Genomic DNA, 112,578 nt, shown 5'->3' with positions numbered 1-112,578 from the left:
GATCGGGCTGGTGGAAGCGGGGTTGGGCGTGGCGATGGTGCCGTCGATTGCGATGCCGGCCTGTGAGCACCCGATTCTGGTGAGTGTGCCGCTGGTGGAGCCGCAGGTGATGCGCAATGTGGGCTTGATCAAGCGCCGCGGGCGGACATTGCCGCCGGCGGCGCTGGAGTTGGAGCGGTTGGTGCGGGAGATGCCGTTTCGGTCAGCGTGACACCGAGTCCAGGCCGGTGGATTGCACCACCGGTTGAGCCTGGGGCGAGGCCATGAACTGCAGCAGCGCCTTGGCCTCTTGCGGGTGTTCGGCATTGACCGGAATGCCCGCCGCGAAACGCGTAACGGACTGCACGTCCTCCGGGATCTTGCCGACAAACGTCACGCCCTTGACCGGCAACAGTTCCGCCACCTGCTGCAAGCCGACTTCGTAGTCACCCTTGGCCACCTGTTCGCCCACCGGTACGCGTTCGATCATGGTGCCCTTGGCCGGCATGCCGAGCTTCTTGAACAGTTCCTTCTCGACATACACGCCGCTGGCGCTGTCCGAATACGCCACGGATTTGGCCTTGCTCAGTACGGCCTTGAGTTCGGCGTCCGTGTTGATCGCAGGTTTTGCCGCGCCTTCCTTCACGACCAGGCCAATTCGCGAATCCGCCAGTTCCACGCGGGACGCGGGGTCGACCTTGCCTTGTTTGATCAGCTCATCCAGGGCGTAGCCGACCATGATCACCACATCGGCGTGTTCGCCACGGGCCAGGCGGTTGGGAATCGCTTCGGGCGCCTTGCCCATGGACGGGCCGAGGATGGTGTCCAGGGTGTCACCGCTTTGCTTGGCATATTGCGGGCCGAGCAGTTTATAGGCGGCGGTGAAGCCGCCGGAGGTCATCACTTTGAGTTCTTCAGCCTGGGCTGACAGCGCCAGGGCACCAAGGACCAAGGCGGTGAGGGTTTTGAACAGCGGCTTCATTGCACAGCCCCCTGCATGACCTGGCCCCGGGTGTTGGCGCGGCGATACAGCGCCAGGGTGGAACACAGGGCACACAGCGCAGCGAACATCATCCAGTAGGCGGGCGAAGCCTTGTCTTCGGTGATGTGAATGAACCAGGTCGAGATCGCCGGAGTGAAGCCTCCGAAGACGGCGGTCGCCAGGCTGTAGGCCAGGGAGAAGCCTGCCACGCGCACCTCCACTGGCATGATTTCAGTCAGCGCCGGGATCATTGCGCCGTTGTACATGCCGTAGAGGAAGGAGAACCACAGCAGCGTTTCCAGCATGTGTGCAAAGCTTGGCGCGTTGACCACGTAGGACAACGCTGGATAAGCCGTGAGAACAGTCAGCACGGTCATGGCGATCAGCACCGGCTTGCGGCCGAAGCGGTCGCTCAGGATGCCGCCGATCGGTAGCCAGACAAAGTTCGACACCGCCACCAGCAATGTCACCAGCAGGGCGTCGGAAGTGCTCAGTTGCAGCACGGTCTTGCCGAAGGTCGGTGCGTACACGGTAATCAGGTAGAACGCGGTGGTGGTCATTGCCACCATCAGCATGCCGCCAATGACCACGGTCCAGTTTTTCACCAGGGTGGCCATCACTTCACGCATGGTCGGGCGGTGCTTGCGCTTGGCGAACTCTTCGGTTTCCTGCAGGTTACGGCGCAGCACGAAGATAAACGGGATGATCACGCAACCCACGGCGAACGGAATGCGCCAGCCCCAATCAGCCACTACGGCCGGCTCCATCCATACGTTCAAGCCATAGCCGAGTGCGGCGGCGACCACAATGGAGATCTGCTGGCTGCCCGACTGCCAGCTGGTGTAGAAGCCCTTGCGGCCCGGCGTGGCCATTTCCGACAGGTACACCGACACACCGCCCAGTTCCGCACCGGCCGAGAAGCCTTGCAACAGGCGACCCAGCAGCACCAGCAACGGTGCCCACAGGCCAATGGTGTGATAACCGGGCACCAGCACGATCAGCAAGGTGCCGCTGGCCATGATCGACAGGGTCACGATCAAGCCTTTGCGGCGACCCACGTCGTCAATGTATGCACCCAGAATGATGGCGCCCAGTGGCCGCATCAGGAAGCCAGCGCCGAACACGGCGAACGTCATCATTAATGACGCGAATTCATTGGCGGCGGGGAAGAAGGCAGCAGCGATGTAGGTGGCATAGAACCCGAACAGGAAAAAATCGAACTGTTCGAGGAAGTTGCCCGAAGTAACGCGCAGTACGGCGCCTACTTTCGAGTGGGCAGCCGCAGGCCGGGAAGGGCTAGTCATGGTTTTGTGTCTCCAGCGTTCTTTTTAAAGTGCTTGTTTCGCTTAAGACTGGGGATAGTGGCTGACACATTTAGAAATGATAAGTGACAAATTTGGATAGATTGATGCGTGATAGCTATCAATCGGGGCGCCCGTGACTGGAAAACTTCATTTCAAGCCCAACGCGATTCAACGGTGGGAGTGGGCTCCCACTGACAAACCGATGCTTCGACCCACATAGACGCCGCCCCCTTGCCTTTCTAAACTGCGGTTTGTCTTGGGGAAGGGGCGGGCGCCGATGAATCGCAATGAATTACGCAAGGCCGATATCAACCTGATGGTGGTCTTCGAAGCGCTGATGCTCGAGCGCAATGTGACCCGGGTGGCGGAGAAGCTGTTTCTCGGCCAGCCGACCATCAGTTCGGCGCTCAATCGTCTGCGCACTTTGTTCAATGACCCGTTGTTCATCCGCGTCGGCCACCGCATGGAGCCCACCGCGCGCGCCGAGGAAATCATCCAGCACTTGTCGCCGGCCCTGGATTCACTGTCGTCTGCCTTGAGCCTGACCCATGATTTCGACCCGTCCATCAGCACCATGACCTTTCGTATCGGCCTGTCCGATGATGTCGAGTTCGGCCTGCTGCCGCCGTTGCTGCGGGCGCTGCGCCAGGAAGCGCCACAGGTGGTGTTCGTGGTGCAGCATGTGGATTACTGGCGCATTCCCGACCTGCTGGCTTCCGGCGATATCACCGTCGGCATCACCCAGACCCGCGGCCTGCCGGCGAATGCCAAGCGCAAGCTGCTGCGGCATATCCGGCCTTGCCTGTTGCGCGCCGATGCGTCCGACACACCGCTGACCCTCGACGAATATTGCGCACGGCCCCATGTGCTGGTGTCCCACACCGCCAACGTGGCCGGGTTTGCCGATGAGTGGCTGGCCGAGATCGGGCGCAAGCGGCACGTGGTGCTGTCGGTACCCCAATACAGTTCATTGCCGGCATTGCTCGCCGGCACTGACATGATCGCCAGCCTGCCGGACTACACCGCCCAGGCCATGGCCGCCGGCGGGAACCTGTTCTGCGAGGCGTTTCCGTTTGAAACGCCGACCCTGGACTTGTCGATGGTCTGGCTCAGTCACGTCGACACCGATCCGGCGGAACGCTGGATGCGCTCGCGGTTGGAGGCGTTCATGAGTGATCGAGGGCTTGCGCTCGCGGTGTAAAGCCCGTGGTGTATATTCAAGACTTTTCCTACAAAAAACTCGGAGAAACCCATGCCGCATCTGCACCTCGAATACACCGCCAACCTGACGCAACTGGACACCGACAAGGCTCTGTTGCGCCTCAACCATGCGCTGGTGGCTTCCGGTCAGTTTGGCGCCGAGTTCGACATCAAGAGCCGGGCGCTGAAAGTGGAGAACTTTCGTGTAGGCACCGGCTTGAATGAGCGGGGTTTTGTCGCGGCACGCCTGGCATTGCTCAGCGGGCGCTCGCCGCAGACCAAGCAGCAACTGTCGCAAAGCCTGCTGGCGGTGCTGCAGGACCTGGGCCCGTGGCCCGAGGGTGTGCAGGTGCAACTGAGCGTCGAATTGCGTGATATGGATCGCGATGCCTACAGCAAAGTGGCGATTGGCTGACCCCGCGCCTATACAAGCCCCTGATCCGCGCACACCTTGACGACCTGCTCGCGAAACCAGGTATTGGCGCTGTCCTGTTCGCTGGTTTCGTTCCACTGCATCTCCAGGGTGAAGCCCGGCAAACCCTGCGGGGCTTCGCAGCACCCGTACGCCGAGGTCGACGCCAGCAGCTTTTGCACGCGGCGCGGCAGGGTCACGATGAAGTCGGTGCCGCTGATCATCTTCAACGCCGCGCCGTAGCTGTTGGCCCGCGCGATCACCTGGCGTTTGTGCGCCTGGCGCGCCAGCCAGCCGTCGATCATGTTGGTGGCGGACGTCCAGGGCGTGGGAAACACGTGGCGCCGCTCGACGAAGGCTTGCAGGCTGAACGCCGCTTCCTGCGGCGCCGAGCGTTTGTCGAAGACGCACACCAGGTCGTCTTCGAGCAGCATTTGGCTCTTGAAGTCTTTATGGGCGCGGTGAAAGTTCGGGCCGAAACAGATCACCAGGTCAAGGCGGCCTTCGCGCAAGTCGTCGGCGGGAATGTCGGCTTCCAGCTTGTGCACATTGACGTTCACCGGCAGGTCGGCGCGGTCGAAGTTTTTCAGCAGGCGCGGCAGGATCAGTTGTTCGAAGTATTCCGGGGCGCACACATTGAAGGTCACGGCCTTGCGGGTCGGGTCGAAGGCCTGGTTCCCGGCGTGGCACAGGTTGATGCTTTCAAGGATTTTCTGCACGTGGCCGTACATCGTGGTGGCTTTGGAGGTCGGACGCATGCCCGCCCTTGTGTTGATAAACAACTCGTCTTCAAAACTGGTGCGCAGCTTCTTCAGGCTGTAACTGACGGTGGACTGGCTGACGAACAGCGTTTCGGACACATCGGTAACGCTGCTCTGGTCGTAGACAGCGACAAACACCATCAAGTCCTGCATATCGAGCTTTCTGAGCAAGTTACTGTTTAGCATCGGTTTCGTCCGTAAACCCTTTGTACCGAACTCAGTACAAGACTGAGCAAAATGTTAACGGAACGCTCGTACCAATAGAAAGCTCTGTAGGACTCTTCTATGTTTTGAGTGGGACAAATAGTGTTTGCAACACGACCTCAGCGGATATGCCGCGCGTAATGCACTGGATTGAAGCGCGTGACCATCAGCAGCATCGCTACCACCACAGCCGCCAATGACCACCACGCCCCCTCAAAGCTGCCCAACTGGTCGCGGATCATCCCGGCGATCAGTGGCGACACGCCGGCGATCAGGTAGCCGATACCCTGCACGAACGCGGTCAGGCCGCCGGCACGGCGCGGGTTGTCGAGGTGGTCGAGGGACAGGATCAGGCTCATTGGGAACAGGCCGCCGATACCCAGGCCGAGCAGGCACGGCCACAGCAGGTTCAACTGCCGGGGGCTGAGGATCAGGCCGCCGAAGCCGATGATGATCAGCACCAGCAATACCGCAACCACGCCGCGTTTGTCCCGGCGGCGATTGGCGATGGCGGGCGTTGCCAGGCCGGAAACCACTTCCATGGCGGTGAGCAAACCCAGCAGCAAACCGGCATGCTGCTCGCTCCAACCCTGCTCGACGTAATACGGCGCCAGCCACGCCAGCACGCAGGTGTAGCACGCCGTGCCGAGGCCGAAAAACAGTGCGAGCAACCAGGCCCGACGGTTGCGGAAAAAGGATACCTGCGGGCCGCTGTCGACCTGAGGCACGGCGGGTAACGCCGAGCGCTGGGCGTACCAGAACACCAGCGCGAGCAGCGCCAGCCCCGCCCATATCGCCAGGCCGATGCGCCAACTGCCGGTGTGCACTTGCACAAACGGCGCAAACGACGCGGCCAGCGCGGCGCCGGCCATGATCGCGGTGACATACAGGCCCATGAACACTGAAACCTTATCACCCGAGCGCGACTTGATCAGCGCCGGCATCACCGCCTGGATCAGCGCGATCCCGACCCCTGCCGCCATCGCGCTGACGATGAGTTCCAGCGCCGAATCCAGCCACAACCGCGACAGTGTCGCCACGCCAATCACCAGCAGCGACACCACGATGCTGCGGTGCTCGCCAAAGCGCTGAGCCAGGCCCATGCCAAAGAACATCGCCAGGCCCATGCTCATGACGGGCAGCATGGTCAGCAACGCCGCGCCGCTGAAATTGAGCGGCACATCAGCGCGAATCGACGACAGCAAGGGCCCCACGGCCGCCATCGACGGGCGCAGGTTAAGGGCGACCAGTACCACACTGATCATCAGCCATACGACGGTGCTGGGTTTTACCTGAACGTTTTGCATGGGCCTGCCTTGGGTGAACAAGGGCGAATCAGGCCATGGGTGGGGGAGGGCGGGCAAATGAGAAAATCATTGGCGCTATTGAAAAATTGCAGGCGCCGGATACGGCAAAATTCAAATATGGGAGGGGACAAGCCTTAAGGCTTTTGTAGGAGCGAGCTTGCTCGCGAAAAACGTCAACGATAACGCGTGCCTTCTGAATGGACGCGGTGCCTGTGAGTTTTTCGCGAGCAAGCTCGCTCCTACAGACTGGCATTAGGGACTGCTCCCGATGTATCAGTAGCCCACGGTAAAGCGCTGACGCGAGTGCTTCGGCGTTTCCACTTCATCGATCATGGCGATGGCGAAGTCGGCAAAACTGATCGAGCTTTGGCCGTCATCGCTCACCAGCAAATGATCCTGGCCCAGGCGGAATTTGCCGGTGCGCTCGGTGCCATCGAACAGGGCCGACGGCGACAGGAAGGTCCAGTCCAGTGCCTGCTCTTGACGCAGCACATCGAGAAACGCCGCCCCTGCGCTGGCTTCAGCTTTGTACTCCTCCGGAAACCCTTCGCTGTCGATCACGCGGCTGCCGTCCGGCAACAGCAGCGAACCGGCACCACCCACCACCAACAGGCGTTTCACTCCGGCCTTCTTGACCGGGCCAATCACGGCGCTGGCGGGCAAGGTGGCAAAGTGGGCAGCACTGACCACCACATCGCTGCCGCTGATGGCCTGTTGCAGGGCATTGGCATCCAGCGCATCCACTGGTTTGACCGTGACGTTCGGGCGTACGGCCAGTTTGTCGGTATGGCGCGCGATGGCGGTGACGGTGTGCCCACGGCGCAGCGCTTCTTCCAGCAGTTGGCTACCGGCACGGCCGGTGGCACCAATGATTGCGATCTTGCTCATGACGTTCTCCAGTAAAGGTCAGGGTTTAAAACCAGTCACCACTTCATTTCGCCCTTGGCGACTTTGGCGCTCAACTCCAGCGAGCTCTCGTCGGCGAGGTTCGGGTAACGCTTTTTCATGGCCGCAATCAGGGCGGCGGAATCCTTGGCCCTGGCGGTTTCGGTGTCGAAGGCCTTGATGTAGTCGGCGGTGAACTTAACCGAAGCAGGCGATGGCGTGCCCAGGTAGTGGCCCGGGATCACGGTGCTCGGCTTCAAGTCTTCAATACGTTGCAGGGTGGCCAGCCAATCCTTGTGGGACTGTGCGGTCTGGGTATCGGCCATCCATACGTGGATGTTTTGCGCGACGACCACGCCACCGACCACTGCCTTGATCGACGGAATCCACACAAAGCTGCGATCCGGCTGCGGGCCGTCCAGGCCGATGACGTCCAGTTGTTGCCCTTCCAGCGTCAGGCTGCGGCCCTCGAGCGCCTGCGGCACGACGGTCCTGGCCGGTTTGTCGGCGCCCATTTTCGGGCCCCAGAACGCCAGCTTGCCGGCGACGGTGGCGTTGATATGGTCGACCACCGGTTGTGGCGCCAGCACGTTCGCGTCGGGGAAGGCGGCGGTCAGGGTGTCGAGGCCGAAGTAGTAGTCCGGGTCGCCGTGGCTGATGTAGATGGTGGTCAGGTGCTTGCCGCTGGCGCGGATTTTCTGCACCAGTTGCTCGGCCTGGCCCTTGCCGAATTGCGCGTCCACCAGGATCGCATCCCTGGCGCCGCTGACCAGTACAGAGCTGACCGGGAAGATTGCGGCTTCGCCCGGGTTGTACACGTCAAGTTTCAAGTCCGCCGCCAGGGCCTGCGCCGTGAAGGCCAGGGCGGCAGTCGCCAGGGTCAAGCGTTTGAAAGTCGAGAACATCGGGGCAGCTCCTGCCATCGCTAAGGGTGGACAGAGCTTAGTTGCATGAAACACCACAAAAAATGCGATGCTTGAACATAGTTTGTTTCTGAAATCGGGCAAATCATGGATCGTCTTCAAGCAATGCGCGTGTTTGTCACCGTGGTGGACCTGGGCAGCCAATCCGCCGCCGCCGATCATCTGGACCTGTCGCGCCCAGTGGTCTCGCGTTACCTGGCCGAGCTGGAGGATTGGGTCGGCGCACGCCTGCTGCACCGCACCACGCGCAAGCTCAGCCTCACCGCCGCCGGCAGTGAGACCCTCCCGCGTTGCCGGCAATTGCTGGAACTGTGTGGTGATATGCAGGCCGCCGTCAGCGAGCCCGATGAAGCCCCGCGTGGCCTGTTGCGCCTGAGTGTCAGCACCTCGTTCGGCCAGGCGCAGTTGGGTGCCGCGATTGCCGAGTACGTCAAACGCTACCCGCTGGTGACGGTCGATCTGCAGATGCTCGACCGCACGGTGAACCTGGTGGATGAGCGCATCGACCTGGCGATTCGCACCAGCAATGACCTGGACCCGAACCTGATCGCCCGACGCCTGACGGTGTGCCGCTCGGTGGTGTGCGCCACGCCGGCCTATTTGCGCGAGCATCCGGCACCGCAGAAAGTTGAAGACCTGGCCCGGCACAACTGCCTGACCCACTCCTACTTTGGCAAGAGCCTGTGGCATTTCGAAGAGCGTGGTGAACATGTGTCGGTCGCGGTGCACGGCAATATCACCGCCAACGAGGCCGGTACTTTATTGCGCATCACCCTGGCCGACGCAGGGGTGGCGATGCTGCCCAGCTATGAGGCCGGTGAGCTGATTCGCAGTGGCAAACTGGTGCGCCTGCTGCCGGATGCGCAGCCACGGCAGATGAATATCTACGCGGTCTACGCCTCACGCAAACATATGCCCTCGGCGTTGCGCAGCCTGCTGGATTTCCTGGTGCAACGGTTTCCCGAAGAGCCTGAGTGGGATGTCGGTCTCTGAAGCGGTATAAGCGCGCTGAATGGCCTGCAATCATGGCAACTTGCCCTAACTGACCTATGCTTAAAACAGCACCCCGTAGATCCGTTCGGAGGTCTGTGCCATGAGCATCAAAACCAGAAAATACCTGACGATTTTCAGCCTGTGCGCGCTGGCTACGGCGCTCTACGGAACCGCTGCCTATCGCGTTGAGCAAACGCGTATGCAGCCGGCAGCGTTCGCCATCAGTTGCCACCAAAACCAATGCGTCCCGCACACCGGCAGCTTCAGCGCCCTGCGTTGATGCTCAAAGCACCGCAAATCCAGTGTGGGAGGAGGCTTGCCCTGATGCCTGTAGGAGCGAGCTTGCTCGCGAAGAACTCACAGGCACCGCGTTCATTCAGGAAGCACGCGTTATCGTTGACGTTTTTCGCGAGCAAGCTCGCTCCTACAGTATTAGGGCAAGCCCCCTCCCACATTCAGCTCTGGTTCAATTGTTCGCGAAATGCCTTTGGCGAAAATCCCACCCGGCGGCGAAACAGTCGCGAAAAGTTCGTCGGGTCCGAAAACCCCAGCACCTCGGACATCTCATTGATGGTCATGCTGGTGTAGGTCAGCAAACGCTTGGCCTCCAGCAACTGGCGGTCATGCATGATCTGCAACGCCGGCTGCCCGCCCAACTCCCGACATGTCCCATTCAGATGAGAAACCGAGATGCCCAGTTTGTGGGCCAGGTCTTCAATCTTTGGGTGCTCGCGGTAGTGCTGTTCGACCAGTTGGGTAAAGCGCCGGAAATACTCACGGTTGCGTGGTGTCCTGGGGTGACGACGCTGGATCGCCTGGCGGCTGACCCACACCAGCAGCACGCTGACCAGGGCGTGCATCATCATGTCCCGTGCCGGTTGTTCGTCGGCGTATTCGTCCTGCAAACGCACGAACAGATTGTTGAGGTAGTCGCTGTCCTTGCCTGCGGGGTAGTTGCCGAGGGTGTGCAGGCCATCGACCGTGCTGCCCAGTTGCGCTTGTAAATGGCTGACCAGCGGCGCTGACAGGGTCACCACATAACCTTCGACATCTTCGGAAAAGCGAAAACCGTGCACACACAGCGGCGGCAGCACTTGCAGGCTCGCTTCGTTGAGCGTGGTGCGCTGGCCTTCGATTTCCAGATGTGCCTGGCCTTTATGCACGTAAAGCAACTGGCACAGGTCCGCGTGCCGGTGGGGGTGAATCTCCCACTGGTATTCCCGACTGCGCCGGGAAATGGTTTCGCAGTGCAACAAATCGGGGGTCGGCCACTGCTGGCTTTCCCCGTACAGCTTGAAGACCGGAATCGCGGTGTTGGTCATGTTTTCAATCCGATACTCAGGATAGTGGTGCGGTAATCGCCCCGATTGGCAAAAAGCGCAGGCTTTGAAGCAGTTTTCACCTTCTTATGCTGCTCGTACACGTGAAAAATGTCAGCTACACGTCAATGACAACTCTTTCACTCGTTCGGTTCGGGTGAAGCCAGCAGGCCATAAAAATAATGAAAACGCTGAAAACCCAAGTCGCCATTATTGGCGCCGGTCCTTCCGGATTGCTGCTCGGTCAACTGCTGCACAATGCAGGCATTCAGACCCTTGTCCTGGAGCGCCAGAGCGCCGATCACGTGCAGGGCCGCATCCGCGCCGGGGTGCTGGAGCCAGGCATGGTCGACCTGCTGCGCGAGGCCGGCGTCAGCCGGCGTATGGACACCGAGGGCCTGGTGCATGACGGTTTCGCCCTGGCGCGCGATGGTCGACTCACGCACATCGACCTCAAGGCGCTGACCGGTGGCCGGTCGGTGATGATCTATGGCCAGACCGAAGTCACCCGCGACCTGATGGCGGCCCGTGCGGCTGCCGGCGCCACAACCTTCTATGAAGCCTCGAACGTGCAGCCCCATGCCCTCAAAAGTGATCAACCCTGGCTGACCTTCGAGCATCAGGGCCAGGCTTTTCGCCTTGAGTGCGATTACGTCGCGGGCTGTGACGGCTTTCACGGCGTGGCCCGTCAGTCGATTCCACCCGAGGCGCTGCAGGTGTTCGAGCGCATCTACCCCTTCGGCTGGCTGGGCGTGCTTGCCGATACGCCGCCGGTGCACCCGGAGCTGGTGTACGCCACGCACCCGCGTGGGTTTGCGCTGTGCAGCATGCGTTCGCTGACCCGTAGCCGTTACTACTTGCAGGTCCCCGCAGAGGAGTCGTTGGCCGAGTGGTCGGACGAGCGCTTCTGGGATGAGCTCAAGACCCGTCTGCCGCTCGAGCTGGCTGAACAACTGATCACCGGCCCGTCGATTGAAAAAAGCATCGCACCGCTGCGCAGCTTCGTGGTGGAACCGATGCAGTACGGGCGCCTGTTCCTGCTTGGCGATGCCGCGCATATCGTGCCGCCTACCGGGGCCAAGGGCTTGAACCTGGCGGCCAGTGATGTGAGTACATTGTTTCGGATCTTGCTCAAGGTGTACGGCGAGGGGCGTGTGGAATTGCTCGAGCGCTACTCCGCCATCTGCCTGCGGCGGGTGTGGAAGGCCGAACGGTTTTCCTGGTGGATGACCTCTATGCTGCATCAGTTTCCCCAGGCGGATGGCTTCACCCAGCGCATTGCCGAGAGCGAGCTGGACTACTTCATGGGTTCCGAGGCCGGGCGCAAAACCATCGCGGAAAATTACGTCGGGCTTCCTTACGAGGCTATCGAATAGCCTGCTATCGTATTCGGCATTTCCGCAGGCTGCCGTTGCCTGCGGGCCTTGCTCGAAGGTTCTGCCGTGACCCATTTCAATCAACCTGCTCCCACCGTTCCTGCCGTGCGCAGCATTCTCGCCGCGCTGATGCTGGCGATCTTTCTTGGCGCCCTGGACCAGACCATTGTCGCCGTGTCAATGCCGGCCATTTCCGCGCAGTTCCATGACGTCAACCTGCTGGCCTGGGTGATCTCCGGGTATATGGTGGCGATGACGGTGGCGGTGCCGATCTACGGCAAGCTCGGTGACCTGTATGGGCGGCGGCCGATGATGCTGATCGGCATGGGCGTGTTCACCGTTGCCTCGCTGTTCTGCGCCATGGCGCACAGCATGGAGCAACTGGTGCTGGCGCGAATTATCCAGGGCATCGGTGCCGGCGGCATGATTTCGGTGAGCCAGGCGATCATCGGCGACATCATCGCGCCCCGTGAACGCGGGCGTTACCAGGGCTACTTCAGCAGCATGTACGCGGTGGCCAGCGTCGCCGGGCCGGTGCTGGGCGGTTATATGACCGAGTACCTGTCCTGGCGCTGGGTGTTTTTGATCAACCTGCCGCTGGGCGCGGTCGCCTGGTATGTGGCCCATCGCACCCTGGTGGGGTTGCCGGTGCCGCAGCGCAAGCCGGTCATCGATTACCTGGGCACCGTGCTGATGATCATCGGCCTGACCGCCTTGTTGCTTGGCATCACCCAAATCGGCCAGGGCCGTGCCTGGCGTGACGACCAGGTGCTCGGGCTGCTGGCCTGTGCGCTGTTGGCGCTGAGCCTGTTCGTCTGGCATGAACGCCGCGCGCGCGAACCGCTGTTGCCCATGCATTTGTTCGTCAACCGCAGCGCGGTCTTGTGCTGGTGCACGATTTTCATCACCAGCTTCCAGGCGATTTCCCTGACCGTGCTGATGCCCCTGCGTTACCAGAGCGTGACCGGCGCCGGTGCCGACAGCGCGGCGCTGCACCTGCTGCCTCTGGCGATGGGCTTGCCGATGGGCGCTTATTTCGCCGGGCGTATGACGTCAGTGACCGGCCGTTATAAACCGATGATCCTCGGTGGCGCCGTGTTGAGTCCCCTGGCGATTCTCGGCATGGCCTTCAGCGCCCCCCAGGCAGTCGGGCTGACCTCGTTGTTCATGCTGCTGTGCGGGATCGCCGCGGGCATGCAGTTCCCGACCTCGTTGGTGGGTACGCAGAACTCGGTGGAACAGCGCGATATTGGGGTGGCGACCAGCACCACCAACCTGTTCCGTTCCCTGGGCGGGGCGGTGGGGGTGGCATGTATGTCGGCCTTGCTGTTGGCGTTGTTGCAGGATGCAAGTTTTGCCCACTTGGCCAGTGGTGCGCTGGTGACCGAGGGCAGCTCGGGCAATGTGCTGCTCGATGGGCTCAATGCTGCGCCGGGGGCGGCCCGGGATGCGTTGCGCGGGGAGTTGGCGGTGACGTTTCGGCATTTGCTGGTGGTGAGCGCGGGGGTGTCGGTGTTGGGGCTGGTGGCGGCCATTGCGATGCCTGATCGGGTGTTGCGGGGGCGTTAGCGCGGCGGCCTTAGAGCCGACCGGTATCATTTGCCGGTCCGCGATCCAAATGTGGGAGGGGGCTTGCCCCCGATGGCGGTGTATCAGTCCCTGATGCACTCACTGACCGTCCCTCATCGGGGGCAAGCCCCCTCCCACACAAAGCCAACAGCGTACATATCCGTTACCGCGGCAGGATAGGTACTCGCCAGACGAATCAGGGACTGTAATACCCCACCGCCACCATCCAATGCCCCGCCTTGCGCACATAAGCATGCTTATTCTCAACCTTCCCGGTCACCGGGTTTTTCCAGCGGTATTTGTACTCGCCCTGATCCTGCTCGCCCATCAACGCAAGGATCGGTTCCCCGACAGGCCTGCCGTCCGGGTCCTTGACCTTGGCGAAATCGGTATTGACCAAGCGCAGATCGGTGCCATGCGCCACATAGCGCTGCGTATCCAGGTCAACCACGAATACATAGAGATCATCCTGCAGGAAACCACCCGCCAATGAGTTGATCGCCTTGAGCGTCCCCGCTTCATCCTTCACCAGCGCGTTCACCGCCTTGTTGCGCAGTGCCCGCGCCTGTTCCGGTGTGGCCCGTGGCAGGTAATAGCCGACCGCCAGGATGCGCTCGCCCACCCGCTGGTAAAACACATGCTTGTGTTCGACCTTGCCGTCATTCCAGTTCTGCCAGCGATAGTCGGCCTGCTGGATACCCTGGCCTTCGGGCGCGCCGATGGCGTGTTTGAACGAGTCTCGCAGCTCAGGTCCGAGCACCGTGGACACGTCGCGACCGATCAAGGCCGAGGAGGGGCCGCCACTGGCCAGCAGCACGCCTTTGGTGTCGACCACGAAGACGTAGCGGTCCTGATCGATGAACTCACCCTGGCGGCTGAAAGCGGCCAATGCCTTGTCGCCATTGTTCTGGTAGTAAACCAGGGCCTTTTCCAGCAACGCTTTGGCCGCTTGAGCGTCCGCGTCACTGGCCGTGTCGGCGTGCACCTGGCTGCCGCACAACAGCAGCAGCCAGGTAAGTCGCAGCAGTGTGTTCATCTACCCGTCCCTCGGTCTTGTTGGAATGACAAGAGCGTAGACGGTTCGGCGAACGATCAGAAGGGTTTGGTCGGCAGATATTTGCCGTTCAGGGGGATCACCGCGCGGGAGCCGCCCTCCGGGTCTTCGACTTTCTTGATGTCCAGTTTGAAATCGATCGCGCTGATCAAGGCGCCGCCAGCCACTGACTGACAATGCCGTCATACACTCCGGTGGCCACGCTCAGGTGCAACCATTGGTCGACATAGCTTTTCCACGCCACATCGTCGCGCGGCAGCAGGAAGGCTTTCTGGCTGTACTGCATCTGCCGCTCGGGGTTGACCGCACACAGCCCGGGTTTTTGCTTTTGCTGGTAACGCGCTTCGCTGGCGTCGGTGATCATCACGTCGGCCTTGCCCGCCAGCAGCTCGTCAAAAATGCTCACGTTGTCGTGCAGGCGTATCTGCGACCGGCCCAGTTGGGCGCGGGCAAACGCCTCATTGGTGCCACCCGCCGGTTCGATCACGCGCACCTGGGGCTGGTTGATCTGCTCGATGGTCTGGTAGCGCTGCACGTCGGCGCAGCGCACCAGCGGGATCTTGCCGTCAACACCGAGCGGCTGGCTGAAGAAGGCTTTTTTCTGGCGCTCCAGTGACACCGAAATGCCGCCTACGGCGATGTCGCAGCGTTGGGCCAGAAAGTCCGGCATCAGGGTTTTCCAAGTGGTGGGCACCCAGGTGATTGTCGCGTTGAGGCTCTTGGCCAGGGACTCGGCCATGGCGATATCAATGCCCTGGTAGCGGCCATCGGCACGCAGCGAGGTGTAAGGCATGTAGTCGCCGGTGGTGCACACCGTCAGCGTGCCACGCTGAATAACTTCGTCCAGGCGTGACGGGCCGGGATCGGCCAGGGCGGTGGTTGCCACGCTCGCCAGTACACACAGGGCCAGAGGAGCTTTCATGCGGTCGAGTCCTTGGGGCAGGTCGGGCGGTCATTATTTCCAGCGCGGGGCAGGGTGGCAAGGTGCCGGATTACGGCGCTGCGGCTTTCGACCTTTTTTTCACGTTGCGGTGGTTAAGCTGCCGATCAAGGTCGTTCACTTCAGCTATATCCACATGAGCACGCGATGTCGTCACAACCTCCATCCTCCATCGAGACCGAATTCACCGAGCGCTATGACCGTGAGCATGCCAGGGTCTGTGGTGACGCGTGTCCGCCTGGGCTGTTGCAGCGCCTGGCCGCGTGGCGCGATGCGCGGTTGGTGCGCCATGCGTTGAAGGTCGCCGGGGAGCCCGGATTGATCCTCGACCTGGCCTGCGGCTCCGGGCGGTTCTGGCCGGTGCTGGCAGAGCACGTCAATCGGGTGATCCTCGCGTCGGACCATTCCCCACAGATGCTCGACCATGCCCGCACCCATCACCCGGCGGCATTGCTCAAGCGGGTCAAGACATTCCCCGGCTCGGCGTTTTCCATTGGTCTCTCGGCCAATGCGGTGGATTGCATCTTCTGCCTGGAGTTGTTTCGCCATGCGCCCGATACCGAGGTGCGCCTGGCATTGCTGCGCGAATTCCACCGAGTCAGCCGCGACACCGTGATTGTGTCCGTGGACGCACGTACGCCGGTTGAAGAGGAGTTTCGCCAGGCCGGCTTCAAGGTCTTGAATCATCGGGAGTTCCTGCCCGGCTCCAAACTCTGGTGTGTCTACGTCCTGCGTAAGAGGGGATAACTTCAGAGGGGATAACTTCCGCCTGTCGGATTATTCTTCATCTTCTGTCTGAGTTTTCGTGGTTGCCTGTGCACTGCGGATGCTCGCAAGTCCCTTTCGCGATATATACTGCGCGCCATTCTTCAAGGGAGAGCCGTGTGGCCATCGATATTCACTGGATCTGCGACAACGATAGCCTCGGCCAGCATTGCGCCCAATGGCAGCAGTTGCCATTCGTCGCCCTCGACACCGAATTCATGCGGGTCGACACCTTCTACCCCATTGCCGGGCTGATCCAGATCGGTGATGGCGTGCGCGCTTACCTGATCGATCCCCTGACCATCGACAACTGGCAACCCTTGGCCGCCTTGCTGGAAAACCCGGGCGTGATCAAGGTGGTGCATGCCTGCAGCGAAGACCTGGAAGTGCTGTTGCGCCTGACCGGCAGCCTGCCTGTGCCGTTGTTCGACACCCAATTGGCCGCGGCTTACCTGAACCTCGGCTTCTCCATGGGTTACTCGCGACTGGTACAGGCGGTGCTTGATATCGACCTGCCCAAGGGCGAGACGCGCTCGGACTGGCTGCAGCGGCCATTGTCCGAAACCCAGGTGAGCTATGCCGCCGAAGACGCCGTGCACCTGGCCGAAGTCTACATCCGCCTGCGCCCGAAATTGAACGATGACAAATACGCCTGGGTACTGGAAGACGGTGCCGAACTGGTGGCCAACCTGCGCCGCGAAGTCGACCCGTACGAGGTCTACCGCGACGCCAAGCTGGCGTGGAAACTGTCCCGCGCCCAGCTCGCCGTATTGCGTGAACTGTGCGCCTGGCGCGAGCAGCAGGCCCGCGCCCGTGACCTGCCGCGCAACCGCATCATTCGTGAGCACTCGTTATGGCCCCTGGCCAAATCCCAGCCGGATAACCTCGCTGCCCTGGGCAAGATCGAAGACATGCACCCGCGCACCGTGCGTCAGGATGGCCAGTTCCTGCTCGACCTGATCAAGCGCGCAGGCAGCGTGCCCATGGACCAATGGCCGCCCGCCGTGCCTGAACCGCTGCCGGTCGATGCCGCCGCGCTGATCAAGCAACTGCGCGCCCTGGGCCAGACGTTCGCCGAGCGCCTGGACATGGCGCCGGAACTGATGCTGCGCAAGAAAACCCTGGAAGCCCTGGTTAAAAGTGGCTATCCCGATGGGCCTTACCAATTACCCGATTCGCTGCGTGGCTGGCGTCGCGAATTGATGGGCCAGGCGCTGCTCGACAGCCTGTCCAGTGCCGGAGAACAGCCTTGAAACGTATTTGCTCGATTTATCGCAGCTTGAAAAAAGACGGCATGTACCTCTATGTCCTCAAGAGCGACGCCCTGGAGCGAGTGCCGGAGCCGTTGATGGTCGCCTTCGGCAAGCCGCATCACGCCTTCGACATGGTGCTGACACCCGAGCGCAAACTGTCGCGCGAGGACATCGCCGTGGTGCTGGAAAACCTCGACAAGCAGGGCTATCACCTGCAAATGCCGCCCGCCGAGGATGAGTACATCGAGCACCTGCCTGAAGAGTTGCTGCGCCGCAACGACCCGATGTGATCGATCAGCGCCCGTGTCAAGGCGCAGGCTTGAATGGAATTGTCTTAGAGGACGGTGGCCGTAAGGATGCGGGCGGCCGTCTGCACTGTTTTTGAAAGGTTTGAACCATGCGTGTTCTGATTGCTGAACAGGATCACCCGCTGTACGCCCAATTGCTTCGCGACGCCGCGCCGGACCTTGAAGTACTGACCAGCGGCGACTCGGCCGAACTCTCGCGCCTGGCCGCCGATTGCCCGGTGTGGCTGGGCCAGCCGGACCTGCTGGCGACGCTGTTGCGCCAGGGCCATCATCCGCAATGGCTGCAGTCGACCTGGGCTGGTATCACGCCACTGCTGGCCGAAGGTCTGCCGCGCGATTATCGCCTGACCCGCGCGGTCGGCATCTTTGGCCAGGTCATGGCCGAATTCGTCCTGACCTACATGCTCGGACACGAACGTGAAGTGCTGGCGCGACTGGTCAGCCAGGTGGAGCGCAAGTGGGACAGCCGCCAGGGCCAGAGCTTGGCCGGGCGCAAGGTGCTGGTGGTCGGTACCGGGGATATTGGCCAGAGTGTGGCGCAGTTCCTGCTGCCGTTTGGCGTCAAGCTCTATGGCATCGCCAGCCAGCCCCGCGAGCAGGCGCCGTTTATCGAAGTCGTCGGGCTCGATCAATTGGGCCGACTGGTGGGTGAGGTGGATTACGTGATCAACCTGCTGCCCAACACCCCTGAAACCCATGATCTGTACGACGCCGCACTGTTCAAGCAATTCAAGCCGACCGCCTTGTTTATCAACGTCGGACGCGGCGTGGCGGTGGTGGATGCCGATCTGGTCGAAGCCCTCAAAGAGGGACACCTGGCCGGCGCCGTGATCGACGTGTGCCGCCAGGAGCCGCTGCCGCAACGCCACCCGTTCTGGACGGCGTGGGGCTTGTTGCTGACCGGGCACAGCTCGGCACCGACCTCGCCGTCGATGATGGTGGAGTTGTTCGTGCAGAACGTGCGGGCGTATCAGGCCAAACAAGCCCTGCGCGGGGAAGTGGATTTCGAACGCGGTTACTGACACAACGCGGTAAAAAAAATGTGGGAGGGGGCTTGCCCCCGATGGCGGTGGACCAGTCAGTACAATGGCTAGCTGACACTCCGCAATCGGGGGCAAGCCCCCTCCCACATTGGTTTTTGCGCAGGAATCAGAGACTGAAGTCACCCTCCGACACCAGCTCGCTCAGCGGCTTGCGCGTACTCGGCGCTTCGCGGCCTTGCAGGTACTCGGGCAGGCTCGACTTGTCGCCCAACTTGCCCACCGCCACGGCGGCATGCAGCGCATAGCCTGCGGGAATCTTCAGCTCTTGGCGGGTCAGTTCCTGATCGAAGCCGGCCATGCCATGGGTGTGCCAGCCAGCAATGCTGGCTTGCAAGGCCAGGTGACCCCAGGCGGCGCCGGTGTCGAAGGTGTGCCACAGGGCCGGGGTTTCTTCCGTGGCGCCGGGGGCGATGAAGTCGGTTTTCGAGGCGATGATCACCAGCGCCGACGCATGCTGCGCCCAGCCCTGGTTGAACTCATTGAGCAAACCCAGGAAGCGCTCCCAGTCCGGCGTGCCGCGGCGGGCATAGAGAAAGCGCCAGGGTTGGGAGTTGTAGGCCGAAGGTGCCCAGCGCGCCGCCTCGAAGAAGCTCAGCAGGGTTTCCCGGGAGATGCTCTCGCCGGTAAAGGCGCGGGGCGACCAGCGTTCGGTGAACTGGGTGTGGATCGGATAGTCGGCAACACGGGTCATGAGCAGTTCCTGATCGTCAATACGGCGCTCAAAACTACTGCGCGGCCACCAGACTGACAAGTGTTGTTACACCGCCAGTCGTAAGCGCTTGGCCCCGAGGGGCTTGGGCACTAGACTGGCGGCCTTTGAACCTACCGATACTGATGCTGAGCCATGGCCGCCAAAGTCGAACCTTTCTGGATACGCAAAACCCTCGAGCACCTCGACCAGGAGGAATGGGAGTCGTTGTGCGACGGCTGTGGCCTGTGCTGCCTGCAAAAGCTTGAGGACGAAGACGACAACAGCGTCTATTACACGCGCATCGCCTGCAAGCTGCTGGACCTGCAAACCTGCCAGTGCACCGACTATCCCAATCGTCGGGCCTCGGTGCCGGACTGCATCCAGCTCACGCCCGGGCAGGCCGACCAGTTCAAGTGGCTGCCGCCCACCTGCGGCTATCGCCTGGTCAGCGAGCGCAAGGATTTGCCCTTGTGGCACCACCTGGTCTGCGGCGACCGCGACGCCGTGCACCACGAACGCATTTCCCAGTCCGGGCGCATGCTCAGCGAAGGCAGCGTGCCAGAGGACGACTGGGAGGATTACCTGATCTTCCGCGCGGGTTGAACCAGGAGTGTGTATGAAGGTGGGATTCAAGCTGGCGACAGCGGCGTTGTTGCTGGCGCTGAGCATGCCGGCGTGGTCCGCCAAAAAAGTCGATTTGGATTACCACGTCAAACTTTTGCCCCAGAGCGATCAGGCCGAGGTGCGTTTGAGCCTGTCCAAGGGTTCTGCAGTGCGCAGCCTGGACTTCGACCTTGGCCGCGACGGCGACTACAGCGACTTCAAGGCCGACGGGCAATGGGCGCTCAATGGACGTCGGGGTCACTGGCAACCCGCCGCCGACAAGGCCAGCCTGACCTACCGCGTACGCCTGAGCCACGCGCACAAACCCGGCACCTATGAAGCGCGGATGACGCCGGCCTGGGCGCTGTTTCGCGGCGACGACCTGGTGCCCGCCGCACGCCTGGACCAGCAGGATGGCGTCGAGTTGGCCTCGCGCCTGACGTTCGAGCTGCCGCCGGGCTGGAACAGCATCGAGACTGCCTGGCCGCGTATCGGCAAAAACAAATTCCGCATCGACAACGTGTCACGCCTGTTCGACCGCCCCACCGGCTGGATACTCGCCGGTAGCCTGGGCAGCCGGCGCATGCGCCTGGGGCAGACCGACGTCACCGTGACTTCGCCCAAGGGCCAGGGCATGCGACGTATGGATGTGCTGACGCTGCTGACCTTCGTGTGGCCGCAGGTGGAAGCCGCGTTCCCGCGCCATCCGGCCAAACTGCTGGTGGTAGGCGCCAGCGATCCGATGCGCCGTGGCGCCTTCTCGGCGCGTGACTCGATCTACCTCAACAGCCGCACGCCGCTGGTCAGTGAAGACGGCAGCAGCCCGTTGATCCGCGAGGTGGTGCAGGCCATCGCCCGTTTCAATGACCACGACACCAGTGACTGGATCAGCGAAGGCCTTGCCGGTTACTACGCCATTGAACTGGTACGCCGCGCCGGAGGGATCACCGACGAGCGGTATCAGGCGATACAGACGCGTCTGACGAAGGAGGGCAAGGACGTGACCAGCCTGCGTGGCGAACACGTCAGCGGCGCGACGGCGTCACGGGCGGTGGTGGTGCTGCAGGAGCTGGACCGGGAAATTCGCGTGAAAACCCATAACAAGCGCTCGCTGGATGACCTGGCGCAAGCGGTGATGCGCGCGGGCAGCGTGACCACGAAGGAGTTTATGCAACTGGCCGAGAATATCATTGGCGAGTCGTCGGTGGTGCTCGATAGCAAACTGCTGCACTGATCTTCAGACCTTGCACAAAGCAAATGTGGGAGGGGGCTTGCCCCCCCGGCGTCTGTAGGAGCGAGCTTGCTCGCGAAAAACGTCAACGATAACGCGTTTTTTCTGAATGAACGCGGTGCCTGTGAGTTCTTCGCGAGCAAGCTCGCTCCTACAAAAAGCCTAAACTGACTGGCATTAGGGCAAGCCCCCTCCCACACTTGAATCTCCAGCGGCCCGATTACTCGGCTCAGCCCGTGGTTTTCACCGCTTTTTCAGCCGCCACTTCAGCCTTGGTCTTCAAGTTCTTCAGCTCCGCGCCCGCTCGCTCGATCTTCGTACGTACGCTGTTCATTTCCTGGCGGCCTTGCTCCAGCTTGTCCTTGAGCGAACTGTGGCCGGTGAAACCGCGTGCCAGTGCCACGCCACCAATCGCCACCTGAATCAGCCCGAACAGACCGCCACGGCGCAGGCCCTTGCCTACCATCATCACGCCACCGGCTACCGAGCCGATGCGTTCCCAGCCGTGTACGTTCTGCGTGCGCTGGGCGTCCGGCTGCAGGTGTTCAATCACTGGTCGCAGGGTTTTGCTGTCGCTCATGATCCGTCTCCAACAAAGGCAAGTGTCATTAGCTGACTGTTCGCAAGGGCCGCTTGTTCCCGCTATTTCATTACCTGATTTCAGTACTTCGGTCCCGAGCGGGTGTTATTGCCCTTGGCCAGGCGGTCGTAGAGCACCACGTTGACGGTGGCGGCGAGGTTCATGCAGCCGGTGGTCGGGATGTAGACCACGTCCTCGCACCAGTCGCGGATCTCTTTGTCCAGCGAGCCGTCTTCGGGGCCGAAGATGTACAGCGCGCGGTCGGGGTGGGTGTATTCGGGCAGCGGGCGGGCGCCTTCCACCAGTTCCACGGCGACGGGGATGCAGCCCAGGGGCAGGATCTTCTTCAGGTCATCGATGCCGATCAGCGGAATGTCGTGATGCACCTTCTTGGTGTCGGTGATGAAATCCCGCGCGCGCTCGTAACGCACGCCGGTATAGAACACCGAAGCCACGCCGTAACAGCCGGCGGCGCGCATGACCGAGCCGACATTTTCCGGGGATTTGGGGTTATACAGACCGATGCAGCTGTAGCGTTTATTGCCCACGGGGAAGGGTGCCTTGCAGGAAAAACCGGGATTATACGGTCTTGAGGCAGTGTGGTGCTTGGGCGATCGCTATCGGGAGCAAGTCGAATCGTCGCACCGCCCCTCCCACAGGGTAATACATTGCACATGTGGGAGGGGGCTTGCCCCCGATGAGGCCAGTACAGCCAACGATTATCTCAGCCGTCTTTCTTCATCAACCCCGCCAACGCCGCAAACGGGTTGTGTGTCGCCTTGGCAATCGTCGGGCTGCTGGTGGAGCCTTCGCCGAAGTACTGCTGATCGGTGTAGCGCGAATGCTCGTTGTCATGGCAGTACAGGCACAGCAGTTCCCAGTTGGAACCGTCCTGGGGATTGTCGTCATGATTGTGGTTGCGGTGGTGCACGGTCAGTTCGCTCAGGCGCTTGCCGGCGAATTCACGGGCGCAGCGGCCGCACACGTGGGGGTACATTTTCAGGGCTTTGTCGCGGTAGCCCATTTCCCGGTCGCGCTGGGCATCGGCGAGGATGCGGTCCAGCTTGGCGGTGTGGGAGGGCGGATTGGTCGAGCTCATCATGGCTCCTGGCTATTGGGTGGTCACGGACAGGTTGATTCTAGCTAATCCCGGCGCAATTAGCCCTTGAGCTTTTCCGCAATCCAGATGGTGTGCCGCGTGCCTTTGTTGCCATGGGCAAACACCTGCACTTCTTCGGCCTTGAAACCGGCCTTGCGCAGTTTGTCGCTGAACAGTCGGTCGGCGCTGGCCGACCACACGGCGAGCACGCCCTTGGGGCGCAGGGCCTTGGCGCAGGCGGCCAGGCCACCGGCGGAATACAGCCAGCTGTTGGCTTTTTGCGTGAGACCTTCAGGGCCGTTATCGACGTCGAGCATGATCGCGTCAAACCCCTGGGGCTCGGCCTGCAGCACCTTGGCCACGTCTTCCAGGCGGATCACCGTGCGCGGGTCGAGCAAGGGCCGACCGGACTTTTCGCCGAGCGGCCCACGATTCCACTCCACTACGCCCGGCACCAACTCCGCCACCACCACTTCGGCGCTCCTGCCAAGGTGCTTGAGCGCCGAGGCCAGGGTAAACCCCATGCCCAGGCCACCGATCAGCACCCGTGAGCCCGGGCGACCGGCGACCTTGCGGCACGGAATTTCCGCCAGGGCATCTTCGGAACCGTGCATGCGCGTGTTCATCAACTGGCCACCGTCACCGCCCTGGATCTTGATGACGAAATCCTCGCCGTATTCGAACAGGCACAAGGCGCCGCCGTTGTCGGGGATCGGAGTGGTGTCCAGCAGAACGAAACGTTTCATGGAAATCTCATTGGGAAGGGCATTCTTGCGCGGTTGGGAGTAGCCTTGTGACATTCCGGTCAGGCCATGGAGCCATCGATGAAGTGCAGCATTCTAACGGTCATTGTGATTGGCGCGCTCACATTGGGTGCGGCGCAGGCGCAGGAGTTGCAAACCGTGCCGGTCGCCCCTGCGCCAACCCCCGGCGCGCCGGGCACGCCAACGCCCACGTTGTACCCGCAGGTCACGCCGCCCGTCGTGCCCAAGACCAACGGCTCGCCGCCGCTGGCGCCGATCGTGCTGCCGACGCCGCCCAAGGACCAGACCGTCCCGGGCCTGCAGCAGAACGACAGCAAGCCGAAGACGCCGGGCGATTAAAACTGTTGCGCCAGCAGTTGCCCATCCGCCATGCGCAAGCGTCTGGACAGAGCAATGGCAATCGCGCGAATGATCTTGGCCGCAACCCTGGGCGCTTCGTTGAGCATCTTTTCCAGGGCGTCCTTGCCCAGGTTCAGCAGCACGCAATCGGTAGCTGCAATACAACTGGCCGAGCGCCGTTCGCCGTCGAGCACCGCCATTTCGCCAAAGGCCCGGCCGCTGCGCAACGTGGCGATGGTCAGGCGTTGACCGGCGGGGTTGGTTTTCTGCACCGCCACCTGGCCGCTGTGGAGGATGCACATGAAGGTGCCGGCATCGCCCTCGAGGAAAATCACCTCTTCCCGGGCAATGCTGCTGATATTGAAATAGCCTGCGGCGATATGAAAATCTTCCGGCAGCAGCGGGTCGAACAAACCGCAGTCCATGAGCATGTCGCGGATTTCGTCGTTAAGCAGAGTGGGTTGTGACATAGCTGCAATCTTGGTCCATCAATTCTGTGGGCGGTCCTGTGTTCAGACAGGACCGCCCGGCTAAGTTCCTGACTCACCTGTTCCTAAATCAGCTCGAGCGCCTTGAACACGAAGGCATATTCGAGCGCTACGTCACGTAATCCCTGGTAACGACCGCTCATGCCCCCGTGACCGGCGCCCAGCTCGGTCTTGAGCAGCAGCAGGTTATCGTCCGTCTTCGTGTCGCGCAGTTTGGCCACCCACTTGGCCGCTTCCCAGTACTGCACGCGGCTGTCGTTGTAACCGGCGATCACCAGCATGTGCGGGTAGGCCTGGGCGCTGACGTTTTCGTACGGCGCATAGGCCTTGATGCGCGCATGCACCTCGGGCTCCTGCGGGTTGCCCCATTCGTCGTACTCGGTGATGGTCAGCGGCAGTTCCGGGTCGAGCATGGTGTTGAGCACATCCACAAACGGCACTTCGGCGATCGCCGCCTGGAACAGCTCCGGGCGTTGGTTGAGTACCGCACCGATCAACAAGCCGCCGGCGCTGCCGCCGCTGATCGCCAATTGCCTGGAGCTGGTCAGGCCCTGGGCGATGAGGTGTTCGGCACAGGCGATGAAATCGCTGAAGGTGTTCTGTTTGTGTGCCTGCTTGCCGTTGCGGTACCAGGCTTCACCCAGCTCACCGCCGCCGCGCACATGCGCGATGGCAAACGCCACGCCTCGGTCCAGCAGGCTCAGGCGCGCATGGGAAAACCACGGGTCCAGGCTCGATCCATACGCGCCATAGCCATACAGGTACAGCGGCGTCGGCTTGCCGAGCTGGTCACGCTTGACCACCAGGCTGATCGGCACCTGGGTGCCGTCGGCAGAGGTGGCCCACAGACGCTGGCTGACGTAATCGTCGGCGTTGAACACACCGAGTACCGGGGTTTCTTTGAGCACCTGCTGTGCACCGCTGGCCAGTTCCAACTGGCGCACCTGGGCCGGACGGTTCAATGCTTCATAGCGCAGGCGAATCCTGTCGCTGGCAAATTCCAGGCTGTTCTGTACGTAGAGGCTGTAAGCCGCGTCAGGCAGTTCCACGCGATAGGCCGCTGCGCCCTCGGGGTGCACTTCAATCACCGGCAGGCCACCGATGCGCAGGCTCAGGGTCATGGCGCCGGCGTTGAGGCTGACGCCGTCGAGCATCACCTCGTCGCTGTGGGGGATCAAATTCTGCCAGTCGGCTTCGCTGGGTACCGTGCCGGTGTCAGGCGCGACGAACAGCGCGTAGTTGATACCGTCGCGGTTGCTGCGGATAAACCAGGTCCACTGGCCGTTCAATTGGCCGTGGTCGACATCGTATTCGTGATCTTCCACCCGCGACGCCAGGCAGGTGAAACCCAGGTGCGGCTGGTCGGCGTCCAGAGCCCAGATTTCGCTGGTGGTCTTGCTGCCCAGGGCCAGCAGCAACTGGTGCTCGGAGCTGGAACGGTAGCAATGCAGAAAGAAGCGTCCGTCGGGTTCGTGGAACACTTCCTGCGCCGCCGTGCCGTCCAGGCGGTAGCGGTAAAGCTTGTGCGGACGATGAGTGTCGTCCAGTTCGCCGAAAAACAGCGTGATGCTGTCGTTGGCCCAGGTCATGCTGCCGTCGCAGTTGTCGAACGCCAGTTCACTGACCTTGTCGGTCGCCAATTCCTTCACGTACAGGGTGTAGATCTCTTCACCGGTGGTGTCGAGGCTGTAGGCCAGGCGTTGATGGTCGGGGCTGATGCTGAACGCGCCGAGGGAGAAAAAGCCGCCATTGGCCAGCACGTTCGGGTCCAGCAGCAATTGTTCGCTGCCGTCATCCACCCGGTTGCTGTCATCGGCCGGGCGCCGGCAGCGGTAGTGACGCGCGTATTCGTCACCGGCGGTGGTGCGCGTGTAGTACAGGTACGGGCCCCAGGGGGAGGGCAGGGACAAGTCGGTTTCCAGGATACGGCCCTTGATCTCCTCGAACAGGGTTTCGCGCAGCGCCTGCTGGTCGGCGAGCTGGGCTTCCTGCCAGGCGTTTTCCGCCTTGAGGTAATCAAGGACTTCAGGGGTGTCGCGTTCCTGCAGCCAGGCGTACGGGTCCGGGCCTGGGGTCTTGCGGGCAATCGGTGCGGTCGAAATAGGCATGGATAATTCTCTATCTGGCGGACGGTGGCCGGCATTGCAGCCGCGACACGCAAAAGCCGTTATCATAGCCGCCTCTTTGCCTGCCTTGCCATGGACACCATGACCGAGAACGACTATCTGACCGCTTGGGGCCTTTACGCCTTCGCCGCTTTGGGCTGCCTGTTGGTGTGGTGGCGCATGACCCGCTGGATCTGGCGCTGGCTGCGCGAGCCGTTGCAGTTACTGATGGCAGTGCTGTTGCTCAGCCCCACCATCGTCGACCCGATCAAGACCCAGTTCGCGCCGGCCGTGGCGATCACCGCCCTGGACCTGCTGCTCAAGGTCGGCAATAACGCCTGGCGCGCCATCTCCGACCTGTTCATGTACACGATGATCGTGTTTGCGCTGTACGTCGTGTTCGTGCTGATCCGCTGGCCCATCGAGCGCGCCGCCAAGGCCCGTCGCGAACGCAAGGCGGCCACGGATGCCGCGCTGGCCGCCGAGCCGGAAGAAGACGAACCGTTCCGTCGCCCGGCCCTTGCCCCCGGCATGCGGGTCGAACCGCGCCTTTAACGTTGTCCGCCCTGCAGCGAGAGCCCCGGCATGTGTGAATTATTGGGCATGAGTGCCAACGTCCCCACCGATATCGTGTTCAGCTTCACCGGGCTGATGCAGCGAGGCGGGCGAACCGGCCCGCACCGCGACGGTTGGGGCATCGCCTTCTACGAAGGCCGCGGCCTGCGGCTGTTCCAGGACCCGGCCGCGAGCAGCGAGTCGGAAGTCGCCTTGCTGGTGCAGCGCTATCCCATCAAGAGCGAAGTGGTGATCGGCCATATCCGCCAGGCCAACGTGGGCAAGGTGAGCCTGGCCAATACCCACCCATTCGTGCGCGAACTGTGGGGGCGCAACTGGTGTTTTGCGCACAACGGTCAACTGGCGGATTTCAACCCTCGCGCCACCTTCTACCGACCGGTCGGCGACACCGACAGCGAAGCGGCATTCTGCGACCTGCTCAACCGCGTGCGCGAAGCCTTTCCGGAACCGGTGGGCATTGAGCAGATGTTGCCGGACCTGATCGCCGCCTGCGCCGAATATCGCAGCAAAGGCGTGTTCAACTGCCTGCTCAGCGATGGAGACTGGCTGTTTTGCTACTGCTCGACCAAGCTGGCGCAGATTACCCGACGGGCGCCGTTTGGCCCGGCGCGCTTGAAAGATGTCGACGTGATCGTGGATTTTCAGGCCGAAACCACCCCCAATGACGTGGTGACGGTGATCGCCACCGAGCCGCTGACCGACAATGAAAACTGGACCCGCTACGAACCGGGCCAATGGAGCCTGTGGCGACGCGGTGAATGCGTCAGCCAGGGCGTTACCGAATAAGGAATCGACCATGTTGCTCAGCTATCTGCGGTTGGTGCTGTTTGCCATAGGCTTGTTGGTCGGCGTGCAAGTGCCGGGGTTTATCAACGATTACGCCAAGCGCGTCGAAGCCCACCTGATCGAGGCTCAGACGGGCCTGAGCGGGTTCGAGTCCACCGCGCGGCAGTTCTTCAACGGTGACATGCAAGCCCTGGTGGCGCATTACCGTGCCAGTGACGACCCGGTGTTCCAGAGCGACGCCAGCAGCCTGGGCGCGATGCTCGACCGTCAGTTGGCGTTGGATAAGCAGTTCCAGGCCATGCAGGGGCCCTGGTACATCCGCGCCCTGCAAGTGGCGGTGGCCGCCGACCCGGATATCCGCCTGGAAACCTGGAATGGCTACAGCTACCAGATCCTGCTGACGCCCGAGGCCATGGGCTGGGGCCTGGGCGGGGCGATGCTGCTGTCGTTCGGTATCGAGTGCCTGTATCGCCTGATCGACTGGGTGGTGCTGGGCGGTCGGCGCCTGCGCCAGAGCCGGCCGATTGAAGAACGGGATCTGAAGGGGCTCTAAGTCCTGATACACATCCAATGTGGGAGGGGGCTTGCCCCCGATAGCGGTGGGTCAGCTGAAAAGTTGCTGACTGACACTCTGCTATCGGGGGCAAGCCCCCTCCCACATTTGAATCCGGTTTAACTCAGTACCATCCGCTCTTTACCGACCTCCTCGGCATAGCGGGCGACGACTTTCTGGCACAACCCCACCATCTCCTCCACCAGCTCCACCCCCACGCGCCACGACACCACCACCTGCAGGTTCGGCAGTTGCTGCGCCATCGGCAGCATCACCAGTTCTCCCCGTGCCAGCTCTTCGCTGACCAGCACCGGCGGCAGCGCGCCAATGCCAAAACCATCGCGCAGTAAACGGGTGATGGCTGATACCGAGTTGACGCAGTTCATGCGCGGGGCGGCGACGCCATTGGCCTGCATCAAACTCAACACATCCTGATGGGGGCAGGAGTTTTTCGAGTAGGTGATGATGCGTTCCTGGGCCAGTTCGGCGAGGGAGGCGTAGTCGCGGTTATAGATCGACTGGCTGGCGACGATCCAGGCCATGGGGTGGCTGCCCAGCTCCAGGCTGCGCACGCTTTCAAAGCGCAGCAGGTCGGTTTGCAGGATCAGGTCCAGGAAGCCTTTTTGCAGCTGATCGCTGAGGTTCAGCGCGGTATCGGCGACCAGTTCGATTTCCACCCGCGGAAACAGGTTCATCAACTCAGCGACCAACGGGCTGAGCCAGGTGTGGATCACGGTGTCCATCGCGCCGATCCGAATCCGTCCGACCTTGCTGCTGGTGGTTTCCAGGGACTGCTTCAAGCCCTGCAGGGTCACCATCATCTGCTCGGCATAATCGAGCACCTTCAAGCCTTCCGGGGTCAGGCTCACGCCCCGCGAGTCGCGCAGGAACAGCTTGACTCCCAATTCGCTCTCCAGCACCGCAATGCGGCTGGAGATCGACGCCTGGGTGGTGAACAGCTTTTCGGCGGTCAGGCGGAAACTCTTGAGCCTGGCCACCCAGACGAAGGTTTCGAGGAACTTCAAATTCATGGGATCAACTTTTTCTTATGCATGGATCGGTTTTTATTAGTTGGACGCCGCAGCGTGCCGGCGCCAAAAATCGAGGCGTTCCACGATAAGCGTCGTTGGGTTCGAGGACAACATCGTTGCGAGATGTTGGTAAAAGATCCCACACTACAAAAAAACAAAGCCTACAGGAGCGACCCCGTGAGCCGCCTGCTATTGAATTGCGACATCGGCGAAAGCTTTGGCAACTGGACCCTGGGTCTGGATGCCGAAGTCATGCCGTTCATCGACTGCGCCAACGTGGCGTGCGGCTTCCATGCCGGCGACCCGAGCATCATGCGCAAGACCGTCAGCCTGGCGCTCAAGCACGGCGTGCAAGTGGGCGCACACCCGGCCTATCAGGACCTGCAAGGCTTCGGCCGTCGCTCCATGCAGTACACGCCCCAGGAGATCCAGGACCTGTTGCACTACCAGATCGGTGCGCTGGAGGGCATCTGCCGCGCACAAGGCGGTCGCGTCAGTTACGTGAAACCCCATGGCGCGATGTACAACGACATGATGGCCAACCCCGCACAGCTGCGTGCGGTGATCCAGGCCGTGGCCGCTTACGGCGACCTGCCGCTGATGTTGCTGGCCACGCGAGATAACAGCGCGGCCCAGGCCCTGGGCGATGAGTACGGCGTGACCCTGTGGTTCGAAGCCTTTGCCGACCGCGCCTATGACAGCCAGGGCCATCTGGTGTCGCGTCAATTGCCGGGCGCGGTGCATCATGATGCCGACACCATCGTCCAACAGGCCCTGACCCTTTCCCGTGGCGAGGCCCTGACTGCCAGCGACGGCAGCCCTCTGGTCCTTAAGGCCAATACGCTGTGCGTACACGGTGATAACGCCAGCTCCATGGCCGCCGTGCAGCGTATCCGCGAGGCGTTGAAGCCAGCATGAAGCCACGGATTGAAGTGGTGGCCATCGACTGCCTGATGGTGCGGCTGTTCGATACGATTGCCGAAGCCAACATGCCCTGGATGCTCGCCGCCAGCCAGCGTCTGCGCAGCGGGTTCGGCAGCGCGCTGGTGGACCTGGTGCCGTCCTACACCACCTTGATGGTGCATTACGATCTCACCGTTATGGCTCCGGTCCAGGCACGGGCGTTGATCGACCAGGCCCTGACCGACCTGCAGCCCCAGGCCCAGGGCGGCGGCCGCTGTCATGTGCTGCCGGTGTGGTATGACCCGAGCGTCGGGCCGGAGCTGGGCGTGCTGGCGCAGCGCAGCGGGCTGGCGGTCGCTGAGGTGATCCGTCGCCACAGCGCCCATCTGTATCAAGTGTTCGCCCTGGGTTTCGCCCCCGGTTTTGCCTTTATGGGGCTGGTGGACGAAATTCTCGCCACGCCGCGTCTCAACACTCCGCGCAAACGCGTGGCGGCGGGCAGCGTGGGTATCGCCGAGCGGCAAACCGCCGCCTATCCGGTGGTGTCCCCCGGTGGCTGGAACCTGATCGGGCGCACCCCGGCCACACTGTTCGACCGCGAGCGCGACGGCTACAGCCTGATGCAGCCCGGCGACACCGTGCGTTTCGAAGCGGTCGACCACGCTGAGTTCGTCAACCTGGGGGGCGATGACACGCCTCTGGAGGCGCACGCATGAGCCGCTTGATCATCGAGGCCAGCACACCGCTGTGCCTGTTGCAGGATGCCGGGCGTTTTGGCGTACGCCATCTGGGCGTAACCCAGGGCGGGGCGCTGGACTGGGTGTCGATGTCATGGGCCAACTGGCTGCTGGACAATGCCCTCGATGCGCCGGTGGTGGAAATCACCCTGGGTGGTTTCACCGTGCAGGCCGAGGACTATTGCCTGCTGGCCCTGGCCGGTGCGGACCTGGGCGCCTTCATTGATGAACGCGCGATCAGCCCAGGGCGCAGTTTTATCCTGCAAAAAGGCCAGCGTTTGCGCTTTACCCAGCCGTTCAGTGGCGCGCGGGCTTACCTGGCGGCGCCGGGCGGGTTTGATGCGCCGGACGTGCTGGGCAGTTGTGCGACGGTGGTGCGTGAGGAACTGGGCGGCGTGGACGGTTTGGGCAAGGCGCTGGCCGAAGGCGGGCGCCTGGTTTATTCCGGTACCGGCGGAGCGATGAAAGTGCTGGCCGACCCGGATTTGCCCTGCGCTGCATCACTGGACGTGATTATCGGCGCACAGATCGGCCGGTTCAGCGGCCAGAGCCTGTTCGATGCGTTCAATACCGAATGGGCCCTCGACAGCCGCGCCGATCGCATGGGCATGCGCTTGCTGGGCACGCCGCTGCAGTATCAGGGACCGTCATTGATCTCCGAAGGCATTCCCTTGGGCGCAATCCAGGTGCCGCCGGACGGGCAGCCGATTGTGTTGCTCAATGATCGGCAGACTATTGGCGGTTATCCCCGGTTGGGCGCGTTGACGCCGTTATCGCTGGCGCGGTTGGCGCAGTGTTTGCCCGGGGAGAAAGTAAGGTTGGCGCCCATGGTGCAGGAGACGGCACATCGGCAGCATGTCAACTATTTGCAGCGGCTGAGCACTGGCTGATAAACACAGAGGTCCAAATGTGGGAGGGGGCTTGCCCCCGATAGCGGTGTGTCAGTCAACACATCTGTGACTGAACCACTGCTATCGGGGGCAAGCCCCCTCCCACATTGGATAGGTGTTGGATGAGGCATGTGGGCTATTTGGACAGGAAGCGGATGCCTTCCTCAAGCCCGCGCAACGTCAGCGGGTACATCTGATCCTCCACCAACTCGCGCACAATCCCCGTCGACGCCGTATACCCCCAAGTATCCTTCGGATACGGGTTTATCCAGATCAGTTTCTTGTACTTGGCCATGAACCGCTGCATCCATACATACCCAGGCTCTTCGTTCCAGTGCTCGACGCTGCCGCCGGCCTGGGTGATCTCGTAGGGCGCCATGGACGCGTCGCCGATAAAGATCACTTTGTAATCGGCGCCGTACTTGTGCAGCAAGTCCTGGGTGGAGGTGCGCTCCGAGGTGCGGCGCTGGTTGTTCTTCCACACCGACTCGTACACAAAGTTATGGAAGTAGAAGTACTCCAGATGCTTGAACTCGGTCTTGCACGCCGAGAACAGCTCTTCGCAGATCTTCACGTGTGCGTCCATCGAGCCACCGATGTCGAACAGCAGCAACAGCTTGATGGTGTTGCGCCGTTCCGGACGCATCTGGATGTTCAGCAGCCCGGCGTCGCGGGCGGTGTGGTCGATGGTGCCGTCGATGTCCAGCTCTTCCGCCGCGCCCTGGCGGGCAAACTTGCGCAGGCGGCGCAGGGCGATCTTGATATTGCGCGTGCCCAGTTCAACCTGATCATCGAGGTTCTTGTACTCGCGCTGGTCCCAGACTTTCACCGCCTTGCCCTGGCGCTTGCCGGCATCGCCGACGCGGATGCCTTCGGGGTTGTAGCCGCCCGAACCAAAAGGACTGGTGCCGCCGGTGCCGATCCACTTGTTGCCGCCGGCGTGGCGTTCCTTCTGTTCTTCCAGGCGTTTCTTGAATTCTTCGATCAGCTTGTCGAGGCCGCCGAGGGACTGGATCTGCGCGCGTTCCTCGTCGCTCAGCGAGCGTTCGAACTCCTTGCGCAGCCAGTCTTCGGGGATCAGCGCCTGCAAGTGGTCATCGAGTTTTTCCAGGCCGTTGAAGTAGGCACCGAAGGCCCGGTCGAACTTGTCGAAGTGCCGTTCATCCTTGACCAGGATCGCCCGCGCCAGATAGTAGAACTCGTCCATGTCGGCGAAGGTCACGCGCTGTTTCAGGGCGTTGATCAGGTCCAGTAGCTCACGCACCGACACCGGCACCTTGGCGGCACGCATTTCATTGAACAGGTTGAGCAGCATCAGCGGTTACCGCGGCGGCTCATGAACGCCAGACGCTCCAGCAACTGCACGTCCTGCTCGTTCTTCACCAAGGCGCCGGCCAGCGGCGGGATAGCCTTGGTGGGGTCACGCTCGCGCAGCACGGCTTCGCCGATATTGTCGGCCATCAGCAGCTTGAGCCAATCGACCAGTTCGGACGTGGAAGGTTTTTTCTTCAGGCCCGGCACCTTGCGCACGTCAAAGAACACATCCAGCGCTTCGCTGACCAGGTCTTTCTTGATGTCGGGGTAATGCACGTCCACGATCTTTTGCAGGGTAGTGCGGTCGGGGAAGGCGATGTAGTGGAAGAAGCAGCGGCGCAGGAAGGCGTCCGGCAGCTCTTTCTCGTTGTTGGAGGTAATGATGATGATCGGGCGTTTTTTCGCCTTGATGGTCTCGTCGATTTCGTAGACATAGAACTCCATCTTGTCCAGTTCCTGCAACAGGTCGTTGGGGAACTCGATGTCGGCCTTGTCGATTTCATCGATCAGCAGGATCACCCGCTCTTCGGACTCGAAAGCCTCCCAGAGCTTGCCCTTTTTCAGGTAGTTGCGCACGTCATGCACTTTGTCCACACCCAGCTGCGAGTCGCGCAGGCGGCTGACCGCGTCGTACTCGTAGAGGCCCTGGTGGGCCTTGGTGGTGGACTTGATATGCCAGGTGATCAATTTGGCGCCGAAGGACTCGGCCAGTTGCTCGGCAAGCATGGTCTTGCCGGTGCCCGGTTCGCCCTTGACCAGCAGCGGCCGCTCCAGGGTGATGGCGGCGTTGACGGCCAGTTTCAGGTCATCGGTAGCCACATAGGCCTGGGTGCCTTCGAACTTCATTGGTCATTCCTCGAATTCATCAATGCCCGACTATACCGCGCAGCCCCGGCGACTGTGAACGCAGACGGGGCATTCAGTCTCTGAATGGGCGGTCACGTTTATTCCGGGTCAATGCAGTCAATGTGGGAGGGGGCTTGCCCCCGATAGCGGTGGATCAGGTATAGATATTTAACCTGACACACCGCCATCGGGAGCAAGCCCCCTCCCACATTTTTAGTCGGCGCTGGGCTTGGGTTGTTCATAGCGGGCATTGAAGGCCTGGATAAACCCATTGCGCAGAATCGCAATAACCGCTGAAAACGCACTGACATTCTGCTGATGCACGCTGCCGCTCAGCTCCACGCGGGTCGCGAACTGGTTCTTGCGCTGGTTCTTCAACACCGTCTCGCTGGCGCCGACCACGGCCTCCCAGATCGAGCGGAAGATGTTCTTGTCTTTGTTTTCCACGTCCTGCTGCCAGTCGAATACCTCGACATCGCGCAACAGCGGCTTGATATAGCCGCTCAGCTGGCCTTTTTCCGCCTGGGCTTCGACCACCACATCGCCAGTGCCGGCCTTGAAGTCGAACTTGCCGTAGGCCGAGGCGAAGTCATTCATGCGCTTGAGTTGCAGGTCGCGGGCGCGGAAGCGGAACTCGAACTCTTCGAAATCACTCAGCGGGTCAAAGGTGGCACTGGCTTCCAGTGGCGCCTGGCCCTGAAGCAGCGCCTTGCCCTCGAAGCGCGCGTCGCGCTTGCCCTGGACGTCCACCACGTTGGTCAGGTTGTAGAGACTGGCGTTGACCCCGGTGGCGTTGATATTCACTTCAGGCTTGGAGCTGAAGTTATGGAAGGCGATCTTGCCGTCTTCGATGCGCACTTCGTTGAGGGTGATCGGCAGCAGCTTGCTCAGTTGTTCCTGCCAGTCGGTGCCTTTACCGGTCTGGGACGCCTGCTTGTTGGCGCCGCCGTCGACGAAGTTGATTTCCGGCCGTACGAAATGCCCTTCGGCCACGACGGCATGGTCGTACCACAGTGAATGCCAACTCACCGCGAACTCGATCAGCGGCGCCTTGACGAACGGCACCGGCACCTTGCCGTCCACCTTGACGATCTGCAGGCCGTTGATCCGGTAGGCGCCGCGCCACAAGGCCAGGTCCACATCGGCAATTTCGCCACGGTAATCGCCCATGTCGGCGAGCTTTTCATTCAGGTAATTGCGCACCAGGTAAGGCAGCGCGATGTGTACGGCAACCAGGACCAGCACCAGCCCGGCGACGGTCCAGAGCGGCCAACTGTAGCGACGTTTCATGGGGCAGTTCTCCTTGCTCGTAGGAGATTGACTGTTGCAAGCGGCGCAACGTTCCTCCGACTGGACGCCCAGTGGCACGAGGCATACCCTTGGGGCCTTTCCGACATTGCCAAACAGGACCCGTCATGAGCCGCATCTTTGCAGACAACGCGCACTCCATCGGTAATACGCCCCTGGTGCAGATCAACCGCATCGCTCCGCGCGGGGTCACCATCCTGGCCAAGATCGAAGGGCGTAACCCAGGTTACTCGGTGAAGTGCCGCATTGGCGCCAACATGATCTGGGACGCGGAAAGCAGCGGCAAGCTCAAGCCGGGCATGACCATTGTCGAACCCACCTCCGGCAACACCGGGATCGGCCTGGCGTTCGTGGCGGCGGCACGCGGCTACAAACTGCTGCTGACCATGCCCGCGTCCATGAGCATCGAACGCCGTAAAGTGCTCAAGGCTCTCGGCGCCGAGCTGGTGCTGACTGAACCTGCCAAGGGCATGAAAGGCGCCATCGAGAAAGCGGGCGAAATCGTCGCCGGCGACCCGAGCACCTATTTCATGCCGGCCCAGTTCGAAAACCCGGCCAACCCTGCCATCCATGAGAAAACCACCGGCCCGGAAATCTGGAACGACACCGATGGCGCTGTGGACGTGCTGGTGGCGGGCGTGGGCACCGGCGGCACGATCACCGGTGTGTCGCGTTATATCAAGCACACCGCAGGCAAGCCGATCCTGTCGGTGGCGGTGGAACCGGCCGCATCGCCGGTGATCACCCAGGCCCTGGCCGGCGAAGAGATCAAGCCCAGCCCGCACAAGATCCAGGGCATTGGCGCCGGTTTCGTGCCGAAGAATCTCGACCTGTCGATGGTCGACCGCGTGGAGCTGGTCACCGACGACGAATCCAAGGCCATGGCCCGGCGCTTGATGCAGGAAGAAGGCATCTTGTGCGGCATCTCCTGCGGCGCCGCCATGGCCGTGGCGGTGCGCCTGGCCGAAAAACCGGAGATGCAGGGCAAGACCATCGTGGTAATCCTGCCGGACTCGGGCGAGCGCTACCTGTCGAGCATGCTGTTCAGCGATTTGTTCACCGAGCAGGAAAACCAGGCTTGAATCGGCTGTAGGAGCGAGCTTGCTCGCGAAGAACGTCAACGATAACGCGGGTTTACTGATTCAACGTGGCGCTCTCAGGTTTTTCGCGAGCAAGCTCGCTCCTACAGGGGAAGGCGTGTTGATCCAGATCAGCCGGTCGGCATGGGCCTTCTGCATAATGCGCCAAGTGTTTATCATGGCCGGCTGTTACGTCTGGTTTCCCGTCGACGGAAGTTTGCTGGCCAGGCGCTTATTTCCAGGAGTTGCTGCATGACCTTTTCTTTGGCCGCCAAACTGTCGGTGTTGCTGCTGTTTATCGGCAGTACGCTGTATGTGCACCTGCGCGGCAAGGCCCGTTTGCCGATGCTGCGTCAGTTCGTCAACCATTCGGCGCTGTTCGCCCCGTATAACGCCCTGATGTACCTGTTTTCCGCGGTGCCGTCCAAGCCCTACCTGGACCGCAGCAAGTTCCCGGAGCTGGACGTACTCAAGGACAACTGGGAAGTGATCCGCGAAGAGGCCATGCACCTGTTCGACGAGGGCTACATTCGCGCCGCCGAAAAGAACAACGATGCCGGTTTCGGTTCGTTCTTCAAGAAGGGCTGGAAGCGCTTTTATCTCAAGTGGTACGACAAACCGCTGCCATCGGCCGAGGCCCTGTGCCCGAAAACCGTGGCGCTGGTCAGCAGCATCCCCAACGTCAAGGGCGCGATGTTCGCGCTGTTGCCGGGCGGCAGCCACCTGAACCCGCACCGCGATCCGTTCGCCGGGTCCCTGCGCTATCACCTGGGGCTGTCCACGCCGAACTCCGACGACTGCCGCATCTTTGTCGACGGCCAGGTGTATGCCTGGCGCGACGGCGAAGACGTGATGTTCGACGAAACCTACGTGCACTGGGTGAAGAACGAGACTGACAAGACCCGGGTGATCCTGTTCTGTGACATTGAACGGCCGTTGAGCAATCGCCTGATGACCGGCATCAACCGTTGGGTCAGCAAGCAACTGGGCCGCGCGACCGCACCGCAGAACCTGGATGACGAGCGCGTAGGCGGGATCAACCAGGCGTATGCCTGGAGCAAGACCTTCAGCGACAGGTTCAGCGGCCAGGTCAAGCAGTGGAAGCGCAAGCATCCCAAGGCCTACCGGATTGCACGGCCGGTGTTGGCGGTGGTTGTGCTGGTGCTGCTGTGGAAGTGGCTGTTCGGCTGAGCCTGTCTTTGCCTTGAAATGCAGTCAATGTGGGAGGGGGCTTGCCCCCGATAGCGGTGGATCAGGCAAAGATGTTTAACCTGACACACCGCCATCGGGGGCAAGCCCCCTCCACATTTGATCTCCAGCGATCTTTAGCTGGCGATCAGTTGGCGCAATACATAGTGCAGAATCCCCCCCGCCTTGAAGTATTCCACTTCATTAAGCGTATCAATCCGGCACAGCACCTCAACCTTCTCGCTGCTGCCATCCTCCCGAGTAATCACCAACGTCAGGTTCATCCGCGGCTCGATCTCGGCATCCGTCAGCCCGAGAATATCGATCTTTTCCTTGCCGGTAAGCTTGAGCGCCTTGCGGTTCTGGTCCAGTTTGAACTGCAGCGGCAGCACGCCCATGCCCACCAGGTTGGAGCGGTGGATACGTTCGAAGCTCTCGGCGATCACCGCCTTGACCCCCAGCAGGTTAGTGCCCTTGGCCGCCCAGTCGCGGCTCGAACCGGTGCCGTACTCCTGGCCGGCGATCACCACCAGCGGCGTGCCCGATGCCTGGTACTTCATGGCGGCATCGTAGATCGCCATTTTCTCGCCGGTGGGGATATACAACGTGTTGCCGCCTTCTTCGCCGCCGAGCATTTCATTGCGGATACGGATATTGGCAAAGGTGCCGCGCATCATCACTTCATGGTTGCCCCGGCGTGAGCCGTAGGAGTTGAAGTCCCGTGGTTCCACGCCTTGTTCGCGCAGGTAACGGCCGGCGGGGCTGTCGGTCTTGATGTTGCCGGCGGGGGAGATGTGGTCGGTGGTCACCGAGTCGCCGAGCAGGGCCAGCACCTTGGCGCCCTTGACGTCCTTGATCACCGGCAGCGGGCCGGCAATATCGTCGAAGAACGGTGGGTGCTGGATATACGTGGAATCCTGCTGCCACACGTAGGTCGCCGCCTGGGGCACTTCGATCGCTTGCCACTGTTCGTCGCCGGCAAACACTTCGGCGTATTCCTTGTGGAACATGCCCGTGGTGACCTGGGCCACCGCGTCGGCGATTTCCTGGCTGCTGGGCCAGATGTCCCTGAGGTACACCGGGTTGCCGTGCTGGTCGTTACCCAGCGGTTCGCTGCTGATATCGATACGCACCGTACCGGCCAGCGCGTAGGCCACCACCAGGGGCGGCGAGGCCAGCCAGTTGGTTTTCACCAGCGGGTGCACACGGCCTTCGAAGTTGCGGTTGCCGGACAGCACCGAGGCGACGGTGAGGTCGGCTTTCTGGATGGCTTTCTCAATCGGCTCGGGCAGCGGCCCGGAGTTGCCGATGCAGGTGGTGCAGCCGTAGCCCACCAGATCGAAGCCGAGTGCGTCCAGATACTGAGTGAGGCCGGCCGCGTTGTAGTAGTCGGTGACCACTTTCGAGCCTGGCGCCAGGGAGCTCTTGACCCATGGTTTGCGCGTCAGGCCTTTTTCCACTGCCTTCTTCGCCAACAGCCCGGCCGCCATCATCACGCTGGGGTTGGAGGTATTGGTGCAGGAGGTAATGGCGGCGATCACCACCGCACCGTTTTTCAGGCGATAGGTGTTGCCTTCATATTCGTAATCGGCTTCGCCCACCAGGTCGGCATTGCCTACGGCGACGCCACCACCGCCTTCGCTTTCCAGGCGGCCTTCTTCCTTGCTGGTGGGTTTGAATTGCAGGTCGAGGAAATCACTGAACGCCTGGCCCACATTGGGCAGGGCGACGCGGTCCTGTGGGCGTTTCGGCCCGGCGAGGCTGGCTTCGACGCTGCCCATGTCCAGGGCCAGGGTGTCGGTGAAGATCGGCTCCTGGCCGGCGTTGCGCCACAGGCCCTGGGCCTTGGTGTAGGCCTCGACCAGCTTGACGGTTTCAACCGGGCGACCGGACAGGCGCAGGTAGTCCAGCGTCACCTCGTCGACCGGGAAAAAGCCGCAGGTGGCGCCGTATTCCGGTGCCATGTTGGCGATCGTGGCGCGGTCGGCCAGGGGCAGGTCGGCCAGGCCGTCGCCGTAGAACTCGACGAACTTACCCACCACGCCTTTTTTGCGCAGCATCTGGGTCACGGTCAGCACCAGGTCGGTGGCGGTAATGCCTTCTTTCAATTTGCCGGTGAGCTTGAAGCCGATCACTTCCGGAATCAGCATCGACACCGGCTGACCGAGCATCGCCGCTTCCGCTTCGATCCCGCCCACTCCCCAGCCGAGCACGCCGAGACCGTTGATCATGGTGGTGTGGGAATCGGTGCCGACCAGGGTGTCGGGGAAGGCGTAGGTACGGCCGTCTTCCTCCTTGGTCCACACGGTGCGGCCCAGGTACTCAAGGTTGACCTGATGGCAGATGCCGGTGCCCGGTGGCACCACGCTGAAGTTGTCAAAGGCGCTCTGGCCCCAGCGCAGGAAGGCGTAGCGTTCGCCGTTGCGCTGCATTTCGATGTCGACGTTCTGCTCGAAGGCATCGGCGTTGCCGAATTTGTCGACCATCACCGAGTGGTCGATCACCAGGTCCACCGGCGACAGCGGGTTGATGCGCTGCGGATCGCCGCCGGCCTTGGCCACGGCGGCGCGCATGGCGGCCAGGTCGACCACGGCGGGCACGCCGGTGAAGTCCTGCATCAGCACGCGGGCGGGGCGGTATTGGATCTCGCGGTCGGACTGGCGTTCTTTGAGCCAGGCGGCGATGGCCTTCAGATCGGTGCCGGTGACGGTTTTGTTGTCCTCCCAGCGCAGCAGGTTTTCCAGCAGCACTTTGAGCGACATCGGCAGCTTGTCCAGGTCACCCAGGCTCTTGGCGGCTTCGGGCAGGCTGAAGTAGTGGTAGGTCTTGCTATCTATTTGCAGTGTCTTAAGGGTTCTCAGGCTATCAAGCGATGACATGACATGGCTCCTTATGGTCCGCACGGCTACGGACCTGACGGGACGAACAGAACTATCAAGGTAGCGCTGTTTTCATTAGCAGGCTAATAACTGGACTCTATGGCTGAGTCCAAGGTTCCGATCTCGGCTATCATGCGCGCGTTTTCATGACAGGTATTGCGATAGAGCAATCCAGTTGCCAGGAGATTCAATTGAACACCCTTTTTATGCACTGCCGCCCGGGTTTTGAAGGCGAAGTCTGTTCCGAGATCGCGGAACACGCCGCGCGCCTGAACGTGTCCGGCTACGCCAAGGCCAAGACCGGCAGCGCTTGCGCCGAATTTGTCTGCACTGAAGAAGACGGCGCGCAGCGCCTGATGCACGGCCAGCGCTTCGCCGAGCTGATCTTCCCGAGGCAATGGGCGCGCGGGGTGTTTATCGACCTGCCGGAAACCGACCGCATCAGCGTGATCCTCGCCCACCTGCGCCAATTCCCGGTGTGCGGCAGCCTGTGGCTGGAGATGGTCGATACCAACGATGGCAAGGAACTGTCGAACTTCTGCAAGAAATTCGAAGTGCACCTGCGCAAAGCCTTGCTTAACGCCGGCAAGCTGGTGGACGACCCGAGCAAGCCGCGCCTGCTGCTGACGTTCAAAAGCGGCCGCGAAGTGTTCATGGGCCTGGCCGAGTCGAACAACTCGGCAATGTGGCCCATGGGTATCCCGCGTTTGAAGTTCCCGCGTGACGCGCCCAGCCGCTCGACCTTGAAGCTGGAAGAGGCCTGGCACCACTTCATTCCCCGCGAACAGTGGGACGAACGCCTGCACGGCGACATGACCGGTGTCGACCTCGGCGCAGCCCCCGGCGGCTGGACCTGGCAACTGGTCAACCGCGGCATGCTGGTGACCGCCATCGACAACGGCCCCATGGCCGAAAGCCTGATGGACACCGGCCTGGTGCAGCACTTGATGGCCGACGGCTTCACCTTCGTGCCCAAGCAGCCGGTGGACTGGATGGTCTGCGACATCGTCGAGAAGCCCGCGCGCAACGCGGCGTTGCTGGAAACCTGGATCGGCGAGGGGTATTGCCGCGAGGCGGTGGTCAACTTGAAGTTGCCGATGAAGCAGCGTTATGCCGAAGTGAAGCGTTTGCTCGAGCGGATCGAAGAAGGCTTCAAGGCACGCGGTATTCGGGTGGAGATCGGTTGCAAGCAGCTGTACCACGATCGCGAGGAAGTGACGTGCCACCTGCGCCGTCTGGTGGACGTTAAGAAACCCAAGAGACACTGATACCCAATGTGGGCGCTGGCTTGCCTGCGATAGCGGTATAACTGTCGAAATTTATGTTGAATGTGCCCCCTTCATCGGGGGCAAGCCCCCTCCCACAGGAGATCGGGTTGGTTTTAGGAGTGAAGTATGAGTCTTGAATTGCCCGTCGACGGCACCCTCGACGCCACCGGCCTCAACTGCCCGGAGCCGGTAATGATGCTGCACCAGCACATCCGTGACCTGCCGCCGGGCGGTCTGCTCAAGGTGATCGCGACCGACCCGTCGACCCGCCGCGATATTCCCAAGTTCTGTGTGTTCCTCGACCATGAACTGGTGGATCAGCAGGAGCAGGCCGGCACATACCTGTACTGGATCCGCAAGAAAGCCGCCGAACCCTTGTAGGAGCGAGCTTGCTCGCGAAAAACGCCAACGATCACGCAGCGCTTCTGGTTTAACCCGGTGCTCTCAGGCTTTTCGCGAGCAAGCTCGCTCCTACACGACGCGCGTAAGCGCCTTGTCGGCATGGATACGCCGGCGCGCACTGCGCGCCAGGCGTACCAGCAGCATGCCGGCCGCGCAGCTCAGGCCTACGATCAGGCCCTGCCACAAGCCGCTTGGGCCGCTGGGTTCGCCCAGCCAGTCGGTCAGCCCCAGGGCGTAGCCCACCGGCAACCCCACGCCCCAGTAGGCGAGCAAGGTCAGCAGCATGGTCACCCGGGTGTCCTGGTAGCCGCGCAGCGCGCCGGCGGCGGTGACCTGGATCGAGTCGGAGAACTGGAACAGCGCCGAGAACACGATCAGCATCGACGCCAGGTGGATCACCACCGGGTCGGGGGTGTAGATCGCCGCGATCTGCTCGCGAAACACCAGCATCAGGCTGCAGGACAGGCAGGCATAGGCCAGCGCGGTGCCCATGCCGACGCCTGCGGCAAAGCGTGCTTCACGCGGTTCGCCACGGCCCAGGGCCTGGCCGACGCGCACGGTGACGGCCATGCTCAGGGAGTAAGGGATCATGAACACCAGCGAGCTGACGTTCAGCGCGATCTGATGGCCGGATACCACCGTGGCCCCCAGGCTGCCCAGCAGCAGGGCAATGACCGCGAAGATGCTCGATTCGGCAAAGATCGCCACGCCGATCGGCAGGCCGATCCCCAGTACGCGTTTGATCATCGTCCATTGCGGCCAGTCGAAGCGCTTGAACAATTCGCTGCTCTGATACGCCGGGCCCCAGCGCGTCCACCCGGCCAGGCCGAGCATCATCACCCACATCGCAATCGCCGTGGCCCAGCCGCACCCCACGCCGCCCATGGCCGGCAGGCCGAGATGGCCGTAGATGAAGATGTAGTTCAGCGGAATATTCAGCGCCAGGCCAGCCAGGCCCGTGACCATGCTCGGCCGCGTACGGCCCAGTCCGTCACTGAAGCAGCGGAACACGTAATACAGCGCAATGGCCGGCATCCCGGCCGCGATGCCATGCAGATAGCCCATGGACGGCTCGATCAGGTCGGGCTCGACCTTCATTGCGTGCAGTATCGGCTCGGCGCACAGCAGCAACAGCGCGCCGCAGAGGCCGACCACCACCGCCAGCCACAATGACTGACGCACCAAAGGCCCGATTTCGTTGAACTTGCCGGCACCGTAGCGCTGCGCGACTTTCGGCGTGGTAGCCAGCAGGGTGCCGGTCATCAGCAGGTACACCGGGATCCAGATCGAGTTACCCAGGCCAACCGCCGCCAGATCCTTTGGACTGACCCGCCCGGCCATCACCGCATCGACAAAACTCATCGCGGTGGTTGCCAGTTGTCCGATGATGATCGGCACGGCCAGCGTCAGCAGGCCGCGTACTTCCCGGCGGATGCGGGCGGGGCGGGTGAGGGGAGCGGTGGCAGTGTTCACGTACAGGTGTCCAATAAAAAAGGCAGTCGCAAGGACGGCGGATTCTACGCGTTGACGCAACGGTCAGGAAAAAACCTGTGTTGCTGATTTGTAATGCGACTACGCAGGCACCCCAGAACCCATGTGGGAGGGGGCTTGCCCCCGATAGCGGTGCATCAGCCATAGATGCATCGACTCACACAACACCACCGGGAGCAAGCCCCCTCCCACAGGCATCCCGGGTGTTACTTGAATCCCATGCCTGTACACTGCTGATCCGCCAAAGGAGCCTGCCATGCTGATTGTCGCCGACGAAAATATTCCGCTGCTCGATGCATTCTTCCAGGGATTTGGCGAGATACGCCGCGTGCCCGGCCGTTCGATTGATCGCGCCACGGTCGAGCAGGCCGATGTGCTGCTGGTGCGCTCGGTGACCAACGTCAACCGGGCGTTGATCGAGGGCACGAAGGTGGGTTTTGTCGGCACCTGTACCATCGGCACCGATCATCTGGACCTCGATTATTTCCGGCAGGCCGGTATCCAGTGGTCCAGCGCACCCGGCTGCAATGCACGGGGCGTGGTGGATTATGTGCTGGGCAGCTTGCAGACCCTGGCCGAAATCGAAGGGGCCGACCTCACCCGGCGCACCTATGGCATCGTGGGCGCCGGTGAGGTCGGCGGGCGGCTGGTCAAGGTGCTCAAGGGCCTGGGTTGGAACGTGCTGGTCTGTGACCCGCCACGGCAGATCGCCGAAGACGGCGATTACGTCAGCCTGCAACAGATCATCGAGCAGTGCGACGTGATCAGCCTGCACACGCCGCTGATCAAGTCCGGCAATGGCGCCACCTGGCATCTGTTTGATCGCCAGCGCCTGGAACACCTCAAGCCCGGCACCTGGCTGATCAACGCCAGTCGCGGCGCGGTGGTGGACAACGCCGCGCTGCGCCAAGTGTTGCTTGAGCGCGAAGACCTGCAAGCGGTGCTGGATGTGTGGGAAGGCGAGCCGCAGGTGGACGCCGACCTGGCTGACCTGTGCGTACTGGCCACCCCGCATATCGCTGGCTACAGCCTGGACGGCAAGCAGCGCGGCACTGCGCAGATCTATCAGGCGTTCTGTGCGCACCTGGGGCAGGCGCCGAGCATCCACTTGAGCGACCTGCTGCCGCAACCGTGGCTGGCAGAGGTGCATCTGAACGCGTCAACCGACCCGGCCTGGGCGCTGGCAACCTTGTGCCGCAGCGTGTACGACCCGCGCCGCGATGATGCGGATTTGCGTCGCAGCCTGGTGGGAACGCTGGACGAACAGCGCAAGGCCTTTGATTTACTGCGCAAGCACTACCCCGAGCGCCGCGAGATCGATGGCCTGAAAGTGCGCATTAACGGTGAGTCGGCCGTGTTGTCGAACATCGTGACCGCACTGGGCGCGGTCTGCGTTTAGACAGCCGATAAAAAACCCGGCCATCTGGGCCGGGTTTGAAAGAGCGTCGGCGGTTCAGCCTTGCTGTGCAGGCTTGACCAGGCGCTGTTCCAGTTCGCTGCACGCTTGCTGGATCATCTCTTCGGTAATCTGCACTTCGCGGCCCTTGGCATCGATGTACGAGCAAGGCAGCTCCTGCGGTTGGCGGATCACTTCAATCTTGGCATTGCTGCTGTTCTGCAAGGTCATGGCCTGTCTCCTCATCAGGTTGTGTACCTACTTTAATTCCCCCGCGTGACCGCGCTGTTACAACTCCATACACGCTCACCGGTTCGGACACCCAGTCCACCAGAAACCGGCACATATTTCCAGATCAGTCTTAGACCGATAGCCTCTAGCGGCACCTATCGGCGGGCATAATTAACCTGACTCATTGTTATTTGCGCAAGTTCCCCCAATGTTGATGGATAGACTCCGTCAGTGGTGAAGCCCTTATGTTCTCAACCCGTCAACGCCGCGCAATCCGCTTGGCCAGCCGCTTTATCGCGCCCTATCGCTGGCAGGCGCTCGGCGCCCTGTTGGCGCTGATCGTCACCGCCGGCATTACCTTGTCCATGGGGCAAGGCATACGCCTGCTGGTCGACCAGGGTTTCATGACCCAGTCACCGCACCTGCTCAACCAGTCCATCGGTCTGTTCATGGTCTTGGTACTGGGCCTGGCGGTGGGCACCTTCACGCGCTTTTACCTGGTGTCGTGGATCGGTGAGCGCGTGGTAGCGGACATTCGCCGGCAAGTGTTCAACCACCTGATCTACCTGCACCCCGGTTTCTACGAGAACAACCGCAGCTCGGAAATCCAGTCGCGCCTGACCACCGACACCACCTTGCTGCAATCGGTGATCGGCTCATCGCTGTCGCTGTTCCTGCGCAACGCCTTGATGGTCATTGGCGGTATCGTGCTGCTGTTCATCACCAACCCCAAGCTCACCAGCATTGTCGTGGTGGCGTTGCCGCTGGTGCTGGCGCCGATCCTCATCTTCGGCCGGCGTGTGCGCAGCCTGTCGCGGCTGAGCCAGGACCGCATCGCCGATGTCGGCAGCTATGTGTCCGAGACCCTGGGCCAGATCAAGACCGTGCAGGCCTATAACCATCAGGTGCAGGACGAACAGCGTTTCGCCCTGACCGTGGAAGAGGCGTTCGCCACCGCGCGCAAACGCATCCTGCAGCGGTCCTGGCTGATTACCCTGGTGATCATGCTGGTGCTCGGTGCGGTGGGCGTGATGTTGTGGGTCGGCGGCATGGACGTGATCAGCGGGCGCATCTCCGGCGGTGAGCTGGCGGCGTTCGTGTTCTACAGCCTGATCGTCGGCAGCGCCGTCGGCACTTTGAGTGAAGTGCTTGGCGAGTTGCAGCGGGCCGCCGGTGCGGCAGAGCGGATCGGCGAACTGTTGCAGTCGAACAACGACATCCAGGCGCCGGCCAGCGGCGGCATGCGCTTGCCGGCGCGTGTCAGCGGGCGCATGGAACTGCAGGACCTGCGCTTTTCCTACCCGTCGCGGCCAGACAGCTACGCCATCGATGGCCTGAACCTGACGATCAACCCCGGCGAAACCCTTGCGCTGGTGGGGCCTTCCGGGGCGGGCAAATCAACGATTTTCGACCTGTTGCTGCGTTTCTACGACCCCCAGCAAGGCCGCATCCTGCTTGAGGGCCAGCCGCTGACCGAACTCGACCCGCTGGACCTGCGCCGCCACTTCGCCCTGGTCTCCCAGAGCCCGGCGCTGTTTTTCGGCAGCGTCGAAGACAACATCCGCTACGGCAACCCCACGGCCACCCGCGAGCAGGTCGAAGCCGCTGCGCGCATCGCCCATGCCCATGACTTCATCCTGCAAATGCCCGACGGCTACCAGACCCACCTCGGCGACGGCGGCCTGGGCCTTTCCGGCGGCCAACGCCAACGCCTGGCCATCGCCCGTGCCTTGCTGGTGGATGCGCCGATCCTGCTGCTCGACGAAGCCACCAGCGCCCTCGATGCCCAGAGCGAACACCTGATCCAGCAAGCCCTGCCGCAATTGATGCAGGGCCGTACTACCCTGGTGATCGCCCATCGCCTGGCCACGGTGAAAAACGCTGATCGGATAGCAGTGATGGACCAAGGCAAGCTGGTGGCGGTGGGCACGCATCAACAGTTGATTGCGAGCAATCCGTTGTATGCGCGGTTGGCGGCGTTGCAGTTCAGCGATGGCGAGCAGGTGGAATGAAGCTGCGGTGTGCCTGCGCCTTAGGGCATCATAGGGCCTTTCTATAAATGATCTGGATGAGGCTATGAGCCGTTATCAACCTCCGTTGACGCTGACGACAAAGATGTTGGCGCTGGTAGCCGACATCAGTGAGCAGATCGGCCAGCTCTCGGCCGGCGACGATAGCCGCCAGACGCCTCAGCTAAGGCGCGGTAATCGGATCCGCACCATTCAGGCTTCGCTCGCGATCGAGAACAATACCCTCAGTGTCGAGCAAGTCACCGCTGTGCTGGAGGGTAAGCGAGTCCTGGGCCTGCCACGGGAAATCCAGGAAGTGCGCAATGCGTTTGCAGCCTATGAGGCGATGCCGCACTGGACGCCGGGTGATCGTGCCGACCTGCTGAAGGCCCACGAATTGCTGATGTTCGGATTGATAGACGATGCCGGACGGTTTCGTCAGTCGGGGGTTGGTATTTATCGTGGCGAACAACTGGTCCATATGGCGCCGCCTGCGAGCCGCGTGGCGCAGCTGATCGATGATTTGCTGCAATGGCAGTCAGCTTCAGATTGGCATCCCTTGATTGCCAGTTGCGTATTCCATTACGAGTTCGAATTCATCCATCCATTTGCAGACGGTAACGGACGAATGGGGCGGCTCTGGCAGACGTTGATACTCAGCCAATGGCGCCCGGCGCTGGCTTATCTGCCAGTGGAGGCGGTCATTCGGGATCAGCAGGATGCCTACTATGCCGCGCTTTCGGCGTCGGATCAGCAGGCAGAAGCGACGCCGTTCGTTGAGTTCATGTTGCAAGCCTTGAGCCTGGCGTTGGCCGAGGCGGTGTAAACCCGGCTTCATAAAAAATGCCCGCATCTCACAATGCGGGCATTCCTCTTGAAGCTTCAAACTTGCCGCTTGAAGCTGCCCCTCTTACTGATCATCAAAATACCGCTCATGCCAATCCACCAACGGCTGCGGCGAATTGAGCTTCTGCCCGTAGATCACCGAATAAGACAGCACGTTCTGCACATACTGGCGGGTTTCGTCGAACGGGATGCTTTCCACCCACACGTCGAAACTCAGGTGATCGGCACCGCGCAGCCATTGACGCACGCGGCCGGGGCCGGCGTTGTAGGCGGCGGAGGCGAGCACACGGTTGCCGTTGAACTGGCTGTGCACCTGGCTCAGGTAGGCGGCGCCGAGCTGGATGTTTTTGTCCGGGTCCAGTACCTGGGCCGGGGAGGCCAGGGGAATGCTGAACTTGCGCGCGGTTTCCTTGGCAGTACCGGGCATCAGTTGCATCAGGCCGCTGGCGCCGACGCCGGAGCGGGCATCGTCCATGAAGGCGCTTTCCTGACGGGTAATCGCGAACACCCAGCTCGAGTGCAGGCCGCGCACCTTGGCTTCGCGTACCAGGGTGTCGCGGTGGGCCATCGGGAAGCGGATGTCCAGGTCGTCCCAATATTGCGCCTGGCTGATCGTGCGGATCGCCGGGAAGTACCACTTCATGTCGTAGGCCAGCTTCGCCTGTGCGACCATTTCATCACGGTTGAAGTGACGGCTGACGTGGTACCACTCGCGGCGGCCATCGACGATCTGGCCACGGGCATAGAACTCCAGGGCACGGCGCACGCCTGGGGTATTGCGCACTTTATTGACCAGCGCCTGGCTCATCACCAGCGGCTTGTTGTTCAACTGGTAAGGAGTCTTGGAGCGGTCGGCGGCGAGGAAGCCGTAGAAGTCGCGTTCCTTGGCCACGTTTTTATACAGCACCAGCGCCTGCGGGTTTTTCGGCTCGGCCAGCTCCAGGCTGCGCGCCTGCCAGTAGCGCCAGCGGTTGGTGGTGGCCAGGTCCTGCGGCAGCTTGCGGGTCAACTGGTAGGCATCTTCCCAGCGCGCCAGGCGCAACAGCAGGCGCAGGCGCCATTCGGACACGGTGTTGTCACGCAACTCCGGGTCGTATTGGGTCATGACGTCCAAAGCACGAGGGTCGTAGCGACGGGCGAGCGTCAGGCCGATTTCCCGGGCGATCGAGACTTTTTCGTCGCGGGAGAAGTGCATGCTGCTGGCGTAGCCGTCGAGCAGGGCCATGGCCTTGTCCGGATCCTGGCGAGCCAGTCGGCGCAGGCCCAGGCCTACGGCGTCGGACATGGCCTCGGTGGCCGGCAGGAAGCGCGACGGGTCGCCCAGCATGTCGGGCTTTTGCGCCACGTCGATCATCAGGCGGCCCTGGGCGCCGAGCGTCGGCAGGGTTTTCACCAGGCTGTTGGCCAGTGCGTAGTTGCGCGCTTCGGCGGCAAGCTTGGTGCGGTCCCAGATTTTCTGTTCGGTCAACTGACCGTCAGATGCCCACTGGCCAAAGGTCACATCACAGGCGGCCGGTTGGGATTTGCCGGTCATCCACAGTTTTTCGGCGGTCTTGTAGCCTTCGGCCTTGAGGTTGTGGGTCAGTTGGTACTGGCCGTGCAGGCAGTCCAGTTCGACGAAATTGAGCTTGGTGTCGTAGTACTTTTCAAAGGTCTGCCAGTCACCCCGCTCGGCCAGCCAGCGCAACCAGCGCAGCTTCATCCAGTTGGCCTGGGGCAGGTCGCCGTTTTTGGCGAGGAACTGTTCGATTTCCTGGTTGCTCGCGCTTTTAAGGCGCGCGGTCAGTTCGTCATACGCCAGGTACGGCGTCAGCGGGTAGTCGGCCAGGGCCTGGCTGTATTGCATGTACGGGCCACTGTCACCCTTGGCCAGGGCGCGCTTGGCTTCATCGTAATATTGACGTTGGGTGGCGAGGTCCACGGCCTGGGCGGATTGAACGGCGGTGGCGGAAAGAAGCAGGCAGGATAAAAAGTTGAAAAGGCGACTGCGCATGAGACGTCCGTGCAGAGAAATCACGACTAGCACCGGCATCGCCGACACTGATTGCCCCTAGCTTAGCCTTTTGCCAGCGGCCGGCGAAAGCTTTGCCGGCCGGTTGGTTCAAGTTCGCGGCAAATGTCTGGCAGAACGTGTCGCCAGCGAAAATGCAGGCCGCATCCCACCCTCAACTCAGGTAGAATGCGCGCCCAGTTTTTGGAGAAGCGTATGACCCTGCTCAAATTCAGCGATGTGTCCCTTGCTTTCGGCGCTATGCCGTTGTTGGACAAGGTGTCCTGGCAGATCGCCCGTGGTGAGCGGGTGTGCATCATCGGGCGCAACGGTACCGGTAAATCCAGCATGATGAAGCTGGTAAAAGGCGACCAGAAGCCCGATGAAGGCTCTGTCTGGCGCGCTCCGGGCCTCAAGATTGGCGAATTGCCGCAGGAATTGCCGGTAGCCGACGAGCGGACAGTGTTCGACGTGGTTGCCGAAGGCCTGGACGGCGTTGGCGAATTGCTTGCGCAGTACCATCACCTGGCGCAGAACTGCGTCACCGAAGCTGACCTGGACAAGCTGATGCACGTCCAGCAAGACCTCGAAGCCCGCGATGGCTGGCGCTTGCAGCAACTGGTCGACAGCACCCTGAGCCGCCTGCAACTGCCGGCCGACAAGACCCTCGCCCAGTTGTCCGGCGGCTGGCGTCGTCGCGTGCTGCTGGCCCAGGCCCTGGTGTCCGAGCCGGATCTGTTGCTGCTCGACGAGCCGACCAACCACCTGGATATCGGCGCGATTGCCTGGCTGGAAGAAGCCCTCAAGGATTTCCAGGGCGCCGTGCTGTTCATCACGCACGACCGTTCCTTCCTGCAAAACCTGGCCACCCGCATCCTCGAACTGGACCGTGGCGGTTTAATCGACTGGAACGGCGACTACGCCAGCTTCCTGGTGCACAAGGAAGCCGCACTCTCGGCTGAAGAGACCGCCAACGCCCTGTTCGACAAGAAACTGGCCCAGGAAGAAGTCTGGATCCGACAGGGCATCAAGGCCCGCCGCACCCGTAACGAAGGCCGCGTGCGTGCGTTGAAAGCGCTGCGGGTTGAGCGCAGCGAACGCCGCGAGCGCACCGGCAAGGCCAATATCCAGCTCGATACCGCCGACAAGTCGGGCAAACAGGTGATGGTGCTGGAGAACGTCAGCTTCCATCATCCGGAGGGTCCGTTCCTGATCAAGGACTTCTCCATGGTCCTGGCGCGCGGCGACCGTATCGGCCTGCTGGGCGCCAACGGCACCGGCAAGACCACCTTGCTCAAGCTGATGCTCGGCGGCCTGCAGCCGACCAGCGGCACGGTGGAGGAGGGCACGCGGATCGATGTGGCCTACTTCGACCAGTTGCGCCACCAGTTGGACCTGGAAAAAACCGTGATCGACAACGTCGCCGAAGGTCGCGACTTTATCGACATCGACGGCCAGAGCCGCCACGTCCTCAGCTACCTGGGCGACTTCCTGTTCAGCCCGCAACGCGCACGTACTCCGGTCAAGGCCTTGTCCGGTGGCGAGCGCGCGCGCCTGCTGCTGGCCAAGCTGTTCAGCAAACCGGCGAACCTGCTGGTGCTCGACGAACCGACCAACGACCTCGACGTGGAAACCCTCGAGCTGCTGGAAGAGGTCTTGCTGACCTTCAACGGCACCGTGCTGATGGTCAGCCACGACCGGGCATTCCTCGATAACGTGGTCACCAGCACCCTGGTCTTCGAAGGTGAGGGCAAGGTGCGCGAGTACGTCGGTGGTTATCAGGACTGGCTGCGCCAGGGCGGTTCGCCGCGTCTGTTGGGCGTGACCGAGAGCAAGTCCGGCAAGGCCGACCTGACCTCAGCGGTCGTGGCGCCTGTGGCCGCCGCTGCTCCTGCCCCGGAAGCGGCGCCAACGTCCAAGAAGAAGCTCAGCTACAAGCTGCAGCGTGAGCTGGAAGCCTTGCCGGGTGATATCGACGCCAAGGAACAGCAGATCGCCGCAGTAGAGGCAGAGATGGCTGACGCCGGTTTCTATCAGCGCCCGGCGGCGGAAACCGCCAAGGTCATCGCCTCCCTGGAGACGTTGAACCAGGAGCTGGAAGCGTTGGTTGAGCGTTGGGCTGAGCTGGATGCCTGAATGATCGGCCCGCAATGAAAAAAGCCCGGCGCTGTTCTATGAGCGCCGGGCTTTTTCATATGAAATGCGGTTCAAATGTGGGAGGGGGCTTGCCCCCGATAGCGGTGTATCAGTCACCAGATGCATCAACTGACAGACTGCTATCGGGGGCAAGCCCCCTCCCACATATGATCTTCAGCGGCCTTACTTGCTGGTGTCTTTAACCAGCTTGACGGCCAGCACATCACACGGCGCACCATGCAGCACATCATTGGCAGTAGAGCCCAGCAGCAACGCCAAACCATGGCGACCATGGCTGCCGACCACGATCAGGTCGCAGTTATGTTCCTTGGCCAGATGATGGATTTCCTGACGCGGTTGGCCGTAGGTGAGGTGGCACGATTCTTTGTTCAATTTAGGATATTTGAGGATCAACCGCTCAAGACGCTCCTTGGCCTGGTCAAATTGCTGTTGCTGCAACTGGGAAAGATCCATGGGCACGTCGCCGCCGAAGGCCATGGCCATCGGCTCAACGATATGCACCAGCGACAGCTTGGCGCCATTGGCGATTGACGATTCCTGCGCGCGCTTGATCACTGGATCGCACTCTTCGGTCAGGTCGACAGCGACCAGAATATGTGTGTAGGGCATGGGGCGTTCCTCCAGGGGGGCTGCAATAAGTTCAGTATGGCTGTTTTCAAGCGCAAGCGGTTGCGTCAGGTCAAATCCGCTCATCTAGAAATTGGGGAGTACACATATGACGGTCTGGATAGTGGTGTCAATCCTTGTTGTGGTGCTGAGCCCTCTGGCATGGCTGCGTCCCTCGCGCCATCAGAGCGGACGCATGGCCCTGCGCATGGAGGCGCGCCGCATCGGACTGGCCATGCAACTGGCGCCCCAGGAATGGCCGCACTGGCTCAAGCAAGAGCCGCCGAGCCCCTGCGCGCAGTACTGCCGGCCCCGACGCGGCAGCGCGCCGGCGCTCTGGAGTTACTGGCAGTTGGAGCCGGGGGTGTGGGTCAACCAATGGCGCGAGGCGTGCGTGGATGAGAAGTTATTGCCGTATTTTTCAACGCTGCCGGCCAACGTCTACAAGGTCGAGGCCGACAAGCAAATGATCGCCTTGTATTGGGGCGAGAAGGGCGATGCGAGTGTTTTGAAAAATATTGATGCGCTACTCAAAGCCCTGGCCTGATCATTGTAGGAGCAAGCTTGCTCGCGAAAAACCTGAGAGCGCCGCGTTAAACCTGAGTCACCTGCGTTAGGGTTGGCGATTTTCGCGAGCAAGCTCGCTCCTACAGAAAAACCCGAAGGCCGGCCAATAAAAAGCCCGACTCATCATCGGGCGGGAGCAGGCCAGGCAGGCCGGTAAATCCTCAAGTTGCCGTTAGCCTAGCCGTCTATCCCTTTCTGTACAGTCTTTTCCCACCTCTTTTGTATTATTGATCCTGTGAATATTCGAATATTGACGGGTTGCCATCCTGCGCTTCGGGTTCTGAACTGACTGGAAAGTCGCGCTTTTTCTAGCCTTTGGAGCGATTGACAATTGCCCGGAATTGGATGAAGGTGGCGTACCCAAATCAAACGGGCGTATGAATTGAGCGTTTGTCCTACAGACAGCTCGGACATAACCCCGACTATCGCACTGGCGGGTGTGCCTGGCGGATTGGCGTGAGCATTGATGCAGCTGTCAATGTCCAACCAGAGGCCAGCGTCCGGTGTGTACTGTTCAGCTTCCATATCGTGGAGATCAGTTGATGATTTACGAAGGTAAAGCCATCACGGTTAAGGCTCTTGAAAGTGGCATCGTCGAATTGAAATTCGACCTCAAGGGTGAGTCCGTCAACAAGTTCAACCGTCTAACCCTGAATGAATTGCGTCAGGCCGTAGACACCATCAAAGCAGATGCATCGATTAAAGGCGTGATCGTCTCCAGCGGCAAGGACGTGTTTATCGTCGGCGCTGACATCACCGAATTCGTCGACAACTTCAAGCTGCCCGATGCCGAGCTGGTGGCTGGCAACCTCGAAGCCAACAAGATTTTCAGCGATTTCGAAGACCTCAACGTACCTACCGTTGCCGCGATCAATGGCATCGCGTTGGGCGGCGGCCTGGAAATGTGCCTGGCGGCGGATTTCCGCGTCATGTCCGCGACCGCCAAGGTCGGCCTGCCGGAAGTCAAGCTGGGCATCTACCCAGGCTTCGGCGGCACCGTGCGCCTGCCGCGCCTGATCGGTGCCGACAACGCCATCGAATGGATTGCCTCCGGCAAGGAAAACCGTGCTGAAGACGCGCTGAAAGTCGGCGCCGTCGATGCTGTGGTCGCTCCGGACAAACTGGCCGAAGCCGCGCTGAACCTGGTCAAGGGCGCCATCAGCGGCGAATTTGACTACAAGGCCAAGCGTCAGCCGAAGCTGGAAAAACTCAAGCTCAACGCCATCGAACAGATGATGGCGTTCGAAACCGCCAAAGGTTTCGTGGCTGGCCAGGCCGGCCCGAACTACCCGGCGCCGGTCGAGGCGATCAAGACCATCCAGAAGGCCGCGAACTTCGGTCGCGACAAAGCTCTGGAAGTGGAAGCGGCAGGCTTCGTCAAACTGGCGAAAACCTCGGCGGCCCAGAGCCTGATCGGCCTGTTCCTGAACGATCAGGAGCTGAAGAAAAAGGCCAAGGCCTACGACGAAATCGCCCGCGACGTGAAACAGGCTGCCGTCCTCGGCGCCGGTATCATGGGTGGCGGTATCGCCTACCAGTCGGCGTCCAAAGGCACGCCTATCCTGATGAAAGACATCAACGAGCACGGTATTGAGCAGGGCCTGGCGGAAGCCGCCAAGCTGCTGGTGGGCCGCGTCGATAAAGGTCGCATGACCGCTGCGAAAATGGCTGAAGTGCTTAACGGCATTCGTCCTACGCTGTCCTACGGCGATTTCGGCCATGTCGACCTGGTGGTCGAAGCGGTTGTCGAGAACCCGAAGGTCAAGCAAGCCGTACTGGCCGAAGTCGAAGCCCAGGTCAAGGACGACACCATCCTGGCGTCCAACACCTCGACCATTTCCATCTCGCTGCTGGCCAAGGCCCTCAAGCGTCCGGAAAACTTCGTCGGCATGCACTTCTTCAACCCGGTGCACATGATGCCGCTGGTGGAAGTGATCCGTGGCGAGAAGTCCAGCGAGGAGGCGATTGCCACCACCGTTGCCTACGCCAAGAAAATGGGCAAGAACCCGATCGTGGTCAACGATTGCCCGGGCTTTTTGGTCAACCGCGTGCTGTTCCCGTACTTCGGCGGTTTCGCCAAGCTGGTCAGTGCCGGTGTGGACTTCGTGCGCATCGACAAGGTCATGGAAAAATTCGGCTGGCCCATGGGCCCGGCGTACCTGATGGACGTGGTCGGCATCGACACCGGCCACCACGGTCGCGACGTGATGGCTGAAGGCTTCCCGGACCGCATGAAAGACGACCGCCGCTCGGCGATCGACGCGCTGTACGAGGCCAAGCGCCTGGGCCAGAAGAACGGCAAAGGTTTCTACGCCTACGAGGCCGACAAGAAGGGCAAGCAGAAGAAGGTCGCCGACCCGTCGGTGCACGAAGTGCTGGCCCCGGTCATCTACGAACAGCGTGAGGTGTCGGACGAGGACATCATCAACTGGATGATGATCGCTCTGTGCCTGGAAACCGTGCGTTGCCTGGAAGACGGCATCGTTGAAACCGCCGCCGAAGCCGATATGGGCCTGGTGTACGGTATTGGTTTCCCTCCATTCCGTGGTGGCGCGTTGCGTTACATCGATTCGATCGGTGTGGCCGAGTTCGTTGCCCTGGCTGACAAATACGCTGATTTGGGCCCGCTGTACCACCCGACCGCGAAGCTGCGTGAAATGGCCAAGAACGGCCAGAGCTTCTTCGGTTAAGTGCCCAGACGACTAGAGCGAGAATATTTATGAGCTTGAATCCAAGAGACGTCGTGATTGTCGACTTCGGTCGCACGCCGATGGGCCGCTCCAAGGGCGGCATGCACCGCAACACCCGCGCCGAAGACATGTCGGCGCACCTGATCAGCAAACTGCTGGAACGCAACGTCAAGGTTGACCCGAACGAAGTCGAAGACGTGATCTGGGGCTGTGTCAACCAGACCCTGGAGCAGGGCTGGAACATCGCGCGCATGGCGTCGTTGATGACCCAGATCCCGCACACCGCGGCCGGCCAGACCGTGAGCCGCCTGTGCGGTTCGTCGATGAGCGCGCTGCACACCGCCGCGCAAGCGATCATGACCGGCAACGGCGATGTGTTCGTGGTCGGCGGCGTGGAGCACATGGGCCACGTGAGCATGATGCACGGCGTCGACCCTAACCCGCACATGTCGCTGTACGCGGCGAAAGCCTCGGGCATGATGGGCCTCACCGCGGAAATGCTCGGCAAAATGCACGGCATCACCCGTGAAGCCCAGGACGCGTTCGGCGTGCGTTCCCACCAGCTCGCCCACAAGGCGACCGTGGAAGGCAAGTTCAAGGATGAAATCATCCCGATGAACGGCTACGACGAGAACGGTTTCCTGAAGTTGTTCGACTACGACGAGACCATCCGTCCGGACACCACCCTGGAAAGCCTGGCGGCGCTCAAGCCTGCCTTCAATCCAAAGGGCGGCACCGTGACTGCCGGCACGTCGTCGCAAATCACCGATGGCGCTTCGTGCATGATCGTGATGTCGGCGCAGCGTGCCCAGGACCTGGGCATCCAGCCGCTGGCGGTGATTCGTTCGATGGCCGTAGCGGGTGTGGACCCGGCGATCATGGGCTATGGTCCAGTACCGGCCACGCAAAAAGCCTTGAAGCGCGCAGGCCTGACCATCTCCGATATCGACTTCTTCGAGCTCAACGAAGCTTTCGCCGCACAGGCCCTGCCGGTGCTGAAAGATCTGAAAGTACTCGACAAGATGAATGAGAAGGTTAACCTGCACGGCGGCGCGATTGCCCTGGGCCACCCATTTGGTTGCTCCGGCGCACGCATCTCCGGCACATTGCTCAACGTGATGAAGCAAAATGGCGGCAACCTTGGGGTTGCAACCATGTGCATTGGTCTCGGCCAAGGCATTTCCACCGTCTTCGAACGCGTCTAATTGTTCGCTTGATGGAAGCCGGGGCCCAGTGCCCCGGTTTTTGTTTTTTGGAATTTTTAATTTTTTTTCAACAAAATTTGTAAGAGGGCCAGAGCATGAAAGTCGAACCAGGGCTCTACCAGCATTATAAAGGTCCGCAGTACCGCGTTTTCAGTGTGGCGCGGCATTCCGAGACCGAAGAAGAAGTTGTGTTCTACCAAGCCCTGTATGGCGATTACGGCTTTTGGGTACGCCCCTTGAGCATGTTCCTGGAGACCGTCGAGGTTGACGGCGAGCAGGTCCCGCGCTTTGCTTTGGTGCAGCTTGAACCCAGTCTTTTTTCAGGGCAATAACGGCCAGTCGCGCAGAATGCTGCGCTTGACCTCACCTTGTTGCCACTATATATAGCGTTGCCGCGACAGGCGCCAACTGCCTTTCACTTCTCGAATTCAGGAATTTTCCGATCCATGGGCAAATCGCTGGTCATTGTGGAATCCCCGGCTAAGGCCAAGACCATCAACAAGTACTTGGGCAACGAGTACGTGGTGAAGTCGAGTATCGGCCATATCCGAGACCTGCCCACCAGCGGTTCGGCTAGCGCCAGCAAGGAGCCTGCCGCCAAGCGCGGCAAGGCGGCCGCGGGCGAAGGTCCGGTGCTCACTCCCAAAGAGAAAGCGCGCAAGCAGCTGGTTTCGCGCATGGGGGTGGACCCGGACCATGGCTGGAAGGCCAAGTACGAAATCCTTCCGGGCAAGGAAAAGGTCATCGAGGAGCTGCGCCGGCTCGCCAAGGATGCTGACACCATCTATCTCGCAACCGACTTGGACCGCGAGGGGGAAGCCATTGCCTGGCACCTGCGCGAAGCCATCGGCGGTGACGACAGCCGCTACAAGCGCGTGGTGTTCAACGAAATCACCAAGAAAGCCATCCAGGAAGCCTTCTCCAAGCCGGGCGAACTGGACATCGACCGTGTCAACGCCCAGCAGGCCCGGCGTTTCCTCGATCGCGTGGTGGGTTACATGGTCTCGCCGCTGCTGTGGGCGAAAATCGCCCGTGGCCTGTCCGCCGGCCGTGTGCAATCGGTCGCGGTCAAGCTGGTGGTGGAGCGTGAGCGTGAGATTCGTGCGTTCAACCCTGAAGAGTATTGGGAAGTCCACGCCGACCTCGGCACCGCCAAGGGCAACAACGTACGCTTTGAAGTGGCCCGCGAAAAAGGCGAGGCCTTCAAGCCGCTGAACGAAGCCCAAGCCATGGCCGCGCTGGAAAAGCTCAAGGCCTCCAGCTACAGCATCGTCAAGCGCGAAGACAAGCCGACCAGCAGCAAGCCGTCGGCACCGTTCATCACCTCCACCCTGCAACAGGCCGCGAGCAACCGCCTGGGCTTTGGCGTGAAGAAAACCATGATGATGGCCCAGCGTCTCTACGAGGCCGGCTACATCACCTACATGCGTACCGACTCCACCAACCTGTCGCAAGACGCGGTGGCGATGGCGCGTACTTATATTGAAAGCGAGTTCGGCAAGAAATACCTGCCGGAGAAGCCGAACGTCTACAGCAGCAAGGAAGGTGCGCAGGAGGCTCACGAAGCGATTCGTCCTTCCGACGCCAACACCGAGCCAAGCAAGCTCAGCGGCATGGAGCGCGACGCCGAGCGCCTCTACGAGCTGATCTGGCGCCAGTTCCTGGCCTGCCAGATGCTGCCGGCGCAATACCTGTCCACCACTGTGAGCGTGGGGGCGGGTGACTTTGAGCTGCGTGCCAAGGGCCGGATCCTCAAGTTCGACGGTTATACCCGCGTGATGCCGCAAATCGCCAAGCCTGGCGACGACGATGTGTTGCCGGATATGGCTCAGGGCGATACGTTGAAGTTGATCAAGCTTGATCCGTCCCAGCACTTCACCAAGCCGCCGGCGCGCTATTCGGAAGCCAGCCTGGTCAAGGAGATGGAGAAACGCGGTATTGGTCGTCCTTCGACCTATGCGGCGATCATCTCCACCATTCAGGACCGTGGCTACGTGGCGCTGCACAACCGTCGCTTCTATTCGGAAAAGATGGGCGACATCGTCACCGAGCGTCTGTCCGAGAGCTTCTCCAACCTGATGGACTACGGCTTCACCGCCGGCATGGAAGAGAACCTCGATGACGTGGCCCAGGGCGAACGCGACTGGAAGAGCGTGCTGGACGAGTTCTACGGCGACTTCAAGAAAAAACTCGAAGTGGCCGAGAGCCCTGAGAGCGGCATGCGTGCCAACCAGCCGGTAATGACCGACATTCCGTGCCTCACCTGCGGCCGGCCGATGCAGATTCGTACGGCCTCCACCGGCGTGTTCCTGGGGTGCTCGGGTTACAGCCTGCCGCCGAAAGAGCGCTGCAAGGCCACCGTCAACCTGGTGCCGGGCGATGAAATCGCCGCGGACGACGAGGGTGAATCGGAGTCGCTGGTACTGCGCGGCAAGCACCGTTGCCCGATCTGCAGCACGGCAATGGACGCCTATCTGCTGGACGAGAAGCACAAGCTGCACATCTGCGGCAACAACCCGGATTGCAACGGTTACGAGATCGAAGAGGGCACTTACCGCATCAAGGGCTACGAAGGTCCGAGCCTGGAGTGCGACAAGTGCGGCAGCGAGATGCAACTCAAGACCGGGCGTTTCGGCAAGTTCTTCGGTTGCACCAACCCGACCTGCAAGAACACTCGCAAGCTGCTCAAAAGCGGTGATGCGGCGCCGCCGAAGATGGATCCGGTGAAGATGCCTGAGCTCAAGTGCGAGAAGGTCAACGACACCTATATCCTGCGCGACGGCGCTTCGGGCCTGTTCCTGGCCGCCAGCCAGTTCCCGAAAAACCGCGAGACCCGTGCACCGCTGGTGATGGAGATCGTGCCGCACAAGGACGAGATCGATCCCAAGTACCACTTCCTGTGTGAAGCGCCGAAGAAGGACCCGGATGGTCGCCCAGCCGTGATCCGCTACAGCCGCAAGACCAAGGAGCAGTACGTGCAGACCGAAGTCGACGGCAAGCCTACCGGCTGGAAAGCGTTCTACGACGGCGGCAAGTGGAAGGTCGAGGACAAGCGTCAGGGCGCTTGATTGAGTAATCTGGGAAATACAAAGGCGGCCTTCATAGGCGGCCTTTTCTTGGTGTAGGAGCGAGCTTGCTCGCGAAGGTCATTAACGATGACGCGAGAAATCTGATACACAGTGGTGCTCTAAAGTTTTTCGCGGGCAAGCTCGCTCCTACAAGCCAGCATCAGGCCTAATTCGTTGTGGAGATTGCCGTCATGGCCAACGAACTCTATACCCGTACCAATCAGAAAATTTATTTTGCGGGTCTGTCCCTGGAAGCCCTTGGCCGTGCCGAGGAGGGGAAGGAGATGAATGCCATTGCGCTGGTCCAGGCGGGGCGTGAAGCCGCTTTGTTTCACCTCTACGGCGCCTTGCTTGGGCTATGTCATGAAATCGCCGGGTTCTATCGCCTGCCCCAGGCAGGTTCGCCGCGTGCTGAAATGATCATGACCCGGGAAGTATTGGAAACCATGGCCATCCCGGAATTGGCCGAGCTTGTGGAAATGGCCCAGAGCCCGGACAGTTGGGTAGCACGCCTGCTCAAGGCCCATGCCGACATGTTCCAGCCGCCCCGCGTTCCCCATGTACCCAAGGGGGATGTGACGCAGCCATTGATCGTGGCGGTTGCAGTGGATGCGGATGAACCCAAGCCTTTGAGCCGTGAAGAGCTGGAAAGCTGGCGGCAGGAGCTGAAAAAGCTGGCATTGCGCTTTCGCGAAGGCCTGACCGAGTGCTGAGCGGGCAAGCCTGCACGCGACAACACTGATATAATCCCGCGCTTTCGTGGAGAACAGACTTATATGCCAACGTCCTTTCTGGAAATTGTTGAACTGCCTGACGGCCGAATCGAGCTGCGCCGGGCTGAGGACGAAGGTTCTCTGGTCACCCTGGACTTCTCCGAAGACGCAAAAGCGTTCCTGCAAGGCCAGCATGTGGAAGTGGCTAAAGCCATGTTGAGCGTTGGGGTGCAAATGGCCGGTCGTCTGGCTGAAGGCGAGCCGGAAAAGGAAGATGGCCCAAGGGTTCTTCACTGAGCACGGTGTTACCCGCCATCCCTTATCCCAGTCGAATATTCAAGCTCTGCGCATCACCTATGTGTGCGGCACTGATCAACTGCTGCTTGGCCGTTGCGTTCAACGGGTTCAGCCAGCTCACCACCGTATGGCTACGGCCAAGGCGCAAGGCCTCACAGGTCAATTGTTGAGCACTTTGCGCGCCCCGTGGCTGCAGCAACAGAATCCGTTCACGGTTGAGGCCGGCATCCCGTAGCCAAGCCTGGGTCAGGCTGGCCGGCGGGGCGATCAGCGTCAACCAGCGCGCATCCTGCTCCTCACTGAGTTCGCGCAGAATCGGCGCCAGCAGGCTCAAGCAGCTCCCGGCAGCACCACGCAACGACAATTCACTGAATACCTCGGGTTCGCAGCTCCAGGGCGCTTCGACCGTTTCCTTGAGGATAGGCGCAAGGGGTTGAGCCATGAAGGCCTCGAACAGCGACAGTTGTGTGTGTTGTGGGGTGTGCACGAGCTGCATGACGTCTCCTTTAGCGGCGAATGACGCCGACACTCAAGCCTTCGATCACCAGGTCCTGGTCTTTGAGGTTCACTTCAATCGGCGCGAACTCCGGGTTTTCGGCCAGGAGCCAGACCTTGCTGCCTTCGCGCTTGAAGCGCTTGACGGTGACTTCATCGCCGATCCGGGCCACGACGATCTGGCCATTGCGGGCTTCGCGGGTGGTATGAACGGCCAGCAGGTCGCCGTCGAAAATGCCCACATCCTTCATGCTCATGCCGTGTACTCGCAGCAGGTAGTCGGCGCGAGGATGGAAGAAGGTCGGGTTGATGTTGCAGGACTCCTCGACGTGCTGTTGCGCCAGTATTGGCGCACCGGCGGCCACCCGACCAATGATCGGCAGTGTCGATTCATCGGCCTTGGCTTCGAAGCCAGGGATGCGAATACCGCGTGAAGCCCCAGGGGTCATCTCGATCGCGCCTTTGCGAGCGAGGGCCTTGAGGTGTTCTTCAGCAGCGTTGGGAGACTTGAAACCCAGTTCCAGCGCAATTTCGGCGCGTGTCGGTGGATAACCGTTGTCATCAAGGCAGCGCTTGATAAAAGCCAGAATCTCAGCTTGGCGTGGCGTCAGTTTTAGCATGTTGATCGCTCTGTCTTTTTATACAGTGACTGGGATTATATACAGTGAATCGCGCTTGGCAATCATCCTTTTTTGCGCCTCCGCTGGACGGTCATTCATCACCTGTACGGCGAGGCGCAGACAGCGCTGCCTACAGACCGTGGAGGATGTGATTAAATAGCAACGAAATAGATGACTGCCCGGCCGGAAAACGGACCCGCAGGCTTGACAAGACATACCCTGAAACGTATGTTTCAAACAAGTGTTTGTCAGGCGGAGTAGCCATGGCCCAGTCGGAAACCGTTGAACGCATTCTCGATGCTGCCGAGCAGTTGTTCGCGGAAAAAGGATTTGCTGAAACTTCATTGCGGCTGATCACCAGCAAGGCTGGGGTCAACCTCGCCGCCGTGAACTATCATTTCGGCTCAAAAAAGGCCCTGATCCAGGCGGTGTTCTCGCGCTTTCTGGGGCCGTTCTGCGCGAGCCTCGACCGTGAACTGGAACGTCGCCAGGCTAAAGCCGATCACAAGCCAAGCCTGGAAGAGCTGCTGGAAATCCTGGTTGAGCAAGCCCTGGTGGTTCAACCGCGCAGCGGCAATGACCTGTCTATCTTCATGCGCCTTCTGGGCCTGGCGTTCAGCCAGAGCCAGGGCCACTTGCGACGTTACCTGGAAGACATGTACGGCAAGGTGTTCCGTCGCTATATGTTGCTGGTCAATGAAGCTGCTCCACGAATTCCACCGATCGAACTGTTCTGGCGCGTGCACTTCATGCTCGGCGCCGCCGCCTTCAGCATGTCCGGGATCAAGGCATTGCGCGCGATAGCCGAGACCGATTTCGGCGTCAATACCTCCATCGAGCAGGTAATGCGCCTGATGGTGCCGTTCCTCGCCGCCGGCATGCGCGCCGAAACCGGTGTGACCGATCAGGCCATGGCCGTGGCCCAATTGCGCCCGCGCAGCAAATCCACACCCACCCTCGCGAAGGTTTGACCGCTGCGGGTGTGCGTGGCCGCTTGCATCCGCTAAGCTAGCCGCCATGCCGATTTCAGCTATTTACGCGCAACCCGTTGTGCTTACCGTATCCGGTAGGAACGGCAGGTTGCGCGCGTTATTTAAGGAAAGGTTATGACTGCTGCCCTGCAAGGTTCTTTGATGGTTGACGTGGCCGGTACCTGGCTGACGGCCGAGGATCGCCATCTGTTGAGCCAACCTGAAGTGGGCGGCTTGATCATTTTTGCGCGCAATATCGAACACCCACGTCAGGTCCGCGAGTTGAGCGCGGCGATCCGTGCGGTGCGCCCGGACCTGCTGCTGGCGGTCGACCAGGAAGGCGGACGCGTGCAGCGCCTGCGCCAGGGCTTCGTGCGCCTGCCGGCCATGCGCGCGCTGGCGGATAACCCCAACGCCGAGTACCTGGCCGAACAGTGTGGCTGGGTCATGGCCACCGAAGTATTGGCCGTGGGCCTGGATCTGAGCTTCGCCCCGGTGCTGGACCTGGACTACCAGCGCAGCGCCGTGGTCGGCACCCGTTCCTTCGAAGGCGACCCCGAACGCGCCGCCGTGCTGGCCGGTGCCTTTATCCGTGGCATGCACGGCGCCGGCATGGCTGCCACCGGCAAACACTTTCCGGGCCATGGCTGGGCCGAGGCCGATTCCCACGTCGCGATTCCCAACGACGAACGCAGCCTGGAACAGATTCGCGCCAATGACCTGGTACCGTTCGCACGCCTGAGCAAGCAATTGGCGGCGGTGATGCCGGCGCATGTGATCTACCCGCAGGTGGACAGCCAGCCCGCCGGCTTCTCACGCCGCTGGTTGCAGGACATCCTGCGCGGCGAGTTGCAGTTCGACGGGGTGATCTTCAGCGATGACCTGTCCATGGCGGGCGCCCATGTGGTGGGCGATGCGGCCAGTCGCATCGAGGCGGCGTTCACGGCGGGTTGTGACATGGGGCTGGTGTGCAATGACCGCGCGGCTGCCGAGCTGGCACTGAGCGCGGCGCAGCGGATGAAGGTCACCCCGTCGGCGCGGATTGCGCGTATGCGTGGGCAGGCGGTTGCATCGACTGATTACAAACAGGATCCACGCTGGCTGACGGCCCTCACAGCGTTGCGAGACGCTCAACTGATTGAATAAACGTCGACTGTGCATTAAAGAGGCTTGGTGTAGGAAGTATCTGAATCTGGCTGTAGCTGTCTCTTACCGCAGTGTAGGAGTCGCCCTGCTTTAAATCCCGTTGCTGACCGCTGTAGAGTTCTGCTCCATGAATGACCTGATTGCACGTATCGTTGAGTTGGATTGGCAGGAGTTCTTTGACTCTCGTTCGCTGGAGCGCGGGTTTGCGTATGCTCGCGAGAATCGTCTTGAGATCAAAGAGTTCGGACATAACAGACTGATTGCACATTGCAGGGGGTCTGGCCGTAATGTCTATAGTCTGGCGATTACTCTGGAGGGCGCCACATCCCGTTGGACGGGCATCAGATGCGTGTGTTCTTGCCCTGTGGCGATCAATTGCAAGCACGCCGCTGCGGCCCTGTTTACGTTGACCGCGCTGTATGAAGAGCTGAACGAACCGAAAAAGCAGGTGACTGACCGTCTGAGCCCGCAGCTCGAAAGCTGGCTTGAGACTATCCCCAAGCCCGGCCAGGAGGGTGAGACTCAGCCCAAGAATACCGGTACCTGCTTGCTGTACCAAATCACTCCCGACGTGTATTCCAATGGCTGGTCATTGGAGGTGTACCGGGCGCGCGTGACGAAAAAAGGTGACTACAGCGATATCAAGCCGCTGTATTCGATGGACGAAACATTGCGGCGTGCGCCTGGCTATATGCATGAGCTGGATATGCGGATCGGTCGACTGCTGATGTTGGGCCGATCTTATGGGAGCTATGGCAGCAGCTTTCAGTTGGCCGGCGGGATGGGGGCCGAAATTCTCCAATTGGCGCTGAAAACCCAACGCTTGTTTCTTGAGCTGGCCCCAGGACTGGCGCTTAACCCTGGCCCGGCCTGCACCGCTCGTTTCGATTGGGCCGTGATGCCCGATGGCAATTATTTGCCCCGCTGGATCAGCGACGGGCGCGAATTGGACGAAGTGCTGCCCCTCAAGCCGCTTCATTATCTTGACCTCGATAACATGACGATCGGGGTGGTCGAGCACGGGTTGGATGAAAATCTGGCCATGCATCTTTGCGCCTTGCCGGTGATTCCAGCTGATCAAGTCGCCTTATTCAGTCATCGCATCAGCGCGGCGTCCAAGGCGATTCCTCCGCCACGCGAGCTGACCGAGCGCGTCGTGGATACGTTGGAGCCCCAAGGGTATCTCACATTGGGAAGCGACGAATCCTACGTGTACAGCCAGGCCGACTATCGGCGGGTGCCCACCCTGGAACACCGCGCTGCCTTGGCCTTCCGTTACGACACGAGCCTGGTCAGCGGCAAGGGCACTGAAGACATCCTGTTTCTCAACGGCACCGAAACCCAACGCATCCAACGCAAGCCCGCGGCTGAAAAAGCCCTGCGCAAGACGCTCACGAAAATCGGCTTTAAAACGGTCAATCGCAAAAGCGGTGCGCTGCCTGTCGGTGCAGGAGAGATGTTCGATCTACCGAGCGACGAAGCCTGGCTGGTTTTTGTTGAAAGCCAGCTGCCGATTCTGCGTGAAGCAGGGTGGGACGTCGTCATTCAGCCGGGGTTTTATTACAATGTAGAGGCTGTTGACGGCTGGTACGCCGACATTGAAGAGTCACCCGCTCACGAGTGGTTCGACCTTGAGCTGGGCATTGAGGTCAATGGGGAGCGGCACAGCCTGTTGCCCATCATGCTCGACTTGATGCGGCGTCAACCCAAGTTGCTTGACGCCACCTACATGGCCGAACGTGATGATGAGGAGCGGGTATTGGTCATTCTGGATGCCCGCACTCATACCAAGGTTGCGCTGCCCTACGGTCGTATCAAACCGCTGATGACGACCCTCGGCGAGCTTTATCTGCGTGCGCCTGAAGGCGATGCACTGCGGCTGAGCGGGCCCGATGCGGCTCGGCTCAGTGATCTGGATGCAATACCTTTGGTCTGGCAGGGTGGCGAGCGACTGCGTGATTTCGCCAAGCGTCTCAAAAGCGCCACCCACGCTCATGTATCTGCACCTCAGGGCCTGAACGCCGAACTTCGAGGCTATCAGCTCGAGGGGCTGAACTGGATGCAAACCCTGCGCGAGCTGGAAGTCGGCGGGATTCTTGGGGATGACATGGGCCTGGGCAAAACCCTGCAAGCTCTTGCACACCTGCTCTGTGAAAAACAGGCAGGTCGCTTGCAGACCCCCGCTCTGGCGGTGATGCCCACCAGCCTGATCCCGAACTGGATGGACGAAGCCGCACGGTTCACGCCACAGCTCAGAGTCCTGGCGCTGCATGGCGCGCAGCGTCAGGCTGACTTCGCGCGCTTGACCGATTACGACCTGGTACTCACCACCTACGCGCTGTTGCCGCGCGACCTTGAAGTCCTGCAGCCTCAGCGCTGGAGTGTGTTGATCCTCGACGAAGCGCAAAACATCAAGAACCCCAACAGCAAGGCGGCCCAGGCTGCCCGTCAGTTGGAGGCTGGCCAGCGCTTGTGCTTGAGCGGTACACCGTTGGAAAACCACTTGGGCGAGTTGTGGTCATTGTTTCACTTCCTGTTGCCGGGCTGGTTGGGGGATAGCAAGACCTTCAATCGCGATTACCGCACGCCCATCGAAAAGCACGGCAACGCTCAGCGCATGCAGCACCTCACTGCGCGTATCAAACCGTTTCTGTTACGGCGTAAAAAAGAGCAGGTTGCCACGGAGTTACCGCCCAAGTCTGAAATCGTGCATTGGGTCGAGCTGAGCGACGCACAGCGGGATGTCTACGAGACCGTGCGTGTGGCCATGGACAAAAAGGTGCGCGATGAAATCAGCCGCCACGGGGTGGCCCGCAGTCAGATCATCATTCTTGAAGCCCTGCTCAAACTGCGGCAGGTGTGCTGTGACCTGCGGTTGGTCAAATCTGCACCGATGATTAAAGCCGCCAAGCCCGGCACTGGCAAGCTGGGCAGCTTGATGGAAATGCTGGAAGAGTTACTCAGCGAGGGGCGGCGGATTCTGTTGTTCTCGCAGTTCACCTCGATGCTGGCATTGATTGAAGAAGAGCTGAAGCAGCGCGGGGTTGAGTACTCGCTCCTGACCGGTGACACCCTTGATCGGCGTACTCCGGTGAAAAACTTCCAGGACGGCAAAACACCGTTATTCCTGATCAGCCTGAAAGCGGGCGGGACGGGCTTGAACTTGACCGCTGCGGATACCGTGATCCATTACGATCCGTGGTGGAATCCGGCGGTGGAAAACCAGGCCACCGACCGCGCCTATCGCATCGGGCAGGACAAACCGGTGTTCGTGTACAAAATGATTGCCCGGGGCACGGTGGAGGAAAAAATTCAGGCGTTGCAGTTGGAAAAGGCTGCATTGGCCGATGGGGTGCTGGAAGGTGGCGCCAGTGCGGGTTGGAAGCTGGAGCAGCGGGATATTGAGGCGCTGTTTGCGCCTTTGCCTGGCTGACGATCGCGGCGCGCCCTTCGGGGGCAAGCCCCCTCCCACATTTGTATGTGTTCGCAATTCAATGTGTGGGAGGGGCTTGCCCCCGATGGCGATCCAACAGTCAGCGCTTTTCCTGTTTATTGGGCAGCGGCGCAAACAACGCCTCGATATCCTCATTACCCAACTGCCAATCCCCAGTCGTACGCCCATCCAGCACACCCGCCGCCAGGTCGGACTTCTCCTTCTGCAAGTGCTGGATTTTCTCCTCCACCGTGCCTCGGGCAATCATTTTGTACACGAACACCGGCTTTTCCTGCCCGATGCGATACGCACGGTCGGTGGCCTGGTTTTCGGTGGCCGGGTTCCACCACGGGTCGTAGTGGATCACAGTATCCGCTTCCGTCAGGTTCAGGCCGACGCCGCCGGCTTTCAGGCTGATCAGAAAAATCTGCAGCTTGCCGCTCTGGAAATCCTTCACCGGTGTACGTCGGTCGCGGGTCTGACCGGTCAGCAAGGCGTAGGCAATTTCGCGTTTCTTCAGTTCAGCCTCAATCAAGCTCAGCATTGAGGTGAACTGCGAGAACAAGAGTATCCGCCGTCCCTCGGCAAACAGTTCCTCGAGCATCTGCATCAGGCTATCGAGCTTGCCTGAGCTGCTGCCACGGGCGGGCAGGGTGGCGTCGTTGACCAGGCGCAGATCGCAGCACACCTGGCGCAGCTTGAGCAGTGCCTCAAGGATGATGATCTGGCTGCGCGCCACGCCCTTGCGGGTAATCTCGTCGCGGACCTTTTTATCCATGGCCAGGCGCATGGTTTCGTACACGTCGCGCTGTGCTTCATTAAGATCGACCCAGTGGATGATCTCGGTCTTGGGCGGCAATTCCGTCGCTACCTGTTCTTTGGTGCGGCGTAGCAGGAACGGTTTGATCCGACCGTTGAGGTGCTGCAATCGCACATCACTGGCGCGTTTTTCTATGGGCACGCGGTAATCGCGATTGAAGCTTTTCACGTCGCCCAGCCAGCCCGGCAGCAGAAAGTGGAACAGCGACCATAACTCGCCCAGGTGGTTTTCCAGTGGTGTTCCGCTCAGGCACAGGCGCTGCCGAGCGTTCAGCTCGCGGGCCGCTTGGGCCGCCTTGCTGGCAGGGTTTTTGATGTACTGGGCTTCATCGAGGATCAGTACATGCAAGGGCAGGGCAGCGAGGACGTCGATGTCCTTGGGCAGCAGGGCGTAGGTGGTCAGCAGCAGGTCGTAGTCGTGCAGGTTGGCGAAATGTTTCTTGCGCCCTGCGCCGTACAGCGCCTGCACCCGCAGTTGCGGGGTGAAGTGCGCGGCTTCATCGAGCCAGTTCGGGATCAGGCTGGTGGGCATCACTACCATGCATGGCCGATCAAGGCGCCCGGCGATTTTCTCGGTGAGAATATGCGCCAGGGTCTGCAGGGTTTTACCCAGGCCCATGTCATCCGCAAGAATTCCGCCGACATCAAGCTGACGCAGCGACTGCATCCAGCTCAGGCCCTCCAGTTGGTAAGGGCGCAAGGTTGCGTTCAAACCTTCAGGCGCCACGCAGGTGAAATCCTTGATGTCTCGCAGGCGCTGGGCAAAGTTGCGGATCTTCTCGCCGCCTTCCCATTGCAGCGGCAGGTCTTGCAGCGGGTTCAAGCGGATCGCATCGGCCTTGGCCAGGCGTAATGTGGTGGTGCCGGGTTCCTGCAGGTAGAACTCGCCGAGGGTCGCCAGTACCGGTTTCAAGCGTCCATACGGCAGCGCCACCTGCAGCGGGCCGTGGCCGTTGGGCAAGCCGGGAATATTCACCAGGATCAACTCATCATCGCGACGTCGGGCAAGTTTTTCCGGGTTGAGGATCTCGGTGTGGGAGCGCATCAAGTTGAGCAGGATCGGCAGCAGGCTCAGCCGCTCGCCGTTGACGATAATCCCCAGCTCCAGGTCGAACCAGTCACGCTCGGGGGCTTCATCGACGCTGGCGTACCAGTCGTCCACGGGGCTCAGGTCGAAACCGAAGTCTTCATCGATCTGCAGCTCCCAGCCCTCGGCCCGCAGCGCGGGGGATGCGTTGAGGGTGAAATTCAGCCAGGCGCTGTCATTGACCATCTCGAACAGGTCGCCGGCACTCTCCGGCAGGGCCTTGCTCTGGCGCGTGGCGATCTTGAAGCCGAGCAGGCGCAGTTGCTCGCGATAAGGTTGTTCCAGCTCCGGATGGCGCTTGATGCGCAGGCTCTGGGTTTCCTGGCGCACGATGATGTCGGCGTTCTTTTGCCCACTGACATAATTGCCCAGATAGTTGAACGACAGCGCCGCGCGATGCTGGATGTAACGCTGCATCTTGCCATTGCGCGGCTCGAACGCGCTGAACTCCACACTGGCCAGCCACAGGCGCGGCACGGGGGGCACATCCTCCATGACCACTTGCGGCAGCACCACGCGGTTATCCAGCACGGCCTGGAGTTTTTCCAGCAGTTGCGCATCCTGGGCCGCCGCCGGGTAGGCCAGGGTTTCCTGGACTTTGAGCAGCACTGCGGCGATATGTTTGCAGTTGGTGTGCACCGGACAGGTACAACGGCTGTCCACCAGGATCAGCATGCCCTTGGCCGATTCGCGCAACGAGATGGTTTGCCGGTACACGTTGCCACCCGACCCTTCGCAACTGGCCGTGATGGTACTGTCGCCGGACTCGACGATGCGCACCCGATTCTCCAGCGCATAACGCCGCCCGCGCTCCAGGCTTTGCTCCTTGAAGCGATTGGCCCACGAAGGGGCCAGGGGTTTGGTCAGCGATGGCGTCAGGGGCATGGCGCTGTATCAGTCCTGCAGGCCGGGCGGTGGCGCGCTGGGGGGCTTGGCGGTCAGCGAGGTGATCTTGATCAGCAGCGCCAGGTGGCCACCGTCCAGATAATTGAGCTGGTTGTTCTTGGTGCGTACATCCTTCTGGCTCAAGTGTTCGCTGGCTATCACGCTGCCGTTGCTGTCGAACTGGTTGATCCAGAAGTCGGCATCGATGTCGGTGAAACGCCCCAGTTGCAGGTTCAGTACGCCTTCGATAGGGAACTGGCCGAATTGCTCCTGACCGTCGGTGATCGCGATTTTCACCGGCTGCTCGCCCAGGTTCTGTTCCCAGGCTTTGTGCGCGAGCACGGTGTAACTGGAATCGGCGCGCAGCTTGTCGACGATGCTGCCCAGGCGGGGCGGGCTCATTCGCTCGCCCAGACGCGGCGCGCCGCCATCCCAGTTTTCCGGGGCGGCGCGGCTGTTGATCACCGGCTCCGCATTCTGGCGCACCAAGATCATTTCGACCTGGTAGGGGCTGTCGGCAAAGGCTGAAGGCGCGAGTACCACCAACAACAGGCTCAGAATGCGGAACACGCGCATGGAGGCGTCCTTCAAGCAGATTTCGGAATGAGGCGTTCAAACAGCGCCTCCAGGGTATTGAAGCGTTCTTCGGCACGTTCCATCGGCACCATGAACTTGAACAGCGTAGCCCCTTCGAACTTGTAGCGGTTGGGCTGGCCCTGGATCAGCTTGATCAGCACCAGCGGGTCCACCGGCGTCTGGGCTTCGAATTCGATACGCCCGCCTTGCGGCCCGGCGTCGACCTTCTTGATGCCCAGCTGCTCGGCCTGCAACTTGAGCAGGGTCAGGCGCACCAGGTTCTTGGTCGGCTCCGGCAACAGGCCGAAGCGGTCGATCATTTCCACCTGCAGGTCCTTGAGGCCTTCTTCGTCGGTGGCCGAGGCGATGCGCTTGTACAGGATCAGCCGCGCATGCACATCCGGCAGGTAGTCTTCGGGAATCAGTGCCGGCAAGCGCAGGTTGATTTCCGGGCCACCGCCCAGCGGTTGATCGAGGTTTGGTTGCTCGCCTTTGCGAATGGCTTTCACCGCACGTTCCAGCATCTCCATATAGAGGGTGAAGCCGACCGCCTGAATCTGCCCGCTCTGGCCGTCGCCCAGCAGTTCGCCGGCACCACGGATTTCCAGGTCGTTGGTGGCCAGTACAAAACCGGCGCCCAGATCCTGGGTGTTGGCGATGGCTTCCAGGCGCTTTTGCGCATCGCCGGTAATTTGCTGGCGCGGCGGCGTCAGCAGATAGGCATAGGCTTGGTGGTGACTGCGCCCGACCCGGCCGCGCAGTTGATGCAGCTGCGCCAGACCGAACTTGTCGGCGCGCTCGATGATGATGGTGTTGGCGCTTGGTACGTCGATGCCGGTCTCGATGATGGTCGAGGCGATCAGCACGTTGAAGCGCTTGTGGTAGAAATCGCTCATTACCTGTTCGAGTTCGCGCTCGCGCATCTGCCCGTGGCCGATGGCGATGCGCGCTTCCGGCACCAGTTCGGCGAGGTCGGCGGCGCACTTCTCGATGGTCTTCACGTCGTTGTGCAGGTAATACACCTGGCCGCCGCGCAGCAATTCGCGCAGCAGCGCTTCCTTGACCGTGCTCTTGTTCTGCTCCATCACGAAGGTGCGCACCGACAGGCGGCGCGCCGGCGGCGTGGCGATGATCGACAGGTCGCGCATGCCCGACACGGCCATGTTCAGCGTGCGTGGGATCGGTGTGGCGGTCAGCGTCAGAATGTCGACTTCGCTGCGCAGGTTTTTCAGCTGTTCTTTTTGACGCACACCGAAGCGGTGTTCCTCGTCGATGATGACCAGGCCCAGGTTCTTGATCTTCACATCGTCCGACAAGAGCTTGTGCGTGCCGATGACGATATCGATCTTGCCTTCTGCCAGCTCGGCGACGGCGGCGTTCACTTCCTTGGCGGACTTGAAGCGGCTCATCACTTCCACGCTCACCGGCCAGTCGGCAAAGCGGTCGCGGAAGCTGTTGTAATGCTGCTGGGCGAGCAGGGTGGTCGGTACCAGGATCGCCACTTGCTTGCCGCCATGCACGGCGATGAAAGCGGCGCGCATCGCCACTTCGGTTTTGCCAAAGCCCACGTCGCCGCAGACCAGGCGGTCCATCGGCTTGGGCGCGAGCATGTCGGCGCGCACGGCTTCGATGGTGGTTTGCTGGTCCGGGGTTTCTTCAAAGGCGAAGCCGGCGCTGAAGGTGGCGTAGTCGGCTTTCGGGTCGGCGAACGCATAACCTTCGCGCGCGGCGCGGCGGGCGTAGATGTCGAGCAATTCGGCGGCCACGTCGCGCACCTGCTCGGCGGCCTTGCGCTTGGCTTTCTGCCAGGTCTCGGAGCCCAGGCGATGCAACGGCGCCAGCGCGTCATCGCTGCCGGTGTAGCGCGCAATCAGGTGCAGGCTGGCCACCGGCACGTAGAGCTTGGCGCCCTCGGCGTATTCCATGGTGAGGAATTCGGCGGCCTGGTTGTCGATTTCCAGGGTTTGCAAACCGAGGTAGCGGCCCACGCCGTGATCGATGTGCACCACCGGGGCGCCTTCGCGCAGCTCGGTGAGGTTCTTGATCACCGCGTCGTTGTTGGCGTCGGCGCGTTTTTCGCGGCGCCGGCGCTGCATCACGCGCTGGCCGAACAGCGGGCTCTCGGCAATCAGGGCCAGGGCCGGGTCGTCCAGCAGCAGCCCTTCGTCCAGCGGTGCGATGGTGATCGCCAGGCGCTCTTTGCTGGCGACAAAATCCGGCCAACTGTCGACGGTTTTTGGCCGCAGCTTAAGGCGTTCCAACAGCTCCAGCAGCACTTCGCGACGCCCGGCGGATTCGGCGGTAAACAGCACGCGGCCGGGGAAGTCGCCAAGGAAGTTGGACAACGCTTCCAGCGGTTGCGTGGCCTTGGCCTGGATCGCCAAATCGGGCAGCACGCTCGCCGGGAAGCGCTCGCGGCCACTGCCGGCGTCCACATCCTGCTGGCTGGCCACAACGCGCGGCCAGTTCTTCAGGCGGGCGAAGCAGTCTTCCACCGGCAGGAACAATTCGGCAGGCGGCAATAAAGGCCGGGACGGGTCAACGCGGCGCTCTTCGTAGCGGTTACGCACGTCGTTCCAGAAGTTTTCCGCCGCCTGTTCGATGCCCGGCAGCGAGAACACCTGGGTGTCCTGGGGCAGGTAGTCGAAAAGGGTGGAGGTTTCGTCGAAGAACAGCGGCAGGTAGTACTCGATACCGGCCGGCGTAATCCCGCTGCTCAAGTCCTGGAAAATCGGGCAACGACGGAAGTCCACGTCGAAGCGCTCACGAAAGCGCGCCTTGAAGCGCGTGACCGCGTCCTTTTGCAGCGGGAATTCACGGGCCGGCAGCAGCTTGACCGACTCCACCTTGTCGATGGAGCGCTGGTTTTCCGGATCGAAGGTGCGCAGCGTTTCGATTTCGTCATCGAACAGGTCGATGCGATACGGCAACTTGCTGCCCATCGGGAACAGGTCGATCAAGGCCCCGCGCACCGCGAACTCACCGTGCTCGTACACGGTGTCGACGCAACGGTAGCCGCTGGCCTCCAGGCGCGTGCGCATTTGCTCCACATCCAGCTTCTGGCCGATGTCCAGCACCAGGCTGCTGCCGAGCAGGAACTTGGTCGGCGCCAGGCGATGCAATGCGGTGGTGATCGGCACCACCAGCACGCCGTGAGCCAGTTCCGGCAAGCGGTACAGGCTGGCGATGCGCTGGGAGATGATGTCCTGGTGCGGCGAGAACAGGTCGTAGGGCAGGGTTTCCCAGTCGGGAAAGTGCAGCACCGGCAAATCGGGGGCGAAGAAGCTCAGCTCCTGCTCCAACCGTTCGGCGCTCTGGCTGTCGGCGGTCAGGAGCAGGGTAAAGCGCTTGGCTGCGCTGGCAGCCTCGGCAATGGCCAGGCTCAGGGCGGCACCGGGCAGGTTGCCCCAATGCTGTTTACCTGCCGCGGCAGGGAGTAGCGGTAGACGCAGAACGGGCACGGAAGGTTGAGCTCCAAGCGTTGCGACAAAGTCGGTAATTGTAACGGCCAGAGGTGCTGCCTGTCAGTTGCTGACTGTGCCTATTACGGTTTGTTGGAAATGTAGTGGCTAAGACAAACAATCGCCGGTTTTGACTCAATATGTAGTGCCAAAATGCGCGAATGTTTTGGAGGGTTACGGACAAGTCGGGCTGCTCGCCAAACTAGTGGCCTTCTGGAACCCGCGTGTTTCCTGGGCTGTAGCGCGGTGGTATTTTTTTGCAAGGGCTTTTTGTTGCCTGTCGCGCATTGCTCAACGGTCAGTCGGACGACATAATGTAGCCCCTTTTTTCAGCCCCTACATGTGGAAGGTTCCCGTGACTCAGAAGCCCGACCAGTGTCTTGGTGAATGGATCGACCGTGAAGCACTCGCAGAAGCGATGATTCCGCTTATCGGCCAGTTGTACCGCAATAACAATGTGGTGAGCTCGATCTATGGCCGCAGCCTGATCAACCAGTCCGTCATCGCGATTCTCAAGGCACACCGCTTTGCGCGTCACCGTTCCGCCGACGACAGCGAACTCTCCGTCCACGAAACATTCCCACTGCTCAAGGCCATGAGCGAGCTCAAGCTCGGCGCGGCTTCGGTCGACCTGGGCAAGCTGGCCTACAAATTCCGCAAGGAAGGCGCCGGTCGCAGCGCCGAGCAGTTCGTGCGTGAAGAAATGGCCGACGTGGTTGGCCAGCAAAACGCCGCGGCCCGCAAAGGCACCGACGTGGTGCTGTACGGCTTCGGTCGTATCGGCCGCCTGCTGGCGCGCATCCTGATCGAAAAAACCGGCGGCGGCGACGGCCTGCGCCTGCGTGCCATCGTGGTGCGCAAAGGCGCCGAGAACGACCTGACCAAGCGCGCCAGCCTGTTGCGCCGCGACTCGGTACACGGTCCGTTCAACGGCACCATCGTCATCGACGAAGAAAACAACACCATTACGGCCAACGGTAACCTGATCCAGGTGATTTACGCCAAAAACCCGTCCGAGGTGGATTACACCCAGTACGGCATCAAGGACGCCCTGCTGGTGGACAACACCGGTGTATGGCGCGACGCCGAAGGCCTGGGCCAGCACCTGGCCTGCCCGGGTGTCGATCGCGTTGTCCTGACTGCGCCTGGCAAGGGCAAGCTCAAGAACATCGTGCACGGTATCAACCACGGTGAAATCACCGCTGACGACAAGATCGTGTCCGCCGCGTCCTGCACCACCAACGCCATCGTGCCGGTGCTGAAAGCTGTGAACGACAAGTTCGGCATCGTCAACGGCCACGTCGAGACCGTTCACTCGTACACCAACGACCAGAACCTGATCGATAACTTCCACAAGGGCGACCGCCGTGGCCGCAGCGCCGCGCTGAACATGGTGATCACCGAGACCGGCGCCGCCACCGCTGCCGCCAAGGCGCTGCCTGAACTGGCCGGCAAGCTGACCGGCAACGCGATCCGTGTGCCGACGCCGAACGTGTCGATGGCGATTCTCAACCTGAACCTTGAGAAAGCCGCCAGCCGTGAAGAGATGAACGAGTACCTGCGCTACATGGCGCTGCACTCCGATCTGCACAAGCAGATCGACTTCGTCAATTCCCAGGAAGTGGTGTCCACCGACTTCGTCGGCTCGCGCCACGCTGGTGTGGTGGATGCCGAAGCGACCATCAGCCAGGACAACCGCGTTGTGCTGTACGTGTGGTACGACAACGAGTTCGGTTACAGCTGCCAGGTGGTTCGCGTGATGGAAGATATGGCCGGGGTCAACCCGCCGGCGTTTCCGCGCTAAGCCTGAGTGTTGAATGAAAAAGCCCCGACTGGTTCGGGGCTTTTTTTATGGCTGGGGGTTTTGTGGTGTCTGGGAGGGCCTCATCGGGGGCAAGCCCCCTCCCACAGTTTGATTTGCGAATACAGTCAAATGTGGGAGGGGGCTTGCCCCCGATGGCAGTGCTACAGCCGACACATCAATCCAGCAACTTGTCGTGCAACTCATCAGACAACCCTTCAGGTGCCAGCCAGATACCCAGGTAAGCCCTCGCCAGCGCATCATCGCTACTGCTGAACACCACCTGGCCATTAATCTCGAGGTTCAAACCCCGGCCCGGGCGAAAATCCAGGGCGTAACGATCGCCGCTGCGAATATCACGGAAGCGGGCGTGCAGTTTGTCGATCTCAGGCTTCAAGCGGGGATTGGTTTGCTGGCGTTCCAGCGTAGCCGTGGCCGCCTTGATCACATCACCACGGTCGATATCGCGAAAGTAATACAGCGTCAGGCGCAGCGATTTTTGCTGCTCCCAGGCCTGTTTTGCGCTCAGATCCTTTGGGCCATACAGCGCCGCCGCGTAAACATCCGCCCAGAGATAGTTGAGCACCGCCTGGTTTTTCAGCGCCAGCCCCTCGACCTGCGCGGGGAAGCCAGCCTGCTTGAGTCGGTCCGCATCACTGGCTTGCGCCGTGATCGAGATCAACAGCATCAAACCGATAACGAGTTGTCGCATAATGGCTGATCCTTGAATCGACGCTGATTTGCGCCCTGTTAGTATGGCAACACTGGCCTACGACGCGACCAAGGGTTAATGTGCGCGGCGTTGAGCCTTATATAGACTGTGCCCCGGTTCACACACTTGAGCCAAATTGTCCTTCATGCCCGCTGGCCGCGGCATGATTTAGCCCGGCGTCCAACCGTACGCCTGGCCTGTTCTGAGGAGTACGCATGGCTGTCTACAACTACGACGTGGTGGTACTGGGTTCCGGCCCGGCTGGAGAAGGCGCGGCGATGAACGCTGCAAAGGCAGGGCGCAAGGTGGCGATGGTCGACAGCCGTCGCCAGGTCGGCGGCAACTGCACCCACCTGGGTACCATCCCGTCCAAGGCGTTGCGTCACTCCGTGCGCCAGATCATGCAATTCAACACCAACCCGATGTTCCGGGCGATTGGCGAGCCGCGCTGGTTTTCGTTCCCGGACGTGCTCAAAAGCGCCGAGAAAGTCATCTCCAAGCAAGTCGCTTCGCGCACCGGCTACTACGCCCGTAACCGCGTCGACCTGTTCTTCGGCACCGGCAGCTTCGCCGACGAGCAGACCGTCGAAGTGGTCTGCGCCAACGGCGTGGTCGAGAAGCTGGTGGCCAAGCACATCATCATTGCCACCGGCTCGCGCCCGTATCGCCCGGCGGACATCGATTTTCACCACCCGCGTATCTACGATAGCGACACCATCCTGAGCCTTGGCCACACCCCGCGCAAACTGATCATCTACGGCGCCGGCGTGATCGGCTGCGAATATGCCTCGATCTTCAGCGGCCTGGGTGTATTGGTGGAGCTGGTGGACAACCGTGACCAGTTGCTGAGCTTCCTCGACTCGGAAATTTCCCAGGCGTTGAGCTACCACTTCAGCAACAACAACATCACTGTGCGCCACAACGAAGAGTACGAGCGCGTCGAAGGCCTGGACAACGGGGTGATCCTGCACCTCAAGTCCGGCAAGAAGATCAAGGCCGATGCCTTGCTGTGGTGCAACGGGCGCACCGGCAACACCGACAAGCTGGGCATGGAAAATATCGGGGTCAAGGTCAATAGCCGTGGCCAGATCGAAGTGGACGAGAACTACCGCACCTGCGTGCCGAACATCTACGGCGCCGGTGACGTGATCGGCTGGCCGAGCCTGGCCAGCGCCGCCCATGACCAGGGCCGTTCGGCGGCCGGCAGCATTGTCGACAACGGCAGCTGGCGCTACGTGAACGACGTGCCGACCGGGATCTACACGATTCCCGAGATCAGCTCGATCGGCAAGAACGAGCACGAGCTGACCAAGGCCAAGGTGCCTTACGAAGTGGGCAAGGCGTTCTTCAAGAGCATGGCGCGTGCGCAGATCGCCGGTGAGCCGCAAGGCATGCTCAAGATCCTGTTCCACCGCGAAACCCTGGAAGTACTCGGCGTGCATTGCTTCGGCTACCAGGCATCGGAGATCGTGCACATCGGCCAGGCGATCATGAACCAGCCGGGCGAGCAAAATACCCTCAAGTATTTCGTCAACACCACGTTCAACTACCCGACCATGGCCGAAGCCTATCGGGTAGCGGCCTACGACGGCCTCAACCGGCTTTTTTGAGCGGCTCCGGCCGGTGGCCTGAGCCGGCCGGGGAGACCGATTTCAGTAATTCCCGAGGGTGGCAGTGGCCAAACCGGGAAAGTCTGTAATCAGGCTATCTACGCCGAAGTCGGCGAGCCTGCGCATCAGCGCGGGTTCGTTGACCGTCCACACGGATACATGCAAACCCTGGCGCTGGGCTTTTTCCAGGCGCTCGGGGGTGCACAACGTCCAGTTCAACGCCAGATACTCACAGCCATAGTTCTGCGCGACCTTCAGCGGGTCGAGCCAGGCGTATTCGGCCACCAGCCCGCGTGACAGGTCCGGGGTGAGTTCAATCGCAGCTTTGAGCACTTCCCGCGAACTTGAGGTCACGGTGACTTTGTCCATCAGGCCAAAGCGCACGGCCATTTCGCGGATCGCCAGCACAGTGGTGGCGGCGCGGGTGCGCGAAGCGCTTTTGACTTCCAGTTGCCAGTGATCGAAGTCGCACTGTTCGAACAGTTCTTCCAGGCGCGGGATCGGGCAGGGGCTGACCCAGCCCGGGCCGCCTTTGCGTGCGTCCATCTTCACCAGGTCCGCCGCCGAGTACTCGACGACTTTGCCGCGCCGGTCGGCCGTGCGCTTGAGGGTGGGGTCATGGATGACCATCAGCTCGCCGTCCATGGACAGGTGCAAATCCAGTTCGCAGCGACGTACGCCGTGCTTGAGGCATTCCTGAAAGCTGGTCAGGGTATTTTCCGGTGCTTCGCCTTTGGCACCGCGATGGCCGTAAATCAGGGTCACAGTTGCTCCTTTGCGCCAGGATGGCTGGCGTCGTGAATACGCATTCAGAGATCGTCGCTTTGTTCTCGCGCCAGGCGGCGTTCCTGGGCCTGTTTCTGCAGGATGTAGCGCGCCAGCAGCTGGCGTTGGGCGTCGGTCATGGATTCGAATTCCGTGCCCACCTCAAAGCCGTCGCCCTTCGGGGCGCAATGGCTCACCCGCGCGCGCAACAGCAGGCCCAGCGCCTGCGGCATCAGTACCAGCTTGACCGCCAGGTGGGTGTCGGGAGCCAGCGGGGCAGGGTGCTGGAAGTCGATGCCGCCTTCGGACAGGATCACCGGCTGCGGCGCGCCTACCTCATTGAGCAGGCCGCGAGCCATGACCTGGCTGAGCAGGTCCAGGCGCTTGTTCTGCACTTTGAGGAACGCCGCCAGGCTGCGGTCTTTTTCGTTGATCTGGCGCAGCAGGTGCTGGGCTTCGAATTCGCTGAGGTGCAATTCACTGAGCAGATTGAACAGCGGCGAATCATCCAGCAACACTTCCTTGCTCGCCGCTTCGGGGGCAGACAGGCTTTTGATTTGGAGTGCGATCATGTCGTCGATACGGTAGTATTCGCGGCGCTCTTCTTCATCTAATGTCGACATGGCGAACCCCAGGTAACGGTAATGGTCTGAGTGTAAAGCTGCTGACCAGACCCCGCCACCGGGACGTCTTCTTTTCCTCCGAACAAGCCCCGACATGTTCAGACCTCTCTTCGTATTTATCGGCACGCGTTATACCCGTGCAAAGCGTCGCAATCATTTTGTGTCGTTCATTTCCCTGACCTCGATGATCGGTCTCGCCCTGGGCGTGGTCGTGATGATCGTGGTGCTGTCGGTGATGAACGGCTTCGATCATGAGATGCGCACCCGCGTGCTGGGCATGGTGCCCCACGCGACCATCGAGGGCGATGTGCCCATCAGCGACTGGCAAAGCCTGGCCGCCAAGGTCAAGCAGAACCCCAAGGTGCTGGCCGTTGCGCCGTTTACCCAGATGCAGGGGTTGCTGACCAACGACGGCAAGGTGCAGAAGATCCTGCTCAACGCCGTCGACCCGGCCCAGGAGCGCAACGTCTCGATCATCGACAAGTTCATGCTGCAAGGCAGGCTCGATGACCTGGCGCCCGGCAGCTTCGGCATCATCATCGGCGACAAGGCCGCGGCCAAGCTCGGTGTGGGCGTGGGCGACAAGCTGACGTTCGTCGCGCCGGAGGTCACCGTGACCCCGGCCGGCATGTTCCCGCGCATGAAGCGTTTTACCGTGGTCGGCACCTTTCACGTGGGCGCCGGCGAGATCGACGGCTACCTCGGGTTGACCAACCTCACCGACCTGGCACGCCTGCATCGCTGGCAGCCGGACCAGGTGCAGGGCCTGCGCCTGAAGTTCAACGACCTGTTCGACGCGCCACGCGGCGCCTGGGAAATCGCCCAGCACCTGGGGGAGTCCGAGTACTACGCCCGCGACTGGACCCGCACCCACGGCAACCTGTACCAGGCCATCCGCATGGAAAAAGCCATGATCGGCCTGCTGCTGTTGCTGATCGTCGCCGTGGCTGCCTTCAACATCATCTCCACGCTGGTGATGGTGGTGAACGACAAGAAGGGCGACATCGCCATCCTGCGCACCCTGGGCGCCACGCCGGGGCAGATCATGGCGATCTTCATGGTGCAGGGCACGGTGATCGGCGTGGTCGGCACCCTGATCGGTACGGCCGTGGGCATTCTGGCAGCGTTGAATGTCAGCGCCGCCATCGCCCTGCTTGAAAAAGTGCTCGGCCACAAATTCCTCAACGCCGACGTCTACTTCATCGACTACCTGCCGTCCCAGGTTCAGGCCCAGGATGTGCTGATGGTGGGCGGTGCCGCGTTGGTCCTGAGTTTCCTTGCCACCCTGTATCCAGCCTGGCGCGCGGCACGTACCCAGCCAGCACAGGCATTACGTTATGAGTGAATCGGGCATGAGTGAAAAAGCAATCCTGAGCTGCCGCAACCTGGGCAAATCCTACGAGGAAGGCCCGGAATCCGTGGTGGTGCTGGCCAACCTGCAACTTGAACTGCACCCCGGCGAGCGCGTGGCGATCGTCGGCAGTTCCGGCTCCGGCAAAAGTACCTTGCTCAACCTGTTGGGCGGCCTTGATACGCCGTCCCAGGGCAGCGTGTGGCTGGCCGGTGAAGAGCTGTCGGCCCTGAATGAAAAGGCCCGTGGCCAACTGCGCAACCGTTCGCTCGGTTTTGTGTACCAGTTCCACCACTTGCTGCCGGAATTCACCGCCCTGGAAAACGTGTGCATGCCGCTGCTGATCGGCAAGACCGCAATCCCCGAGGCGCGCCAGCGTGCTACCGCCTTGCTGGAGCGCGTCGGCCTCGGCCATCGCCTGGAGCACAAGCCGGCCGAGCTGTCCGGCGGGGAGCGCCAGCGCGTGGCCATTGCCCGTGCCCTGGTGAACAACCCAGGCCTGGTGATGCTCGACGAGCCCACCGGCAACCTCGACTCCCACACCGCTCAGGGCATCAAGGACTTGATGCTGGAACTGAGCACCCAGATGCGCACCGCGTTCCTGGTGGTGACCCATGACATGAGCATGGCCCGTCAGATGGACCGCGTACTGCATTTGCAGGAAGGTCATCTGGTCGCTATCTGAGTGGCTGCAAGCCCGGTTTTTCGAGGCCGGGCTTTTTTATTTTTTCAGGCGGTGCACGCGAATGTTCAGACCGTTATCGATTTTCATCGGCACGCGCTATACCCGCGCCAAACGCCGCAACCGTTTTGTCTCGTTTATCTCGATGACTTCGATGATCGGCCTCGCCCTGGGCGTATTGGCGATGATCGTGGTGCTGTCGGTGATGAACGGCTTCCAGCGCGAAATGAGCTCGCGCATCCTCGGCATGGTGCCCCACGCCACCATCGTCGGCGTAAAGCCGATCGATGACTGGCAGCCGGTGGCCGCTGCCGCGATGAAGAACCCGCAAGTGACGGCGGCGGTCCCGTTCACGCAGATGGACGGCATGTTCTCCTATAAGGGCGCGATGCAGCCGATTGAAATCAGCGGCGTCGATCCGGCCCAGGAAGGCAAGGTGTCGATCGTGGCCCAGCATATCGTGCGCGGCAAACTGGACGACCTGAAACCCGGCGAGTTCGGTGTGGTGATTGGCGACATCACCGCACGGCGCTTTCGCCTGAACGTGGGCGACAAGCTGACCTTGATCGTGCCGGAAATCAGCACCGCGCCGGGTGGTATCACACCGCGCATGCAGCGTTTGAACGTGGTCGGTATCTTCAAGGTGGGCGCCGAGCTGGACGGCTCCATGGCCTTGATCAACCGGGCCGATGCCGCTGAAATACAGCATTGGCAACCCAACCAGGTGCAGAGCGTGCGCCTGGCGGTGACCGACCTGTACGCGGCGCCCAAGGTCTCGGCGGACATCGCCGCCAGCCTCGGCGCGGGGTATAAGGCGGACGACTGGACCCACACCCAGGGCAGCCTGTTCAGCGCGATGAAGATGGAAAAGACCATGATCGGCCTGTTGCTGCTGATGATCGTCGCGGTGGCGGCGTTCAACATCATCGCCACCTTGATCATGGTGGTGAACGACAAGGGCGCGGACATCGCGATCCTGCGCACCATCGGCGCCACGCCTCGGCAGATCATGGCGATCTTCATGGTGCAGGGCACGGTGATCGGCGTGGTCGGCACCCTGATCGGCGGCGTGCTGGGGGTGATTGCGGCGCTGAACGTGAGCGAACTGGTGGGCTGGCTGGAGCGGGTCAGCGGGCAGCATATCTTCAGTTCGGATGTGTACTTTGTCAGCAACCTGCCTTCCGAATTGCAAGGTGGGGACGTGTTGCTGATTTGCTCGGCGGGGTTTGTGCTGAGCTTCCTGGCGACGATTTACCCGGCGTATCGGGCGGCGAAGATCGAGCCGGCGCATGCGCTCAGGTATTCGTAGCAGCTGAGACCGCTATCGGGGGCAAGCCCCCTCCCACATTTTGACCTCATTTCTCCTGAATAAACGCGGTCCACTGTAGGAGGGGGCTTGCCCCCGATAGGGCCGGCCCAGCGTGCATCAATCGCCCCTGGGCAACTCAATCACAAACCGCGTCCACCCCGCCTCAGACTCACAATAAATCCTCCCCCCATGCGCCCGCACAATCGACTGGGTAATCGCCAGCCCCAGCCCCGCATGCTCGCTGCTGCCTTCGCGCCGCGCCGGATCGGCCCGGTAGAAGCGATCGAACAGCTTCGGTAATACATCTGTCGAAATGCCTTCCCCGGTGTTTTCCACCGTCAGCCTCACGCAGCGCTCACCGTCTGCCAGGCGTACCCGCACCTCACCGCCCGCCGGGGTAAACCTGAGTGCGTTCTCCAACAGATTGGACAAGGCCCGGCGCAACATGCCGCGATCGCCGGCTGCGTGGGCATGGCCTTCACGCACCAACGAAACCTGCGCGTCTTCGGCCAGCAGCGCAAAAAACTCCAGCAACGCCTCGACTTCATCGGCCAGCGCCAGCGGCTCGCGCTTGGGGCTTAGCAAGCCGTGATCGGCTTTGGCCAGGTACAGCATGTCGTTGACCAGTTGCGCCATCCACTGCAATTCCTCCAGGTTGCTGTGCAGCGCTTCGCGGTAATCCTCCAGTGGGCGCGGCTGGGTGAGGATGACCTGGGTCTGGGTCAGCAGGTTCGACAGCGGTGTGCGCAGTTCATGGGCGATATCGGCGGAGAAAGCCGAGAGGCGCTGGAATGCATCGTCCAGCCGGCCCAGCATGGCATTGAAGGTCTGCGCCAGCTCGGCCAGTTCGACCGGCATCTGTTGCTGCGGCAAGCGTTGCGTCAGGGAGTGGGCGGACACACCGGCGGCGACTTCGCCCATGCGCCGCAAGGGGCGCAACCCGCTGCGCGCCGCCCAGGCGCCGAGCAGCGCGGTGGCCAGGGCCGAGAGGCCGACGGTCAGCCAGATCAAACGCTGCATGCGTTGCAGGAAATGCTGGTGGTGGGTGATGTCGAGTATCAGGGTCAATTGCGCTGAGCCAGGTTGGCCGGGGCTCAGGGGCGCGTTGTACACGCGGTAGTCGGTGCCTGCCTGTTGCAGGCTGTGCAGGCCGGGTGCCTCGGGCAACGTCACGCCCGGCGCGTCGTCAAGCCAGCGCTGGCCGGCTGCCGTGATGCGCAAGGCGAGGTCGGGTTGATGGCTAAGGTCGGCGCGCAGTTGAGGTTCGCGCCGGGCAAAGGCTTGCGCCGAGTCGACACCCTGCAACGTGCTGCGCAGCGCCACCAGCCGGCTGTCCAATTGCTGCTGGTCCAGCTCGATAAAGTGCGCCTCGCTGGCGTGGTTGAACAGCACGCCGGCGAGCAGCGAAACCACGGCGGTGCACGCGGCAAACAGCAGTGCCAGGCGGCTGGCGAGGGACAGGCGCTGGATCAAGTGAAGCGCTCCTCCAGTACATAGCCCATGCCGCGCACGGTGTGGATCAACTTGTTGGGAAAGGCGTCGTCGACTTTCAGGCGCAGGCGGCGGATCGCCACTTCGATGATGTTGGTGTCGCTGTCGAAATTCATGTCCCACACCTGTGAGGCGATCAGCGACTTGGGCAGCACTTCGCCCTGGCGGCGCAGCAGCAGCTCCAGCAGGGAGAACTCCTTGGCGGTGAGGTCGATACGCTGGCCGCTGCGCTCGACGCGGCGGCGGATCAGGTCCAGGCGCAGGTCGGCCAGTTGCAGGTGGGTGTCCTGCGGCGCGCTGCTGCCACGCCGTAACAGGCTGCGCACGCGGGCGAGCAGCTCGGAAAAGGCGAAGGGCTTGACCAGGTAATCGTCGGCGCCCAGCTCCAGGCCGTGGACGCGATCTTCCACCGCGTCGCGTGCGGTAAGAAACAGCACGGGAACGTCCAGGCCGGCACTGCGCACCGCTTGCAGGATTTGCCAGCCATCACGACCGGGCAGCATCACGTCGAGGATCAGCAAGTCATAGTCGCCGGTCAGCGCCAGGTGCTGACCGCTGGAGCCGTCGGCCACCAACTCGGTGGTAAACCCGGCCTCGGCCAGGCCCTGGCGCAGGTAATGGCCGGTTTTGGGTTGGTCTTCGACGATCAGCAGTTTCATGTAAGGCTCTTGGCAAAGGATGGACGCTTCCCTGTAGGCGCGAGCTCGCGAAAAACGTCAACGATAACGCGTACTCTCTGGCTTGACGCGGCGTGCTGGCGTTCTTCGCGAGCAAGCTCGCTCCTACAACAATAAGCGGGTGAGCGCGCCAACGGGGAAACCTGACAAAGTTGTAATCTAGCAGTCAGCTCGCTGGCAGCGGGCTTATCTTAGAGTGCTGCCCAAGCTGGTTATGTATTTTGGGAGAAGAGAGATGGCATTGCGTACACCCCTGTTGCTGGCGGGCCTGCTGGCGTTGAGCTTCAATGCACTGGCTGATGCGTCTCGCACCTACGCGTTTGGCCAACCGGCACCGGCTGACAAAGCCACCCGTACGGTGGAGGTGACGCTGCAGGATATTTCCTTCTCGCCTAAGTCCCTGGACGTAAAGGCCGGTGAGACCGTTCGTTTTGTACTGATCAACAAAGGCCAGTTGCTCCACGAATTCAACCTTGGCGACGCGGCCATGCACGCCGAACACCAGAAGGAAATGCTGCAGATGCAGGCCAGCGGCATGCTCACGCCCACCGGGATGGGAGCCATGGACCACAGTAAAATGGCGCACGGCGCGATGAAGCACGATGATCCGAACAGTGTGCTGGTCGAGCCGGGCCAAATCGCCGAGCTGACCTGGACCTTTACCAAGGCCACCGGCCTTGAGTTCGCCTGCAATCTTCCCGGGCATTACCAGGCGGGCATGGTCGGCACGCTGACCGTTGAGTAAGGCGTTCCTTAAGGGCAGGAGCAAAGGCTGGTAGACTGGCGCGGTTTATCTAGCCAGGTTTCCGCCATGCATCCCGCAGCCGAACATTCGCCGCTGGGCAAGTCCAGTGAATACATTTGCACCTACACCCCTTCGTTGCTGTTCCCGATCCCTCGCGCGGCCAAGTGGGCCGAGCTGGGCCTGAACGCCGAGACCCTGCCTTACAAGGGCGTGGATTTCTGGAACTGCTTCGAACTGTCCTGGTTGCTGCCGTCCGGTAAGCCGGTGGTGGCCATCGGTGAGTTCAGCATCCCGGCCGACTCGCCGAACATCATCGAGTCCAAGTCCTTCAAGCTCTACCTCAACTCGTTGAACCAGACCGCGTTTGCCGATACACATCAGCTGGAAGAAACCCTGCGCAACGACCTCGGCGCCGCCGCCGGCAAGCCGGTCAGCGTGCGCATTCGCAGCCTGGCTGATATCGAGGCCGAAGGCGTGATGGCGTTGCCGGGCGTGTGCATTGATGAGCTGGATATCAACGTCAGCAGCTACGAACATCCGCGTCCGGAACTGCTGCGCTGTGATGACTCGCGGGTGGTGGAGGAGAGCGTGCACAGCCACCTGCTCAAATCCAACTGCCCGGTCACCAGCCAGCCCGATTGGGGCAGTGTGGTGGTGGAATACCGGGGCGCGGCGCTGGATCACGCGAGCCTGTTGGAGTACCTGGTGAGCTTCCGTCAGCACTCGGACTTCCATGAACAGTGCGTGGAGCGCATCTTTCTGGACCTGCAGCGCTTGCTCAAGCCTGAAAAGTTGACCGTGTACGCGCGGTATGTGCGCCGGGGCGGGCTGGATATCAACCCGTACCGCAGCACCGAGGATGTGGACTTCCAGAACGTACGCCTGGCGCGTCAATAAGCCTGCACCCAAAACCAAATGTGGGAGGGGGCTTGCCCCCGATAGCGGAGTGTCAGTCACAGCATCTGTGTCTGAAACCCTGCAATCGGGGGCAAGCCCCCTCCCACATGTTGGATCTGTGCTGGGTTGGCTGGCAGGTTAGATGCCGATGTTGCCCAGCGTTATCACAATGTTGCGCAGTGTCCCGGCAATGCCTGGGTGGTCCAGTTCAAACCCTTCCACCGCACGATTTACATCATCAGCGATGCTGGGTGTCTGGGTGGCCGGTTCCAGTTGTAGCTGCACGTCGAATTTGGCAACCAGCTCTTCAAGCGCTGCACGTTTTTCCGCGGGCAACTCTGGATGATCGATCAGTTGCTGGCGCACGATATCGGCCTGCTGTTGTAACTTCTCGCGATCAGGCATGACATTCTTTCCTTTTATCGATAGGCACTGGCATAGACCGCGGCACGCCGGGAAAGGTCTACGAACTGACCTGTAGATTAATCCACCGGCGCCCGCTGTGCATGATCCTTGTCAGGGCTTCTCGCCTTTGAGCCGGCGCAGGCGGATATCGGCCAGGCAGGTGCCGAGTTCGCCGAGGTGATCGATCACCGAGTGCACGCCTAATCCGTAGAGCGCCACGGTGGCCTTGCCGCGCTTGTGCTCGCGTTCCTTTTCGCTCAGTGCCTGCCATTGTTCCGGCGCCATGCCGCACAGCGAGCCACATGAGGCCAGGCCGATGGTCCACAGCCCGGCATTCAGGCCCGATTGCAGCAGGCGCGGTTCGCCGCTGACCAGCACGCAGCCCTCCAGGCGTGTGATATTCAGCTCCATCAAGGCTTGCCAGCAGGCGTGGGGCGCCGGCCAGCGAATGGTGGAAGGCGAGGTGGCCTTGAGCCAGGCGGGCAGGGCGGTGGCCAGTGGCGTGGTGACAGAGGAGGGCAATTCATCCAGCCAGGCGCAGGGCACGCCTTGCTCCTTCAGGCTGCGCAGAATTTTCAGCGCGCCAGGTGTGGCCTGGGAGTCGGGGGAGGGTGAGTCGCTGCGGGCCTGGGAACCGAAATCCACCAGGCAGCCACTCAGGCCAAACAACACGGCGGTCAACGCGGGGGCAGTGGCGACGGCTATCTCGGCATGTGGCATCTGAACGTCCCTGAAATAGCTGCAACGCTATCGGGGTGGCATGACAGGTGGATGACATCGGGGCGTATTTGTAGGATCTTTGTCCAAATCATGAAAGTCGTTTCGTTGCGACTGCCTAAATCCATACTTCCGTCATATACTGACGGCCTTATTCAGGGCATAGCGCCCATGACAGACTATTCAAGGAGCAAAAGCTATGCGCTGGAGCCAGTACTTCGCTCAGCTATCGGTGTGTGCCACCGTCCTGTTGGCACCGTTCGCCGCTCAGGCCGCGACGGAAGATGATCCATGGGAAAGCGTCAACCGTCCCATCTTCACCTTCAACGACACCGTTGACACTTACGCCCTCAAGCCAATCGCCCAGGGCTATCAGTTCGTCACCCCGCAATTTGTGCAGGACGGCGTGCACAACTTCTTCCGCAACATCGGCGATGTCGGCAACCTCGCCAACAACGTACTGCAGCTCAAGCCGCACAATGCTGGCGTCGACACAGCCCGTCTGCTGGTCAACACCACGTTCGGCGTGCTGGGCTTTATCGATGTCGGCACCAAAATGGGGCTGCAGCGCAGCGATGAAGACTTCGGCCAGACCCTCGGCTACTGGGGCGTCGGCAGCGGTCCCTACGTGATGATCCCGTTGCTCGGCCCAAGCACCTTGCGTGACGCGCCGTCCAAATACGTGGACAGCTACACCCAACCGTACCGCTACATGAACGATATCGGCTGGCGCAACAGCACCTTCGGCCTGAACGTGGTCGACACCCGTGCCAGTCTGCTCGACAGCGAGAAGCTGATCAGTGGCGACAAGTACACCTTTATCCGTAACGCTTACCTGCAAAACCGCGAGTTCAAGGTCAAGGACGGCAAGGTCGTCGACGACTTTTAAGCTGTGACGTTTTGAAATGAAAAAGGCGACCTTTGAACGGTCGCCTTTTTTGTGCGCGCTGATCAGCGCATGTTCAAAATCTTCAGGCCCAGTTGCTGCTCATCGCCTACGGTCTTGGCCCACACCACCTCGGTATCGGCCTCAAGGCCCTTGAGCGCGGCGTGCTCGGAATCGATGCGCACGGTGAGCCGGTCGCCCACATTGAACTGGCGAGGTGCCTGCACCTGCATGCCGGAGCTGGACAGGTCCAGGCAGACCCCTGCAATCTCTTGCCCGGCGTGGATCAAGGATACATCGGCATCCACCCGCATGCGGATGAAGTCGCGTTTTTCGGCGTAGTCGCGCTCATGTTCGCTCACAGCATCCATCCTTACTTTGGGTTGTGGTGATGAACGTTCTTATAACTCCCGGTGATTTGCCATGTAAAGACGCTCGGCGACCATCGGCATGAGCTTGAAACCCCTCACGGATGGGAGTACCGTCTGCGCCTTAGAAGGGCACCTCTGCTTTACGGTTGTGCATTGGATAAATCCCAATGCTTTGTAGGACAGAGAGGCTAGAAAGCGAATCCAGTACGTGAGCCCGGCCATTGTCGAGCCACCTACGCCAACCTAATTCTGGCGCCGTTTGCCCACATGCAAAAAACCAGTGCCACGCTGCTGATAATCGATGACGACGAAGTAGTGCGCGCGAGCCTCGCGGCCTATTTGGAAGACAGTGGCTTCAGCGTCCTGCAGGCCGGCAACGGCCAACAGGGTCTTCAGGTATTCGAGCGCGACCAGCCCGACCTCGTGATCTGCGACCTGCGCATGCCCCAGATGGGCGGCCTCGAGCTGATTCGCCAGGTGACCGAGCGTGCTCCGCAGACGCCGGTGATTGTCGTGTCCGGGGCCGGGGTCATGAATGACGCCGTTGAAGCCCTGCGCCTGGGCGCCGCCGATTACCTGATCAAACCCCTGGAAGACCTGGCGGTGCTGGAGCACTCGGTGCGCCGCGCCCTGGACCGTGCGCGCCTGCTCCAGGAAAACCAGCGCTACCGCGAAAAGCTCGAGACCGCCAACCGCGAGCTTGAAGCCAGCCTGAACCTGCTCCAGGAAGACCAGAACGCCGGTCGCCAGGTGCAGATGAACATGCTGCCGGTCAGCCCCTGGACCATCGACGATTTCCAGTTCGCGCACCAGATCATCCCGTCGTTGTACTTGTCGGGGGATTTTGTTGACTATTTCCGTGTGGATGAGCGGCGCGTGGCGTTCTACCTGGCCGACGTGTCCGGCCACGGCGCATCCTCTGCCTTTGTCACCGTGTTGTTGAAGTTCATGACCACGCGGTTGTTGTTCGAATCCAAGCGCAATGGCACCTTGCCGGAGTTCACCCCCTCCGAGGTGCTGGGCCACATCAACCGGGGCCTGATCAGCTGCAAGCTGGGCAAGCACGTGACGATGGTTGGCGGCGTGATCGATGAAGAAACCGGTCTTTTGACCTACAGCATTGGCGGTCACCTGCCGATGCCGGTTTTATACACTCCTGACAGTGTGCGTTACCTGGAAGGGCGTGGTCTGCCGGTGGGCTTGTTCAATGAGGCCACCTACGAAGACCACATCCTGGAACTGCCGCCGACCTTCAGCCTGACGCTGATGTCCGACGGCATCCTGGACCTTCTTCCAGAGCCTACACTCAAAGAGAAAGAAGCCGCCTTGCCTCAAAAGGTCAAGTCGGCGGGCGGCAGCCTGGATGGTCTGCGGCAGGTTTTTGGATTGGCCACGCTAGGGGAGATGCCGGATGATATCGCCCTATTGGTGTTGAGCAGGAATCTTTGATGAGTACCGGAAGAATCCAATTCGCCGAGCAAGACGGGACCTTCGTCCTCAAATTTGTCGGTGAAGTGCGCCTGACCCTGTGTTCGGCGCTGGATGCGACGATCGAGCGGATCTTCACAGCGCTGAATTTCTCGGCGATCGTGATCGACCTGACCGAAACCCGCAGCATCGACAGCACCACCCTGGGCCTGTTGGCCAAATTGTCCATTCTGTCGCGGCAGAAGGTCGGCCTGTTGCCGACCGTGGTCACCACCCACGAAGACATCACCCGGCTGCTGCAGTCCATGGGGTTTGACCAAGTGTTCAACATCGTTGACCGCCCGATCCCCTGCCCGGAATGCCTGACCGACCTGCCGTCCCAGGACCAGTCCGAGGAAATCGTACGGATCAAGGTGCTGGAAGCGCACAAGATCCTGATGGGCCTCAACGAGTCCAACCGCGAAGCCTTCCACGACCTGGTCAACGCCCTCGAGCGCCACTGATCCTCAATTGAAATGTGATCAAAATGTGGGAGGGGGCTTGCCCCCGATGGCGGTATGTCAGTCATAAATATGCTGACTGATCCACCGCCATCGGGGGCAAGCCCCCTCCCACATTTAATCTGCGACTGGCTTGAGACTGGCTTTCACAAAAAAGGGCGACACCCACCAAGGTGCCGCCCTTTTTGCCGCTATCCGCCCTTACAGCTTGGCCGACAACAGCGCCTCCAGCTTCTCCTGATCCCGAGCAAACTGACGAATCCCCTCCGCCAGCTTCTCGGTCGCCATCGCGTCCTCGTTGGACTCCCAACGGAACTGCGCTTCAGTCATATGCACCCGCGCTTCGCCGGCATGCCCCGGCGACAACTTGCGCTCCAGCTTGCCTTCATCCGCCGCCAGCTTCTCCAGCAAGTCCGGGCTGATGGTCAGGCGATCACACCCGGCCAGCTCTTCGATCTGGCTCAGGTTACGGAAGCTCGCACCCATCACCACGGTCTTATAGCCGTTAGCCTTGTAGTAATTGTAGATGCGCGTCACCGACTGCACGCCCGGGTCATCGGAACCGGTGTAGTCGTTGCCGTTGGCCTTCTTGTACCAATCATAGATACGGCCCACGAACGGCGAAATCAGGAACACACCCGCTTCAGCACACGCCACGGCCTGGGCGAAGGAGAACAGCAGCGTCAGGTTGGTCTGGATGCCTTCTTTCTCCAGCTTCTCCGCCGCGCGGATGCCTTCCCAGGTGGAAGCGATCTTGATCAGCACACGGTCACGGCTGACGCCGGCTTTGTCGTACAGATCGATCAGACGGTGCGCACGCTTGAGTATCGCCTCTTCGTCGAACGACAGACGGGCGTCCACCTCGGTGGAAATACGGCCCGGTACTACTTTGAGAATCTCTTGACCCACCGCCACCGCAAACCGGTCACTGGCCAGGCCCACATCGCCATTGCAGTCCTGCACACACTCATCCAGCAGCTTGGCATAGCCTGGAATCGATGCCGCCTTGAGCAGCAGGGAAGGGTTGGTGGTCGCGTCTTGTGGCTTGAGCTTGGCGAGGGTAGAAAAATCGCCGGTATCGGCTACGACGGTGGTGAATTGCTTGAGTTGTTCCAGCTTGGAAGTCATGGGCGTGCTCTGTCCTGTGGGTCTGATGACATTACCCGAGCGCTGGCAGGCGCTCAAGGGCGCAAATGCGTCAGGTCGTTTGCGCGGGGCAACAACCTGAAAACAGCCGCTTAAATAGCGGCCGTACTGCTCAATAGGAGGCCGGAATCGATGGCAGGTTCAACCCAACTGCCCGATAGCGCCTCCATCGCCACTGGGCCTGCCCCAATGCTGTAGGAGCGAGCTTGCTCGCGAAAAACGTCAACGATAACGCGTGCGTTCTGAATAAGCGCGGCGGCTATGGATTTTTCGCGAGCAAGCTCGCTCCTACAAAAGCCCATCAGCTACCCACTCACCGCCCGTCCAATAATTCCCCCGCCTGATCCAGCAACGCCAACGGATCCGCCGCCTTATGAATATCCACCGACAACAACTGCCTGAACCTGCGCGCCCCCGGAAACCCGGTGCCCAACCCCAACACATGCCGAGTAATGTGATGCATCGTCCCACCACTGGCCAAATGCTCAGCAATATAAGGCCGCAACTGCACCAACGCCTGCGCCCGGCTGATCACCGGCGCCTCACTGCCAAACAACCGCTGATCCACCTCCGCCAACAGATACGGATTGTGATAAGCCTCCCGCCCCAGCATCACCCCATCAAACGTCTGCAAATGCTCCTGGCACTGCTCCAACGTCTTGATCCCACCGTTAAGATTGATCTCTAACGCCGGAAAGTCCCGCTTCAACTGCGCCGCCACGTCATAACGCAACGGCGGAATGTCCCGGTTCTCCTTGGGCGACAACCCCTCCAGAATCGCAATCCGCGCATGCACGGTAAAACTGGTGCAACCGGCATCCTTCACCGTCCCGACGAAATCACACAACTCGGCATAACTGTCCCGACCATTGATGCCGATACGGTGCTTCACCGTCACCGGAATCGACACCGCATCGCGCATCGCCTTCACACAGTCCGCCACCAGGGCAGGGTGCGCCATGAGGATCGCGCCGATCATGTTGTTTTGGACGCGGTCACTGGGGCAGCCGACGTTCAGGTTCACCTCGTCGTAACCGGCGGCTTCGGCCATACGGGCGCAGGCGGCCAGATCGGCGGGGACGCTACCGCCCAATTGCAGCGCGAGCGGGTGCTCGGCTTCGTTGTGGCGCAGGAAGCGCTCGTGATCGCCGTGGAGGATCGCGCCGGTGGTGACCATCTCGGTGTAGAGCAGGGCGTGTTTGGAGAGCAGGCGTAGGAAGAACCGGCAGTGGCGGTCGGTCCAATCCATCATGGGAGCAACACTAAAACGCCGAGACAGTGCGGGGCTTGATTCTGCTGGGCTAAAGGTCTGTTTATCTAGCATTTTACTCAACGTGTTCTGGGCGTGTTTTGGGGCGTTTCAGGTGTCTTCAGGTCTTGGCGGTACCATGTACCACTTCAAAACTGACGCGTACCACTTTCAACATGGCGACTATCAGGGCAAGAAAACTGGCGGATGAGAGTGTGAGCTACACGGCTCAGATCCGCATCAAGCGCGACGGAGTGCAAGTCTACCAAGAGAGCCAGACCTTCGCCCGAAAACAGGCTGTGCAGGCTTGGACGCGTAAGCGCGGAGCGGAGGTGGATGAACCTAGTACGATCGAGCGCGCAAACCGCAAGGGGACCACGCTCAAAGAAATGACCGATCAATACTTGGTAGAAGTTGAGAAAGCCAAGCCGCTGGGCAAAGCGCAACTTGCTGAGCAAGACGTTTATCCCGCACCGCCTGCTGTCGCGGGCAGCCTTTGAACAGTTCTCTCCGAACTTCCTGTGTTGGGTAACGGCCATCTGGAAGGGCGGCGCTCGATGCTCGGCCCGGTGCGCGAGCTGGTACCGCCGCTGGCGAAGTACATGCGCTCGGGCAAAGACGGGCGGCAGTTCATGGTGCAGGGCTGGAAGGAAGAACATGAATTTGAACCGGGCACTGTTTCTCATCTGCGGGAGGCGGATCTGCACCAAGAGGTGTACGGCCTGCCCGAATGGACCAGCGCCTTGCAATCAGCCTTACTGAACGAGTCGGCCACGCTGTTTCGTCGTAAGTATTACGAAAACGGCAGTCATGCCGGTTTCATTCTTTACACGACCGACGCCGCGCAGAACGAAGCGGACGTCGACTCCTACGCAAGGCGCTAAAGGACTCCAAGGGGCCTGGCAACTTCCGCAACCTTTTTGTGTATTCGCCCACGGCAAAAAAGACGGGCTGCAGATCATCCCGGTCAGCGAAGTGACAGCCAAGGATGAATTCAACTCGATAAAAAATCAGACGTCGCGACGACGTGCTGGCCAGCTTGCGTATTCCGCCGCAGCTGATGGTGCCGCAAAACGCAGGTGGGTATGGATCGATCAGGGAAGCGGCGCAGGTGAATGAGTGGCTTGGGGAGGAGGTGGTGCGCTTCAAACATTATGAAATTACAGTAGGTGCCTGATAACCCCCGGCGCGGTAAATAGGGCGCCGAATCCGTGCGTCAGACCGGCCCGAAGCTGAGTCCCCCCAAAGTCGTGGTCGCCGAAAATTATACTACGCAAGGCGGTTTTTTCTTGATATTTGTGAGATAACTCCAGAATAAACGACACCAATCTGTATAGCATTAAAAGATATGGAGATGTTTGGAGTTATATATGTTGAAAACGTGTGTGTGGCGTATATAACGAAATGATTAATTAATGGTTTTTCGTTTTGAAGGGGCTAAGCTATGTTGACTGTCGTTGGAGATTCCGAATATAAGGGTTTTTTGCTGCGAAAATCAATTCGGATTAAGGGAAGCATTGTCGTACTAACGGGAAAGAATGGTGTAGGTAAGACACGGTTTCTCGAAAGTATTAAGCAGCTATCTACTAAGGTTTATAGAACGGAAAAAGAGTTGAATGCCAGCGATATCATTTTTTTGGCGCAGTCTGCCTTGGTGCCTTCGTTTGGCCAAGGATACAATGATGATGCATATGTAGCCAAAGTTAGATCAACTATAGAGTATTTTGTTAGAAGTAAGCAGGATTTCATAGACCCCTATGATGAGAACAAAGCCAGTGCGCGCATGATGGCTAGGATGGGTAGTCCTCAAATATCCTTGAGTTACGCCAAGTTGCATGAGTTGTGTCGAGTAATATCTCTTAAGTTGAATCTGCCAATTGCTGATTTGAGTGAGGAGCATATAAAACTGAATTTTGACGAGCTTTTGGATACGCCGTTTGGAGTAAGTGATATTTCGATGATATGTAACACCTATCGTCGACGTATCGATGAGAACGAATTTAATGAGTGGCGCGTGGTGTCGAGACGTAAAGATGTAGACTTTATTACGTTCGATAAAATTGAGGAGTATTTCGGATCAAAGCCGTGGGAAGTACTTAACTCTATATTAGAAAAAGTTTTTGATGGTAAATTTATTTTTTCGATTCCTGATGAAGAATCTGATGTGTACGATTACGTCGCACAACTTAAGTTAAAAGGCAGTGGGCAGAATTTAAATCCCGATTCGCTTTCGTCAGGCGAGAATACTTTGTTGTGGCTTGTGTTAACTCTTTTTAACACTCAGTACAGGGAGGTTATGTCGTCTGCAGTTCCGAAGTTATTGCTTATCGATGAGCCTGATGCGTTTTTGCATCCGAAAATGGTTGAAAAGTTATATGCCGTATTGAATAGCTTCACTGCTATGTTTGGCGTTTTTGTATTTATAACTACCCATTCCCCGACGACCGTTGCTCTGGCTCCCCCAGATAGTATTTATGTGGTCGATGAGGCAGGTGCAGTTTCAGTTGAGAAGGATTTCGCGATATCTGAATTGCTTGATGGAGTTAATCAGATTTCATTAGATCCAGAGAATAGGCTTCATGTTTTTGTTGAGAGTTTTTATGATGCTAATATGTTTAGCGCTCTTTATGCGCACCTTAGAGGTGTAGAAGATACAATTGATTCTAAGGTCTCATTGAGCTTTATTCCTTCTGGGGAAAAAGTTCCCGAGTATCGCATTGTTGAAGCTATGCATAGTTTGGTTTCTGATGACGGTGACTTATGTTCAAAGATGGTCGATGCGATAAATGGTGTTGGTAGTTGTGCGCATGTTTATGGGGCTGTTGAAAGCTTCGCGGAGTTTAGCAGTAAATACGTCAGGGGTGTAGTTGATTGGGATCTTCATAATAAGCCTAAACCAGGGATAGTGGTTTTTGCTAATGGGTATGCATATACCACGGAAAATATCGGCCTAGATCCAATTTCAATTCTTTTAATGCTTCATATGGATAAAGGCGATGATTACTCCATTTTTAATCTTTGTGGAGAGGGAGTTTCTTGGGGTGAATGGCTTGAGCGCTTGGATCTACTTCAAGTTTCACTAGATCGCTATTTAGAGCGGGTGCTGAACTCTCCAAACAATCGAGATGCTGAAATCGAGTACGTGTCCGGACTGCGACTTTTAACTGATATTAGGTACCTGCATATGGGATCGGAGTTGGAGGGGGTAGTACTTACGGCCTATCCCGGGCTGAGGTCCTATATAGGAAATGGCGCAAAAAAAGATTTAAAGTATACTGTTGTTACCAAGTCCATGCTAAAGCTTACGGGAGGGAGACTTATTCCAGTGCAGTTTGTTCAGCTGTTCAAAGAGTTGCAAATATCGCGGCCTAGGTGAATTTCTGGATTTGCTTCCAGGTAGCAGGATTTTTCAATAGCAATATTGATAACGTGTAGCAGGCAGCGGCATGGAGAACTAGTACTAGGGTACAGGCGCAACCAAACTAGCGAATGGAGTGGAGACAGTTGCAGATAATGCAGTCGGGGCCATGAAAACTCTGGATAAAAATACACAAATGCTTACAGATACGATTATGCGCCTGCGGCGGGCGTAGCGTACGTACTCCCCTCCTACAACACTAAGAGAATTCACCCATGAGCAATAATGATTTAATGCATCTGTACGACGTTCCGCTCTCTGACAAGGAGGCTTTACTCCTCGGCAGGATCATTGCTTTATGGGGGGCACTCGAGTCCGAAGTGTTTGCGCAGACAATTGCAACTTTCAATGTGCAAGAGTTCGAGGAGTTGCCAAGGGCGATGAATAACCTGAGCTTTATCAAGGTGCTGGAGTTGTGGAAAGCTCGGGTTGCTGAAGTTGAAGAGGGCGACCGTGCTGAAGTACTAACTCAGCAGTTTGAAAAAATCACTCGCCTGCACGATTCTCGAAATGCGTTGATTCATGGTATGTGGACCTGGTCTATGGACGAACCAGAGAAAATAAGCACTACGCGAGTGTCTAAAAAACAGATCATAACCATGCACTTTCCAGCAGGAAGCCTAGCAGATTTCCATGATGAACTCAGCGTAATTAACGCCAAGATCAAATATCCCGGTGGAGTTGAGGACACTGCACGCGAGAGGGAAAATGAGGGCGTCTTCATAAGCCGCAGGATGCTGTGTATGCTCACAAACAACCCCGCTGCAGACGACTGGCTCCCGCCCCGGATCATGCAGAAAGGCAAACGCAACTGATGTTTGACGATAGGTGAACCGAGCGAAATTTATTTGATTTAGAATATTAATTGCGGTGCGCATAAGTATGTTAAAAAGATATTCTATCGCCCGCAATCAAGCCGAGTTTAATGTTTTTTGTGTTCTACCTTGCTGCGTTTGTTTGCTCTTGCAGTTTTAAAATTTGAGTAAGCGGTGTAGAGCTTACCAAATATATAATAGTATGAGGCGCTATAGCGTTCCGCCTGGATTGCTTCGCTTCGAAATCGCTCTATTATCTTTTTCTTATGTTCATCAAAGTCATAGACTTTGATCGATGATCCCCTGGAAATCAGATTTTGCTCTAACTTATCGTGTAGAAAAAGCTCCAATGAGTCTTTGGATAAAAGGCACTCTCTCGTAAGGTTGAAGTTCTTGAAAATTACTAGCTGATAATCTGAGCTCATTAGTTTAATGGTTTCTGTATGACCTTCAGTATTAGTTATATCAACTATAAAGCGGATATTACCGCCAATATCTTTATTGTTATGAGAGACTCTAACGACCCTTATTACTCCCGTCAGGTAGTTTCTAAAAAACTCTCCTACAGGCGACCAATGCTTGACTTCTTTGGGTACGACATATTTGCCTTCGTTTGTGGAAAGTACTAAACGTTTTTTGGTTTTGCTGTCTTGAAGAAGTTTTTCCATTTTTATAATGTTCGTATTAACCGTATAGCAGATTATTTCCCCCATTGACCTGTGGTATGTCTCGTAGGGTTTCAAAATAAGCGGCGAGTCTTCATGATTTTCTATGTCGATATAAAAGTTGTGACCTAATTTTAAAAAAATACCATATATTGTAACGGGTCGATCTTTTAGATTTTCTAGTACTATGTGTGATACGTAGCTTTCTTGGCACCTTGAGCTTGACGCAATTCCAAATCCTCCGCGGATCGATATTCCTGACTTCCGTTGATAGTTCTTGATAGCGAAGACTAAAGCCAAATTGCGATAGGTGCTGTTATAAGTAATGTACCCCAGTTTTTAGGGTCGGAGAAACAATTGGATATTATTGTGAGCATAGCGTTTTTCTTTTTGGTTGTAAAAAGCAGCCGAAAAGGTTCTTGTTCCGATTGCTTAGAAAGTAATTAAGATAACGCAGATTGAAGTCTCTTGATTCGATTTGATAATGAAGAGTCATCAGGTTCCATCCTTATGATCCCAAACTCTTTAGAGCGAATCTCTTCCACCTTAAAATTAACTACTTGACGAGCTACCCAGTCATACTGGTCATTGCTCGTCCACTCTAAGCTCATAGCTGCTCTCAAATCATCTAGATCGAACGTGGCGCGATCATCAGGCATGAATAATACTTTTTTGGCGCCAGTTGCGTTAGGGGTTAAATCAATCAAAACCCCGTTTTCACTCCTCCAAACAGCGTGATGCTGGGCAACATAATAACTATGGTTTACCTCCCAAAATAGCCATCCGTAAACTATCTGACCCGCATTATTCAACGAGTGCTCAATGCAGTTATACCAACATTGGCCGATCGGAAATCCTGGTGGTGGGGCGACTTCTACTTCAAGCAAGACGGAGTCATCAGAGTATGTGGGGCGCGAGATCCCACTTGGAGGAGCAACCTTGGAGGACATCAAAAAGTCCAAAAACTCTCGAAATCTCGTTGCCGACAAATTAGGTAATTCTTGAGCTTTGGGGCTTTGAAAACTCATGCTTTTCCCTTACTGGTCAAAGAGTGGATAAGTACTTAATAAGCTTTTATGTGAAACAAGACTTGAGTGGCCGTGGCTTTGTTTCATAGAAAAAATCCTTCTTTTCTTGAGATCGACTAGGGATGTAGAATCGCTGATGTCATGGTAGTGGCGCAAGGGTATCTACAGGGATGAATAATTTATTTTTCCAAGAGGGTGGTACAAAAGTGGTACGTGGTGATTTGGTGCGCCAGTTTTGCTCAATAAATACTGAGTTAGCGGATAGAGTTGGTCCAATCCATCATCGGACGACGTACCGAGTGTGGAGTGATTTTGGGAGCAGGTTAAATCGTCTAGGAAATTTCCCACGCTTTTCTCGGCTTGCCCCTAAGACCACCCCTAGCTAACCTCCTCAAGCCGCTGCCAATCCAGCGGCCGGATGTGGAAGTCCGACCAAGCTGAAGGCGCTCAATCGCCCATAAACACCTACCGGCGTTTTTTTACGTCTGTATGATTGCTTATGGCGGCTGTGCGCGGGGCACTTCGGTGCGCCGGGTCCTTTAGCCCTGGTCTTCCACACCTGCGTACAGCTGCCACCCCTCATGTGGAAGTGAGATAGGCAGTTCCTTAAACGCTAAAGGAGCTTCGCCATGTACAAAGTCACACCTAATCCGCCTTACGCTTCAAACGCTGCATCCTCTGATCCCAAGCTTCAAGCCGCAGCCCAGCGAGCAATCCATCATCACTTGCCCCCATCCGACGACGCTGCACCCGTCGAACACCCAACCAACAACCTATTCCTCGTCAACCCAACCATCGACCCCGAAAGCCTCTTGGCCAACGCCGCCGAAAACCTCGCATCTGCCAACGAAATGGCCTCCTCCTTGGCGTTCGAACTTAACGACTCCCAGCGCGCCATCGCCCTGGGCATTCAGCAGTTGATCGAGCTGAGCTCGCTGCTTGTCGATCGAGCCCAGGAGCAAGTTGCGCCTGTAACCGCCTCAGTTAAAGCCTGACAACAACCCCTGCCGCCTTACCCAAGGCGGCAACCTGAACTCATGCTGTCCTTCAGCAAAGTTTCATAATTCCCTGCGCCGTTGAGGTCTACGATTCCCTGCAACAGAGGACCCCAGCGCCTCCAGCTCACAGGGAACTGAAACCATGATCTCGAATCTCGTCAAAGTTGTGATGATCACCGGCACGTTGCTGTTGAGTGCTTGTTCATCTTCATCAGCCGTGAGCAGTGATCCGTGTTTTTCAGGTGGATGCCAGGCGTTTGGGGACCACAGCCCCGGCAAAGCCGCCAAGATGAATTTTGGTGGCAGTGGGCTGGGGAGTAGTTATGGGGAGTATGGGGCGGGGTTGTTGCATGATGATTGATGTGGGTGGTGAGGCAGGCAGTGGTGTGTTGACTGATCCATTGCCATCGGGGGCAAGCCCCCTCCCACATTGGAACTGTGGTGGGGGCAAGATTGTGGGTGTCAGTGGCCGCCCTTCATGCGGCGGGCGATGAGGTAAAGGCCCAGGCCGATGAGGGCCGTTACGGCGCCGATGTAGCCGGTGCTGGTCCAGCCCAGTCCGGCTGTAATCGCCATGCCGCCAAGCCAAGGGCCCAGCGCATTCGCCAGGTTGAACGCCGCATGGTTGGATGCCGCCGCGAGGCTTGGGGCTTCGTGGGCGATGTCCATCAGGCGGATTTGCAGCGGCGCGGCCATGGCGATCATGGTGCCGACCAGGCCGATGCCCAGCAGGACGCTCCACAGTGAGCTGGCCGCGAAGGTGAAGAAAATCAGTACGGCCATCGACCACACCATGATCCAACCCACGGCGCGAAACTGCAGGCGATCGAACAGCTTGCCGCCGGCAATGTTGCCGATGATGCCGCCCGCGCCAAACGCGGCGAGGCCGAAGGGGATCCACTGCGGCGAGACTTTGGTCACTTCCAGCATGGTCGGCGCCAGGTAGCTGAATACGCAGAACATGCCGGCAAAGCCAATTGCGCCGATGGACAGGGCCATCCAGACCTGGGGTTTGGTGAAGGCGCGCAGTTCCTTGCGCGGGTCGCTGCGTTGTTCGTCGTGGCGGTGGGGTACGAATTGCCAGACCAGGGCGATGGTGAGCAAGGCAATCACGCTGACCAGAGCGAACGCCGAGCGCCAGCCCAGGTGTTGGCCGAGGAAGGTTGCGATGGGGTTGCCGAGCAGCATGGCCAGGGTCAGGCCCATCATGACGCGGGCTACGGCGCCGGCGCGTTTGTCGGTGGGCACCATGCTGGAGGCGACCACGGCGGCGATGCCGAAGTAGGCGCCGTGGGGCAGGCCGCTGATAAAGCGGAAGGCCACCAGCGAGCCGAAGGTGGGGGTGAAGGCGGTGGCGAAGTTACCCAGGGCGTAGAGGCCCATGAGCAACAGCAGCATGTGTTTGCGCAGCAGCTTGGCGCCGAGGATGGCCAGCAGCGGGGCGCCGACCATTACGCCCAGGGCGTAGGCGCTGATGGCGTGGCCGACTTGGGGTTCGCTCAGGCCCAGGTTCTGGGCGATGTCGGGCATCAGGCCCATGATGGCGAATTCGCCGGTGCCGATGGCGAACGCGCCCACGGCCATGGCCGCTTCCATTTTGGCGGCACTGCGCGCGGGCAGCAGGTGCCCGGGTGTTTGCTGGATAGACATGGATCGCTCTGTTTGGATGAGGTGCACGAAAGACAGTCGCCGATGCTACGCAGGCGACTGTGAAGGTGTCTAGAACAGCCTCGGGCACGAGAGTTCCGGGCCTGTGACCCCAGGTCGCGGCTGGCAGTCTTGACACTGGCGCGATAAAAGCCGTGATTTAGCGGTGTCAATTGGCTAAACGGCGCATAAACGCTGTTTGGCATGATATTCTGCGCGCCGTCTTGAGCTAGGCTTTCCTTGGTGCGTACACCCGTATACGTCCCAGCGGTTGGCTGTCGCCCAGGTAGCTGAAGCCAATAATGATAAGAAGTCAGCGCAGAAGGGACATAACAGTGAGGTCGATCCATCGGCCTTGTGTGCCCACCCTGCAGCCTTGAACAATCAGGGGCGGCAGGGCGGATGGCGTTTTATCATAGGTGCTACTGATGTTTAAGAAAGTAAACACTGCCCTGCTGGGGCTGGCTTTGTCGATGGGGATCACGTCCGTTCAGGCGGAAGAGGCAAAGAAAGTCGATGTGCTGCTGATCGGCGGCGGCATCATGAGTGCGACCCTGGGTGTCTGGCTCAATGAGCTGGAACCGGATTGGTCGATGGAGATGGTCGAACGCCTCGATGGCGTGGCCGAAGAAAGCTCCAACGGCTGGAACAACGCCGGTACCGGTCACTCGGCTCTGGCCGAGCTGAACTACACCCCGGAAGACAAGAACGGCAACGTTGAGATCCCTAAAGCGGTCGAGATCAACGAAGCGTTCCAGATTTCCCGTCAGTTCTGGTCCTGGCAGGTCCAGCAGGGCGTGTTGAAGAACCCGCGTTCGTTCATCAACTCCACTCCGCACATGAGCTTTGTGTGGGGCGATGACAACATCAAGTTCCTGAAAAAACGTTATGAAGCGCTGAAGGCGAGCCCGCTGTTCGCCGGCATGCAGTACTCCGAAGACCCGGCGCAGATCGCCAAGTGGGTGCCGCTGATGATGGAAGGGCGTGATCCCAACCAGAAAATCGCGGCCACCTGGAGCCCGATCGGCACCGACGTGAACTTTGGCGAGATCACCCGCCAGTTCGTGGCTCACCTGCAAACCACCCCTAAGTTCGACCTGAAACTGTCGAGCGAAGTGCAGGACATCACCCGCAACGACGACGGTTCGTGGCGCGTGAGCTACAAAAACCTCAAGGACGGCACCAAGACTGAAACCGACGCCAAGTTCGTGTTCATCGGCGCCGGCGGCGGTGCCCTGCACCTGCTGCAAAAGTCGGGCATTCCTGAAGCCAAGGAATACGCCGGCTTCCCGGTGGGCGGTTCGTTCCTGGTGACCGACAACCCAACGGTCGCCGAGCAGCACCTGGCCAAGGCCTACGGCAAGGCTTCGGTGGGTTCGCCACCGATGTCGGTTCCGCACCTGGACACCCGCGTGCTGGATGGCAAGCGCGTGATTCTGTTTGGCCCATTCGCCACCTTCTCGACCAAGTTCCTCAAGGAAGGCTCGTATCTGGACCTGCTGACCAGCACCACCACCCACAACATCTGGCCCATGACCAAAGTCGGTATTCGTGAATACCCGCTGGTCGAGTACCTCGCCGGCCAACTGATGCTGTCCGATGACGACCGCTTCAAGGCGCTGCAGGAGTACTTCCCGAACGCCAAGCAGTCCGACTGGCGCCTGTGGCAAGCCGGTCAGCGCGTGCAGATCATCAAGCGTGACGAAGAGCAGGGCGGCGTCCTGAAGCTCGGTACCGAAGTGGTCAGTTCCGCTGACAACTCCATGGCCGGCCTGTTGGGTGCATCGCCAGGCGCGTCGACCGCGGCTCCGATCATGCTGACCGTGCTGCAGAAAGTCTTCAAGGACAAGGTAGCAAGCCCGGCCTGGCAGGAAAAACTGCACCAGATCGTGCCAAGCTACGGCACCAAGTTGAACGACAGCCCTGAAGCGGTTGCCAAGGAATGGGCCTACACCGCCGGTGTGCTGCAACTGACGCCACCGCCAGCGATCCCGCAACTGGCGGCTCCACAGGCCACCGAGGCTGCCAAGCCTGCGGCTGAGCCGAGCAAGCCGGCGTCTGACCTGGCGCTGTAAGCAACGTATAGAAAAAGCCCGCTGAACCGGTGACGGTCAGCGGGCTTTTTTGTGCGCGGCGTTCAGACCCTGAAGTGCCGAACTTGCTCGTACAGATGCAGGGCCAGTGCATTAGCTGTGTCGCACAGCAGATACAGATGCTGGGCGGGGAGGGCCGGCAGTTCCGGCATTTGCCTCAGCCCTTGGCCCATGCGGCTCTCCTCCATCAGGCCCACGGCCACGCCGCTGCGCACGCACGCCTCTACCGCCGACGAGTTGGGGCTTTCCAGCAGCACGCGATGGTAAATCCCGTGATCCTTCAGCGTCTGTAACGCTGCGGCCCGATACGGGCAACCGGCGATGGGCACGGTGATGGGCAGCGGCGCGTTTGGCGGGTAACTGAACGGCTCGGCGGCGATCCACAGCGGTTGCACGGTGCCCAAGCGTTCACCCTGCGCCAGCGGCTGTGCGCTGACGGTAATGGCCAGGTCCAGTTGGTTGGCCGTAAACAGATTCAACAGTTCACCACTGGTGCGCGCTTCGATTTCCAGCTCCAGCAGCGGATTGTCGGCGATCAGTCGCGGCACAAATGCCTGGATGAAGGCGGGCGCGTAGGTGTCGGGCACGCCCAGGCGAATCTTGCCCTGCATGCGTTGGGGCATCAGCGAGATCAGCAGGCGGTCATGGCTTTTGAGAAATTCGGTGGTCTCGCCCAGCAGTTTTCTGCCGTACAGCGTCAGGTCCACGCCCTGGTTGCTGCGGCTGAACAAGCGCTGGCCGACCTGATCTTCTAGTTTCTGAATTTGCGTGGTCACGGTGGAAGCGCTGCGGTGCACATGCTCGGCCGCTTCGTTAAAGCGTCCAAAACGCGCGACGGCGTGAAAGGTGCGCAGTAGATCGATATTCAGCTGCTTGGCCATGATTCAACTTTTACGGATTGATGATGCAGGTTATTCCAATATACAGAAGAGTCCCCCGTCCCTAGCCTTGAAGTCAACTACACAGGCTGGAGGCCGCATGAAGCGATCAACCCTGGGATTGCTGCTGTTGCAAGCGGCGTTCGTCCTGTCATGGAGTTCGGGCTATATCGGCGCCAAGCTCGGCACGCAAGAAGGCGGCGCGTTCAACCTGCTGTTCTGGCGATTCCTGTTGGTATCGCTGTGCCTGGGGCTGTTCCTGAACGTCCGGTTGTTGAAGGTTTCATGGGCGCAGATCCGCCATTACGCCGTCGTCGGTTGCCTGTCGCAGTTTCTGTACCTGAGTTGCCTCTACGTGGCGATCCAGAACGGTCTGCCGCCCGGCATTGCGGCGATCATTGCGGCGTTGCAGCCGTTGATGACTGCGGCATTGTCGACGGGCAGCGCCACCGAGCGCAGCGGCGGTTGGCAATGGGTGGGGCTCGTGATCAGCTTTGCTGGCGTGGCGATTGTGATCGCCGGGCAATACAGCAATAGCGCAACCGAGGTAAGCCTGGTCATGTATGGGCTGCCCCTGGTGTCGGCGCTGGGGCTGACGCTGGCGACGCTGTACGAACGCCATTCGGTGCAGAGCCAGAATGTTGGCTTGCTCATACCGCTGTTTATCCAATCACTGCTGAGCCTGATCGGGTTCACGGCTGCTGTGCTGTACACCGATACCTTGAGCATCCCCCATGACACCGACGTACTGATTTCGATTGTGTGGTTGACGGTGTTTTCCACCTTTGCCGCTTACTTGAGTCTGTGGCGGCTGTTGCGCGTCATGACGGCCACACAGGTTGCCGCGTTGGTCTACCTGGAGCCTCCGGTCACCCTGGTCTGGGCGGCGTTGATGTTCGGCGACAGGATCCATGCCTCGACCTATGCCGGCATTGCCGTGGTCATTGCCGGCCTGGTGCTATTGCGCCTGAAGCGACCGACCGTCGCGTGTACATCCTGAGGCCTGTGGGTTCAGCCATCTGACAGACATCTCCTGTTAAAAATAAACCATGCCCAAGCAGGAAGCCTGGCTGGAACACGGGGGATTTCTTTCTGATACAGGTGCAGGGCGATGACGCCCGAGGGGTTTGTATGTTGCTACGTTATGCAGCAATGGCGGCGGTAGTCGTCGCGGCTTCCGGATGTGTGCAAGAGCGTGTCGTACATGAACGTCGACCGGTGCAGCGTGAGTATGTGGAAGTCGTGGCACCCCAACCGCCGCCGGTGCAAGTGATCGAAGTCGAGCCGGCGGCGCGCGACGGTTATATCTGGTCACGCGGTTACTGGCGCTGGCAAGGCGGACGCTATGTGGCGGTACACGGCCATTGGGAGCCGGTGCGCGAGGGTTATCGCTATGTGCACCCGCATTGGGTACAGCGCAATGACGGGTTTCACTGGCAGGTCGGTGGCTGGGTTCGCTGACCGAGCGGCCTCTCCCGTTTGTAGGAGCGAGCTTGCTCGCGAAAAACCACAGGCGCCGTGTGCTACCTGAATGTTCGCGTAATCGTTGGCGTTTTTCGCGAGCAAGCTCGTTCCTGCAAAAGACGGCCTAGCCGATCCGTTTCATGCCCGCTGCCTTGACCGCATTCAGGTCGAAGGTGGCGGTGTATTCGCAACCCGCCGCGTGGGCGCAGCGTTCGATCAGGCAATCGGCAAAGTCTGCCTTGTTCGCAATGAACTTGCGCAGTGCCTGCCAGATGATATCGGCGTGCTCAACCGTGAGCTCGCGAGTGTGCAACAGGGTTTCCAGCACCATCACCACATCGCTTTTGGCCGACTGGTAGCAGGACTGCAGTACCCACACCAATTCCACAACGGTCACCAGGCTGACAAAGCCCGGTGACGCTGCGGTGAGTGATTCGATCAGTCTGGACGCCTTGGCTGATTGCACGGGCTCGTCCTGGGTGACGTAGCGCACCAGCACGTTGGTATCCAGGCCGATCATCCGGCTTTTGCTCCCTGCGCCGCGATGGCGTGGTTCATGTCCTCGATGGACACGGCATTGGCAGGCTTGCTGATCAGTCCCTTGAGGTCGGTGACGGTTTTACTCGCGGCGATCATGGAAAACTTGCCGTCTTCCATTTCAACGAATTCCACCCGGTCGCCTGTTTCCAGGCCGAGGGCTGTCCTGACCTGGACAGGAATAGTGATTTGCCCTTTTGAAGTCAGTGTTGCGGTTGCCATAGTGAAGATCTCCATCGTGATATTCCTTACCTTAGGGTAAGGAATGATGGAGGACAATATCCGTTGGTCCATAGGTTGCTCGCAGGTGTGGGTGAGTCGGTACTAAAACCCTAGTCCGGACTCGCGGTCTCCACACCTTTGGCCCCGCCCCAAACCGATACAAACTATGACCGGCCGCGCCCGCTCACTGCACCACGCGATAGCACGGCACATACGCCGCGCCGCCCGGCAGCTTCATGCGGTGCTGGGCGACAAACGCTTTGAGCAGCTCGTCCAACGGTTTCATGATCGCCGGGTCGCCGTGAATCTCGTACGGGCCGTTTTCTTCGATCAGGCGGATGCCTTTGTCCTTCACGTTACCCGCCACGATTCCCGAGAACGCGCGACGCAGGTTGGCCGCCAGTTCATGGGGCGGCAGCGCATGGCTCAGTTGCAGGCTGGCCATGTTTTCGTGGGTCGGGTCGAAGGGGCGCTGGAAACCTTCGTCGATCTTCAACAGCCAGTTGAAGTGGAACGCGTCGTTGCGCTCGCGCCGGAACTGCTTCACTGCCTTGAGGCCCAGGGTCATCTGGCGCGCGACTTCGGCCGGGTCGTCGATAATGATCTGATAGTGCTTCTGCGCCGCTTCGCCGAGGGTAGCGCCGACGAACGCGTGCAGTTGTTCCAGGTAAGGAGCCGCATGCTTGGGCCCGGTCAACACCACCGGGAACGGCAGGTCGCGGTTGTCCGGGTGCATCAGGATGCCCAGCAGGTAGAGGAATTCCTCGGCGGTGCCGGCGCCGCCGGGGAAGATGATGATGCCGTGGCCGACACGCACGAAGGCTTCCAGGCGTTTCTCGATGTCCGGCAGGATCACCAGCTCGTTGACGATCGGATTGGGCGCTTCGGCGGCAATGATGCCCGGCTCGGTCAGGCCCAGGTAGCGGCCACCGGTGATGCGTTGTTTGGCGTGGGAAATGGTCGCGCCTTTCATCGGCCCTTTCATCACGCCGGGGCCGCAGCCGGTGCAGACATCGAGACTGCGCAGGCCCAGTTCGTGCCCGACTTTTTTGGTGTATTTGTATTCTTCGGTGTTGATCGAGTGGCCACCCCAGCACACCACTATCTTCGGCTCGACACCCGCGCGCAGCGTACGGGCGTTGCGCAGCAGGTGGAACACGTAGTCAGTGATGCCCTGGGAGTTGCTCAGGTCGATGCGCTGGCTGTCCAGCTCGTTTTCGGTGTAGACGATGTCACGCAGGGCGCTGAACAGCATTTCGCGGGTGCTGGCGATCATCTCGCCATCGACGAAGGCATCGGCCGGGGCGTTGAGCAGCTCCAGGCGCACGCCGCGGTCCTGCTGGTGGATGCGTACTTCGAAATCCTTGTAGGCGTCGAGGATGGTCTTGGCGTTGTCGATATGCGCGCCGGTGTTGAGGATCGCCAGGGCGCATTGGCGAAACAGGGCGTAGACGCTGCCGCTGCCGGCTTCACTCAGTTGCTGGACTTCACGTTGGGACAGGGTTTCGAGGCTGCCCTTGGGGCTGACGGAGGCGTTGATGACTTGACGTTGGGGCATTCTGATTCCTTGAAAGCACAGCCACCGCATCCACGACAGGCGCGGTGGCTTGAGAATGATGGGCGCCGTATACGGTCGCACGAGACGGTTATTTACCTCAGGCGCAAGGCCGAGCGCAAATACCGTCCAGCACCATCATGCCGCAGAACTTACTGGATCAGCTTCCAGTTTTTGTAGAAAACCCGACGCAGGGTAAACACCAGGCCGGCAAAGCCCGCGATCACGGCGTTAAGCACGGAGGGCAGCAGGGTTGGCCGCACGATATCAATGAACAGGCAGTAACGTTTCGCATCGTTTTTGTTGAAAGACGCATGCATCAGCGTGTCATCGAAGATAAACAGCGGATCGTCGTGCCAGTAGTGCTTGTGCTTGCCCACCTGGATATACACGCCTTCATGGTGCGGCGCCGGCGCCATGTTGTAGAGCACGCGGAACATCATGCGCAGGGGGCCGAAGTGGAACGACGTCGAGCGGTTCTCGTTGAACACCGACACGCCAATGGTTTTCACGAATGGCAGCTTCTTGCGCAGTTGCGGAATGTCCAGGGCGGTTTCGATGGGGCGGCCGTACCACTGGAAAAACAACATGCCGCGTTTCTTCTCGGCCATGCGCGCGTCCAGGTAGCCGATGATTTCTTCCTTGCGGGCCATGGCGTCGTCAATCACCTGTTGCAGGTCCTCGCGCCAGGCGGGCGGCAGGTCTTGCATCGTGTAGACATGGCGGTTGCGCCTGCTCAGCAGGTCGAACAGGGTGTTGAACGGCGCCAGGATCCAGGTGTTGCGACCGTTGCCGACGAAATATTTCTTGATGGTGTCGCGGTCATACAGGCCATTGCGCAAGAAGTCATAAACGCCGCAGACCAGCACCAGCAGCAGGAACACCAGGCTGATGTGTGGAAAAACGTCCATAAACAGCAGAACGCCGACCACCCAGGCGAGGGATATCAGCTTTTTGCCAACCGCATTTTTGCTCATGGAACCTGGCTCCAGACCCGAAACATAATGAAACAATATCGTCATGATAAGGCTTTATCGCGCCCCCGAGCGTTTTTAAATGAAGTGAAATCGTTAAACCGTCTCAAATTTTGTAACCGTTGCCGGAGAAGCCCGGCGTCGCGTGGATTGAATTTTGAGAACGGAAGATTTGCGACTATCGTGACGCTTCGGATTTTCGGGCGTCATAGACCGGTACGATTGAAGTTGAATGGCCACCATTGGCCTTCGGCACCTTGGAAGAGGCAGAATTTTTATGATCATCAAACCGCGGGTTCGTGGCTTTATCTGTGTGACCGCTCACCCTGTTGGCTGTGAAGCGAACGTCAAGGAACAGATCGACTACGTGACCAAAAACGGCACCATCGAAGGCGGCCCCAAGAAGGTGCTGGTCCTCGGTGCTTCCACCGGCTACGGCCTGGCCGCGCGCATCAGTGCTGCGTTTGGCTGCGGCGCCGACACCCTGGGCGTGTTTTTTGAGAAAGAAGGCGAAGAAGGCAAACTTAGCTCCGCCGGCTGGTACAACAGCGCGGCGTTCGAGAAGTTTGCCGTGGAAAAGGGCCTGTACGCCAAGAGCATCAATGGCGACGCGTTCTCCGACGAGATCAAGCGCCTGACCATTGAAACCATCAAGAAAGACCTGGGCAAGATTGACCTGGTGGTCTACAGCCTGGCCGCGCCACGCCGTACCGACCCCCAAGGCGTAGTGCACACCTCCACCCTCAAGCCGATCGGCAAGGCCGTGACCTTGCGTGGGATCAATACCGACAAGGGCGTTGTGGTCGATACCACGCTTGAGCCCGCGACCCAGGAAGAAATCGACGGCACCGTGAAAGTGATGGGCGGCGAAGACTGGCAGCTGTGGATCGACGCCCTGCGTGACGCCGATGTGCTGGCCGAAGGCGCCAAGACCACCGCCTTCACTTACCTCGGTGAGAAGCTGACCCAGGACATCTACTGGAACGGCTCCATCGGCGAAGCCAAGAAAGACCTGGACAAGAAAGTCCTGACCCTGCGCGACAACCTTGCTGCGCTCAAGGGCGACGCCCGTGTGTCGGTGCTCAAGGCCGTGGTCACCCAGGCCAGCTCGGCAATCCCGATCATGCCGTTGTACCTGTCACTGTTGTTCAAAGTGATGAAGGAGCAGGGCACTCACGAAGGCTGTATCGAGCAGGTTTACGGCCTGTTCAAGGACAGCCTGTACGGCAGCGAGCCAAAGCTGGATGCCGACGGCCGCCTGCGTGCCGACCTGGCCGAGTTGGAGCCGAAGGTTCAAGACGCCGTGGCGGCGCTGTGGAACCAGGTTACTGACGACAACGTCAACGAGATCAGCGATTTTGCCGGCTACAAGGCTGAGTTCCTGCGCTTGTTCGGTTTCGAGATCGATGGCGTGGACTACGAAGCGGACGTGAACCCGACCGTCAAGATCAACGGTCTGGTCCAGGCGTAAGTAATGTAACGCTAGCGGCCTCGATAACTGGATTGTCAGGCCGCTGCTTGCTGCTGCGGATATCAGGCATATCTGGATTCAGACAGGCGATGTTTTGCCTGGGTGAAGCCTGATCGCCGGATATTTACCACCTCCTTCTCCCAAAGAGGATTGAGCGGCACGTGATAACCGCTGTCTTTGGCGGTCTTTATCAGCTCGGCCATTTCCTTGCTGTCATGGATGATGCTGATTTCATCGAATCTGCCCAGTTTTGACGGCAGGAAAAACGTCGCAGGATAGTTCGCGGTCACTTCCGTCGCCGGGCTGCCCGAGTCCGCATTGTGGTGGACCACAGGCTCTGCGCCGCCGACCAGCGTTTGATTGATGATGCCGATCATCTCCCGTATTCGCGGCGAGGCATTGCCGAGATCGGAGTCCTCTTTCCTGTAGAAATTCGTGGCACTGGCAACGTC

General features: G+C 60.2%; 104 protein-coding genes and 4 pseudogenes (2 of these 108 only partly in view). 58 read left to right on the top strand and 50 right to left on the bottom strand.

The window, feature by feature from the left end; all coding sequences use genetic code 11:
- Positions 1-211: the final stretch of a LysR family transcriptional regulator gene (locus TU82_RS09960; RefSeq protein ID WP_057723279.1), read on the top strand. It extends 692 nt beyond the left edge of the window; the window shows 211 of its 903 coding nt (coding positions 693-903); its start codon lies off the left edge, out of view; the stop codon is at positions 209-211.
- On the opposite strand, the gene TU82_RS09955 is transcribed toward TU82_RS09960, so the two are convergent.
- Both TU82_RS09955 and tcuC read right to left on the bottom strand, forming a co-directional pair.
- Positions 203-961, bottom strand: a complete 759-nt coding sequence (locus TU82_RS09955; protein WP_057723037.1) for a substrate-binding domain-containing protein — start codon at positions 959-961, stop codon at positions 203-205. The two genes, TU82_RS09960 and TU82_RS09955, sit on opposite strands and share 9 nt — an antisense overlap.
- Positions 958-2,265 carry an MFS transporter gene (gene tcuC, locus TU82_RS09950; RefSeq protein ID WP_057723036.1) on the bottom strand — a complete coding sequence of 436 codons (1,308 nt, stop codon included), beginning with the start codon at positions 2,263-2,265 and terminating at the stop codon, positions 958-960. Before tcuC ends, TU82_RS09955 begins: the two co-directional genes overlap by 4 nt.
- Before the next feature lie 277 nt (positions 2,266-2,542).
- On the opposite strand from tcuC, the gene TU82_RS09945 reads away from it, so the two are divergent.
- Both TU82_RS09945 and TU82_RS09940 read left to right on the top strand, forming a co-directional pair.
- The gene (locus TU82_RS09945; RefSeq protein ID WP_057723035.1) at positions 2,543-3,466 is read left to right on the top strand and encodes a LysR substrate-binding domain-containing protein; all 924 of its coding nucleotides are present in this window, start codon (positions 2,543-2,545) and stop codon (positions 3,464-3,466) included.
- A 51-nt stretch (positions 3,467-3,517) separates the two neighbouring features.
- Positions 3,518-3,880, top strand: coding sequence for a 5-carboxymethyl-2-hydroxymuconate Delta-isomerase (locus TU82_RS09940; protein ID WP_057723034.1), 363 nt, complete (start codon positions 3,518-3,520; stop codon positions 3,878-3,880).
- An 8-nt stretch (positions 3,881-3,888) separates the two neighbouring features.
- Here the strand turns inward: TU82_RS09940 and TU82_RS09935 are convergent, their stop codons facing one another.
- The 4 genes from TU82_RS09935 to TU82_RS09920 form a co-directional block, all read right to left on the bottom strand.
- Entirely contained in the window at positions 3,889-4,824 is a 936-nt protein-coding gene (locus tag TU82_RS09935) for a LysR family transcriptional regulator (RefSeq protein WP_057723033.1), read from the bottom strand.
- A 137-nt stretch (positions 4,825-4,961) separates the two neighbouring features.
- Positions 4,962-6,149: a cyanate transporter gene (locus TU82_RS09930; RefSeq protein WP_057723032.1), complete on the bottom strand. Its 1,188-nt coding sequence runs from the start codon at positions 6,147-6,149 to the stop codon at positions 4,962-4,964.
- Between the two features lie 273 nt (positions 6,150-6,422).
- Complete coding sequence (locus tag TU82_RS09925; RefSeq protein WP_057723031.1) at positions 6,423-7,037, bottom strand: NAD(P)-dependent oxidoreductase; 615 nt, start codon at positions 7,035-7,037, stop codon at positions 6,423-6,425.
- A 35-nt stretch (positions 7,038-7,072) separates the two neighbouring features.
- Complete coding sequence (locus TU82_RS09920) at positions 7,073-7,939, bottom strand: MBL fold metallo-hydrolase (RefSeq protein WP_156421656.1); 867 nt, start codon at positions 7,937-7,939, stop codon at positions 7,073-7,075.
- 105 nt (positions 7,940-8,044) lie between these two features.
- Here TU82_RS09920 and TU82_RS09915 point away from each other — a divergent pair, with 105 nt between their 5' ends.
- Positions 8,045-8,950 (top strand): LysR family transcriptional regulator, encoded by a 906-nt coding sequence (locus TU82_RS09915; protein WP_057723029.1) that lies wholly within the window; start codon positions 8,045-8,047, stop codon positions 8,948-8,950.
- A gap of 100 nt (positions 8,951-9,050) precedes the next feature.
- On the top strand, positions 9,051-9,230 hold the full coding sequence (locus TU82_RS09910) for a hypothetical protein (RefSeq protein WP_057723028.1): 180 nt from the start codon (positions 9,051-9,053) through the stop codon (positions 9,228-9,230).
- Between the two features lie 175 nt (positions 9,231-9,405).
- Here the strand turns inward: TU82_RS09910 and TU82_RS09905 are convergent, their stop codons facing one another.
- The gene (locus TU82_RS09905; RefSeq protein ID WP_057723027.1) at positions 9,406-10,272 is read right to left on the bottom strand and encodes a helix-turn-helix domain-containing protein; all 867 of its coding nucleotides are present in this window, start codon (positions 10,270-10,272) and stop codon (positions 9,406-9,408) included.
- A 179-nt stretch (positions 10,273-10,451) separates the two neighbouring features.
- On the opposite strand from TU82_RS09905, the gene pobA reads away from it, so the two are divergent.
- On the top strand, positions 10,452-11,645 hold the full coding sequence (pobA, locus tag TU82_RS09900) for a 4-hydroxybenzoate 3-monooxygenase (protein ID WP_057723026.1): 1,194 nt from the start codon (positions 10,452-10,454) through the stop codon (positions 11,643-11,645).
- Positions 11,646-11,711: 66 nt separating this feature from the next.
- Positions 11,712-13,214, top strand: a complete 1,503-nt coding sequence (locus tag TU82_RS09895) for an MDR family MFS transporter (RefSeq protein ID WP_057723025.1) — start codon at positions 11,712-11,714, stop codon at positions 13,212-13,214.
- Between the two features lie 196 nt (positions 13,215-13,410).
- Here the strand turns inward: TU82_RS09895 and TU82_RS09890 are convergent, their stop codons facing one another.
- The 3 genes and pseudogenes from TU82_RS09890 to TU82_RS09885 all read right to left on the bottom strand — a co-directional run bounded on the left by TU82_RS09890 (position 13,411) and on the right by TU82_RS09885 (position 15,190).
- Complete coding sequence (locus TU82_RS09890) at positions 13,411-14,250, bottom strand: cache domain-containing protein (protein WP_057723024.1); 840 nt, start codon at positions 14,248-14,250, stop codon at positions 13,411-13,413.
- A 56-nt stretch (positions 14,251-14,306) separates the two neighbouring features.
- A pseudogene (locus tag TU82_RS27790) lies at positions 14,307-14,429 on the bottom strand (cyanase); the annotation flags it as partial.
- Positions 14,417-15,190 (bottom strand): transporter substrate-binding domain-containing protein, encoded by a 774-nt coding sequence (locus TU82_RS09885; RefSeq protein WP_057723023.1) that lies wholly within the window; start codon positions 15,188-15,190, stop codon positions 14,417-14,419. The pseudogene TU82_RS27790 and the gene TU82_RS09885, both read right to left, overlap by 13 nt.
- 165 nt (positions 15,191-15,355) lie before the next feature.
- On the opposite strand from TU82_RS09885, the gene TU82_RS09880 reads away from it, so the two are divergent.
- The 4 genes from TU82_RS09880 to TU82_RS09865 all read left to right on the top strand — a co-directional run bounded on the left by TU82_RS09880 (position 15,356) and on the right by TU82_RS09865 (position 18,556).
- On the top strand, positions 15,356-15,955 hold the full coding sequence (locus TU82_RS09880; RefSeq protein ID WP_057723022.1) for a class I SAM-dependent methyltransferase: 600 nt from the start codon (positions 15,356-15,358) through the stop codon (positions 15,953-15,955).
- Positions 15,956-16,092: 137 nt separating this feature from the next.
- The gene (gene rnd / locus TU82_RS09875; RefSeq protein WP_057723021.1) at positions 16,093-17,226 is read left to right on the top strand and encodes a ribonuclease D; all 1,134 of its coding nucleotides are present in this window, start codon (positions 16,093-16,095) and stop codon (positions 17,224-17,226) included.
- Positions 17,223-17,516, top strand: a complete 294-nt coding sequence (locus TU82_RS09870; protein WP_057723020.1) for a YcgL domain-containing protein — start codon at positions 17,223-17,225, stop codon at positions 17,514-17,516. Before rnd ends, TU82_RS09870 begins: the two co-directional genes overlap by 4 nt.
- A 107-nt stretch (positions 17,517-17,623) precedes the next feature.
- Positions 17,624-18,556: a D-2-hydroxyacid dehydrogenase gene (locus TU82_RS09865; RefSeq protein WP_057723019.1), complete on the top strand. Its 933-nt coding sequence runs from the start codon at positions 17,624-17,626 to the stop codon at positions 18,554-18,556.
- 127 nt (positions 18,557-18,683) lie between these two features.
- Here the strand turns inward: TU82_RS09865 and TU82_RS09860 are convergent, their stop codons facing one another.
- Positions 18,684-19,268 (bottom strand): nitroreductase family protein, encoded by a 585-nt coding sequence (locus TU82_RS09860; protein WP_057723018.1) that lies wholly within the window; start codon positions 19,266-19,268, stop codon positions 18,684-18,686.
- A gap of 153 nt (positions 19,269-19,421) precedes the next feature.
- On the opposite strand from TU82_RS09860, the gene TU82_RS09855 reads away from it, so the two are divergent.
- Both TU82_RS09855 and TU82_RS09850 read left to right on the top strand, forming a co-directional pair.
- Complete coding sequence (locus tag TU82_RS09855) at positions 19,422-19,871, top strand: YcgN family cysteine cluster protein (RefSeq protein WP_057723017.1); 450 nt, start codon at positions 19,422-19,424, stop codon at positions 19,869-19,871.
- A gap of 13 nt (positions 19,872-19,884) precedes the next feature.
- The gene (locus tag TU82_RS09850) at positions 19,885-21,105 is read left to right on the top strand and encodes a hypothetical protein (protein WP_057723016.1); all 1,221 of its coding nucleotides are present in this window, start codon (positions 19,885-19,887) and stop codon (positions 21,103-21,105) included.
- 226 nt (positions 21,106-21,331) lie between these two features.
- Here the strand turns inward: TU82_RS09850 and TU82_RS09845 are convergent, their stop codons facing one another.
- The 4 genes from TU82_RS09845 to TU82_RS09830 form a co-directional block, all read right to left on the bottom strand.
- Positions 21,332-21,682: a YgaP family membrane protein gene (locus TU82_RS09845; protein WP_057723015.1), complete on the bottom strand. Its 351-nt coding sequence runs from the start codon at positions 21,680-21,682 to the stop codon at positions 21,332-21,334.
- Positions 21,683-21,762: 80 nt separating this feature from the next.
- Positions 21,763-22,230: an RNA methyltransferase gene (locus TU82_RS09840; protein ID WP_003189607.1), complete on the bottom strand. Its 468-nt coding sequence runs from the start codon at positions 22,228-22,230 to the stop codon at positions 21,763-21,765.
- 176 nt (positions 22,231-22,406) lie between these two features.
- Positions 22,407-22,781, bottom strand: coding sequence for a YajD family HNH nuclease (locus TU82_RS09835; RefSeq protein ID WP_057723014.1), 375 nt, complete (start codon positions 22,779-22,781; stop codon positions 22,407-22,409).
- A 59-nt stretch (positions 22,782-22,840) separates the two neighbouring features.
- The gene (locus TU82_RS09830) at positions 22,841-23,527 is read right to left on the bottom strand and encodes a spermidine synthase (protein ID WP_057723013.1); all 687 of its coding nucleotides are present in this window, start codon (positions 23,525-23,527) and stop codon (positions 22,841-22,843) included.
- Positions 23,528-23,605: 78 nt separating this feature from the next.
- Between TU82_RS09830 and TU82_RS09825 the strand changes: the two genes are divergently transcribed.
- Positions 23,606-23,884, top strand: coding sequence for a hypothetical protein (locus TU82_RS09825; protein ID WP_057723012.1), 279 nt, complete (start codon positions 23,606-23,608; stop codon positions 23,882-23,884).
- Here TU82_RS09825 and TU82_RS09820 read toward each other — a convergent pair.
- On the bottom strand, positions 23,881-24,354 hold the full coding sequence (locus TU82_RS09820; RefSeq protein ID WP_057723011.1) for a cyclic nucleotide-binding domain-containing protein: 474 nt from the start codon (positions 24,352-24,354) through the stop codon (positions 23,881-23,883). The genes TU82_RS09825 and TU82_RS09820 overlap by 4 nt on opposite strands.
- Positions 24,355-24,437: 83 nt before the next feature.
- A complete protein-coding gene (locus tag TU82_RS09815) occupies positions 24,438-26,480 on the bottom strand; it encodes a S9 family peptidase (protein ID WP_057723010.1) in 2,043 nt (680 codons plus the stop codon).
- 24 nt (positions 26,481-26,504) lie between these two features.
- Between TU82_RS09815 and TU82_RS09810 the strand changes: the two genes are divergently transcribed.
- Genes TU82_RS09810 through TU82_RS09800 form a run of 3 tightly spaced genes read left to right on the top strand, consistent with a single transcriptional unit; the run spans position 26,505 to position 28,392 of the window.
- Positions 26,505-27,032 (top strand): hypothetical protein, encoded by a 528-nt coding sequence (locus TU82_RS09810; protein ID WP_057723009.1) that lies wholly within the window; start codon positions 26,505-26,507, stop codon positions 27,030-27,032.
- A gap of 30 nt (positions 27,033-27,062) precedes the next feature.
- Positions 27,063-27,839: a class II glutamine amidotransferase gene (locus TU82_RS09805; protein WP_057723008.1), complete on the top strand. Its 777-nt coding sequence runs from the start codon at positions 27,063-27,065 to the stop codon at positions 27,837-27,839.
- A 10-nt stretch (positions 27,840-27,849) separates the two neighbouring features.
- The gene (locus TU82_RS09800) at positions 27,850-28,392 is read left to right on the top strand and encodes a DUF2937 family protein (protein WP_057723007.1); all 543 of its coding nucleotides are present in this window, start codon (positions 27,850-27,852) and stop codon (positions 28,390-28,392) included.
- Positions 28,393-28,511: 119 nt separating this feature from the next.
- On the opposite strand, the gene TU82_RS09795 is transcribed toward TU82_RS09800, so the two are convergent.
- Complete coding sequence (locus tag TU82_RS09795; protein WP_057723006.1) at positions 28,512-29,423, bottom strand: LysR family transcriptional regulator; 912 nt, start codon at positions 29,421-29,423, stop codon at positions 28,512-28,514.
- Between the two features lie 177 nt (positions 29,424-29,600).
- Here TU82_RS09795 and TU82_RS09790 point away from each other — a divergent pair, with 177 nt between their 5' ends.
- From TU82_RS09790 to TU82_RS09780, 3 genes are read left to right on the top strand one after another with little or no spacing between them, the layout of a single operon-like run.
- Positions 29,601-30,341: a 5-oxoprolinase subunit PxpA gene (locus TU82_RS09790; RefSeq protein WP_057723005.1), complete on the top strand. Its 741-nt coding sequence runs from the start codon at positions 29,601-29,603 to the stop codon at positions 30,339-30,341.
- A complete protein-coding gene (gene pxpB, locus TU82_RS09785) occupies positions 30,338-31,042 on the top strand; it encodes a 5-oxoprolinase subunit PxpB (protein WP_057723004.1) in 705 nt (234 codons plus the stop codon). Before TU82_RS09790 ends, pxpB begins: the two co-directional genes overlap by 4 nt.
- Positions 31,039-31,953, top strand: coding sequence for a 5-oxoprolinase subunit C family protein (locus TU82_RS09780; protein WP_057723003.1), 915 nt, complete (start codon positions 31,039-31,041; stop codon positions 31,951-31,953). The genes pxpB and TU82_RS09780 overlap by 4 nt, the downstream gene beginning before the upstream one ends.
- A 136-nt stretch (positions 31,954-32,089) precedes the next feature.
- Here TU82_RS09780 and TU82_RS09775 read toward each other — a convergent pair whose 3' ends face one another.
- From TU82_RS09775 to TU82_RS09765, 3 genes are all read right to left on the bottom strand, one after another.
- Positions 32,090-33,268, bottom strand: coding sequence for a vWA domain-containing protein (locus TU82_RS09775; protein ID WP_057723002.1), 1,179 nt, complete (start codon positions 33,266-33,268; stop codon positions 32,090-32,092).
- The gene (locus TU82_RS09770; protein ID WP_003210690.1) at positions 33,268-34,113 is read right to left on the bottom strand and encodes an AAA family ATPase; all 846 of its coding nucleotides are present in this window, start codon (positions 34,111-34,113) and stop codon (positions 33,268-33,270) included. Before TU82_RS09770 ends, TU82_RS09775 begins: the two co-directional genes overlap by 1 nt.
- A gap of 213 nt (positions 34,114-34,326) precedes the next feature.
- On the bottom strand, positions 34,327-35,403 hold the full coding sequence (locus tag TU82_RS09765) for a DUF748 domain-containing protein (RefSeq protein WP_057723001.1): 1,077 nt from the start codon (positions 35,401-35,403) through the stop codon (positions 34,327-34,329).
- A gap of 125 nt (positions 35,404-35,528) precedes the next feature.
- On the opposite strand from TU82_RS09765, the gene cysK reads away from it, so the two are divergent.
- On the top strand, positions 35,529-36,503 hold the full coding sequence (cysK, locus tag TU82_RS09760) for a cysteine synthase A (protein WP_057723000.1): 975 nt from the start codon (positions 35,529-35,531) through the stop codon (positions 36,501-36,503).
- A 249-nt stretch (positions 36,504-36,752) separates the two neighbouring features.
- Complete coding sequence (locus TU82_RS09750) at positions 36,753-37,691, top strand: aspartyl/asparaginyl beta-hydroxylase domain-containing protein (protein ID WP_057722998.1); 939 nt, start codon at positions 36,753-36,755, stop codon at positions 37,689-37,691.
- A gap of 134 nt (positions 37,692-37,825) precedes the next feature.
- Here TU82_RS09750 and acnA read toward each other — a convergent pair whose 3' ends face one another.
- Entirely contained in the window at positions 37,826-40,567 is a 2,742-nt protein-coding gene (gene acnA / locus TU82_RS09745) for an aconitate hydratase AcnA (protein WP_057722997.1), read from the bottom strand.
- A 191-nt stretch (positions 40,568-40,758) separates the two neighbouring features.
- On the opposite strand from acnA, the gene rlmM reads away from it, so the two are divergent.
- The gene (gene rlmM / locus TU82_RS09740; RefSeq protein WP_057722996.1) at positions 40,759-41,835 is read left to right on the top strand and encodes a 23S rRNA (cytidine(2498)-2'-O)-methyltransferase RlmM; all 1,077 of its coding nucleotides are present in this window, start codon (positions 40,759-40,761) and stop codon (positions 41,833-41,835) included.
- 126 nt (positions 41,836-41,961) lie between these two features.
- Entirely contained in the window at positions 41,962-42,216 is a 255-nt protein-coding gene (tusA, locus tag TU82_RS09735) for a sulfurtransferase TusA (RefSeq protein WP_057722995.1), read from the top strand.
- A 90-nt stretch (positions 42,217-42,306) separates the two neighbouring features.
- Here tusA and TU82_RS09730 read toward each other — a convergent pair whose 3' ends face one another.
- Complete coding sequence (locus TU82_RS09730; protein WP_057722994.1) at positions 42,307-43,710, bottom strand: MATE family efflux transporter; 1,404 nt, start codon at positions 43,708-43,710, stop codon at positions 42,307-42,309.
- A gap of 274 nt (positions 43,711-43,984) precedes the next feature.
- On the opposite strand from TU82_RS09730, the gene pdxB reads away from it, so the two are divergent.
- Positions 43,985-45,127 (top strand): 4-phosphoerythronate dehydrogenase PdxB, encoded by a 1,143-nt coding sequence (gene pdxB / locus TU82_RS09725; protein WP_057722993.1) that lies wholly within the window; start codon positions 43,985-43,987, stop codon positions 45,125-45,127.
- Between the two features lie 54 nt (positions 45,128-45,181).
- Here the strand turns inward: pdxB and TU82_RS28890 are convergent, their stop codons facing one another.
- Entirely contained in the window at positions 45,182-45,355 is a 174-nt protein-coding gene (locus tag TU82_RS28890) for a PA1571 family protein (RefSeq protein ID WP_057722992.1), read from the bottom strand.
- A 245-nt stretch (positions 45,356-45,600) separates the two neighbouring features.
- On the opposite strand from TU82_RS28890, the gene TU82_RS09715 reads away from it, so the two are divergent.
- Together TU82_RS09715 and TU82_RS09710 are read left to right on the top strand one after the other, a co-directional pair.
- Complete coding sequence (locus TU82_RS09715) at positions 45,601-47,367, top strand: ABC transporter transmembrane domain-containing protein (protein WP_057722991.1); 1,767 nt, start codon at positions 45,601-45,603, stop codon at positions 47,365-47,367.
- Positions 47,368-47,431: 64 nt separating this feature from the next.
- Positions 47,432-48,187: pseudogene (locus TU82_RS09710) on the top strand (Fic family protein); the annotation flags it as partial.
- Positions 48,188-48,274: 87 nt separating this feature from the next.
- On the opposite strand, the gene TU82_RS09705 reads toward TU82_RS09710, so the two are convergent.
- The gene (locus tag TU82_RS09705; RefSeq protein WP_057722989.1) at positions 48,275-50,203 is read right to left on the bottom strand and encodes a transglycosylase SLT domain-containing protein; all 1,929 of its coding nucleotides are present in this window, start codon (positions 50,201-50,203) and stop codon (positions 48,275-48,277) included.
- A 213-nt stretch (positions 50,204-50,416) separates the two neighbouring features.
- Between TU82_RS09705 and TU82_RS09700 the strand changes: the two genes are divergently transcribed.
- A complete protein-coding gene (locus TU82_RS09700) occupies positions 50,417-52,336 on the top strand; it encodes an ATP-binding cassette domain-containing protein (RefSeq protein WP_057722988.1) in 1,920 nt (639 codons plus the stop codon).
- A 183-nt stretch (positions 52,337-52,519) separates the two neighbouring features.
- Here the strand turns inward: TU82_RS09700 and TU82_RS09695 are convergent, their stop codons facing one another.
- The gene (locus TU82_RS09695; protein ID WP_057722987.1) at positions 52,520-52,966 is read right to left on the bottom strand and encodes a universal stress protein; all 447 of its coding nucleotides are present in this window, start codon (positions 52,964-52,966) and stop codon (positions 52,520-52,522) included.
- Between the two features lie 106 nt (positions 52,967-53,072).
- Here TU82_RS09695 and TU82_RS09690 point away from each other — a divergent pair, with 106 nt between their 5' ends.
- From TU82_RS09690 to TU82_RS09660, 7 genes are all read left to right on the top strand, one after another.
- Positions 53,073-53,510 carry a hypothetical protein gene (locus TU82_RS09690; protein WP_057722986.1) on the top strand — a complete coding sequence of 146 codons (438 nt, stop codon included), beginning with the start codon at positions 53,073-53,075 and terminating at the stop codon, positions 53,508-53,510.
- 562 nt (positions 53,511-54,072) lie between these two features.
- A complete protein-coding gene (fadB, locus tag TU82_RS09685) occupies positions 54,073-56,220 on the top strand; it encodes a fatty acid oxidation complex subunit alpha FadB (protein WP_057722985.1) in 2,148 nt (715 codons plus the stop codon).
- Between the two features lie 29 nt (positions 56,221-56,249).
- Positions 56,250-57,425 (top strand): acetyl-CoA C-acyltransferase FadA, encoded by a 1,176-nt coding sequence (gene fadA, locus TU82_RS09680; protein WP_026136849.1) that lies wholly within the window; start codon positions 56,250-56,252, stop codon positions 57,423-57,425.
- Between the two features lie 95 nt (positions 57,426-57,520).
- Entirely contained in the window at positions 57,521-57,757 is a 237-nt protein-coding gene (locus tag TU82_RS09675; RefSeq protein WP_057722984.1) for a DUF1653 domain-containing protein, read from the top strand.
- A gap of 114 nt (positions 57,758-57,871) precedes the next feature.
- Positions 57,872-60,493, top strand: a complete 2,622-nt coding sequence (topA, locus tag TU82_RS09670) for a type I DNA topoisomerase (RefSeq protein ID WP_057722983.1) — start codon at positions 57,872-57,874, stop codon at positions 60,491-60,493.
- 191 nt (positions 60,494-60,684) lie between these two features.
- Positions 60,685-61,206: a DUF6586 family protein gene (locus tag TU82_RS09665; protein WP_057722982.1), complete on the top strand. Its 522-nt coding sequence runs from the start codon at positions 60,685-60,687 to the stop codon at positions 61,204-61,206.
- A 63-nt stretch (positions 61,207-61,269) separates the two neighbouring features.
- Positions 61,270-61,503 (top strand): hypothetical protein, encoded by a 234-nt coding sequence (locus tag TU82_RS09660; protein WP_057722981.1) that lies wholly within the window; start codon positions 61,270-61,272, stop codon positions 61,501-61,503.
- Positions 61,504-61,525: 22 nt separating this feature from the next.
- Here TU82_RS09660 and sulA read toward each other — a convergent pair whose 3' ends face one another.
- Entirely contained in the window at positions 61,526-61,999 is a 474-nt protein-coding gene (gene sulA / locus TU82_RS09655) for an SOS-induced cell division inhibitor SulA (RefSeq protein ID WP_057722980.1), read from the bottom strand.
- A gap of 10 nt (positions 62,000-62,009) precedes the next feature.
- Positions 62,010-62,618, bottom strand: a complete 609-nt coding sequence (gene lexA / locus TU82_RS09650) for a transcriptional repressor LexA (RefSeq protein ID WP_003172575.1) — start codon at positions 62,616-62,618, stop codon at positions 62,010-62,012.
- Positions 62,619-62,881: 263 nt separating this feature from the next.
- Here lexA and TU82_RS09645 point away from each other — a divergent pair, with 263 nt between their 5' ends.
- The 3 genes from TU82_RS09645 to TU82_RS09635 all read left to right on the top strand — a co-directional run bounded on the left by TU82_RS09645 (position 62,882) and on the right by TU82_RS09635 (position 68,168).
- Positions 62,882-63,589: a TetR/AcrR family transcriptional regulator gene (locus TU82_RS09645; RefSeq protein WP_057722979.1), complete on the top strand. Its 708-nt coding sequence runs from the start codon at positions 62,882-62,884 to the stop codon at positions 63,587-63,589.
- Between the two features lie 135 nt (positions 63,590-63,724).
- Positions 63,725-64,735, top strand: a complete 1,011-nt coding sequence (gene nagZ / locus TU82_RS09640; protein WP_057722978.1) for a beta-N-acetylhexosaminidase — start codon at positions 63,725-63,727, stop codon at positions 64,733-64,735.
- A 127-nt stretch (positions 64,736-64,862) separates the two neighbouring features.
- Positions 64,863-68,168, top strand: a complete 3,306-nt coding sequence (locus TU82_RS09635) for a DEAD/DEAH box helicase (RefSeq protein WP_082631997.1) — start codon at positions 64,863-64,865, stop codon at positions 68,166-68,168.
- Between the two features lie 100 nt (positions 68,169-68,268).
- Here the strand turns inward: TU82_RS09635 and TU82_RS09630 are convergent, their stop codons facing one another.
- The 3 genes from TU82_RS09630 to mfd are packed head-to-tail and all read right to left on the bottom strand — an operon-like array spanning position 68,269 to position 74,996.
- Positions 68,269-70,959 carry a DEAD/DEAH box helicase gene (locus tag TU82_RS09630; RefSeq protein WP_057722976.1) on the bottom strand — a complete coding sequence of 897 codons (2,691 nt, stop codon included), beginning with the start codon at positions 70,957-70,959 and terminating at the stop codon, positions 68,269-68,271.
- Between the two features lie 9 nt (positions 70,960-70,968).
- A complete protein-coding gene (locus TU82_RS09625) occupies positions 70,969-71,535 on the bottom strand; it encodes a CsiV family protein (RefSeq protein WP_057722975.1) in 567 nt (188 codons plus the stop codon).
- A gap of 11 nt (positions 71,536-71,546) precedes the next feature.
- Positions 71,547-74,996 (bottom strand): transcription-repair coupling factor, encoded by a 3,450-nt coding sequence (gene mfd, locus TU82_RS09620; protein ID WP_057722974.1) that lies wholly within the window; start codon positions 74,994-74,996, stop codon positions 71,547-71,549.
- A gap of 340 nt (positions 74,997-75,336) precedes the next feature.
- Here mfd and TU82_RS09615 point away from each other — a divergent pair, with 340 nt between their 5' ends.
- A complete protein-coding gene (locus TU82_RS09615; RefSeq protein WP_057722973.1) occupies positions 75,337-76,800 on the top strand; it encodes a glyceraldehyde-3-phosphate dehydrogenase in 1,464 nt (487 codons plus the stop codon).
- Between the two features lie 175 nt (positions 76,801-76,975).
- Here TU82_RS09615 and TU82_RS09610 read toward each other — a convergent pair whose 3' ends face one another.
- Complete coding sequence (locus TU82_RS09610; protein WP_057722972.1) at positions 76,976-77,509, bottom strand: chalcone isomerase family protein; 534 nt, start codon at positions 77,507-77,509, stop codon at positions 76,976-76,978.
- A gap of 215 nt (positions 77,510-77,724) precedes the next feature.
- Between TU82_RS09610 and sthA the strand changes: the two genes are divergently transcribed.
- Positions 77,725-79,119 (top strand): Si-specific NAD(P)(+) transhydrogenase, encoded by a 1,395-nt coding sequence (gene sthA / locus TU82_RS09605; RefSeq protein ID WP_003189670.1) that lies wholly within the window; start codon positions 77,725-77,727, stop codon positions 79,117-79,119.
- A 42-nt stretch (positions 79,120-79,161) separates the two neighbouring features.
- Here sthA and TU82_RS09600 read toward each other — a convergent pair whose 3' ends face one another.
- Both TU82_RS09600 and TU82_RS09595 read right to left on the bottom strand, forming a co-directional pair.
- A complete protein-coding gene (locus TU82_RS09600; protein ID WP_057722971.1) occupies positions 79,162-79,884 on the bottom strand; it encodes a glycerophosphodiester phosphodiesterase in 723 nt (240 codons plus the stop codon).
- Between the two features lie 44 nt (positions 79,885-79,928).
- Entirely contained in the window at positions 79,929-80,507 is a 579-nt protein-coding gene (locus TU82_RS09595; protein ID WP_057722970.1) for a PilZ domain-containing protein, read from the bottom strand.
- Between the two features lie 94 nt (positions 80,508-80,601).
- Between TU82_RS09595 and TU82_RS09590 the strand changes: the two genes are divergently transcribed.
- From TU82_RS09590 to TU82_RS09580, 3 genes are all read left to right on the top strand, one after another.
- A complete protein-coding gene (locus tag TU82_RS09590) occupies positions 80,602-81,852 on the top strand; it encodes a lipoprotein-releasing ABC transporter permease subunit (protein WP_057722969.1) in 1,251 nt (416 codons plus the stop codon).
- Between the two features lie 7 nt (positions 81,853-81,859).
- Positions 81,860-82,543, top strand: a complete 684-nt coding sequence (lolD, locus tag TU82_RS09585; protein WP_164484517.1) for a lipoprotein-releasing ABC transporter ATP-binding protein LolD — start codon at positions 81,860-81,862, stop codon at positions 82,541-82,543.
- A 61-nt stretch (positions 82,544-82,604) separates the two neighbouring features.
- Positions 82,605-83,849 carry a lipoprotein-releasing ABC transporter permease subunit gene (locus tag TU82_RS09580; protein WP_057722967.1) on the top strand — a complete coding sequence of 415 codons (1,245 nt, stop codon included), beginning with the start codon at positions 82,605-82,607 and terminating at the stop codon, positions 83,847-83,849.
- A gap of 117 nt (positions 83,850-83,966) precedes the next feature.
- Here TU82_RS09580 and TU82_RS09575 read toward each other — a convergent pair whose 3' ends face one another.
- Positions 83,967-85,322 (bottom strand): heavy metal sensor histidine kinase, encoded by a 1,356-nt coding sequence (locus TU82_RS09575; RefSeq protein WP_057722966.1) that lies wholly within the window; start codon positions 85,320-85,322, stop codon positions 83,967-83,969.
- Positions 85,319-85,999 carry a heavy metal response regulator transcription factor gene (locus tag TU82_RS09570; protein WP_057722965.1) on the bottom strand — a complete coding sequence of 227 codons (681 nt, stop codon included), beginning with the start codon at positions 85,997-85,999 and terminating at the stop codon, positions 85,319-85,321. Before TU82_RS09570 ends, TU82_RS09575 begins: the two co-directional genes overlap by 4 nt.
- A gap of 253 nt (positions 86,000-86,252) precedes the next feature.
- Between TU82_RS09570 and copI the strand changes: the two genes are divergently transcribed.
- Positions 86,253-86,762 carry a copper-resistant cuproprotein CopI gene (gene copI, locus TU82_RS09565; RefSeq protein ID WP_057722964.1) on the top strand — a complete coding sequence of 170 codons (510 nt, stop codon included), beginning with the start codon at positions 86,253-86,255 and terminating at the stop codon, positions 86,760-86,762.
- A gap of 66 nt (positions 86,763-86,828) precedes the next feature.
- Positions 86,829-87,659, top strand: coding sequence for an NADPH-dependent 7-cyano-7-deazaguanine reductase QueF (gene queF, locus TU82_RS09560; protein WP_057722963.1), 831 nt, complete (start codon positions 86,829-86,831; stop codon positions 87,657-87,659).
- A 138-nt stretch (positions 87,660-87,797) separates the two neighbouring features.
- Here queF and TU82_RS09555 read toward each other — a convergent pair whose 3' ends face one another.
- Together TU82_RS09555 and pcrP are read right to left on the bottom strand one after the other, a co-directional pair.
- Positions 87,798-88,064 (bottom strand): DUF4404 family protein, encoded by a 267-nt coding sequence (locus TU82_RS09555; protein ID WP_057722962.1) that lies wholly within the window; start codon positions 88,062-88,064, stop codon positions 87,798-87,800.
- A gap of 111 nt (positions 88,065-88,175) precedes the next feature.
- Positions 88,176-88,784 (bottom strand): HAD superfamily inactivated hydrolase PcrP, encoded by a 609-nt coding sequence (gene pcrP, locus TU82_RS09550; RefSeq protein WP_057722961.1) that lies wholly within the window; start codon positions 88,782-88,784, stop codon positions 88,176-88,178.
- Between the two features lie 196 nt (positions 88,785-88,980).
- Here pcrP and TU82_RS09545 point away from each other — a divergent pair, with 196 nt between their 5' ends.
- Positions 88,981-89,670, top strand: coding sequence for an MlaA family lipoprotein (locus tag TU82_RS09545; RefSeq protein WP_057722960.1), 690 nt, complete (start codon positions 88,981-88,983; stop codon positions 89,668-89,670).
- Positions 89,671-89,732: 62 nt separating this feature from the next.
- Here the strand turns inward: TU82_RS09545 and TU82_RS09540 are convergent, their stop codons facing one another.
- On the bottom strand, positions 89,733-90,029 hold the full coding sequence (locus TU82_RS09540) for a PilZ domain-containing protein (protein ID WP_057722959.1): 297 nt from the start codon (positions 90,027-90,029) through the stop codon (positions 89,733-89,735).
- 276 nt (positions 90,030-90,305) lie between these two features.
- Here TU82_RS09540 and rssB point away from each other — a divergent pair, with 276 nt between their 5' ends.
- On the top strand, positions 90,306-91,487 hold the full coding sequence (gene rssB / locus TU82_RS09530; protein ID WP_057722957.1) for a two-component system response regulator RssB: 1,182 nt from the start codon (positions 90,306-90,308) through the stop codon (positions 91,485-91,487).
- On the top strand, positions 91,487-91,969 hold the full coding sequence (gene rssC, locus TU82_RS09525; protein WP_017848891.1) for an anti-sigma factor antagonist RssC: 483 nt from the start codon (positions 91,487-91,489) through the stop codon (positions 91,967-91,969). Before rssB ends, rssC begins: the two co-directional genes overlap by 1 nt.
- Before the next feature lie 198 nt (positions 91,970-92,167).
- Here rssC and tal read toward each other — a convergent pair whose 3' ends face one another.
- Positions 92,168-93,094 carry a transaldolase gene (tal, locus tag TU82_RS09520; RefSeq protein WP_057722956.1) on the bottom strand — a complete coding sequence of 309 codons (927 nt, stop codon included), beginning with the start codon at positions 93,092-93,094 and terminating at the stop codon, positions 92,168-92,170.
- 331 nt (positions 93,095-93,425) lie between these two features.
- Complete coding sequence (dusA, locus tag TU82_RS09510; RefSeq protein ID WP_057722954.1) at positions 93,426-94,436, bottom strand: tRNA dihydrouridine(20/20a) synthase DusA; 1,011 nt, start codon at positions 94,434-94,436, stop codon at positions 93,426-93,428.
- Positions 94,437-94,537: 101 nt separating this feature from the next.
- Here dusA and TU82_RS27785 point away from each other — a divergent pair.
- From TU82_RS27785 to TU82_RS09495, 4 genes and pseudogenes are all read left to right on the top strand, one after another.
- Positions 94,538-94,813: pseudogene (locus TU82_RS27785) on the top strand (site-specific integrase); the annotation flags it as partial.
- Positions 94,800-95,538, top strand: a pseudogene (locus TU82_RS29135) (phage portal protein); the annotation flags it as partial. The pseudogenes TU82_RS27785 and TU82_RS29135, both read left to right, overlap by 14 nt.
- A 267-nt stretch (positions 95,539-95,805) precedes the next feature.
- Positions 95,806-97,737, top strand: coding sequence for an AAA family ATPase (locus TU82_RS09500; protein ID WP_057722953.1), 1,932 nt, complete (start codon positions 95,806-95,808; stop codon positions 97,735-97,737).
- Between the two features lie 257 nt (positions 97,738-97,994).
- Positions 97,995-98,594: a hypothetical protein gene (locus tag TU82_RS09495; RefSeq protein ID WP_057722952.1), complete on the top strand. Its 600-nt coding sequence runs from the start codon at positions 97,995-97,997 to the stop codon at positions 98,592-98,594.
- A gap of 107 nt (positions 98,595-98,701) precedes the next feature.
- Here the strand turns inward: TU82_RS09495 and TU82_RS28665 are convergent, their stop codons facing one another.
- Together TU82_RS28665 and TU82_RS28660 are read right to left on the bottom strand one after the other, a co-directional pair.
- A complete protein-coding gene (locus TU82_RS28665; RefSeq protein WP_156421655.1) occupies positions 98,702-99,262 on the bottom strand; it encodes a hypothetical protein in 561 nt (186 codons plus the stop codon).
- Between the two features lie 440 nt (positions 99,263-99,702).
- Complete coding sequence (locus TU82_RS28660; protein WP_156421654.1) at positions 99,703-100,287, bottom strand: hypothetical protein; 585 nt, start codon at positions 100,285-100,287, stop codon at positions 99,703-99,705.
- A 629-nt stretch (positions 100,288-100,916) separates the two neighbouring features.
- Here TU82_RS28660 and TU82_RS09480 point away from each other — a divergent pair.
- Together TU82_RS09480 and TU82_RS27780 are read left to right on the top strand one after the other, a co-directional pair.
- Positions 100,917-101,282: a DUF6124 family protein gene (locus TU82_RS09480; RefSeq protein WP_057722949.1), complete on the top strand. Its 366-nt coding sequence runs from the start codon at positions 100,917-100,919 to the stop codon at positions 101,280-101,282.
- Positions 101,283-101,427: 145 nt separating this feature from the next.
- Positions 101,428-101,646: a hypothetical protein gene (locus TU82_RS27780; protein WP_082631996.1), complete on the top strand. Its 219-nt coding sequence runs from the start codon at positions 101,428-101,430 to the stop codon at positions 101,644-101,646.
- Positions 101,647-101,747: 101 nt separating this feature from the next.
- Here the strand turns inward: TU82_RS27780 and TU82_RS09475 are convergent, their stop codons facing one another.
- Positions 101,748-102,935: an MFS transporter gene (locus tag TU82_RS09475; protein ID WP_057722948.1), complete on the bottom strand. Its 1,188-nt coding sequence runs from the start codon at positions 102,933-102,935 to the stop codon at positions 101,748-101,750.
- Between the two features lie 425 nt (positions 102,936-103,360).
- Here TU82_RS09475 and mqo point away from each other — a divergent pair, with 425 nt between their 5' ends.
- Positions 103,361-105,007: a malate dehydrogenase (quinone) gene (gene mqo, locus TU82_RS09470; RefSeq protein ID WP_057722947.1), complete on the top strand. Its 1,647-nt coding sequence runs from the start codon at positions 103,361-103,363 to the stop codon at positions 105,005-105,007.
- A gap of 62 nt (positions 105,008-105,069) precedes the next feature.
- Here mqo and TU82_RS09465 read toward each other — a convergent pair whose 3' ends face one another.
- Positions 105,070-105,906, bottom strand: a complete 837-nt coding sequence (locus TU82_RS09465) for a LysR family transcriptional regulator (protein WP_057722946.1) — start codon at positions 105,904-105,906, stop codon at positions 105,070-105,072.
- 97 nt (positions 105,907-106,003) lie between these two features.
- Between TU82_RS09465 and TU82_RS09460 the strand changes: the two genes are divergently transcribed.
- Both TU82_RS09460 and TU82_RS09455 read left to right on the top strand, forming a co-directional pair.
- The gene (locus TU82_RS09460; RefSeq protein WP_057722945.1) at positions 106,004-106,903 is read left to right on the top strand and encodes a DMT family transporter; all 900 of its coding nucleotides are present in this window, start codon (positions 106,004-106,006) and stop codon (positions 106,901-106,903) included.
- 131 nt (positions 106,904-107,034) lie between these two features.
- Positions 107,035-107,364, top strand: a complete 330-nt coding sequence (locus TU82_RS09455) for a YXWGXW repeat-containing protein (RefSeq protein WP_057722944.1) — start codon at positions 107,035-107,037, stop codon at positions 107,362-107,364.
- Positions 107,365-107,491: 127 nt separating this feature from the next.
- Here TU82_RS09455 and TU82_RS09450 read toward each other — a convergent pair whose 3' ends face one another.
- The 4 genes from TU82_RS09450 to TU82_RS09435 all read right to left on the bottom strand — a co-directional run bounded on the left by TU82_RS09450 (position 107,492) and on the right by TU82_RS09435 (position 110,658).
- A complete protein-coding gene (locus TU82_RS09450; RefSeq protein ID WP_057722943.1) occupies positions 107,492-107,887 on the bottom strand; it encodes a type II toxin-antitoxin system VapC family toxin in 396 nt (131 codons plus the stop codon).
- Entirely contained in the window at positions 107,884-108,141 is a 258-nt protein-coding gene (locus TU82_RS09445; RefSeq protein ID WP_057722942.1) for an AbrB/MazE/SpoVT family DNA-binding domain-containing protein, read from the bottom strand. Before TU82_RS09445 ends, TU82_RS09450 begins: the two co-directional genes overlap by 4 nt.
- A gap of 169 nt (positions 108,142-108,310) precedes the next feature.
- The gene (ppnN, locus tag TU82_RS09440; protein WP_057722941.1) at positions 108,311-109,684 is read right to left on the bottom strand and encodes a nucleotide 5'-monophosphate nucleosidase PpnN; all 1,374 of its coding nucleotides are present in this window, start codon (positions 109,682-109,684) and stop codon (positions 108,311-108,313) included.
- Positions 109,685-109,833: 149 nt separating this feature from the next.
- Entirely contained in the window at positions 109,834-110,658 is an 825-nt protein-coding gene (locus TU82_RS09435) for an aspartyl/asparaginyl beta-hydroxylase domain-containing protein (RefSeq protein ID WP_057722940.1), read from the bottom strand.
- 274 nt (positions 110,659-110,932) lie between these two features.
- On the opposite strand from TU82_RS09435, the gene fabV reads away from it, so the two are divergent.
- The gene (gene fabV / locus TU82_RS09430; protein ID WP_057722939.1) at positions 110,933-112,126 is read left to right on the top strand and encodes an enoyl-ACP reductase FabV; all 1,194 of its coding nucleotides are present in this window, start codon (positions 110,933-110,935) and stop codon (positions 112,124-112,126) included.
- A 62-nt stretch (positions 112,127-112,188) separates the two neighbouring features.
- Here fabV and TU82_RS09425 read toward each other — a convergent pair whose 3' ends face one another.
- Positions 112,189-112,578, bottom strand: the final stretch of a protein-coding gene (locus TU82_RS09425; protein WP_082631995.1) for an anthrax toxin-like adenylyl cyclase domain-containing protein. The gene runs 804 nt beyond the window's last position; only the last 390 of its 1,194 coding nucleotides appear in the window; its start codon lies off the right edge, out of view; its stop codon occupies positions 112,189-112,191.

Origin of the sequence: Pseudomonas orientalis (genome assembly GCF_001439815.1) — a bacterium.
Classification (GTDB): domain Bacteria; phylum Pseudomonadota; class Gammaproteobacteria; order Pseudomonadales; family Pseudomonadaceae; genus Aquipseudomonas; species Aquipseudomonas orientalis.
This window is presented reverse-complemented; position numbering and strand designations above follow the sequence as displayed.

Excerpts from the sequence above, each read along its gene's own strand:
- TU82_RS09955 (WP_057723037.1), bottom strand. The coding sequence starts at position 961 with ATGAAGCCGCTGTTCAAAACCCTCACCGCCTTGGTCCTTGGTGCCCTG.
- tcuC (WP_057723036.1), bottom strand. The coding sequence starts at position 2,265 with ATGACTAGCCCTTCCCGGCCTGCGGCTGCCCACTCGAAAGTAGGCGCC.
- TU82_RS09945 (WP_057723035.1), top strand. The coding sequence starts at position 2,543 with ATGAATCGCAATGAATTACGCAAGGCCGATATCAACCTGATGGTGGTC.
- TU82_RS09940 (WP_057723034.1), top strand. The coding sequence starts at position 3,518 with ATGCCGCATCTGCACCTCGAATACACCGCCAACCTGACGCAACTGGAC.
- TU82_RS09935 (WP_057723033.1), bottom strand. The coding sequence starts at position 4,824 with ATGCTAAACAGTAACTTGCTCAGAAAGCTCGATATGCAGGACTTGATG.
- TU82_RS09930 (WP_057723032.1), bottom strand. The coding sequence starts at position 6,149 with ATGCAAAACGTTCAGGTAAAACCCAGCACCGTCGTATGGCTGATGATC.
- TU82_RS09925 (WP_057723031.1), bottom strand. The coding sequence starts at position 7,037 with ATGAGCAAGATCGCAATCATTGGTGCCACCGGCCGTGCCGGTAGCCAA.
- TU82_RS09920 (WP_156421656.1), bottom strand. The coding sequence starts at position 7,939 with ATGTTCTCGACTTTCAAACGCTTGACCCTGGCGACTGCCGCCCTGGCC.
- TU82_RS09915 (WP_057723029.1), top strand. The coding sequence starts at position 8,045 with ATGGATCGTCTTCAAGCAATGCGCGTGTTTGTCACCGTGGTGGACCTG.
- TU82_RS09910 (WP_057723028.1), top strand. The coding sequence starts at position 9,051 with ATGAGCATCAAAACCAGAAAATACCTGACGATTTTCAGCCTGTGCGCG.
- TU82_RS09905 (WP_057723027.1), bottom strand. The coding sequence starts at position 10,272 with ATGACCAACACCGCGATTCCGGTCTTCAAGCTGTACGGGGAAAGCCAG.
- pobA (WP_057723026.1), top strand. The coding sequence starts at position 10,452 with ATGAAAACGCTGAAAACCCAAGTCGCCATTATTGGCGCCGGTCCTTCC.
- TU82_RS09890 (WP_057723024.1), bottom strand. The coding sequence starts at position 14,250 with ATGAACACACTGCTGCGACTTACCTGGCTGCTGCTGTTGTGCGGCAGC.
- TU82_RS09885 (WP_057723023.1), bottom strand. The coding sequence starts at position 15,190 with ATGAAAGCTCCTCTGGCCCTGTGTGTACTGGCGAGCGTGGCAACCACC.
- TU82_RS09880 (WP_057723022.1), top strand. The coding sequence starts at position 15,356 with ATGTCGTCACAACCTCCATCCTCCATCGAGACCGAATTCACCGAGCGC.
- TU82_RS09865 (WP_057723019.1), top strand. The coding sequence starts at position 17,624 with ATGCGTGTTCTGATTGCTGAACAGGATCACCCGCTGTACGCCCAATTG.
- TU82_RS09860 (WP_057723018.1), bottom strand. The coding sequence starts at position 19,268 with ATGACCCGTGTTGCCGACTATCCGATCCACACCCAGTTCACCGAACGC.
- TU82_RS09855 (WP_057723017.1), top strand. The coding sequence starts at position 19,422 with ATGGCCGCCAAAGTCGAACCTTTCTGGATACGCAAAACCCTCGAGCAC.
- TU82_RS09850 (WP_057723016.1), top strand. The coding sequence starts at position 19,885 with ATGAAGGTGGGATTCAAGCTGGCGACAGCGGCGTTGTTGCTGGCGCTG.
- TU82_RS09845 (WP_057723015.1), bottom strand. The coding sequence starts at position 21,682 with ATGAGCGACAGCAAAACCCTGCGACCAGTGATTGAACACCTGCAGCCG.
- TU82_RS09835 (WP_057723014.1), bottom strand. The coding sequence starts at position 22,781 with ATGAGCTCGACCAATCCGCCCTCCCACACCGCCAAGCTGGACCGCATC.
- TU82_RS09830 (WP_057723013.1), bottom strand. The coding sequence starts at position 23,527 with ATGAAACGTTTCGTTCTGCTGGACACCACTCCGATCCCCGACAACGGC.
- TU82_RS09825 (WP_057723012.1), top strand. The coding sequence starts at position 23,606 with ATGAAGTGCAGCATTCTAACGGTCATTGTGATTGGCGCGCTCACATTG.
- TU82_RS09820 (WP_057723011.1), bottom strand. The coding sequence starts at position 24,354 with ATGTCACAACCCACTCTGCTTAACGACGAAATCCGCGACATGCTCATG.
- TU82_RS09815 (WP_057723010.1), bottom strand. The coding sequence starts at position 26,480 with ATGCCTATTTCGACCGCACCGATTGCCCGCAAGACCCCAGGCCCGGAC.
- TU82_RS09805 (WP_057723008.1), top strand. The coding sequence starts at position 27,063 with ATGTGTGAATTATTGGGCATGAGTGCCAACGTCCCCACCGATATCGTG.
- TU82_RS09800 (WP_057723007.1), top strand. The coding sequence starts at position 27,850 with ATGTTGCTCAGCTATCTGCGGTTGGTGCTGTTTGCCATAGGCTTGTTG.
- TU82_RS09795 (WP_057723006.1), bottom strand. The coding sequence starts at position 29,423 with ATGAATTTGAAGTTCCTCGAAACCTTCGTCTGGGTGGCCAGGCTCAAG.
- pxpB (WP_057723004.1), top strand. The coding sequence starts at position 30,338 with ATGAAGCCACGGATTGAAGTGGTGGCCATCGACTGCCTGATGGTGCGG.
- TU82_RS09780 (WP_057723003.1), top strand. The coding sequence starts at position 31,039 with ATGAGCCGCTTGATCATCGAGGCCAGCACACCGCTGTGCCTGTTGCAG.
- TU82_RS09775 (WP_057723002.1), bottom strand. The coding sequence starts at position 33,268 with ATGCTGCTCAACCTGTTCAATGAAATGCGTGCCGCCAAGGTGCCGGTG.
- TU82_RS09770 (WP_003210690.1), bottom strand. The coding sequence starts at position 34,113 with ATGAAGTTCGAAGGCACCCAGGCCTATGTGGCTACCGATGACCTGAAA.
- TU82_RS09765 (WP_057723001.1), bottom strand. The coding sequence starts at position 35,403 with ATGAAACGTCGCTACAGTTGGCCGCTCTGGACCGTCGCCGGGCTGGTG.
- cysK (WP_057723000.1), top strand. The coding sequence starts at position 35,529 with ATGAGCCGCATCTTTGCAGACAACGCGCACTCCATCGGTAATACGCCC.
- TU82_RS09750 (WP_057722998.1), top strand. The coding sequence starts at position 36,753 with ATGACCTTTTCTTTGGCCGCCAAACTGTCGGTGTTGCTGCTGTTTATC.
- acnA (WP_057722997.1), bottom strand. The coding sequence starts at position 40,567 with ATGTCATCGCTTGATAGCCTGAGAACCCTTAAGACACTGCAAATAGAT.
- tusA (WP_057722995.1), top strand. The coding sequence starts at position 41,962 with ATGAGTCTTGAATTGCCCGTCGACGGCACCCTCGACGCCACCGGCCTC.
- pdxB (WP_057722993.1), top strand. The coding sequence starts at position 43,985 with ATGCTGATTGTCGCCGACGAAAATATTCCGCTGCTCGATGCATTCTTC.
- TU82_RS28890 (WP_057722992.1), bottom strand. The coding sequence starts at position 45,355 with ATGACCTTGCAGAACAGCAGCAATGCCAAGATTGAAGTGATCCGCCAA.
- TU82_RS09715 (WP_057722991.1), top strand. The coding sequence starts at position 45,601 with ATGTTCTCAACCCGTCAACGCCGCGCAATCCGCTTGGCCAGCCGCTTT.
- TU82_RS09705 (WP_057722989.1), bottom strand. The coding sequence starts at position 50,203 with ATGCGCAGTCGCCTTTTCAACTTTTTATCCTGCCTGCTTCTTTCCGCC.
- TU82_RS09700 (WP_057722988.1), top strand. The coding sequence starts at position 50,417 with ATGACCCTGCTCAAATTCAGCGATGTGTCCCTTGCTTTCGGCGCTATG.
- TU82_RS09695 (WP_057722987.1), bottom strand. The coding sequence starts at position 52,966 with ATGCCCTACACACATATTCTGGTCGCTGTCGACCTGACCGAAGAGTGC.
- TU82_RS09690 (WP_057722986.1), top strand. The coding sequence starts at position 53,073 with ATGACGGTCTGGATAGTGGTGTCAATCCTTGTTGTGGTGCTGAGCCCT.
- fadB (WP_057722985.1), top strand. The coding sequence starts at position 54,073 with ATGATTTACGAAGGTAAAGCCATCACGGTTAAGGCTCTTGAAAGTGGC.
- fadA (WP_026136849.1), top strand. The coding sequence starts at position 56,250 with ATGAGCTTGAATCCAAGAGACGTCGTGATTGTCGACTTCGGTCGCACG.
- TU82_RS09675 (WP_057722984.1), top strand. The coding sequence starts at position 57,521 with ATGAAAGTCGAACCAGGGCTCTACCAGCATTATAAAGGTCCGCAGTAC.
- topA (WP_057722983.1), top strand. The coding sequence starts at position 57,872 with ATGGGCAAATCGCTGGTCATTGTGGAATCCCCGGCTAAGGCCAAGACC.
- TU82_RS09665 (WP_057722982.1), top strand. The coding sequence starts at position 60,685 with ATGGCCAACGAACTCTATACCCGTACCAATCAGAAAATTTATTTTGCG.
- TU82_RS09660 (WP_057722981.1), top strand. The coding sequence starts at position 61,270 with ATGCCAACGTCCTTTCTGGAAATTGTTGAACTGCCTGACGGCCGAATC.
- sulA (WP_057722980.1), bottom strand. The coding sequence starts at position 61,999 with ATGCAGCTCGTGCACACCCCACAACACACACAACTGTCGCTGTTCGAG.
- lexA (WP_003172575.1), bottom strand. The coding sequence starts at position 62,618 with ATGCTAAAACTGACGCCACGCCAAGCTGAGATTCTGGCTTTTATCAAG.
- TU82_RS09645 (WP_057722979.1), top strand. The coding sequence starts at position 62,882 with ATGGCCCAGTCGGAAACCGTTGAACGCATTCTCGATGCTGCCGAGCAG.
- nagZ (WP_057722978.1), top strand. The coding sequence starts at position 63,725 with ATGACTGCTGCCCTGCAAGGTTCTTTGATGGTTGACGTGGCCGGTACC.
- TU82_RS09635 (WP_082631997.1), top strand. The coding sequence starts at position 64,863 with ATGAATGACCTGATTGCACGTATCGTTGAGTTGGATTGGCAGGAGTTC.
- TU82_RS09630 (WP_057722976.1), bottom strand. The coding sequence starts at position 70,959 with ATGCCCCTGACGCCATCGCTGACCAAACCCCTGGCCCCTTCGTGGGCC.
- TU82_RS09625 (WP_057722975.1), bottom strand. The coding sequence starts at position 71,535 with ATGCGCGTGTTCCGCATTCTGAGCCTGTTGTTGGTGGTACTCGCGCCT.
- TU82_RS09615 (WP_057722973.1), top strand. The coding sequence starts at position 75,337 with ATGTGGAAGGTTCCCGTGACTCAGAAGCCCGACCAGTGTCTTGGTGAA.
- TU82_RS09610 (WP_057722972.1), bottom strand. The coding sequence starts at position 77,509 with ATGCGACAACTCGTTATCGGTTTGATGCTGTTGATCTCGATCACGGCG.
- sthA (WP_003189670.1), top strand. The coding sequence starts at position 77,725 with ATGGCTGTCTACAACTACGACGTGGTGGTACTGGGTTCCGGCCCGGCT.
- TU82_RS09595 (WP_057722970.1), bottom strand. The coding sequence starts at position 80,507 with ATGTCGACATTAGATGAAGAAGAGCGCCGCGAATACTACCGTATCGAC.
- TU82_RS09590 (WP_057722969.1), top strand. The coding sequence starts at position 80,602 with ATGTTCAGACCTCTCTTCGTATTTATCGGCACGCGTTATACCCGTGCA.
- lolD (WP_164484517.1), top strand. The coding sequence starts at position 81,860 with ATGAGTGAAAAAGCAATCCTGAGCTGCCGCAACCTGGGCAAATCCTAC.
- TU82_RS09580 (WP_057722967.1), top strand. The coding sequence starts at position 82,605 with ATGTTCAGACCGTTATCGATTTTCATCGGCACGCGCTATACCCGCGCC.
- TU82_RS09570 (WP_057722965.1), bottom strand. The coding sequence starts at position 85,999 with ATGAAACTGCTGATCGTCGAAGACCAACCCAAAACCGGCCATTACCTG.
- copI (WP_057722964.1), top strand. The coding sequence starts at position 86,253 with ATGGCATTGCGTACACCCCTGTTGCTGGCGGGCCTGCTGGCGTTGAGC.
- queF (WP_057722963.1), top strand. The coding sequence starts at position 86,829 with ATGCATCCCGCAGCCGAACATTCGCCGCTGGGCAAGTCCAGTGAATAC.
- TU82_RS09555 (WP_057722962.1), bottom strand. The coding sequence starts at position 88,064 with ATGCCTGATCGCGAGAAGTTACAACAGCAGGCCGATATCGTGCGCCAG.
- pcrP (WP_057722961.1), bottom strand. The coding sequence starts at position 88,784 with ATGCCACATGCCGAGATAGCCGTCGCCACTGCCCCCGCGTTGACCGCC.
- TU82_RS09545 (WP_057722960.1), top strand. The coding sequence starts at position 88,981 with ATGCGCTGGAGCCAGTACTTCGCTCAGCTATCGGTGTGTGCCACCGTC.
- rssB (WP_057722957.1), top strand. The coding sequence starts at position 90,306 with ATGCAAAAAACCAGTGCCACGCTGCTGATAATCGATGACGACGAAGTA.
- rssC (WP_017848891.1), top strand. The coding sequence starts at position 91,487 with ATGAGTACCGGAAGAATCCAATTCGCCGAGCAAGACGGGACCTTCGTC.
- tal (WP_057722956.1), bottom strand. The coding sequence starts at position 93,094 with ATGACTTCCAAGCTGGAACAACTCAAGCAATTCACCACCGTCGTAGCC.
- dusA (WP_057722954.1), bottom strand. The coding sequence starts at position 94,436 with ATGCTAGATAAACAGACCTTTAGCCCAGCAGAATCAAGCCCCGCACTG.
- TU82_RS09500 (WP_057722953.1), top strand. The coding sequence starts at position 95,806 with ATGTTGACTGTCGTTGGAGATTCCGAATATAAGGGTTTTTTGCTGCGA.
- TU82_RS09495 (WP_057722952.1), top strand. The coding sequence starts at position 97,995 with ATGAGCAATAATGATTTAATGCATCTGTACGACGTTCCGCTCTCTGAC.
- TU82_RS28665 (WP_156421655.1), bottom strand. The coding sequence starts at position 99,262 with ATGGAAAAACTTCTTCAAGACAGCAAAACCAAAAAACGTTTAGTACTT.
- TU82_RS28660 (WP_156421654.1), bottom strand. The coding sequence starts at position 100,287 with ATGAGTTTTCAAAGCCCCAAAGCTCAAGAATTACCTAATTTGTCGGCA.
- TU82_RS09480 (WP_057722949.1), top strand. The coding sequence starts at position 100,917 with ATGTACAAAGTCACACCTAATCCGCCTTACGCTTCAAACGCTGCATCC.
- TU82_RS27780 (WP_082631996.1), top strand. The coding sequence starts at position 101,428 with ATGATCTCGAATCTCGTCAAAGTTGTGATGATCACCGGCACGTTGCTG.
- TU82_RS09475 (WP_057722948.1), bottom strand. The coding sequence starts at position 102,935 with ATGTCTATCCAGCAAACACCCGGGCACCTGCTGCCCGCGCGCAGTGCC.
- mqo (WP_057722947.1), top strand. The coding sequence starts at position 103,361 with ATGTTTAAGAAAGTAAACACTGCCCTGCTGGGGCTGGCTTTGTCGATG.
- TU82_RS09465 (WP_057722946.1), bottom strand. The coding sequence starts at position 105,906 with ATGGCCAAGCAGCTGAATATCGATCTACTGCGCACCTTTCACGCCGTC.
- TU82_RS09460 (WP_057722945.1), top strand. The coding sequence starts at position 106,004 with ATGAAGCGATCAACCCTGGGATTGCTGCTGTTGCAAGCGGCGTTCGTC.
- TU82_RS09455 (WP_057722944.1), top strand. The coding sequence starts at position 107,035 with ATGTTGCTACGTTATGCAGCAATGGCGGCGGTAGTCGTCGCGGCTTCC.
- TU82_RS09450 (WP_057722943.1), bottom strand. The coding sequence starts at position 107,887 with ATGATCGGCCTGGATACCAACGTGCTGGTGCGCTACGTCACCCAGGAC.
- TU82_RS09445 (WP_057722942.1), bottom strand. The coding sequence starts at position 108,141 with ATGGAGATCTTCACTATGGCAACCGCAACACTGACTTCAAAAGGGCAA.
- ppnN (WP_057722941.1), bottom strand. The coding sequence starts at position 109,684 with ATGCCCCAACGTCAAGTCATCAACGCCTCCGTCAGCCCCAAGGGCAGC.
- TU82_RS09435 (WP_057722940.1), bottom strand. The coding sequence starts at position 110,658 with ATGAGCAAAAATGCGGTTGGCAAAAAGCTGATATCCCTCGCCTGGGTG.
- fabV (WP_057722939.1), top strand. The coding sequence starts at position 110,933 with ATGATCATCAAACCGCGGGTTCGTGGCTTTATCTGTGTGACCGCTCAC.